General features: G+C 69.8%; 85 protein-coding genes and 2 pseudogenes (1 of these 87 cut by a window edge). 56 read left to right on the forward strand and 31 right to left on the reverse strand.

Annotation, left to right across the window (positions count from 1 at the left end):
• From AB0H54_RS26905 to AB0H54_RS26960, 12 genes are all read left to right on the forward strand, one after another.
• Positions 1–1,394 carry the 3' portion of an aldehyde dehydrogenase family protein gene (locus tag AB0H54_RS26905; protein WP_357348926.1) on the forward strand. Its footprint begins 64 nt before the window's first position, so only the last 1,394 of its 1,458 coding nucleotides appear in the window; its start codon lies beyond the left edge, outside the window; the stop codon is at positions 1,392–1,394.
• Between the two features lie 112 nt (positions 1,395–1,506).
• A complete protein-coding gene (locus tag AB0H54_RS26910; protein WP_357348928.1) occupies positions 1,507–3,165 on the forward strand; it encodes an NAD(P)/FAD-dependent oxidoreductase in 1,659 nt (552 codons plus the stop codon).
• Positions 3,162–3,536 (forward strand): hotdog domain-containing protein, encoded by a 375-nt coding sequence (locus AB0H54_RS26915; protein ID WP_357348930.1) that lies wholly within the window; start codon positions 3,162–3,164, stop codon positions 3,534–3,536. Before AB0H54_RS26910 ends, AB0H54_RS26915 begins: the two co-directional genes overlap by 4 nt.
• Before the next feature lie 4 nt (positions 3,537–3,540).
• On the forward strand, positions 3,541–4,839 hold the full coding sequence (locus tag AB0H54_RS26920) for an FAD-binding oxidoreductase (protein ID WP_357348932.1): 1,299 nt from the start codon (positions 3,541–3,543) through the stop codon (positions 4,837–4,839).
• A gap of 147 nt (positions 4,840–4,986) precedes the next feature.
• A complete protein-coding gene (locus tag AB0H54_RS26925; protein WP_357348934.1) occupies positions 4,987–5,967 on the forward strand; it encodes a nitronate monooxygenase in 981 nt (326 codons plus the stop codon).
• A 257-nt stretch (positions 5,968–6,224) separates the two neighbouring features.
• Positions 6,225–6,920 carry a transporter gene (locus AB0H54_RS26930; protein WP_357348936.1) on the forward strand — a complete coding sequence of 232 codons (696 nt, stop codon included), beginning with the start codon at positions 6,225–6,227 and terminating at the stop codon, positions 6,918–6,920.
• Between the two features lie 45 nt (positions 6,921–6,965).
• Positions 6,966–8,324 carry an NAD(P)/FAD-dependent oxidoreductase gene (locus AB0H54_RS26935; RefSeq protein WP_357348938.1) on the forward strand — a complete coding sequence of 453 codons (1,359 nt, stop codon included), beginning with the start codon at positions 6,966–6,968 and terminating at the stop codon, positions 8,322–8,324.
• 136 nt (positions 8,325–8,460) lie between these two features.
• Positions 8,461–9,279, forward strand: a complete 819-nt coding sequence (locus AB0H54_RS26940; protein WP_357348940.1) for an SDR family oxidoreductase — start codon at positions 8,461–8,463, stop codon at positions 9,277–9,279.
• Positions 9,280–9,484: 205 nt separating this feature from the next.
• Positions 9,485–10,240: a tyrosine-protein phosphatase gene (locus tag AB0H54_RS26945; protein ID WP_357348942.1), complete on the forward strand. Its 756-nt coding sequence runs from the start codon at positions 9,485–9,487 to the stop codon at positions 10,238–10,240.
• Positions 10,241–10,350: 110 nt separating this feature from the next.
• Complete coding sequence (locus AB0H54_RS26950; protein ID WP_357348944.1) at positions 10,351–11,217, forward strand: alpha/beta hydrolase; 867 nt, start codon at positions 10,351–10,353, stop codon at positions 11,215–11,217.
• 97 nt (positions 11,218–11,314) lie between these two features.
• On the forward strand, positions 11,315–12,685 hold the full coding sequence (locus AB0H54_RS26955; RefSeq protein ID WP_357348946.1) for a 2-polyprenyl-6-methoxyphenol hydroxylase-like oxidoreductase: 1,371 nt from the start codon (positions 11,315–11,317) through the stop codon (positions 12,683–12,685).
• 55 nt (positions 12,686–12,740) lie between these two features.
• On the forward strand, positions 12,741–14,849 hold the full coding sequence (locus AB0H54_RS26960) for an AAA family ATPase (protein WP_357348947.1): 2,109 nt from the start codon (positions 12,741–12,743) through the stop codon (positions 14,847–14,849).
• Positions 14,850–14,859: 10 nt separating this feature from the next.
• Here AB0H54_RS26960 and AB0H54_RS26965 read toward each other — a convergent pair.
• The 4 genes and pseudogenes from AB0H54_RS26965 to AB0H54_RS26980 form a co-directional block, all read right to left on the reverse strand.
• Positions 14,860–15,126 (reverse strand): annotated as a pseudogene (locus AB0H54_RS26965) (HNH endonuclease); the annotation flags it as partial.
• Positions 15,127–15,229: 103 nt separating this feature from the next.
• Positions 15,230–16,603 (reverse strand): cutinase family protein, encoded by a 1,374-nt coding sequence (locus AB0H54_RS26970; protein WP_357348949.1) that lies wholly within the window; start codon positions 16,601–16,603, stop codon positions 15,230–15,232.
• A 210-nt stretch (positions 16,604–16,813) separates the two neighbouring features.
• Positions 16,814–17,182, reverse strand: coding sequence for a VOC family protein (locus tag AB0H54_RS26975; protein ID WP_357348951.1), 369 nt, complete (start codon positions 17,180–17,182; stop codon positions 16,814–16,816).
• A 10-nt stretch (positions 17,183–17,192) separates the two neighbouring features.
• Positions 17,193–17,489, reverse strand: a complete 297-nt coding sequence (locus AB0H54_RS26980) for a hypothetical protein (RefSeq protein WP_357348953.1) — start codon at positions 17,487–17,489, stop codon at positions 17,193–17,195.
• A 242-nt stretch (positions 17,490–17,731) separates the two neighbouring features.
• Here AB0H54_RS26980 and AB0H54_RS26985 point away from each other — a divergent pair, with 242 nt between their 5' ends.
• Positions 17,732–18,679 carry an ABC transporter substrate-binding protein gene (locus AB0H54_RS26985; RefSeq protein ID WP_357348955.1) on the forward strand — a complete coding sequence of 316 codons (948 nt, stop codon included), beginning with the start codon at positions 17,732–17,734 and terminating at the stop codon, positions 18,677–18,679.
• Between the two features lie 11 nt (positions 18,680–18,690).
• Here the strand turns inward: AB0H54_RS26985 and AB0H54_RS26990 are convergent, their stop codons facing one another.
• A complete protein-coding gene (locus AB0H54_RS26990; protein ID WP_357348957.1) occupies positions 18,691–19,368 on the reverse strand; it encodes a TetR/AcrR family transcriptional regulator in 678 nt (225 codons plus the stop codon).
• Between the two features lie 81 nt (positions 19,369–19,449).
• On the opposite strand from AB0H54_RS26990, the gene AB0H54_RS26995 reads away from it, so the two are divergent.
• Both AB0H54_RS26995 and AB0H54_RS27000 read left to right on the forward strand, forming a co-directional pair.
• Positions 19,450–19,989, forward strand: a complete 540-nt coding sequence (locus AB0H54_RS26995) for an ester cyclase (RefSeq protein ID WP_357348959.1) — start codon at positions 19,450–19,452, stop codon at positions 19,987–19,989.
• Between the two features lie 257 nt (positions 19,990–20,246).
• Positions 20,247–20,561, forward strand: a complete 315-nt coding sequence (locus AB0H54_RS27000; protein ID WP_357348961.1) for a hypothetical protein — start codon at positions 20,247–20,249, stop codon at positions 20,559–20,561.
• A 126-nt stretch (positions 20,562–20,687) separates the two neighbouring features.
• Here the strand turns inward: AB0H54_RS27000 and ilvD are convergent, their stop codons facing one another.
• The gene (gene ilvD / locus AB0H54_RS27005; protein WP_355279649.1) at positions 20,688–22,370 is read right to left on the reverse strand and encodes a dihydroxy-acid dehydratase; all 1,683 of its coding nucleotides are present in this window, start codon (positions 22,368–22,370) and stop codon (positions 20,688–20,690) included.
• A gap of 216 nt (positions 22,371–22,586) precedes the next feature.
• On the opposite strand from ilvD, the gene AB0H54_RS27010 reads away from it, so the two are divergent.
• The 3 genes from AB0H54_RS27010 to AB0H54_RS27020 all read left to right on the forward strand — a co-directional run bounded on the left by AB0H54_RS27010 (position 22,587) and on the right by AB0H54_RS27020 (position 30,074).
• Positions 22,587–23,528 carry a methionyl-tRNA formyltransferase gene (locus AB0H54_RS27010; RefSeq protein WP_357348963.1) on the forward strand — a complete coding sequence of 314 codons (942 nt, stop codon included), beginning with the start codon at positions 22,587–22,589 and terminating at the stop codon, positions 23,526–23,528.
• A gap of 76 nt (positions 23,529–23,604) precedes the next feature.
• The gene (locus tag AB0H54_RS27015; RefSeq protein ID WP_357348965.1) at positions 23,605–29,532 is read left to right on the forward strand and encodes an amino acid adenylation domain-containing protein; all 5,928 of its coding nucleotides are present in this window, start codon (positions 23,605–23,607) and stop codon (positions 29,530–29,532) included.
• Between the two features lie 140 nt (positions 29,533–29,672).
• Positions 29,673–30,074: a hypothetical protein gene (locus AB0H54_RS27020; protein WP_355279641.1), complete on the forward strand. Its 402-nt coding sequence runs from the start codon at positions 29,673–29,675 to the stop codon at positions 30,072–30,074.
• A 47-nt stretch (positions 30,075–30,121) separates the two neighbouring features.
• Here AB0H54_RS27020 and AB0H54_RS27025 read toward each other — a convergent pair whose 3' ends face one another.
• Together AB0H54_RS27025 and AB0H54_RS27030 are read right to left on the reverse strand one after the other, a co-directional pair.
• Positions 30,122–30,745 (reverse strand): hypothetical protein, encoded by a 624-nt coding sequence (locus tag AB0H54_RS27025; RefSeq protein WP_357348967.1) that lies wholly within the window; start codon positions 30,743–30,745, stop codon positions 30,122–30,124.
• The gene (locus tag AB0H54_RS27030; protein WP_357348969.1) at positions 30,735–31,304 is read right to left on the reverse strand and encodes a TetR/AcrR family transcriptional regulator; all 570 of its coding nucleotides are present in this window, start codon (positions 31,302–31,304) and stop codon (positions 30,735–30,737) included. Before AB0H54_RS27030 ends, AB0H54_RS27025 begins: the two co-directional genes overlap by 11 nt.
• 116 nt (positions 31,305–31,420) lie before the next feature.
• On the opposite strand from AB0H54_RS27030, the gene AB0H54_RS27035 reads away from it, so the two are divergent.
• Positions 31,421–32,821 carry an MFS transporter gene (locus tag AB0H54_RS27035; RefSeq protein ID WP_357348971.1) on the forward strand — a complete coding sequence of 467 codons (1,401 nt, stop codon included), beginning with the start codon at positions 31,421–31,423 and terminating at the stop codon, positions 32,819–32,821.
• Positions 32,822–32,870: 49 nt separating this feature from the next.
• On the opposite strand, the pseudogene AB0H54_RS27040 reads toward AB0H54_RS27035, so the two are convergent.
• A pseudogene (locus AB0H54_RS27040) lies at positions 32,871–34,676 on the reverse strand (ABC transporter ATP-binding protein).
• 95 nt (positions 34,677–34,771) lie between these two features.
• Here AB0H54_RS27040 and AB0H54_RS27045 point away from each other — a divergent pair.
• A complete protein-coding gene (locus AB0H54_RS27045) occupies positions 34,772–35,221 on the forward strand; it encodes a MarR family transcriptional regulator (protein WP_357348973.1) in 450 nt (149 codons plus the stop codon).
• On the opposite strand, the gene AB0H54_RS27050 is transcribed toward AB0H54_RS27045, so the two are convergent.
• Complete coding sequence (locus tag AB0H54_RS27050; RefSeq protein WP_357348975.1) at positions 35,215–35,988, reverse strand: hypothetical protein; 774 nt, start codon at positions 35,986–35,988, stop codon at positions 35,215–35,217. The two genes, AB0H54_RS27045 and AB0H54_RS27050, sit on opposite strands and share 7 nt — an antisense overlap.
• A gap of 102 nt (positions 35,989–36,090) precedes the next feature.
• Between AB0H54_RS27050 and AB0H54_RS27055 the strand changes: the two genes are divergently transcribed.
• Both AB0H54_RS27055 and AB0H54_RS27060 read left to right on the forward strand, forming a co-directional pair.
• Positions 36,091–36,546 (forward strand): OB-fold domain-containing protein, encoded by a 456-nt coding sequence (locus AB0H54_RS27055; RefSeq protein ID WP_355279626.1) that lies wholly within the window; start codon positions 36,091–36,093, stop codon positions 36,544–36,546.
• Entirely contained in the window at positions 36,530–37,732 is a 1,203-nt protein-coding gene (locus AB0H54_RS27060) for a lipid-transfer protein (protein WP_357348977.1), read from the forward strand. Before AB0H54_RS27055 ends, AB0H54_RS27060 begins: the two co-directional genes overlap by 17 nt.
• 64 nt (positions 37,733–37,796) lie before the next feature.
• Here AB0H54_RS27060 and AB0H54_RS27065 read toward each other — a convergent pair whose 3' ends face one another.
• A complete protein-coding gene (locus AB0H54_RS27065) occupies positions 37,797–39,308 on the reverse strand; it encodes an aldehyde dehydrogenase family protein (protein ID WP_357348979.1) in 1,512 nt (503 codons plus the stop codon).
• Positions 39,309–39,322: 14 nt separating this feature from the next.
• Entirely contained in the window at positions 39,323–40,438 is a 1,116-nt protein-coding gene (locus tag AB0H54_RS27070; RefSeq protein ID WP_355279619.1) for an NDMA-dependent alcohol dehydrogenase, read from the reverse strand.
• Positions 40,439–40,569: 131 nt separating this feature from the next.
• Between AB0H54_RS27070 and AB0H54_RS27075 the strand changes: the two genes are divergently transcribed.
• Positions 40,570–42,171, forward strand: a complete 1,602-nt coding sequence (locus AB0H54_RS27075; protein WP_357348981.1) for a helix-turn-helix domain-containing protein — start codon at positions 40,570–40,572, stop codon at positions 42,169–42,171.
• A gap of 3 nt (positions 42,172–42,174) precedes the next feature.
• Here the strand turns inward: AB0H54_RS27075 and AB0H54_RS27080 are convergent, their stop codons facing one another.
• The 3 genes from AB0H54_RS27080 to AB0H54_RS27090 are packed head-to-tail and all read right to left on the reverse strand — an operon-like array spanning position 42,175 to position 45,232.
• Positions 42,175–43,737 (reverse strand): multicopper oxidase domain-containing protein, encoded by a 1,563-nt coding sequence (locus AB0H54_RS27080; RefSeq protein WP_357348983.1) that lies wholly within the window; start codon positions 43,735–43,737, stop codon positions 42,175–42,177.
• Entirely contained in the window at positions 43,734–44,114 is a 381-nt protein-coding gene (locus AB0H54_RS27085; protein ID WP_357348985.1) for a hypothetical protein, read from the reverse strand. Before AB0H54_RS27085 ends, AB0H54_RS27080 begins: the two co-directional genes overlap by 4 nt.
• Positions 44,111–45,232, reverse strand: coding sequence for an amidohydrolase family protein (locus AB0H54_RS27090; RefSeq protein WP_357348987.1), 1,122 nt, complete (start codon positions 45,230–45,232; stop codon positions 44,111–44,113). Before AB0H54_RS27090 ends, AB0H54_RS27085 begins: the two co-directional genes overlap by 4 nt.
• A 183-nt stretch (positions 45,233–45,415) precedes the next feature.
• Here AB0H54_RS27090 and AB0H54_RS27095 point away from each other — a divergent pair, with 183 nt between their 5' ends.
• Both AB0H54_RS27095 and AB0H54_RS27100 read left to right on the forward strand, forming a co-directional pair.
• Positions 45,416–46,327, forward strand: a complete 912-nt coding sequence (locus AB0H54_RS27095) for a sigma-70 family RNA polymerase sigma factor (RefSeq protein WP_357348989.1) — start codon at positions 45,416–45,418, stop codon at positions 46,325–46,327.
• 104 nt (positions 46,328–46,431) lie between these two features.
• Positions 46,432–46,968, forward strand: a complete 537-nt coding sequence (locus tag AB0H54_RS27100) for a DUF732 domain-containing protein (RefSeq protein WP_355279585.1) — start codon at positions 46,432–46,434, stop codon at positions 46,966–46,968.
• A 43-nt stretch (positions 46,969–47,011) separates the two neighbouring features.
• Here AB0H54_RS27100 and AB0H54_RS27105 read toward each other — a convergent pair whose 3' ends face one another.
• Positions 47,012–47,635, reverse strand: coding sequence for a carbonic anhydrase (locus AB0H54_RS27105; protein WP_357348991.1), 624 nt, complete (start codon positions 47,633–47,635; stop codon positions 47,012–47,014).
• A 181-nt stretch (positions 47,636–47,816) separates the two neighbouring features.
• On the opposite strand from AB0H54_RS27105, the gene AB0H54_RS27110 reads away from it, so the two are divergent.
• From AB0H54_RS27110 to AB0H54_RS27130, 5 genes are all read left to right on the forward strand, one after another.
• Positions 47,817–48,461 (forward strand): fasciclin domain-containing protein, encoded by a 645-nt coding sequence (locus AB0H54_RS27110; protein WP_357348993.1) that lies wholly within the window; start codon positions 47,817–47,819, stop codon positions 48,459–48,461.
• Positions 48,462–48,583: 122 nt separating this feature from the next.
• On the forward strand, positions 48,584–49,231 hold the full coding sequence (gene sigK, locus AB0H54_RS27115; RefSeq protein ID WP_355279578.1) for an ECF RNA polymerase sigma factor SigK: 648 nt from the start codon (positions 48,584–48,586) through the stop codon (positions 49,229–49,231).
• Positions 49,228–49,962, forward strand: coding sequence for an anti-sigma factor (locus tag AB0H54_RS27120; RefSeq protein WP_357348995.1), 735 nt, complete (start codon positions 49,228–49,230; stop codon positions 49,960–49,962). Before sigK ends, AB0H54_RS27120 begins: the two co-directional genes overlap by 4 nt.
• 49 nt (positions 49,963–50,011) lie before the next feature.
• Complete coding sequence (locus tag AB0H54_RS27125) at positions 50,012–51,553, forward strand: molybdopterin-dependent oxidoreductase (protein WP_357348997.1); 1,542 nt, start codon at positions 50,012–50,014, stop codon at positions 51,551–51,553.
• Positions 51,554–51,671: 118 nt separating this feature from the next.
• The gene (locus tag AB0H54_RS27130) at positions 51,672–52,244 is read left to right on the forward strand and encodes a hypothetical protein (RefSeq protein WP_357348999.1); all 573 of its coding nucleotides are present in this window, start codon (positions 51,672–51,674) and stop codon (positions 52,242–52,244) included.
• A 22-nt stretch (positions 52,245–52,266) separates the two neighbouring features.
• Here AB0H54_RS27130 and AB0H54_RS27135 read toward each other — a convergent pair whose 3' ends face one another.
• From AB0H54_RS27135 to AB0H54_RS27155, 5 genes are all read right to left on the reverse strand, one after another.
• Positions 52,267–53,562: a cyclopropane-fatty-acyl-phospholipid synthase family protein gene (locus AB0H54_RS27135; protein ID WP_357349001.1), complete on the reverse strand. Its 1,296-nt coding sequence runs from the start codon at positions 53,560–53,562 to the stop codon at positions 52,267–52,269.
• 54 nt (positions 53,563–53,616) lie between these two features.
• Positions 53,617–54,930: a DUF1254 domain-containing protein gene (locus tag AB0H54_RS27140; protein WP_357349003.1), complete on the reverse strand. Its 1,314-nt coding sequence runs from the start codon at positions 54,928–54,930 to the stop codon at positions 53,617–53,619.
• A 104-nt stretch (positions 54,931–55,034) separates the two neighbouring features.
• The gene (locus AB0H54_RS27145) at positions 55,035–55,772 is read right to left on the reverse strand and encodes a VOC family protein (protein WP_357349005.1); all 738 of its coding nucleotides are present in this window, start codon (positions 55,770–55,772) and stop codon (positions 55,035–55,037) included.
• Positions 55,773–55,806: 34 nt separating this feature from the next.
• Complete coding sequence (locus AB0H54_RS27150) at positions 55,807–58,854, reverse strand: protein kinase (protein ID WP_357349007.1); 3,048 nt, start codon at positions 58,852–58,854, stop codon at positions 55,807–55,809.
• Positions 58,855–59,006: 152 nt separating this feature from the next.
• Entirely contained in the window at positions 59,007–59,615 is a 609-nt protein-coding gene (locus AB0H54_RS27155) for a hypothetical protein (RefSeq protein ID WP_357349009.1), read from the reverse strand.
• Between the two features lie 293 nt (positions 59,616–59,908).
• Here AB0H54_RS27155 and AB0H54_RS27160 point away from each other — a divergent pair, with 293 nt between their 5' ends.
• From AB0H54_RS27160 to AB0H54_RS27170, 3 genes are all read left to right on the forward strand, one after another.
• Complete coding sequence (locus AB0H54_RS27160) at positions 59,909–60,523, forward strand: hypothetical protein (protein WP_357349011.1); 615 nt, start codon at positions 59,909–59,911, stop codon at positions 60,521–60,523.
• 144 nt (positions 60,524–60,667) lie between these two features.
• A complete protein-coding gene (locus AB0H54_RS27165) occupies positions 60,668–61,279 on the forward strand; it encodes a hypothetical protein (RefSeq protein WP_357349013.1) in 612 nt (203 codons plus the stop codon).
• 110 nt (positions 61,280–61,389) lie between these two features.
• The gene (locus AB0H54_RS27170; protein ID WP_357349015.1) at positions 61,390–61,902 is read left to right on the forward strand and encodes a hypothetical protein; all 513 of its coding nucleotides are present in this window, start codon (positions 61,390–61,392) and stop codon (positions 61,900–61,902) included.
• Positions 61,903–61,921: 19 nt separating this feature from the next.
• Here the strand turns inward: AB0H54_RS27170 and AB0H54_RS27175 are convergent, their stop codons facing one another.
• Positions 61,922–62,575, reverse strand: a complete 654-nt coding sequence (locus tag AB0H54_RS27175) for a TetR/AcrR family transcriptional regulator (protein ID WP_357349017.1) — start codon at positions 62,573–62,575, stop codon at positions 61,922–61,924.
• 107 nt (positions 62,576–62,682) lie between these two features.
• Between AB0H54_RS27175 and AB0H54_RS27180 the strand changes: the two genes are divergently transcribed.
• On the forward strand, positions 62,683–64,131 hold the full coding sequence (locus tag AB0H54_RS27180; RefSeq protein WP_357349019.1) for a carboxylesterase family protein: 1,449 nt from the start codon (positions 62,683–62,685) through the stop codon (positions 64,129–64,131).
• Between the two features lie 232 nt (positions 64,132–64,363).
• On the opposite strand, the gene AB0H54_RS27185 is transcribed toward AB0H54_RS27180, so the two are convergent.
• Positions 64,364–65,695 (reverse strand): MFS transporter, encoded by a 1,332-nt coding sequence (locus tag AB0H54_RS27185; RefSeq protein WP_357349023.1) that lies wholly within the window; start codon positions 65,693–65,695, stop codon positions 64,364–64,366.
• A gap of 158 nt (positions 65,696–65,853) precedes the next feature.
• Here AB0H54_RS27185 and AB0H54_RS27190 point away from each other — a divergent pair, with 158 nt between their 5' ends.
• Complete coding sequence (locus AB0H54_RS27190) at positions 65,854–67,041, forward strand: helix-turn-helix domain-containing protein (protein ID WP_357349024.1); 1,188 nt, start codon at positions 65,854–65,856, stop codon at positions 67,039–67,041.
• A gap of 35 nt (positions 67,042–67,076) precedes the next feature.
• Here AB0H54_RS27190 and AB0H54_RS27195 read toward each other — a convergent pair whose 3' ends face one another.
• Positions 67,077–68,237: a zinc-binding dehydrogenase gene (locus AB0H54_RS27195; protein WP_357349026.1), complete on the reverse strand. Its 1,161-nt coding sequence runs from the start codon at positions 68,235–68,237 to the stop codon at positions 67,077–67,079.
• A gap of 138 nt (positions 68,238–68,375) precedes the next feature.
• Positions 68,376–69,923 carry a long-chain-fatty-acid--CoA ligase gene (locus tag AB0H54_RS27200; protein ID WP_357349028.1) on the reverse strand — a complete coding sequence of 516 codons (1,548 nt, stop codon included), beginning with the start codon at positions 69,921–69,923 and terminating at the stop codon, positions 68,376–68,378.
• A 124-nt stretch (positions 69,924–70,047) separates the two neighbouring features.
• On the opposite strand from AB0H54_RS27200, the gene AB0H54_RS27205 reads away from it, so the two are divergent.
• The 7 genes from AB0H54_RS27205 to AB0H54_RS27235 all read left to right on the forward strand — a co-directional run bounded on the left by AB0H54_RS27205 (position 70,048) and on the right by AB0H54_RS27235 (position 75,810).
• Positions 70,048–71,226, forward strand: coding sequence for a lipid-transfer protein (locus AB0H54_RS27205; protein ID WP_357349030.1), 1,179 nt, complete (start codon positions 70,048–70,050; stop codon positions 71,224–71,226).
• Entirely contained in the window at positions 71,226–71,684 is a 459-nt protein-coding gene (locus tag AB0H54_RS27210) for a MaoC family dehydratase N-terminal domain-containing protein (protein ID WP_357349032.1), read from the forward strand. The genes AB0H54_RS27205 and AB0H54_RS27210 overlap by 1 nt, the downstream gene beginning before the upstream one ends.
• Positions 71,681–72,088: a MaoC/PaaZ C-terminal domain-containing protein gene (locus AB0H54_RS27215; RefSeq protein ID WP_357349034.1), complete on the forward strand. Its 408-nt coding sequence runs from the start codon at positions 71,681–71,683 to the stop codon at positions 72,086–72,088. The genes AB0H54_RS27210 and AB0H54_RS27215 overlap by 4 nt, the downstream gene beginning before the upstream one ends.
• Before the next feature lie 17 nt (positions 72,089–72,105).
• Positions 72,106–72,936: an SDR family oxidoreductase gene (locus AB0H54_RS27220; protein WP_357349035.1), complete on the forward strand. Its 831-nt coding sequence runs from the start codon at positions 72,106–72,108 to the stop codon at positions 72,934–72,936.
• A gap of 14 nt (positions 72,937–72,950) precedes the next feature.
• On the forward strand, positions 72,951–74,096 hold the full coding sequence (locus AB0H54_RS27225) for an acyl-CoA dehydrogenase family protein (protein ID WP_357349037.1): 1,146 nt from the start codon (positions 72,951–72,953) through the stop codon (positions 74,094–74,096).
• 17 nt (positions 74,097–74,113) lie between these two features.
• Positions 74,114–75,274: a TetR/AcrR family transcriptional regulator gene (locus AB0H54_RS27230; protein WP_357349039.1), complete on the forward strand. Its 1,161-nt coding sequence runs from the start codon at positions 74,114–74,116 to the stop codon at positions 75,272–75,274.
• A 149-nt stretch (positions 75,275–75,423) separates the two neighbouring features.
• Entirely contained in the window at positions 75,424–75,810 is a 387-nt protein-coding gene (locus AB0H54_RS27235; protein ID WP_357349041.1) for a hypothetical protein, read from the forward strand.
• Between the two features lie 29 nt (positions 75,811–75,839).
• Here the strand turns inward: AB0H54_RS27235 and AB0H54_RS27240 are convergent, their stop codons facing one another.
• Entirely contained in the window at positions 75,840–76,553 is a 714-nt protein-coding gene (locus AB0H54_RS27240; RefSeq protein ID WP_357349042.1) for a cutinase family protein, read from the reverse strand.
• 210 nt (positions 76,554–76,763) lie between these two features.
• Between AB0H54_RS27240 and AB0H54_RS27245 the strand changes: the two genes are divergently transcribed.
• Positions 76,764–76,994, forward strand: a complete 231-nt coding sequence (locus AB0H54_RS27245) for a hypothetical protein (RefSeq protein WP_357349044.1) — start codon at positions 76,764–76,766, stop codon at positions 76,992–76,994.
• Between the two features lie 89 nt (positions 76,995–77,083).
• Positions 77,084–77,296: a hypothetical protein gene (locus AB0H54_RS27250; RefSeq protein ID WP_357349046.1), complete on the forward strand. Its 213-nt coding sequence runs from the start codon at positions 77,084–77,086 to the stop codon at positions 77,294–77,296.
• Positions 77,297–77,369: 73 nt separating this feature from the next.
• Here the strand turns inward: AB0H54_RS27250 and AB0H54_RS27255 are convergent, their stop codons facing one another.
• Positions 77,370–78,077, reverse strand: coding sequence for a TetR/AcrR family transcriptional regulator (locus AB0H54_RS27255; RefSeq protein ID WP_357349048.1), 708 nt, complete (start codon positions 78,075–78,077; stop codon positions 77,370–77,372).
• A 129-nt stretch (positions 78,078–78,206) separates the two neighbouring features.
• Between AB0H54_RS27255 and AB0H54_RS27260 the strand changes: the two genes are divergently transcribed.
• The 7 genes from AB0H54_RS27260 (at position 78,207) to AB0H54_RS27290 (ending at position 85,326) form a co-directional block, all read left to right on the forward strand.
• Positions 78,207–78,989 carry a crotonase/enoyl-CoA hydratase family protein gene (locus AB0H54_RS27260; RefSeq protein ID WP_357349050.1) on the forward strand — a complete coding sequence of 261 codons (783 nt, stop codon included), beginning with the start codon at positions 78,207–78,209 and terminating at the stop codon, positions 78,987–78,989.
• Between the two features lies 1 nt (position 78,990).
• On the forward strand, positions 78,991–79,884 hold the full coding sequence (locus tag AB0H54_RS27265) for an SDR family oxidoreductase (RefSeq protein ID WP_357349052.1): 894 nt from the start codon (positions 78,991–78,993) through the stop codon (positions 79,882–79,884).
• A 39-nt stretch (positions 79,885–79,923) separates the two neighbouring features.
• A complete protein-coding gene (locus AB0H54_RS27270) occupies positions 79,924–81,477 on the forward strand; it encodes an AMP-binding protein (RefSeq protein WP_357349054.1) in 1,554 nt (517 codons plus the stop codon).
• Positions 81,474–81,881: an OB-fold domain-containing protein gene (locus AB0H54_RS27275; RefSeq protein WP_357349056.1), complete on the forward strand. Its 408-nt coding sequence runs from the start codon at positions 81,474–81,476 to the stop codon at positions 81,879–81,881. The genes AB0H54_RS27270 and AB0H54_RS27275 overlap by 4 nt, the downstream gene beginning before the upstream one ends.
• Complete coding sequence (locus tag AB0H54_RS27280; protein WP_357349058.1) at positions 81,878–83,026, forward strand: thiolase family protein; 1,149 nt, start codon at positions 81,878–81,880, stop codon at positions 83,024–83,026. Before AB0H54_RS27275 ends, AB0H54_RS27280 begins: the two co-directional genes overlap by 4 nt.
• Before the next feature lie 68 nt (positions 83,027–83,094).
• Entirely contained in the window at positions 83,095–83,964 is an 870-nt protein-coding gene (locus tag AB0H54_RS27285) for an alpha/beta hydrolase (protein WP_357349060.1), read from the forward strand.
• A 48-nt stretch (positions 83,965–84,012) separates the two neighbouring features.
• The gene (locus AB0H54_RS27290; protein WP_357349062.1) at positions 84,013–85,326 is read left to right on the forward strand and encodes an oxygenase MpaB family protein; all 1,314 of its coding nucleotides are present in this window, start codon (positions 84,013–84,015) and stop codon (positions 85,324–85,326) included.
• 100 nt (positions 85,327–85,426) lie between these two features.
• Here AB0H54_RS27290 and AB0H54_RS27295 read toward each other — a convergent pair whose 3' ends face one another.
• Positions 85,427–86,935 (reverse strand): FAD-dependent oxidoreductase, encoded by a 1,509-nt coding sequence (locus AB0H54_RS27295; protein ID WP_357349064.1) that lies wholly within the window; start codon positions 86,933–86,935, stop codon positions 85,427–85,429.
• 225 nt (positions 86,936–87,160) lie between these two features.
• On the opposite strand from AB0H54_RS27295, the gene AB0H54_RS27300 reads away from it, so the two are divergent.
• The 3 genes from AB0H54_RS27300 to AB0H54_RS27310 all read left to right on the forward strand — a co-directional run bounded on the left by AB0H54_RS27300 (position 87,161) and on the right by AB0H54_RS27310 (position 91,501).
• The gene (locus tag AB0H54_RS27300; protein ID WP_357349066.1) at positions 87,161–89,398 is read left to right on the forward strand and encodes an MMPL family transporter; all 2,238 of its coding nucleotides are present in this window, start codon (positions 87,161–87,163) and stop codon (positions 89,396–89,398) included.
• Positions 89,399–89,426: 28 nt separating this feature from the next.
• Entirely contained in the window at positions 89,427–90,041 is a 615-nt protein-coding gene (locus tag AB0H54_RS27305; RefSeq protein ID WP_357349068.1) for a TetR family transcriptional regulator, read from the forward strand.
• A 71-nt stretch (positions 90,042–90,112) separates the two neighbouring features.
• Entirely contained in the window at positions 90,113–91,501 is a 1,389-nt protein-coding gene (locus tag AB0H54_RS27310) for a wax ester/triacylglycerol synthase family O-acyltransferase (RefSeq protein WP_357349070.1), read from the forward strand.
• Positions 91,502–91,556: 55 nt separating this feature from the next.
• On the opposite strand, the gene AB0H54_RS27315 is transcribed toward AB0H54_RS27310, so the two are convergent.
• The gene (locus tag AB0H54_RS27315) at positions 91,557–92,441 is read right to left on the reverse strand and encodes an alpha/beta hydrolase (RefSeq protein WP_357349072.1); all 885 of its coding nucleotides are present in this window, start codon (positions 92,439–92,441) and stop codon (positions 91,557–91,559) included.
• A 71-nt stretch (positions 92,442–92,512) separates the two neighbouring features.
• Positions 92,513–92,956: a hypothetical protein gene (locus tag AB0H54_RS27320; RefSeq protein WP_357349074.1), complete on the reverse strand. Its 444-nt coding sequence runs from the start codon at positions 92,954–92,956 to the stop codon at positions 92,513–92,515.
• 137 nt (positions 92,957–93,093) lie between these two features.
• Between AB0H54_RS27320 and AB0H54_RS27325 the strand changes: the two genes are divergently transcribed.
• Positions 93,094–94,491: a sensor domain-containing protein gene (locus AB0H54_RS27325; protein WP_357349076.1), complete on the forward strand. Its 1,398-nt coding sequence runs from the start codon at positions 93,094–93,096 to the stop codon at positions 94,489–94,491.
• Positions 94,492–94,505: 14 nt separating this feature from the next.
• Positions 94,506–95,147 (forward strand): response regulator transcription factor, encoded by a 642-nt coding sequence (locus AB0H54_RS27330; protein ID WP_357349100.1) that lies wholly within the window; start codon positions 94,506–94,508, stop codon positions 95,145–95,147.
• Positions 95,148–95,156: 9 nt separating this feature from the next.
• Here AB0H54_RS27330 and AB0H54_RS27335 read toward each other — a convergent pair whose 3' ends face one another.
• On the reverse strand, positions 95,157–96,953 hold the full coding sequence (locus AB0H54_RS27335; protein ID WP_357349078.1) for an acyl-CoA dehydrogenase: 1,797 nt from the start codon (positions 96,951–96,953) through the stop codon (positions 95,157–95,159).
• Positions 96,954–97,136 lie beyond the last annotated feature (183 nt).

Below are 97,136 nucleotides of genomic sequence, written 5' to 3' on the forward strand. Positions count from 1 at the left end.
CGATCCCGGACGCCTGGAATCTCGACCCCAACACCGGCCTGCCCGTGCACCGCGCCGTCACCACCACCCCCGCCGACGTGGAGCGCGCCCTGCGCCACGCGGAGCGGTCCTACGGTTTCGAGCGCTGGGACGACGCGGCGAGCGAGGAACGCGCCGCCGTCATCGAGCGCGCGGCCGACATCGTCGAGTCACGGATCGAGGACATCGCCCGCACCGATGCCCTCACCAGCGGTGTCCCGATCGCCAAGGCCCGGATGGTCGCGCAGTTCCTGCCGCACCGGATCCGGGCTTCGGCCGCGGATCTGCGCACCACCCCCCGTCGCACCGCGCTGGCGGCCGGTGGGCGCGACGTGCGGCTCTACAAGGTCCCGTGGGGCCCGGCCGCCATCCTCACCCCGTGGAACGGCCCGAGTTTCATTCCGGCCGCGAAGATGGTGAGCGCGCTGGCCGCCGGTTGCCCGGTCATCCTCAAGCCGTCGGAGCACGCGCCGAGCAGCGCGCAGATCATCGTCGAGAGCTTCGTGAAGGCCGGTCTGCCCGCCGGTGCGCTGCAGCTGCTCCACGGTGCGGGCGACGTGGGCGCGGCCGTCACCGGCGACCCGCGCGTGAAGATCGTCTCCTTCACCGGCGGCCCGAACGCGGGCCGGGCGATCGCCCGCGCGGCGGCCGAGGACTTCAAGGTGCTCCAGCTCGAGCTCGGGGGCAACAACCCGGCCCTGGTGCTGGACGACACCGACATCGACGTGGCGGCCGACGGCATCCTCGACGGAATGACCAAACTCAACGGTCAGTGGTGCGAAGGGCCCGGCAAGGTGCTGGCGCACCGGAGCCTGGTCGAACCGCTGCTCGAGGCGCTGCTCGATCGCATCGCCCGCATCGAGATCGGGAACTCGCTCGACGAGCGCACCGAACTCGGCCCCATCTCGAACGCGCCGCACTTCGCGACGCTGCGGAGCCGCATCGACGGGCTGCGGGCCGACGGCGCGACCATCCATCAGCCCGCGAAGCTCCCCGGTCCGGACGGCTTCTTCCTGTCGCCCACGATCGCTACGGATGTCGACGCGTCGCTGGCGACCGCCGAACTGTTCGGTCCGCTCATCAGTCTGCACGCCGTGGAGTCCGACGAGGACGCCCTGCGCGTGGCCAACGCCAACCCCTCTGGTCTGGACGCCTACGTGTTCGGCGGGGACCTGGACCGCGCCATCGAGGTCGGCTCGCGGGTGCTGTCGGGCGAGGTGCGGGTGAACGGCGCCAAGGTCGCCGACCTGGCCGACGGTTCGGCCCAAAGCTTCTGGGGCGCTTCGGGAATCGGCGGTCACGCCCCCGGTGAGTCCGTTCGGGTGTTCTGCGGCGACCGGGTGGTCGGCGTCGATTCTCCCGACCTGCCGATGTAGCGATCGCGGGACTACTTCCGCCCCACCCCTCGACTGACCGGGACCACTGGCGTCTTTCGAACTGGCCAATTGATCCAGTCGTTCGACCATACTAAGGAAAGCGGCTTCTGCCATGAACTCCACTCCCCACTCAGAGATCGTCGACGTCATTGGTGTCGGCGCCGGCTTCACCGGCATCTACCTCGCGCACCGGCTGACGACAGCAGGCTGGACCTTCGCGGGTTTCGAGGCCGGGCCCAGCGTCGGCGGTACCTGGTTCTGGAACACCTATCCCGGCGCGCGCTGCGACGTCGAGAGCATCTACTACTCGTACTCCTTCGACGAGGCACTCCAGCAGGAGTGGACGTGGAGCCAGCGGTTCGCCCCGCAGGCCGAGATCCTCGGCTACATCGAGCATGTCGCCGATCGTTTCGACCTGCGCAAGCACTTCACCTTCAACACCCGCGTGGTCGGTTCGACTTGGAACGCGGACGACAACCTGTGGGAGGTGCGGCTCGACAACGGGGAGATCCGGCGCGGTCGCTACCTGATCTCGGGCGCGGGTGGCCTGTCCACCCCGAAGGACTTCGACGTGCCGGGGCTGTCGAACTTCACCGGTCTGCAGGTGTCGACCAGCCGGTGGAACATCTCGCTCGACGACCTCGCGGGCAAGCGCGTCGCGGTGATCGGCACCGGATCCTCGGGCGTGCAGGCCATTCCGCTGATCGCGGAGGTCGCCGAGCACCTGACGGTGTTCCAGCGCACCCCGAACTATGTGATGCCCGCGCGCAACGCCGAACTCTCCCCGGAGCAGGTCGCCGCCGTGAAGGACGACTACGTGGCCATCCGCGAGGAGTGCAGGCACTCGCCCGGCGGCATCCCCGATCGCCCCGTCACCGACCGGGCCTTCGACGTCTCGGACGAGGAACGCAAGCGGCGCTACGAGGAGGCCTACGAGCGCAGCGGATTCCAGGGTGTCGGCGGCGAGTTCGTCGACCTGCTCTTCGATGTGGAGGCGAACCGGACCGCGTCGGAGTTCATCCACGACAAGATCCGCGAGATCGTCGAGGATCCGGCTACGGCGGAGCTGCTGGTGCCCAAGTACCACCCGCTGGGTGCCAAGCGCAGCGTGTTCGGCACCGACTACTACGAGACCTACAACCGGCCGAACGTGTCGTTGGTATCGCTGCGTGACGAGCCGATCGAGACCATGACCGAGAACGCGATCGTCACTCCGAACGGCACCTACGAGGTGGACGCGATCGTGCTCGCGATCGGTTTCGACGCCTTCACCGGGCCGCTGTACGGCCTGAATCTCACCGGGGCTTCCGGTGCGAAGCTGCAGGAGGCCTGGAGTGACGGCATCCGCTCCTACCTCGGGTTCATGGCCTCGGACTTCCCCAACTTCTTCATGGTCGGTGGACCGCTGAGCCCCGCGCTGGCCAGCAATGTGGTGGTGACGATCGAGCAGGCCGTCGACTGGATCGCCGACCTCATCGAACACGCCCGCGACACCGGTGCCGCGGTGATCGAGGCCACCCCCGAAGCGCAGCGGGAGTGGGTCGACGTCACCGAGTGGACTGTCGCCCAGACGCTGTACGCCACAACGGACTCCTGGTACCGGGGCTCCAACATCGCAGGAAAGCCCAACACTTTCATGGGTTACCTCGGTGGTGTCGGCAAGTACCGCCGCATGTGCACCGAGATCGCCAAGCGGGGCTACCCCGGCGTCGCACTCGACGGCGAAGCGCGGTCGCGCACACTCGGCCCGATTCACGAGGAGATCGCATGAGCACGGCAGTCCACCGGCGCTATGTCGCCTTCTCCGACGCCCACTACGCCGGGAACCTCGTCGACGGTGCCTACGCCTTGAAGCTCTTCGGCGACGTCGGCACCCATCTGGCGATCGAGATGGACGGCCACGAAAGCCTGTTCGCCGGCTACTCGTCGGTGGAGTTCCTCGCCCCGGTCCGGGGCGGCGATGTCGTCGAGGCCGAGGCCACCCTGGTGAAGAAGGGAAACCGCAGCCGCACAGTCGCTTTCGAGCTGCGGGTGATCTGTCGCGGCGCCGATGACACCGGTCGCGCGGAAGTGCTGGAGCCGCCCCTGATCGCGGTGCGCGCGGTCGGCACCGCGGTCATCCCCGCCGACGGAACGGTGTAGGACCGTGGAACTGATCCAGGACACCGGTTGGTCCGGACAGCCCACGACGGTCGAAGCGTCCCTGACCGGCGATATCGACTGCGATGTCGTGGTGATCGGCGGCGGTGGCGGCGGCATGTCGGCTGCCGTGCGTCTCGCCGAGAAGGGCGTCGACGTGGTGCTGCTCGAGGCGCGCACGCTGGGCTGGGGCGCCACCTCGCGCAATGCCGGATACATCACGAACTCGGTGGCCGCCGATCCGGAGATGCTGGGATTTCTGCTGAAGCGCGAGCGGTTGCGCGAGCTGTACCGCTACGCGGAGAACGCGGTGCACTTCGCCGAGGACGCGATCGAGCGGCACGCGATCGACTGCGATTACCGGCAGGAGGGCATCGTGATGGCCGCGGTGTCGAAAGGGCAGTTGCGGCACGTGCGCCGCAACGCGAAGGTGCTGGCCGAGGCCGGGTCGTCGGGTGAGTTCGTGGAGGGCCCCGAGGCGGGTCTGCCGGAGGGTTTCCTCGGTGGTGTCCGTGAGGGTGTCGGCGGCACCGTCAACCCGGGCAAGTTCGCGCTCGGCCTGCGCGCGGCGACGATCGCCGCGGGCGTGCGCGTCTACGAGCACACTCCCGCGCGCGATCTCGCCGACGTCGGTGACGGGGTCGTCGTCGACACTCCGCACGGCAAGGTCAGGGCCCGCAAGGCGCTACTGACCACGAATGCCGCGAGCAACAGCCTGTCCATCGCACCCAGGCACCTCGCCACCCCGGTGTGGACCTCGCTGATCGAAACCGAACCCGTCGCGCCCGAGCGGCTCGACGAGATCGGCTGGACCAGCCGGGCTCCCATGGTCACGCTGCACATGATCCTGGAGAGTTACCGCGTCACCCCGCGCGGAACCATCGTGTTCGGCACACGCCGGGTCCAGGCGGGCCGCAACCCGCTGCCGGATCGCACCCCCGCGCCGACCGTCGCCGACGACCTTGTCCGCGGATTCCGCGACCGCTTTCCCGGACTGCGTGACATCAAGCCGGTGAAGGCCTGGGGCGGCTGGATCGGCATGAGCTCCACCTGGCTGCCCGTCGCGGGCGCGGCCTCCGACAACGTGCTCTACTCGGCGGCCTGCAACGGTCACGGCTTCGCCCAGGCGCAGTACGTGGGCCACCTGCTGGCCGACCACGTCACCGGCGCGCCGCGCCACGCGGACCTGGAGGCGATCTGGCACGGCAGCAAGCGGTTCTGGCCCAGCTTCGTCAGCAACCCCGCGCTGTATCTGGGCTGGCTCGCCGACCGTGCGACCGATCGGATGGCCGCGCTCGGGAGGTAAGCGCCGCCTGGTTCGCGCCGGTCGTCGGCGGATGGGCGTCCGCCCTCGACGGCAGGCGCTGCCGAACGCCTATCCCAGCAGGTCTGTGGCCGATCCAATCGACTTGGTCGCATGACTTGGACGTAACGACATCTACTCAGGACTCACATGTTCACCAACACCTTCACCAAGACTTTCGGCATCGAGCACCCCATCGTCTGCGGTGGGATGACCGCTGTCGGCACGGCGGATCTGATCGGGGCCGTGGCAAATGCCGGAGCCCTCGGGTTCCTCACCGCCCTCACCCAGCCCACTCCCGAGGCGCTGGTCAAGGAGATCGGCCGGTGCCGTGATCGCACCGACAAGCCGTTCGGGGTGAACCTCACGATCCTGCCGACGATCAAGCCGGTGCCCTACGACGAATATCGCGACGCGATCGTCGAGAGCGGCATCACGATCGTCGAAACCGCGGGCGGCAACCCACAACCGCATCTGCCCACCTTCAAGGCCGCCGGCGTGAAGGTCATCCACAAGGCGGTCACGGTCCGGCACGCGCTCAAGGCCGAACAGCTCGGTGTCGACGCGGTCAGCATCGACGGATTCGAATGCGCGGGGCACCCCGGTGAGGACGATGTTCCCGGGCTCGTGCTGATCCCCGCCGCCGCCAGGGCGCTATCGATTCCGATCATCGCCAGCGGCGGAATCGCCACCGGCGCAGGACTTGTCGCCGCTCTCGCGCTCGGCGCGTCCGCAGTCAATATGGGCACCCGGTTCATGGCGACCACCGAGGCGCCCATCCATCACAACGTCAAGCAGCAGATCGTGGACAACTCCGAACGCGACACCGTCATCGTGTTCCGCGAGTTCCACAACTCCGCCCGGGTCGCCCGCAACACGGTCTCGGAGGAGATCGCCGCGGTGTCCCGCGAACCCGGCGCGACCTTCGACGACATCGCGCATCTGGCCAGCGGCGCCCGCGCCCGTGAACAGGTCTACGGCAACGGCGATGTCGAAGGCGGCATGTGGTGGGCCAGTCAGGCCCAGGGGTTGATCCACGATATCGGCAGCTGCGCCGACGTGGTCGACGCGATCCTCGCCGACGCGCGGAAGATCATCACCCGGACTCTGCCGGGACAGCTCGGGGGCTGATCTGCCCCTGGCCGCCGAACCCATGCATGATCGGCCGATCCGAATAAGTGGGTCAAATGGCTTGATCATATGACCCACTATCGGTAGGGTTATGACTGGCATCACATTCGGATCCGCGCCGGGGTAATGGCCCGCTCGGCGGCCGGATGCCTCGGATTGCCGAAACAAGATGGCTCCCATTCGCCATCGCTCGGCAGCACTGACAAACGACCCGATTTGCCGCTGGTCGGCGGGCGTCACCATCAAGGAGAAAGATCATGTCCATCAAGGAACTGCTTTTCGCGGTCGCGGACATCTGGATGATCGCCGTCGGTTTCACCTACGGCATCAAGTTCATCCGGAATTACCGGAACTATCTGCTCGGCATCGAGTGGATCATCGTCGCGACGTCGGGCACGAATTTCCTGCTGTACGGTCTGCTGAAAGCCGGCCACGACAGCCCGATGTATACCGCTGCGGCCTTTTTGGACGCCTTCTCTCGTTCGGTCGGCATCACGCTGATTCTGGTTCTGGGCCTGATGCAGGTCACCCACCGGTACAAGCCGTCGGTGGCGGTGGATATCGGGGCGTTCGCGCTGGCGGGCGTGGCCGGTCTGCTGCTGGTCGCCTTCCATGACGAGATCGGCCTGCCGGGCAAGCTCTACCTGGTCGCGGCCAACGTCGTGACGACGGTCTTCCTGGTCTATTTCAGCAAGCGCCTGTGGGACATCGGCGAACGCGGGCACGCTGTCTCGGCGGCCGTCGCCACTGCGTGCGGTTTCGTCATTGCGGCGACCTACGACTTCGTGCGAATTCCGGGCGACGATGCCGAGCACACGATCTTCTATATTTTCGCGCTGTCCACCTGGGGCCTGCAGATGTTCGCGTATTACCGCGCGTACCGGGCATTCGACGCCCACAACAAGCGCGTCGACGCTCCCGTGATGACCGGCGGCGCCCCGGTCGTCGCGTAAGCCACCGGACCTCTTTTCGAACGATCGACACAGTCAGGAGCCGAGATGGCAACGCACGATGTGCAGGAAGAAACCACCGAGGTCGTCGTCATCGGCGCCGGAATGGCGGGGTTGACCGCGGCGACCACCCTGGCGTCGCAGGCCGAGGTGGTGGTGCTCGAGTCCACCGATCGCACGGGTGGTCGCGTCGAAACCGTTCGGCAGGGCGACTACTGGATCAATGTCGGTACCCAGTTCACCGAGGGCACCGGCACGCTGATCGAGGCGCTCGACCGGCACGGCATCGAGATGGGGTCGCTCGCGGGCAAGAGTGTCGCGCTGCACCTGAACGGCTCGACGGTCGACACCTCGAATCCCTTTGCCCTGATGTTCCGCACGCGCATGTCCATGATGGACCGGATCGGCCTGGCCGTGGTCGGGACGCGCATCCTCGCGGCCGCGCCCTTCCTCGGCTCGGAGGGTCGTTTCGGTCAGCGGGTGTGCGCCCGGTTGGAGACCAAGCTCGCGTCCTACCTGCTGAACGGCGTCCGCTCGGAACTGGCCGCCACCATCGTCCGCTCGTGGTCGGCGCAGTGGATGGGCTGCGACCTCGACGAGACGGCCGCCGCGCAGTTCGTCTACTCGGTCGGCATCGCGCTGACCGACCCGGAGAAGGTGCCGAACTTCTCGCTGCCCGCCGGCGGTAACCAGACGCTGACCGACGTGCTGACCGAGGATCTCGGCGACCGCATCCGCCTGAACTCGGTGGTGCGATCGGTGCGCCGCGACGGTGACGGCGTGGTGGTCGACTACCTCGACGGCGACCGCCCCCGGCGATTGCGCGCCGCGCGGGCCATCGTCACCGCGCCCGCCGATATCACCGAGCGGATCATTCCCGACCTCCCGCAGCAGTATCGGAACGCGTTCAACGACATCACCTACGGTCGTTATGTGGTGGTCGGCTTCTTCACCGACGAGGTCGGGCCGCAGTCGTGGGACAAGTACTTCGGCATCTCCTCGCCGCAGCTGTCGTTCCAGGCGATGTTCAATCACGCCGCGGCGCTGCGCAACGGCAGTGATCGTAAGCCGGGCGGCGCCCTGGCCTGTTTCGCGGGCGGTGGCAAGGCCGACGCGTTGCTCGATCTGCCCGATGAGGAGATCGTGTCGCGCTTCCGGAACGACCTGCTCACCCTGCTGCCCGAGCTGGACGGGAAACTGGGGGAGGGCATTCTGCGGCGGCACCGCCGGGTCGTCCCCTTCTGGGCACCCGGTCGGCGCAAGACGCTCCCGACCTTGCGTGACCCGCTCGGCCACATCTATCTCGCCGGCGACTATCAGCTCGACGTGCCGTCGCTCGCCGACGCGGCCGCCTCCGGTGAGCGTTCGGCGCAGGCGGTGCTGGCCAGTCTGGGCCACTCGCGATAGGCGGGCGAGCGGCGCTTGCCGCGGTGGTCGGTGATTGACAGGGCGACCTCGTTGACGCAAGCTAAGCAAGCGCTCACTTATTCGGGTGGCGCTGGCTCCGGTGTCGACCGGGCGGATCCGCGGAGGAGTAGCGCCGATGAACATTGCTGGGAAGGTGGCCGTCGTCACCGGTGGTGGGGCGGGCATCGGGGCCGCGACGGCGGCGGCGCTGGCTGCTGCCGGTGCGCGGGTCGTGGTGTCGGATCTGCACGAGGCGACGGCGCTGGCGACCTCGGAACGGATCAATCTCGAGCACCCGGGCGCGACCGTGGGTGCCGGCGCCGACGCGACCGATCGTGCCGCGATCGAGGGCCTGGTCGCGCTGGCGGAGAGCCGCTTCGGGCCGGTGGATCTGTATTTCGCGAACGCGGGGATTCTCGAAGCGTCCGGTCTCGGCGACGACGCCGAGTGGGACAGGGCGCTGGAGGTCAATCTGCGCGCGCACGTCCGGGCCGCGCAGGTGCTGGTGCCGGGGTGGCTCGAGCGCGGTGCGGGCTATTTCGTCAGCACCGCGTCGGCCGCCGGCCTGCTCACCCAGATCGGCTCGGCGACCTACTCGGTGAGCAAGCACGCCGCGGTCGGATTCGCCGAATGGCTCAGTGTGACATACGGCGACAGGGGAATTCGCGTGAGCTGCGTGTGCCCGATGGGCGTCAACACCACGCTCCTGCACGGCCGGGAAGCGGAGCCGCAGGTCGCCACCGCGACCCGGGCGGTGACCACGGCGGGGGCGGTGCTCGAACCCGAGCAGGTGGCCACCGCGGTCCTGGCGGCGATCGCCGCCGAACAGTTCCTCGTCCTGCCCCATCCGGACGTGCTGGAGATGTACCGCCGCAAGGGTTCCGACTACGACCGCTGGCTGCGCGGAATGCGCCGCTTCCAGTCCTCGCTGCTCGCCACCGAGGGACAGCGATGAAGCGTGACACGGAATCTCGATTCGGGAGCCGGGATCATCGGCGGGCCGATTCGCATTCGAAATCGCGATGAGTTCATTGCTTTTCGCCATCGAAAGTCCGTAGAAGCCGTTCTACCTGCGGAAACAGTGCGGTGCGTGGTCTAGCGGCGCAGTCGCGATCGAGTAGCTTTCGATCGCGAGTGTGCCGGCGGTGATGGGAATTGCGATGAGAATTGGTGAGAACACGGTGTTCGAGCGGGAATTGCCGCTGCGGTGCGCGGTCAACGCCCGCGATCTGGGTGGATTGCGGACCGAGGACGGCCGCCGGGTGCGGCCCCGCCTGGTACTGCGCTCGGATCTGGTGACCGAGCTGGCGCCCGACGACCGGGCGTTCCTGGTCGACGACTGCGCCCTGCGCACCGTGATCGATCTGCGCGGCGCCGACGAGATCGGGACGGATGGGCGCGGCGCGCTGGCCGACGTGGTCGCGCGGTACCACAACGCCCACGTCTACGGCGCGAGCCGCACTCGCCTCGACCTCACCGAGGTCGCCCCCGGGGACACCATGTTCGGCCGGTACCGCGAATACCTCGAGCACAGTGCGCACAACATCGTCGCCGCGCTCGACCTGCTGACGACGCCCGCCCACCTGCCCGCACTGATCCATTGCGCCGCGGGCAAAGACCGGACCGGTGTCGTGGTGGCCGTCCTGCTGGCCCTGCTCGACGTCCGCGCCGACGACATCGTCGCCGACTACGCCGCCACGGCACCGAATGTCCCCGCCCTGCGTGCCCGCCGCGACTCCACCGCGCCGCTGCCCGACTGGATCTTCGCCGCCGAGGCCGACACCATGCGCCGATTCCTGTCCCACCTCACCACCGAACACGGCGGCGCCCACGCCTGGGCCACCCGCGCCGGTCTCGACGAATCGGCCCAGCGTCAGCTCGCGACGATCCTCCTCGAGGACGCGCAAAGCCACTGACCCGGAAATATCTGTGGCTGGGCGGCCGGTGTTGCTGCGGGCGCTGGGGTAGGTTTCGGGCCGGAGATGGGTCGGGTACTCCCGATCCGTTGAGTGGAAGGACTGGTGCGATGGCGCGGGCGCTGGACGAGTGGCTGGCAGGCGGAACGAGGTCGACGGTGCTGGGCCACACCATCTTCCACCGCCAGGACGGTCCCGCGGACGGGCCGCCGGTGACCCTGCTGCACGGCTTTCCGACCTCGTCCTACGACTGGGCGGGGATCGTGCCGCGTCTGGTCGAGGCGGGGTATCGCGTGACGACCTTCGACTTCCTCGGTCTGGGCGCCAGTGCCAAACCCCGCGGATACGACTATCGCCTCACCGAACAGGCCGATATCACCGAGGAGCTGTGGCGTCGGCTCGGGATCGACCGGACCGCACTGGTCGCCCACGACTACGGGGTGAGCGTCGCCCAGGAACTGCTGGCCCGAGACGCCGACCGGATCGTGGCCATGACCTGGCTCAACGGCGGTCTCTACCCCGACCTGCACCGTCCCGTGCTGATGCAGCGACTGCTGCACGGCCGCCTGGGCCCACTACTGGGCAGACTCGGCAGCGAACGCAGCTTCCGCGCGGTCATGGGCCAGATCATGGGCCGTGCGGTCGGTGACGAGGAATTGTCGGCGATGTGGGCCACGATCACCCTCGACGACGGCAAGCTGGTTCAGCATCGGCTGCTGAGCTACATCGACGAACGCCGGATCCACGCGCGGCGCTGGCAGGACGCCCTCGAAACCTATCCCGGCCCCAGCCAGTTCATCTGGGGCCCCGCCGACCCGATCAGCGGCGCCCACGTCCTGGTTCGTCTGCGCGACCGCCTGCCGGGCGCGGCATTCACCGTCCTCGACACGCCACCGGCCGTGGGGCACTACCCGCAGGTGGAAGCCCCCGACGAGGTCGGTGCGGCACTGGTCACCTTCCTGACGGGCGCACAGTAGAACCGTCAGGGCGGGCACATGAGCAGTGAAGTGGACTGGTAACCGAGCAATCGTGTGCCGCAGGCTCGCGCCATCGCCGAAACTCAGGAGGTGCGCGATGGTTCGCAGAGGTGAACATGCGGTGGTGCTCGGTGCGAGCATGGCGGGGTTGCTCGCGGCACGAGTGCTGACCGATTCCTACGACCGCGTGACGGTGGTGGAACGGGATCGGCTCGGCACGGGAGCCGAGCCACGTCGGGGAGTACCGCAGGGCAAGCATGTGCACGCGTTGCTGCCGAGTGGATCCGCGGCGCTGGAGGTGTTGTTTCCCGGTGTGCTCGCCGAGCTGGTCTCGGGTGGCACCAAGGTGGTCGAGGACTATACGGAGTTCTACTTCTCGGTCGGGGGCAACCGGCTCTCGTCCGAGGTACAGCCGCGCGTGCTGACCTACCTGCCGACCAGGCCGCGCCTGGAAGGGGCTGTGCGGGAACGTGTTCGGGCGCTGCCGAGCGTGAAGTTCGCCGACGGCAACGACGTGGTCGGTCTGGTCTCGGACGAAACCCGCGGGCGGGTGCTCGGTGTCCGGATCATGGCTCGGGCGGCGGGGAGCGCGGAGGAGGTCCTGGCCGCCGATCTCGTCGTGGACGCGATGGGCCGTGGGACGCGGACCCCGACGTGGCTGCGCGGACTCGGCTACGAGATGCCTACCGAGGAATCGGTGTCGGTCCACATGGGCTACTCCAGCGTGTCCGTGCGATTGCGGCCCGGCACCGAGCCGGAGAAGCTGGTCCTGATCGGTCCGGCGCCGGATCGGCCGAGAGGGATGGCGTTGTTCGCGACCGAGGACGACACCTGGCTGTTCACCGCGACGGGCTACCGGGGCCACCACCCGAGCACGAGTTTCGCGGAAATGGTCGACGGCGTCGCGGGATTCGCCCCGCCGCGGGTGGTCGACGCGCTGCGGCACGCGGAGCCCCTGTCGGAGGTGGTGACCTACCGCTACGACGCCAACCGTCGGCGCCGCTACGACCGGGTGCGTCGATTTCCGCGGGGCCTGATCGTGCTCGGGGACGCGCTGTGCGGCTTCAATCCCATCTACGCCCAGGGGATGTCGGTCGCCGCGCTGCAGGCCGTCGCGCTGCGCGATTGTCTGCGTGACAGCGGCGACGATCTGGAACGACGCTTCTTCCGCGCCGCCGCCGGGCCGGTGGGTGTCGCGTGGCGGTTGGCCATCGGCGCGGATCTGACGCAGCCGCTCGTCGAAGGTCCACGGCCACTTTCGATCCGGCTGGTCAACCGCTACGTCCGCCACCTGCTCGACGTGGGTCGACACGATCCGGCGGTGGCCACGCAGTTCCTGCTGGTCTCGGCATTGATCGACCATCCGGCGCGACTGCTGCGACCCGGGATCATCGCGCGGGTACTGCGCGGGACGGCTCGACCGGAGCGGGTCGAGGGCGTGTCGGCACAGCGAGTTCCGGTCCGCTGAGCACCGGTGTCGGCAAAGACGAACAGAGCGGATACGGAGCTGATACACATGGCCGGTGAGTAGCGCCTCAGCACAGCCGAGAACCGTCGCCGACCGGCTCCGGCTGGCCCGCCGGCGCCGGTTCGTCGGCCGCGTCGGCGAAATCGAACTGTTCCTGGCGGCGCTCGACGCGGACGAGCCGCCCTTCTCTGTGCTGTTCGTCCACGGGCCGGGCGGTGTCGGCAAGACGACCCTGCTCGCCGAACTGCTGGAGGCGGCCGCGCACGCCGGACGCGGCACGGTGCGGGTCGACGGACGCACCATCGAGCCGTCGCCCGCGGCGTTCGAGGCGGCCGTGTCCGAGCTCGCGGAGCGCGGGGACCAGCCGATGTCGGTGTTGGTCATCGACGGCTTCGAACGCCTTGCGCCGTTGGAGGATTGGCTCCGTGAGACCTTCCTGCCCGGCTTGGCGACCGATGTCCTGGTCGTGATCGCCGGTCGGCATCCACCCGCCCGGGAATGGTCGAACGACCCCGGCTGGCGGGAACTGCTGCGCGTGGTCTCGCTGCGTAACCTGGCACCCGATGACGCCCGTACCTACCTTCGCGTCGCGCAGGTCCCCGAGGACAAGCACGACCGGATGCTGGCGCTGACCCACGGCCATCCGCTGGCCCTGTCGCTCCTCGTCGATCTGCTGGCCCAGACCGCGGGCGAGCTGCCCGCCACGCTGGTCGACGCGCCGGACGCGGTGCGCGCTCTGCTCGCGCGGTTCGTCGAATCCGTGCCGAGCAGACGTCATCGGGCGGCGCTCGAGGTGTGCGCCCACGTCCGGTTCACCACCGAGGCGCTGCTGCGGGCCGCGCTCGACGAACCCGACTGCGCGGAGGAATTCGGATGGTTGTGCGAGCTCGCGATCATCGAACGTGGACCGCTCGGGCTCGCTCCGCACGACATCGCTCGCGACGTCCTCGACGCGGATCTGCGCTGGCGCGATCCGGAGTCCTATCTCGAGGTGCATCGCCGGGTGCGCGGGCACCTCCTCGAGGTGCTCGACACCACCGCCGAACACGGTCGATGGCCCGTCGCGGACCTGGTTTTCCTGCATCGGCACAACCCGACGATCTCCGGGTACTGGGATTGGTCGAGCTTCGGCCGGGCCTTCCCCGACCGATATCGCCCGGCGCATCGAGAATCGATCCTGGCGATGACGAAACGACACCAGGGGCCCGAACAGGCCGAGCTGGTCGACTTCTGGCTCGTCCGCCAGCCCGAGCACTTCGTCGTTGTCCAGGGCTCGGGCACCGAGCCGATCGGCTTCTTCTGCCGGCTTGCCCTGCACGAGGCGACCGAGGCAGACCTGGCCGCCGACCCGGGCACCCGCGCGATGTGGGACTACGCGACCCGCTACGGCCGACCCCGACCGGGGGAGCCGGTGTTCGCGGGCCGGTTCCTCGTCGACGGGGAAATGAACCAGCTCCCGTCACCGACGATCAATGTGGTCACCGCTCGATCGACCAAGAACTGGCTGTCGCAACACGATCTGACCTGGGAATTCATCGGCGCCTTCGCGGATTCCGACGCATGGGAGCCGTTCATGCGCCACATCGATTTCCATCGTGCGAGCGAGGCCGGCTACGAGATCGGTGGACAGCGCTACGCGGTCTACGCCCACGACTGGCGGCGTGGGGGCATCGCCGAATGGCTCGACTCGACCAATGACCGGGTCGTCGGCACGGATCTCGCGCGACCCGCGCCACCGGTACCCGAACTCGTGCTGTCCCAGCCCGAGTTCGCCGACGCGGTCCGGTCGGCGTTGCGTGAGCTCGGTCGCGGCGGGCGACTCGAGCGAAACCCGTTGCTGCGCTCCAAGGTCGTGCGGGAACGGCCGGGTTCGGCCACGGGCGGCACGCTCCGGGAACTGCTCACGACGATCGTCGAATCGCTGCGCGAGGAGACCCGTGGCGAGAAGCTCTACCGGGCACTCGACCGCACCTATCTGCGACCGGCACCCACGCAGGAACGCGCCGCCGAGGTGCTCGGGTTGCCGTTCTCCACCTACCGCCGTCACCTCACCCGGGCGGTGCAGCGGGTGATCGAGAAGATGTGGGAGATCGAGCTCTACGGGCCGAGTCACCCGAGCGCTGATCGATGTCCTCCGGCGGATTCTCCGCGAACCGGGTGGTGAGGTCCGCCGCGATCTCGTAGTGGCGCAGGAGGAACGAGCGTTCGTCGAGCTTCTTGCGCCGTAGCCAGCCGGTCACCTCGGCATTGCATTTGCTGGAATTGCACGACCCGCAGGCGGGGACGACATTGCCGAGGGTGTAGCGGCCGCCGCGCGAGATGGCCTGCACGCAGTCCTTCTGCAGCGCGGTGGCGGGGGAGCCGCAGTACGCGCAGCCGCCCCACGACGTCTGGAGCGCGTCCCACTGCGCGTCGGTGAGGTCGTGGGTGACGCGCGCCATCCGCTTCTTGCGCTTGCGCGCGGCACGAACCTGTCTGCTACCGCCAGTGGGCACGAGGGTGAGCGTACGCGGCGCGAGAGCCGACCGGTCGGAGGCCGCGCGGCTAGGAACCGACCTGGGAGCTCAGGTAGCTCAGGAGGATCTGGGCGTCGTCGCCGTAGTCGACGTGGGCTTCGGAGGCGTAGAAGTTGGCCATGTCCACGCCTTGGCGGCCCAGCTGGACGAGCTCGTCGACGGTGGCGGGGTCGGTGATGCTGAACAGGGTGCGGGTGGTCGAGCGGAGGTCGGCGCGGATGCCCGCGGCGACGGGGCCGAGCACGGCGCCGGTGAGATCGGCGCCGGTGGCGGCCACCGTCGCCAGGTCGACGGCGGCCGCGATGGGGTCGTTGCGGTCGAGGGATTCGACCGCACGCCACAGGATTTCCTGGATCTGACCGACGCTGTCGGCGATGCTCAGGAAATCGATGTGCAGGAGGGCGTCGGCGATGACGCTGACCCCCGCGGTCCGACCGGACGGGTCGACGGCGGCGGCCGCGCGGATGACCTGGGCGACCAATGTTCGGTCCACCCCCGCGGCGGCCTGGACCAGCGGGGCCAGGGCGACATTCAGGGCCTGCGCGGTGTCGTGCGCGCCGCGGATGTCACCGGCCGCGAGCAGTTCCGGCAGGCGGGTGAGGTCGTCGAGAATGGTCGGCAGGTTCGCCGCGGTGGCGGTCCAGCCCGCGCCCATGGTGACGGCCTGAGCGATCAGGCTGCGGGGATCCGCCGTGGCGGGCAGGTAATTCGCGATGGGCGTGGGATCACCGCTGAGGACCCGGCCGACGACAGCGAGGAACGGGGAGGTGGCGACATCGAGGGAGCAGTACAGGTCGCCGTCGGCGCACAGGGTGCGGACCCGATCGGTCAGCGCACCGAAATCCCGGTCCCGGCTTCCGGCGATGCCGTAGCCGGGCTGCGGATCACCCAGGGAGAGCGTGGTATCCGGATCGCGATGCGGATCGGCCAGGAGCCCGACACCGACGACGCGATCGGCCTCGATCGGGCCGTCGCCGTTGCCGATCTCGGTCGCGAGATCGCCGATGCCGTCCGCACCCTGGCTGTAGCCGGCCAGGACGACCCGCGTCGACCCGCACAGGCCACGCAGCATCTGGCGCAAGCGGGATTCCAGGGTGCCCAGGGACTCCGCGTAGGTCAGGCCCTGGTCGAAAGCGCTTGCCGCGTACGGGGCGTAGAGCACGGTGATGTCGTCGCCGAACTGCCGCCGCAGGCCGTCGCCGACGGGCCGGAGCATGCCGACGGGCACGTCGGGATCGGCGCCCGGGGTGGTCTCCCAGGTCCCCGGCCCGAAGATCGCGGTGTACGGGGTGCAGGTCTGCGCGCCGGGCGCTTCCGCCCGTGCCACGCCGACCGACGCGGTCCCGGCGGCGACGACGGCGGCAACCAACGTCGTCGCGGCGGATCTCGACAGCCTGTTCATCGTCCAATTCCTCTGTTGCCGAAGGGGAGTCGCGACAGCGCGGCTATGCTGAATCCCACCGAACCGTCGTGACCAATTCTCGCCACTCGACGCCGGTTCCATCGGCACTTTCAGACACATTTTCATTTCAGATTCGGCGCCAAGAGGGTGTGCCTCGTCGGCTGCGTGCGGCGGACGCCGCCTTCTGATCGGCGGGTTCTGGTCGAACGGTCAGGTGGTCGGTGACACGACGCAGAACTCGTTGCCCTGTGGGTCGTGCAAGACGGTCCAGCCGAAGCCGGGGAGTGCGTGTTCGCCGAGGACGGTGGCGCCGAGCGCCGTCAACCGGTCGACTTCGCTCTGCCGGGTGGTCGTCTGGAAGTCGATGTGCATCCGGTTCTTGGTGGATTTCGGTTCCGGGACCAGTTGGAACGCGAGGTAGCGGCCCTCCCCGAAACCGACTCCCGGCGGGGCGATCATGATGAAGTCCCCGGCGTCCGCCAGGACCGTGTAGCCGAGGGCTGCGGTCCAGAACTCGGCGAGCTCGGCGGGGTTGTTGCTGTCGATGGTTACGCCACCGAAGGCGATGGTGTCGGACACGGTGCAGACCCTAGACCAGGGTGCCGACACCTTCGGCCGGGGCGCCGGGACCGCCATGGGGAGACGGATCCGGTGAGGCCGACGATGCCCATCGGCGTGCGAGCCGGTGGAACGTGTGGACGAGCTCCGGCGGGCGTAGCTCGGTGAGTTCGGTGTCGAAGGTGGCGAGGATGCCCGCGACGCCGGCCCAGGACCAGGCGCCGAGGGTGAGCCGGCAGTGCTCGGCATCGAGGATCCTCACCGACGTCGTGGCGCGTTTCGAGGTCGACATGCGTACGCGCGGCAGCGAGGTGCTGACTTCGGCCATGACGACCGTCCGGTGGATCCTGGCCACCGACACCCGACTTGGCGCCGCGGCCACCGCTGTGAGCACGCCGATTCTGGCCGCGGCTGCCCGCCTGCGGTCACGAGAGTGAGGTTTGCCTTGCCTTACTTCATGTGGTCTAGTGGCAGCGAACCAGTAGGCACGTGCGGAGGAGGATCGTCATCGCGAACGAGAAACGGCACGACCGTGCGCTCAGCCGTCGTCGATTGTTCGCGGTGGCGGGCATGGTCGGTGTGAGTGCGGGCCTGGCGGCATGTGGCAGTGCCGACGACGCGCAGGGCGGAGCGGGGAGCTGGGAGTTTCCGGATGGTCGCGGCGGCACTGTCCGAACCGGTGAGATGCCACGCCGGGTGGTCGCGTTCACCGGTTCGGCGGGCGCGCTGGCCGACTACGGGGTGCGCGAGCGCATCGTGGGGATCTTCGGTGAAGCGCACGCGCCGGATCTCCTCGGCGACCTCGATGCGGCCTCGGTGACCGTCGTCGGTGACGCGTGGGGTGAGTTCGACATCGAGAAGTACGCGACCCTGGAGCCGGACCTGCTCGTCACCGATTCCTATGTGCCGGGCCGTCTCTGGTACGTACCCGACGACAACCTGGGCAAGATCGAGTCCGCGAACCCGAATGTCGTCGCCATGGAGGTCTCCGGCCGGAGCCTGGCCGAGATCCTCGCGCGGTACCGCGCGTTGGCCGGTGCGCTCGGCGCCGATACCGCCGCCCCCGCGGTGGTCGCCGCGGAACAGCGCTTCGCGGCCGCGTCCCAGGCGGTGCGGGACGCGGTGGCGTCCCGTCCCGGGTTGCGGGTACTCGGCGCCTCGGCGTCGCCGGAGCTCTTCTATGTCTCCGATCCACGTTCCTCGGCCGACCTGCGATATTTCGCCGAACTCGGCGTCGACTTCGTCGTCCCCGACCGGGTGGACGCCGGCGGCTACTTCCAGTCGCTGAGCTGGGAGACGGCCGACCGCTATCCGGCGGACCTGGTCCTGCTCGACGACCGATCCACCGGACTACAGCCGAGCGCCCTGGCCGACCGGCCGGTGTGGCGGAGCCTGCCCGCGGTGACGGCCGGCCAGGTCGCGCCCTGGTCGCCGATCTTCCGGTTCTCCCACGCCGCGACCGCTCCACTGCTGGAACGGCTGGCGGCCACGATCCGTGACTCGCGAAAAGTGCTCTGAAAGCTCGATGCTCAGCCCGATTTGTCGGCGCGCGTCGACCCCGTCGGTGGCGAGGCGAGGAGGGATTCGGTGGTCGCGGTGTAGAGCCAGTTCTGATATTTGTCCCAGGTCCAGCCGCGGCGGTTGACCAGGCGGTCGGCGAGTTCGGGGGCGGTGAGGGCCCAGAGGGTGTCCGCGGCGTCGGTGGGGGAGAGGCCGGGGCGCAGGCCGAATCGGCGGTGCAGGTGGTTCGCTAGGTTGGTGGCGCCGAAATTGCGTTCGTTCTCTGTGGTGTCGGTGAAATCGCGGAGGTCGGGGTCGCCGGTCGCGGACTGGGCCAGGGCCATCGACACCAGGGGGAGTACGCGGTGGGCGATGGTGCGGGCGATGGCGGTGTAGTGCGCGAGGCATTCGGTGGCGGTCTCGGCCGCGAGCATCGCTTGGAACTGGGGTCGATCGATCATCGGAATCGGGTCGTCGTCACCGGCCAGCATCGTGTCGTACACGGCCTTGAACACCGCCGGCTTGGTGCCGACGGTGTTGTAGATCGTCTGCACGCTGACCTGCGCGGCCTGGGAGATCCCGGTGATGGTGGTGCCGAGGTAGCCGTGTTCGAGGAACAGCGTGCGGGCGGACTCCAGGACGCGGGCGCGGGTGAGCGCGGTCTGCTGGGTGCGCAGGGCCGTCGAGTATCGCCGCTTCCCTGTCACGGATCTCCTTGAACCATTTTTGATGGATGAACGTTCTAACCAATAGAGCTACGTTCATTCTAATCTCGGGAGGCCACGATCATGGCGAACGAACACAGCGCGATCGCAGACCTGGCAGTGCGGTCGATTCAGATCATGGGGGCGGGAGAGCTCGCCGACTTCGAGGAGGTGGTCCATCCGGAGGCGTACAACCGGGAAGGAGTGCAGGAACCGCCCGCCTGTCGCGGCAAAGGTCCCGCGGCCTTCTATGCCACCGCCCTGTGGCTGCGGCAGGCGTTCGCCGACCTGCGCTGGCAGGTGCACGCCGTGGTGACCGAGGGCGACGTGGTTGCGGTGCACGTGACGATGGCCGGACGGCAGATCGGCCCGTTCGTCGCCTACGACGTCAACGGTGATGTCGCGCAAGCCTTTCCCGCCACCGGCAAGTCGTTCGCGATCACGCAGACGCATTGGATCCGGGTCGTCGACGGCAAGGTCGTCGAGCACTGGGCCAACCGGGACGATCTCGGAATGTCCATGCAACTCGGCTGGAATCCGCCGACACCGCGATATCTGCTGCGAATGCGCCGCGCGACGAAGCGGGCCCGACGGGAACGGTCGGCCACGTCGGCTCGACAGTAGCTGACACGCCATGGTGACCGAATGGATTTCGGGGGTGGTATCCGGGGTGAGTCGAAACCGCGCGGAATATTCGCTCGGCAAAGCTTTTTCTCGCGACTATGTGCCCAGCTGGAAGGGACTTAATACCCTATTTGCTTGAAGTTTGCGGTGGTGGGATCGGTGCCCAGGAAATGCTTCGCAGACCACGATGGAGGGTGTTCTCGGGTGACCATTTCACACTATCCGGTTTGTTTCAATGGCGGTAGCCGAGGCGGGCGGTGACCGCGCGGATCGACCTGTATGTCATCGCCCGCCTCGATGACGGCGATGCCGCAGTCGATATCTATTGCAGCGAGGTCTCTTTCGGCCACGCGTCCGACGGCGCGGTGTGCGGTCACACCACCGCGAACTTGTCGAGGACACTGCTATTGGCACCGGACGCTTCACCGGATCTCGACGGACTCGACCGGACGATAGCCGCTGCCGGGTATTGCCGTATCGGCGATTGGCGTGAATGCGTCACGGCCGCAGGCGTCGTGCGTTATTTCGCCGACGCGACGACCGGTCTTCATGCGGTGATGGACGCCCCATAGTCTCGCTCTACGACTTGGGTCCGAGGTATTCCTCGGTGTCCTCGCCGCGCGCCTCGATCTCGACAATCAGGTTCGATACTTCGCGAGACCAATGGATGGCTGTGGTGTCAGGACGAGTTCCGAGGATTAGCCGGTGACGGCGCCGTGGGCGGCGGAGCTGACTAGTTTGCGGTATTTGGCCAGGACGCCGGAGGTGTATTTGGGCGGGAGTGGTTCCCAGCCGATCTTGCGGGCGGCGAGGTCGTCGGGGGCGATCTCGACGTCGAGGATGCGGTTGGCGACGTCGAGGGTGATCGGGTCGCCGTCGCGGACGAAGGCGATGGGGCCGCCGTCGACGGCTTCGGGGGCGACATGGCCTACGCAGAGGCCGGTGGTGCCGCCGGAGAAGCGGCCGTCGGTGAGGAGCAGGACATCCTTGCCGAGGCCGGCGCCCTTGATGGCGCCGGTGATGGCGAGCATCTCGCGCATGCCGGGGCCGCCCTTGGGGCCCTCGTAGCGGATGACGACGACGTCGCCCGCCACGATCGTGCCGTTCTCGAGCGCGTCCATCGCGGCGCGTTCCCCGTCGAAAACCCGTGCCGTGCCGCGGAAGACGTCGGAGTCGAAGCCGGCGCTCTTCACGACGGCGCCCTCGGGGGCGAGGGAGCCGTGCAGGATGGTGAGGCCGCCGGACCGGTGGATCGGCCGGTCGAGTGGGCGGATGACGTCACCGTCGAGGCCGAGCTCGATCGGGGCCAGGTTCTCGGCCATGGTCTTGCCGGTGACCGTCATGACGTCGCCGTGCAGCAGGCCCGCGTCCAGCAGTGCCTTCAGCACGACCGGGATGCCGCCGACCTTGTCGACATCGTTCATGACATAGCGGCCGAACGGCTTGAGATCGCCCAGGTGCGGCACCTTCTCGCCGACCCGGTTGAAGTCGGCGAGGGTGAGCCCGACGCCGGCTTCGCGGGCGATGGCCAGCAGGTGCAGCACGGCATTGGTCGACCCGCCGAGTGCCATGACGATGGTGATGGCGTTCTCGAACGCCTCCATCGTCATGATGTCGCGGGCGGTGATGCCCCGGCGCAGCAGCTCGACGACGGCCTCGCCGGACTTGCGGGCGTAGTCGTCGCGACGACGGTCGGGGGCGGGCGGGGCGGCCGAGCCGGGCAGGCTCATCCCCAGCGCCTCGGCGACCGAGGCCATGGTGTTGGCCGTGTACATGCCGCCGCACGCGCCTTCGCCCGGGCAGATCGCGCGCTCGATGCGATCGACCTCCTCGCGCGTGATCAGTCCCTTGATGCAGGCGCCGACGGCTTCGAACGCGTCGATGATGGTGACATCGCGGCCGTCGACATTGCCCGGCATGATCGACCCGGCATAGAGGAAGACGCTGGCCAGGTCCAGCCGCGCCGCCGCCATCAGCATGCCCGGCAGGCTCTTGTCGCACCCGGCGAGCAGGACCGAGCCGTCGAGGCGCTCGGCCATCATCACGGTCTCGACCGAGTCGGCGATGATCTCGCGGCTGACCAGGGAGAAATGCATGCCCTCGTGACCCATCGAGATGCCGTCGGACACCGAGATCGTCCCGAACTCGAGCGGGTAGCCGCCGCCGGCGTGCACGCCCTCCTTGACGGCCTTGGCCAGCCGGTCGAGGGAGAGGTTGCAGGGGGTGATCTCGTTCCAGCTGGAGGCGACGCCGATCTGCGGTTTGGCCCAGTCGTCGTCGCCCATCCCGACGGCGCGGAGCATGCCGCGGGCGGCGGTCTTCTCCAGTCCGTCGGTGACATCGCGGGAGCGGGGCTTGATGTCGATCGGCCGACTGGTCATGCGGATCGCCTTTCCTCGACGGTGCGGCTGCCGTCGATGGCGACGCGATGGTCGCACCGGGGCAGGTCGCCAGTGATCGGGCCACGCCTGGTAACGACAGTGTAGGGCGCGCGCGGCGCGCGGATGGTCAGCCGACGGTCGACACGGGTCCGGGCCACACGCAGAGGTCAACTATGTAAGGTAAGCCTACACATAGACGAAAGTAGGGGCAGATTTATGCGTATCGTGTCGTTCGGTTTCCAAACTTGGGGTCGTAAGACTCTGCAGGCTCTGATCGACTCGGAGCACGAGGTGGTCCTCGCGGTCACCCACCCCGCCGCGGAGTCGTCCTACAAGGCGATCTGGAACGATTCGGTCGAGGAACTGGCCAACGAGCACGGTATTCCGGTGCACCTCACCGAGCGCGCGGACGCCGAGACCATCGCGCTGGTCAAGAGCGTCGAACCCGATGTGATCGTGGTCAACAGCTGGTACACCTGGATGCCCGCCGAGCTCTACGACATGCCGCCGCACGGCACGCTGAACCTGCACGATTCGCTGCTGCCGAAGTTCACCGGATTCTCCCCGGTGCTGTGGGCGCTGATCAGCGGTGCCGAGGAGTTCGGCCTCACGGTGCACCGCATGGACGAGCAGCTCGACACCGGCGACATCCTGGTCCAGAAGCGCCTGCCGATCCCGGCCGGCGCCACCGGCACCGAGCTCGTCCTCGCCGGCATGGAACTGATCCCGGGCGCGGTGCACGAGGCGCTCGCGGCCCTCGGGAACGGCACCGCGGTGTGGACGCCGCAGAACAAGGCCGAGCGCACCTACTTCCACAAGCGGTCCGATCGGGACAGCCGGGTCGACTGGTCTCTGGACGCGGTCGAGCTGGAGCGTTTCGTGCGGGCGCTGTCCGCGCCGTATCCGCGCGCCTTCTCCTACTACCGCGGTGAGCGCATCGAGATCCTCGACGCGGTGATCTCCGAGGCCCGCTACGGCGGCACCGCGGGCCGGGTCATCGTGCAGGAAGGGGGCGGCGCCGTCGTGTGTGGCGCGCAGCCGCACCGGGGTGGCAACCAGGCGCTGGTGATCACCCGCGTCCGCACGGCGGCGGGCACCGAACACGACGGTGCCGAATTCTTTGCTCGCGGTGGCTATCTCACCGACGACCCGGCCTGAATTCCCGGTCCGGCAGCGCCCGGCCGACGGGTCGGGCGCTGCCGACCACCTTTTCTCTCCCAGCTTTCGAGGCACCATGATTCCCCACGGTTCGACCCCTGCTGTCCGCCCGCTCACCGCGGCACAACGCGAGGTGTGGTTCGCTCAGCAACTGCTCGGACCGGTGCCGCTCACCATCGCCCAGTACGTCGACCTGCGCGGACCGTTCGACCTCGCGATCTATCGCCGCGCGGCGCAGCTGGCCGCGCGTGAGCTGGGTGCCTACGTGCGCTTCACGGTCGTGGACGGGCAGCCTGGCCAGGTCCACGACGACGGCCTCGACGACCGGATCGCCGTCGTCGACCGGAGCGCGGAGCCCGACCCGGAGGCCGCCGCCCTGGCCTGGATGCGGGCCGACCAGCGCACGCCGTTCGACCTGGTCACCGATCCGCCCATCGTGACCACGGTGCTGCGGCTGAGCTCGGACCGTCACCTGCTCTACACCCGCGCCCATCACCTGGCGCTCGACGGCATGGGCGCCATCCGCCTGCAGCACCTGCTGAGCAAGCATTACACCGCGCTCCTCGACGGCGCCGAATTGCCCACGGCCGCAGTCGATTCGACGGCTGTGCTGACCGCGGCGGAGGAGAGCTACCTGAGCTCGCGGCGGTATGGGGCCGACCGTGACTACTGGCGCGAGCGGCTCGCCGGGCTGCCCGACCCGGTCACCCTCGCGACCCGGCCGGGTGCGCCCGATCCGCTCCCGATCCACGCGCGCGCCGAGCTGCCCGACGCGCTGGTCGAACAGCTGCGGACGCGAGCAGGCTTCCCCGGTCACGCGCCCGTGCTGGTGGCCGCGTTCGCCGCGTTCCTCGGCAGGCTGACCGACACCGAGTCGGTGTCACTGAGCTTGCCCGTCACCGCCCGCACCGTCGCCGCGCTGCGCGAATGCGGCGGCATGACCTCGAATATCGTGCCGCTGAGCTGCTCGGGCGATACCGTCGGCGCCGCCATCGCCACCGCGCGGGCCGAGCTGGGCGGGGCGCTGCGCCACCAGCGGTATCGCGGTGCCGAGATGGTCCGCGACAGCGGGCGTCGCGCCGAGTCGCTGGGGTTCGGGCCCGCGGTCAACATCATGAACTTCCACACCGAGGTGATGCTCGGCGCGGCGCGCGGCACTGTCGAACTGCTGTCCACCGGGCCGGTCGAGGATCTCGCCCTCAATGTGTATCCGGTGGGCGGTTCCGGGCTGCGGGTCGAATTCGAAGCCAACCGGAATCGCTACACCGAGGCCGAAGTCGCGGCACAGCTGGATCGGTTCGTCGGCCTGCTGACGGCGTTCGCCGCCGCGGCCGATGACATGCCGATTGCCGAGCTGCCGATCCTCACCCCTGCCGAGGCGGACCTGCTCGTCCCGTGGCGCGGCCCGGCGGCGGCGACACCGGCCACCCTGGGCGCGCTGATCGCCGCCGCCGTCGCGGCGAACCCGGACGGCATCGCCGTCGTCTACGGCGAGAAGCGCTGGACCTACCGCGAATTCGACACCTGGACCGACCGCCTCGCCGGTGCGCTGCAGGCCGCGGGCGCGGGGCCGGAGACCTTGGTCGCGATGGTCATGGAACGGTCCGCCGCCTCGGTCGGCGCGGTCTGGGCGATCGCCAAGACCGGGGCTGGTTTCGTGCCGATCGACGTGGGTTACCCGGCCGAACGCATCGCCCACATTCTCGGTGACTGCGGTGCCGTCCTCGGCGTCACCGGTGTGGACCACCCGGCGGATCTGCCCGGATCGGTCCGGTGGACGATCGTCGACCCCGACGCGATGCCCGCCGCGCAGCCGCGCCTGCCGGTCGTCGCGCGGCCTGAGCACCCCGCGTACCTCATCTACACCTCCGGCTCGACCGGTGTGCCCAAGGGCGTGCTGGTGACCCACGGTGGACTCGCGAATTTGGCGGCCGAGCGCCGTGACCGCTACGCGTTGCGCCCCGGCGCCCGCACCCTGCACCACGCCTCCCCAGGGTTCGACATGGCGGTCGGTGAGATCCTGTGTGGCCTGGCCGGTGCGGCGACGCTGGTGGTCGCGCCGCGCTACGTCATGGCCGGACCCGACCTGGCCGAACTCATGCGGCGCGAGCGCGTGACCAACGCGATCATCACCCCGGCGGTGCTGGCCACCCTCGACCCCGAGACCCTGCCCGATCTGCGGGTCCTCGGCGTCGGCGGGGAGGCGATCCGCGCCGATCTGGTGTCGGCCTGGTCGCGAACCCGGTTGATGCGCAACGGATACGGCCCCACCGAGGCCACCGACATCGCGACCATCGCGGAGCTGACGCCGGACCGGCCGGTGACCATCGGCGCGCCCCTGCGCGGATTCCACGCACTGGTGCTGGACGCCCGGTTGCGGCCGGTGCCGCCCGGCGTCATCGGCGAGCTGTACATCGGTGGCCCGGCCCTGGCCCGCGGCTACCACGGACGGCACGCGCTGACCGCGGCCAGATTCGTCGCCGATCCGTTCGGCCCGCCCGGCGGCCGGGTGTATCGCACGGGTGATCTGGTCACTCTCACCGCCGGTCCGGAGCCCGAGCTGATCTATCACGGTCGCAGCGACTTCCAGATCAAGGTGCGCGGTCATCGCATCGAGCCGGGCGAGATCGAGACCACGCTCACCGGTCTCGCCGGTGTCGGCCGGGCCGCCGTCACCGCGCATCAGGACGCCAGGGGCACCCATCTGGTGGCCTATCTGGTGCCGGACGGTCCCCTCGACGTGGAGCGGGTACGACTCCAGATCGCCGAGCAACTGCCCGCGTATCTGCGGCCGAGCGCCTACCTCGTCCTCGACACCCTGCCGCTGACTCCCAACGGCAAGCTCGACACCCGCAAGCTGCCCGCGCCGGTGTTCGGTCAGGCCGTGTCCCGGCCCATCTCGACGGATGCCGAGCGCGCGGTGGCGGCGGCCTTCGCCGAGGTCCTCGCGATCGAGGTGGACGGCGCCGAGAGCGACTTCTTCGACCTCGGCGGCACCTCGCTCACCGCGACCGCGCTCGCGGCGCGGCTCGGTATCGGGGTCCGCGCCGTCTTCGACGCGCCGACCGTCGCGGCGCTGGCGCTGCGGCTCGCCGATGCCGACGACCCGGTCGTGGACGCCCCGAGGGCGGAGACCCGGCCCGACCAGCTGGCGCCCGCCCCGGCCCAGCTGCGGATGTGGCTGCTCAACCAGCTCTACCGGGATTCGTCGGCGTATCACCTGCCGATCGCGTTGCGCCTCACGGGATCTCTCGATGTGGCCGCGCTCGATGCCGCGCTGCGGGATGTGGTGGACCGGCACGAGGTGCTGCGCACCGTGTATCCCGCCGGCGGCGCCGGGCCGCAGGTGCGCATCCTGACCGTCGACGCGGCGCTGGGTGACGCGCCGCTGACCGCGCGCGCCCTCGACCCGGCCGGGCTGGACGCCGAACTCGCGGTAGCGGTCGCCGCGCCGTTCGACGTCACCACCGACGCGCCGATCCGGCTGGCACTGTGGCACCTCGGCCCCGACGAGCACGTGCTCGCGCTCGTCGCCCATCACATCGCCGCCGACGGCTGGTCGCACGGTCCGCTCGTGGCCGACCTGTCCGCGGCGTACACCGCGCGGGCGGCGCGGCAGCAGCCGCAGTGGGAACCGCTGCCGCTGCAATACGCCGATTACACGCTGTGGCAGCACCGACGGCTCGGCGATCGCCACGATCCGCGTTCCACCGCCGCGCGGCAGCTCGCGCACTGGGTGGACGCTCTGGCCGGTGCCCCCGACCGGCTGCCGCTGCCCACCGATCGCGTCCGTACTCCCGGCTCCGGCAGGCCGGGCGGCACCGGCGCGGTGGTCGAGTTCGAGATCGGCGCCGACATCGGGACGGCGCTGACAGAGCTGGCTCGCCGGCACAACGCCACGCCCTTCATGGCCGGGTACGCGGCGTTCGCGGTGCTGCTCGGTGATCTGGCCGGGATCGCGGACGTGACGGTCGGGACCCCGGTCGCGGGCCGTGGCCACCCCGCCCTCGACCGCCTGGTCGGCATGTTCGTCAACACGCTGCCCCTGCGCCTGACCCTCGATCCGCAGGAACACTTCACCACGCTGCTGGCGCGGGCCAGGGAGGTCGCCCTCGCCGCGCTCGGCAATGCCGATGTCCCCTTCGACCACATCGTCGAAGCGGTGAACCCGGCCCGGGACACCACCAGGCACCCGCTGTTCGAGGCCGTGTTCTCCTACGAGAACCTGCCCGTGGCGCCCTCTCTCGACCTCGGCGGCCTCGCCGTCTCGACCCTGGATATCCCTTGGGAGACAACCCATTTCGATCTGAGCCTGACGCTGCGTGAGCAGCCGGGCGCCGGCGGGATGACGGGCAGCCTGCGCTACGCCACCGACCTCTTCGACGCGGCGACGGTCGCCGGGTTCGCGGCGCGGTTCCACGACCTGCTGACCGCAATCGCCACCCGTCCCGAGGCAACGGTCGGGCAGCTGTCCGGCACCGTCGCGGCCGCTCTGCCCGCACGCGTGGCACCGGACAGCACCGGCACCGTCGCCGCCGCGGCCGGTGACGGCGAGCCCGCGACCGTGCGCGAGCTCGCGGTCGCGCGGGTGTTCGCCGATGTGCTGGAACGGGATTCGGTCGGGATCGACGACAGCTTCTTCGATCTCGGCGGCACCTCGCTGCTGGTCTTCACGCTCCGCTCGGAGCTGCGGACCCGGCTGGGCATCGACGCCGACCCCCGCATGCTGTTCGAAGCGCCGACCCCGCGTGGCGTGACGGCGGCGGTGACGGCCGAGTCCGGTGCGTCGGCGGCCGAACACTGGACCGACATGCTGATCGCCGACGCGCGCCTGGACCCCGCGATCACGGTGCCGGAGTCCTTCCCGGTGCCGCCGCTCGCGGCCGAGGAGGTGCTGCTGACCGGTGCCACCGGCTTCGTCGGCATCCATCTGCTGCGCGAGCTGCTCGACCGCACCACCGCGCGCGTGTGGTGCCTGGTCCGCGCCGACGACGCCGACGGTGTGCGCCGCCGCCTCGAAACGACGCTCCAGCGCTACGGACTCGCGACCGAGGGACTCGCGGACCGGGTCGTGCCGGTGCCGGGCGACCTCGCCGCACCGCGCTTCGGGCTGACCGAGGACACCTGGGCCGAACTGGCCACGCGGATCGAGGTGATCTACCACAACGGCGCCCGCGTGAACCATCTGGAATCGTATGCCGCCCTGCGCCCGGCCAATATCGCCGGAACCGTCGAGATCCTGCGGCTGGCGGTCGAGACCAGGGTGAAGACCCTGCATTTCGTGTCCACCGTGTCGGCGGCGGTGGGCGCCGGGCACACCGGCGTCGTCACCGAGCGGACGGCGATCACCGCCGCCGAGGTGCCCCGCAACGGCTATCTGGCCACCAAGTGGGTGGCCGAGCAGCTGGTCCTCGCGGCCGCCGACCGCGGGCTGCCGGTCGCCGTGCACCGGCCCGGCTTGGTCGCCGGATCGATCAGCAGCGGCGCGAACAGCGCCGACGACGCGTTCTGGACGCTCATCCGGTCGGCCGCCCACCTCGGGGTCGCACCCGATATCGAATCCGCCGACGTCACCCTGGCGCCGGTGGACTACGTGGCCCGCGCGCTGGTCGCGCTCGCCACCGGGCGGCAGCCGAACACCGAGATCTACCACCTGGTCAACAGCGCGCCCACCAATGTCGGCGACATCCTGAACACCCTGCGCCGCAGCGGGTTCCCCGTCGAGACGGTGTCGGTGGCCGATGCCGCCGAGCGCCTGGCCGGGCAGATCGCCCAGCACGCCGACCTCATGCGCGCGGCCCTCGTCGCCGACAACTACCTCAACGGCGGTGGCGACGCCCTGATCGTCGACGACACCGGCACCCGCGCGGTCCTGGCCGACTACGGCGTGCGATGCCCGGCGATCGATGCCGCTGTCCTGCAACGCTATGTCGACGGCTTCATCACCGCGGGCCTGCTGCCGACCCCGCTCGAATCTCCGGAGGCCGTGACGGCACCGAGGTGAGGCGATGCGCGCTGACCGATGAACAGGCAAGCGCCGGAGTGTGATTCAATGTCCGGTTCGCTCGAGGCAGGACATCGTGCGGACTGTCGCCGGCGAGAGTGTTTCGCCGGCACATCGTTTCGCGAAAGGACAGCTTGAAAATGACACGGTCTGCCATCCGGCACATTGTCGCGATGATCGGAGCGGGCGGCGCCGTCGCCGGGGCCGCTGTGGTGGGGGCCGGTGTCGCCGCCGCCGCGGAAGTGCCTGCCTACGGCAACGTCCGCTACGTGTTCTGCTCCGACGTGCAGGCAGGCAACGAGATCACCTACTACGACTCGCTGGGTAAGCGCGACGAGGTGGTGACGCTGACCGAATCCATGGAGGGCGACCGGTGGTGCCGCACCGTCGACGTGCGGTTCCCCAAGGAAACCTACGTCTGGTCGGCGATCTCGCACCCCGAAGCCCACTACGCCTACGCCGCGGTCTACGTGAACGGCAAGCTGGTGGCCCGCGACGAGGACCGCTCGAGCTTCGGCTACGCGTCGGCGCAGGCCATGTGATCGGGAGTCCCTGAGTGCGTGCACCGGTTCCGCGCGGAGCCGGTGCACTACCCGGGTTCACCCTGCCGGGCGGGATGTGTCCCGGTGCCGACGGGGATCTCCGGGATCAGGTGGCAGATCAGGAGTTTGAGCGAGAACAGCGGGATGAACCACACCAGCGCCGCCGGGACCGGGAAGACGATCAGATTGATCGAGAACACGGCCATGAAGGCGGCCATGGCGACGGGTCGGCGCAGGTAGGCCGGGACGGATTCGATCAGCAGCGCGGACCCCATCAGCAGCACGGTATTGCCGAGGAACCACCTCGGATCGCCGAGCAGCCACAGGCCGACGACGGCGAGATGCAGGGTGTGGACCGCGACGAAGGTCAACCGGCCCCGCGACGACCGGCTGCGGTGGTACCAGCGTTTGGCGGAGTTGGTGGCATTGGTGAGCACGCCCCCGACGAGGTCGAGGACGATGACCACGAGCACCACGCGTTCGGCGAGGCTCCACCCGTCGAGCTCCGGCCAGCAGTAGACCAGGAGCAGCAGGACGCAGACGGCGCCGCCAAGGTATTCGACCGCCGACTCCGCCCGGGTCTTGCCGGGGCCCATGAACTGTTCGATGCGCCCGGCCCAGCCGGGGGACGTCGGGGGAATCGTCCAATCGGGGTGCAGATCAGTGCGCATGGCGGGGCTCCCACAAGCCGGCGAGCAGGTCGAAGATCTGGTCGGGATCGGCGCCGCCCGCCAGGGCCCAGTGGTCGCCGACGCGCAGCACCGCGGCCGTGGCCGCGGTGAGGAGGTCGCGGTCGATGTCGGTGCGGACGATGCCGAGGTCGATCCCATTGGCGAGCACCTCGGTCAGCCAGGTGTTGTCCTCGTCGGCCGGGACCCGGGCCAGCGCGGCGTCGGCGAGCGCGCGGTCGAGCGGATTGTCCTCGAGGAACTGCGTCAGTCCAGCCGAATCCCGGCGTAGACCGGTCCAGAACTCGGACGCGGTGGTGACCGGTTTCCATGTTCCCAGCTGGTGTCGCAGGCGGTCCACGACGTCGGACAGGACCAGTCCGAGCAGGTCGTCCTTGCCGTCGAAGTACTGGTAGGCAGAGGTTTTCGAGATGCCCGCCGTCGCGATGATCGCGTTGTACGACGCGGCGTCCGGGCCATGACCGGCGAACTCGGCCTTCGCGACCTCGATGATGGCGCGCTGCCGGTCGGGTGGGAGGCGATGAAAACGGGGGAGCGGCATGTACCAATGGTACGCACTACTGGTGTGTACCACTAGTGCATGTTTCGCATCGGGCTACCCGTTCGAGGTCGTGACCCCCTACCATGTCGACGACCTGGCGAAGCGGAGGACGGACAATGACGGCCACCGCGACGGTTGTCGGCGGCACGTGGCGAGAACTGCTCGGACCCCGCCACCTCGCGGTGGCCACGGTGCTGGCCGGGGGCGTGGGACTGTACGCCACCAACGAATTCCTGACGATCAGCCTGCTGCCGAGCGCGGTCGCCGAGATCGGCGGCCACCGGCTCTACGCCTGGGTGACCACCGTGTACCTGATCGCATCCGTCGCGGCCGCCACCACCGTGAGCGCGACGCTGGCCCGGCTCGGGGCGCGCCGGTCGTATCTGCTCGGGCTGACCGCCTTCGGTCTGGCCGGCGCGCTGTGCGCACTGGCGCCGACGATGGAGGTCCTGCTGGCGGGCCGGACGCTCCAGGGCGCGGCGGGCGGACTGCTCGCCGGTCTGGGCTACTCGGTGATCAATTCCGCTCTCCCGCAGCCACTGTGGACGAAAGCGTCGGCGCTCGTCTCGGCCATGTGGGGAACCGGCACGGTGCTGGGGCCCGCGGCGGGCGGCCTGTTCGCGCAATACGGTTCGTGGCGTTGGGCTTTCGGTGCCCTGTTGATCGCGACCGGAATCATCGCGGCGCTGGTCCCGCTCGCGCTGCCTGCCCGGCCGGGTGGGGTCCGGCGAAGCCGGGATCGGATTCCGGTCCGGTCGCTGCTCCTGCTCGCCGTGGCGGCATCGGCGGTCAGCGTCGCGGCGATCGCGGACCGGCCCGGCGCGACGACAGCACTGCTCGCCCTCGCCGCGGGCGCGGTCGGGGCATTCCTCGTCGTCGACCGCCGGGCGGCCTCGGCTGTCCTGCCGCCCAGTGCGTTTCGGCCCGGTCCACTGAAGTGGATCTACCTGACCCTCGGCATTCTCATGGCCACCACCATGGTCGACATGTACGTGCCCTACTTCGGGCAGCGGCTCGCGCACCTTCCGCCGGTGGCGGCGGGTTTCCTCGGTGTCGCCCTGGCCATCGGGTGGACGACGAGCGAGATCATCAGCGCCTCGGTGACGCGTCGACGGGTGATCGCGGGCGCGGTCAGGGCGGCACCACTGGTCATGGCGGTCGGCCTGCTGGCGGCGGCGTCGAGCCAGGTCGTCGACGCCGCGGCGGGAACCGTCGCCCTCTGGACCACCGCGCTGCTGCTCACCGGTGTCGGCATCGGCATGGCCTGGCCACACCTGACCGCATCGGCGATGGGCAGCGTCGCGGACCCCGCCGAAGGAGCCCGCGCCGCCGCGGCGATCAACACGGTTCAGCTGGTCTGCGGGGCCTTCGGCGCGGGCCTGGCGGGCATTGTCGTCAACGCGACCGACACGGGCGGCGCCGCACCCGCACGATGGCTGTTCGCGACGTTCGCTGTTGTCGCAGTCTTAGGACTCGGGGCGTCCGCGCGCAGCGTTCGCCCGGTCCCGTCGCGCTGATCGGTTGGGGGACAACGGTATTCGGCGATGGCCGGAAGGGTCTGGCCGATCAGGCCGCCGCGATCTCGGCGGTGCCGTTGAGCCGGGCATAGCGTCCCGCGTCGTCGAGCAGCGTCGTGTGGTCGCCGAGTTCGACGACGCGGCCGTGGTGCAGGACGGCGATCTGGTCGGCGTCGCGGATGGTGCTGAGCCGGTGCGCGATGGTGATGACCGTGCGGCCCCGGGCGACCACGTCGATGGCGGCCTGCACCGCTCGCTCGGTCTCGTTGTCGAGGGCGCTGGTTGCCTCGTCGAGTACCAGGATGCGCGGGTCGCGCAGGAGCGTGCGGGCCAGGGCGATGCGCTGTTTCTCGCCGCCGGAGAACCGGTGACCGCGCGACCCGACCACGGTGTCGTAGCCCTGGGGGAGCGAGACGATCAGGTCGTGGATCTGGGCGGCGCGGGCCGCGCGCTCGATCTCGGCGTCGGTGGCGGCGGGCTCGGCGTAGCGCAGGTTTTCGCGGACGGTGGTGTGCAGCAGGTAGGACTCCTGCGAGACGACACCGACGATGCGGGCGAGGGTGCCCAGTTCCAGGTCGCGGATGTCGATGCCGTCGATGGTCACCCGGCCGCCGGTGGCGTCGTGCAGGCGGGCGACGAGCGAGGCGAGGGTGGTCTTGCCGGAGCCGGTCTCGCCGACGAGGGCGAGCGTCGACCCGGGGGGAACGACGAGCGAGACGCCGTCGAGAACGTCGGGGCCCGCGGCGTCGTAGCGGAAGCTGACGTCGTCGAACCGGACCTCGCCCACGACATCGCGCGGGTCGATGTCGACCGGCCGGGTGGGCTCCTCGATCTCCACGGGGAGATCGAGGTAGCCGAAGATCCGGCTGAACAACGCCATCGAACTGGTGACCTCGACGCCCACATTGAGCAGGCTCATCAGCGGCCGGAAGAGCGCGGCCTGCAAGGTGGTGAAGGCGACCAGGGTGCCGATCGTCATGCCGCCACTGGTCGCGGGGAATCCGGCGGCGAGGTAGAGCACGGCGGGAATCGCAGCGAAGACGATGTTCATCGTGGCCATCCGCCACCGGCCTGCCAGCTGGGAGCGCACCTCGAGATCGACCAGGTCGTGCGAGGTCTGCTCGAAGTGCGCGGAGGCCACCGGACCGGTGCCGAGCGTCTTGCCCAGCAGCACACCGCTCACCGAGAGTCCCTCCTCGACCTGACCGTGCAGGTCGGCGAGGTGGCGTTGGCGCCGGGCGGTGATGTCGCGGCGGAGCAGGGCCACCCGCCGGGTCAGTCAGATCGCCGGTGGCAGCACCACCAGCGACAGCAGCGACAGCCGCCACGACAGCACCGCCATCGCGATCGACGTGCCGACCACGGTGGTGACATTGCTCGCGATAGCGGTCGCGGTGCTGGTGACCACGGACTGCATCCCGCCGACATCGTTGATCAGCCGGGACTGGACCTCGCCGCCGCGGGTGCGGGTGAAGAACGCCAGCGACTGCCGCTGCAGGTGGCGGAACACATCGGTGCGCAGGGCATGCATGACCTGCTGTCCGACGGTGGTGGAGATGAGCGTCTGGCCGACGCCGAGCACGGCGGTGAGCACGGTGACGGCGAGCATGCCGCCCACCGCCCAGAGCAGCAGCGCGATGTCCTGGTGCGGCAGCGCGTCGTCGATCACCGCGCGCAGCAGGAACGGCGAGGCGAGGCTGATCGTCGACGCCGCCACGATCAGGCCGGTCAGCAGGGTGAGCCGAAGCCGGTACGGCGCGAAGAGCGCGGCGATCCGGCGCGGCGAAACGGGGGATTCGCGCAGTTGGGCGCGGTCGGTGGGGTCGGGGCGACGGGTGCGGCCGCCGCGGGACATGTCTTGGTCTTGCACAGGCAACCCCCTCGGGTTGTGCGGTTATGCTGAGGTTCCCTCACTATCTGGCAGTGTAAACACTTCGAGAGGCCGGTTTTATGCCCGACAACGAGAGCGAGCTCCTGATGCAGGTGGCCAGGACGCTGCGCCGACGCTGGGCCGCGGCGTACGCGCCGATCGGGCTGACCCCGCATCAGGCCCGCGCGCTGCGCGTGGCGGGCGAGCACGACGGTCTCCGGTTGTCGGCCGTCGCCGAGGCGTTGCGGATCAGCCCGCGCTCGGCCACGGAGGTCGTCGACGTGCTCGAGCGGGCCGACTTGGTCACCCGCAGGCCGGACCCGACCGACCGCCGGGCGACGCTCGTGGCGGTGACCGCGCTGGGCGCCCGGACGCTCGACACCCTGTCCGATGCCCGGACGAAAGAGGCCGACGACTTCTTCGCCCGGCTCACCGAGGACGAGCGCACCGCGCTGCGGGGCATCCTGGGCAAGCTCGTCCAGGAGGACACGGCCCCGGCGTCACGATCGAACGCGGTCGGCCCTCAGTAGTCGAGGGCGTGTTCGGGCTGGCAGACGTGCAGGGGTGACGGCAAGTACCGGACGATGGCGTCCAGCAGCGGGCCGACATCACTCCACGGGGCCGCGTCGCACAGGACGGGCGCGGCGTCGCCGATATGGGTGAGATCGCGGACGCGGTCGTACAGCAGCCCGGGAGCGACCACCCCCGCGCCGAGTTCGCTGTCCTGCTCCCGCACCGCGCGGACGAGACGGCGATACCACTGTTCGGCGATGTGCCAATGGCCGCCGTAGAATTCGGCGGCCATCGGTTCGAGCGCCCACATCGGGACCAGATCGACGACGCCTTCGAACGCCGTGCCGATGCCGTGCGGGATCTGCACCGTCAACGGCACCGCCCCGTGTGTCCCGGCGATGGTGCGGACGCAGCGGTCGAAGTCCGCGGCCGGATGATCGAGTCCGGTCACCAGGCACAGCCGGGCGACCTGGTGGTCGTCGGCGACTCGCAGCAATGTCTCGAGCCGGGGCGCGCGCCGCGCCGCCGCGGTCATCACCGCGATCACCCCGTCGGCCATCCGGACGGCGCGCTCCAGTGTCGCGATGGGCGCGTGGCTCGACAGCGGGGTGAGGCGGATCGTGTGCTCGACGCGGTCGGTCGTCCACCGGACCGTGGCCACCGTGCCGGACCCGCATTCGGCGACGCGGCCGGTCAGCCGATGGACGACCCGTTTCGTCTCCTCGGGGTCCCCGATGATGGTGACGTTGCGGATCGTCTGCGGTTCAATGCCTTCGGTGCCCATCGCGTCGCGGTACTCCCATCCGGTCTCACCGTACCTCCGCGCGGACGCCGGTGAAGCGGATTTCCGCCCCAAAGTAGAACGTGTTCCTATACCGTCGGGCTCGTGCAGAAAGAACAACGCCCTGCCGTGGCCGACTGGTTCACCGCGGACGACGGCACCGTGCGTCTGCGGGGGAGTCGCTGTACCGCCTGCGGCACACCGTATTTCCCGCGCAACGCACTGGCCTGCCGGAACCCGCAGTGCACGGGTCCCCGCAACGGCTCCGAGCTGGAGGATTACCTGTTCTCCACCCGGGGCCGGATCTGGTCGTACGCGGACGCCCGCTACAAACCGCCACCGCCCTATGTCTCGCCCGATCCGTTCGAGCCGTATGTCGTCGCGGCCGTGGAGCTCGAGGTCGAGCAGATGGTGATTCTCGGGCAGGTGGTCCGTGGCCTGACGGTGGACGACCTGGCGGTCGGCATGCCGGTCGAGCTGACCCTCGGCGTGCTGTACGAGGACGAGGAAGCGGAGCACACGGTGTGGATGTGGAGGCCGGTCGATGACCGAGACCAGTGATCGCGATATCGCAGTCCTCGGTGCGGGCATGCACCAGTGGGGCAAGTGGGGCCGCAATTTCGTCGAATACGGGCTGGTGGCGGCCCGCGCCGCGCTGGCCGACGCCGGCGTGGACCACCGCGACGTCGGCTACATCGCCGGCGCCGACACGATCCGCAACGGCTACCCCGGCTTCGTCTCCGGCGCGACCTTCGCCCAGGCGCTCGGCTGGACCGGAGCCCGGATCTCGAGCAGCTACGCCGCCTGCGCCTCCGGTGCCCAGGCCATCGCCAACGCGCGGGCCCAGATCCTGGCCGGGCTGTGCGATGTCGCGCTGGTGGTCGGCGCCGACACCACGCCGAAGGGGTTCTTCCAGCCGGTCGGCGGCGAGCGCCGCGACGATCCGGACTGGTTGCGTTTCCACCTGCTCGGCGCGACGAACCCCATCTATTTCGCGCTCTACGCCCGGCGGCGGATGGCGTTGCACGGCGCCACGCTCGACGATTTCGCCGCGGTCAAGGTCAAGAACGCCCGGCACGGCTTGAACAACCCGTACGCCCGCTATCGCAAGGAGGTGTCGGCCGAGGAGGTCGCCGCCTCGGCGATCGTCTCGGACCCGTTGCGGCTGCTCGACATCTGCGCCACCAGTGACGGCGGTGCCGCGCTGGTGCTGACTTCGATGGACTACGCGCGCCGCCACGGCGTCACCGACCCGGTCCGGATCAGCGCGCTGTCGACGGTCACGCCGACGTTCCCGAAGACGGTGCTCGATCTGCCCGATTTCGCGACGGACTCCGCCGTGGCCGTCGAGGTCCCGCCGCGCGAGTTCCGTTCCGCTGTCGCGTACGCGGCCTACGAGGAGGCCGGGCTCGGCCCGGACGACCTGTCCCTCGCCGAGGTCTACGACCTGTCCACCGCGCTGGAGCTGGACTGGTACGAGGACATCGGGCTCTGCGAGAAGGGCGGCGCGGAGAACCTGTTGCGCAGTGGCGCGACGACGCTGGGTGGCCGGGTGCCGGTGAACCCCAGTGGTGGGCTGGCCTGCTTCGGTGAGGCGATTCCCGCGCAGGCGATCGCTCAGGTCTGCGAGCTGACCTGGCAGTTGCGCGGCCAGGCCGAGGGCCGCCAGGTCGAGGACGCGCGCGCGGGCATCGCGGTGAATCAGGGCCTGTTCGGCCACGGTTCGGCGATCATCGCCACGCGCTGACCGGTCTTCCGGTCGACGGCACGGCTCCGGCACCGATCGCGATGATCGGTGCCGGAGCGCGGGCTCAGCCGAGGAAGGTGTTGATCGTCTTCTGCTCGGTGTAGGCATCGATCGCCGCGGCGCCCAGCTCGCGGCCCCAGCCGGACTGCTTGTAGCCGCCGAAGGGCAGCGCGGCGTCGAAGGCGTTGTGCGCGTTGATCCAGACCGTGCCCGCCTTGATCTGGCGGGCGGTGCGATGCGCCTTGGACACATCGGTGGTCCACACCGAGGCGGCCAGTCCGTACGGGGTGTCGTTGGCCGCCGCGGCCACGCCCTCCTCGGCGTTGAACGGGGTCGCCACCACGACCGGGCCGAAGATCTCCTCGCGGTACACGCTGAACGAGGCGTCGACATCGACGAACACCGTCGGTTCGACGAAATAGCCGCTCTCGCCGTGGCGGCGCCCGCCGGTCAGCGCCCTGGCCCCGGCGCGTACTCCGGCGTCGAGATAGCCGAGGACCCGGTCGAGCTGGGTCTGTGAGACCAGCGGGCCGACGTCGGTGGCCGGGTCGAGGCCCGAGCCGATCCGGCTCGCCGCGGCGGCCTCGGCGACGCCCTGGGTGAATTCGTCGAAGATCTTGTCCTCCACCAGGAGCCGGGTGCCGCTGGTGCAGGTCTGGCCCTGGTTGAACAGGAACCCCGACGCGGTGCCCGGAATCGCCAGATCCAGATCGGCGTCGGCGAAGACGACCTGCGGGCTCTTGCCGCCGAGCTCGAGGCTGACCTTCTTCAGATTGCCCTTGGCGGCGTCGACGATGAGCTTGCCCACCTCCGTGGAACCGGTGAAGGCGATCTTGTCGACATCGTCGTGGGCGGCCAGCGCCGCACCGGCGTCGCCGTAGCCGGTGACGACATTGAGCACGCCGTCGGGCAGACCGACCTCGGCGAGGATCTCGGCCAGCCGCAGGGCGGTGAGCGGGGTGTCCTCGGCGGGCTTGAGGACGACGGTGTTGCCGGTCGCCAGGGCGACGGGAATCTTGAACGCGGCCATCAGCAGCGGGAAGTTCCACGGGACGATCGCCCCGCACACGCCGATCGGTTCGCGCAGGGTGTACGCGTGCCACTGGGTACCGGGCGCCCAGGGCACCGAGATCGGGATGGTGCGGCCTTCGATCTTGGTGGCCCAGCCCGCGTAGTACTCGAAGAGCTCGGCGACCCAGGTGATGTCGACCGCCTGGGCGACCCCGGCGGACTTGCCGTTGTCCAGCGATTCCAGCTGGGCCAGCTCCTCGGCATGGGCATAGATCGCCTCACCGGCGCGGAACAGCAGCCGCTGGCGCTGGGCCGGTGTCCACAGCGACCACTCGCCCTCGAACGCGGCCCGCGCCGCGCGCACGGCGCGGTCGACATCGACGGCCTCGGCATGGGCGACCTCGGTCAGCACCTGTCCGGTGGCCGGGTCCCTGGTCTGGAAGGTGCGGCCCGAGGCCGCGTCGACCCACTGGCCCCCGATGAACAACTGCTTCGGGCGCGACAGCCAGTCGCGGACCTGCGGCAGCACCGGGGTGAGGGTGGTGGGTTCGAGTACTTCGGTCATGTCTTGCCTCCCTGTCAGGAGTGGTCGTGCACGAGCACGCCACGGATGTTCTGGCCGTTGAGCAGGTCGTCGTAGCCCTGGTTGACCTGGTCGAGGGTGTAGGTGCGGGTGATGAGCTCGTCGAGTTTCAGGTCGCCGCTCTGGTAGAGACCGAGGATCTTGGGGATGTCGACGGTCGGGTTGCAGTCGCCGAAGAGGCTGCCGCGCAATTCCTTCCGGAACAGCGTCATGATCGATCCGGGGAGCTGGATGTTGATCTCGTCGAGCTTGTTGAGCCCGGTCAGCACGACCTTGCCGCCCTTGCCGACGGCGTCGAAGCCGGCCCGCACGATCTCGGCGGTCAGCAGGTCCGGGATCAGGATCGCGGCGTCTGCGCCTTGGCCGCGGGTCAGGTCGTTGATCGTGGCGAGGGCGTCACCGGCGTCGGCGAAGGCGTGTGTGGCGCCGAGTTCGAGGGCCCGTTCGCGCTTGTTGTGCAGCGGATCGACCGCCACGACGTAGCGCGCGCCGGCGAAGCGGGCGCCCTGCACCGCGTTGATCCCGAGCCCGCCGATGCCGAAGACGACCACCACATCACCGGGTTTCACCTCGGCCGTGTTGACCGCCGAGCCCCACCCGCTGGGCACGCCGCAGCCGACCAGCACCGCCTTGTCCAGCGGCAGGTTCTCGTCGACCGTGACGCAGGAGTTCTGGTGGATCACCCCGTACTGGCTGAACGTGCCGAGCATGCACATCGCACCGTACTCACCGGCCGGTCCCCTCAGCGGGAAGCGACCGCCGGGCAGATAGCCCTCCAGGATCGTGGCGCCCATGTCGCAGATTGACTGCTGACCGTTGGAGCAGTAGCGACAGGTGCCGCAGTTCGGAATGAACGAGCACACCACGTGATCGCCGGGCTTGACCCGGGTCACGCCCGGCCCGACCTCTTCGATGATGCCCGCGCCCTCGTGCCCGAGCACCATCGGCAGCCGCGCTTCGAGGTCACCGTGCGCGATATGGACATCGGAATGGCACAGCCCGCCATAGAGATACCGGATGAGTACCTCTCCCTCGCGTGGCTTGTCGAGTTCGAGCTCTTCGATCTCGATCGGCTTGCCGGGTTGGTAGACGACCGCGGCCTTGGTTTTCATGGCGGGTTCTCCTGATCCTCGTCGATGCGCCCCGTCCGGAGTGACGGGAACCACATTCGCAACGGGGGGATCCCGCGACTGTTCAGAAATTGGACAATCGTGACCCCGGTCACGATTGCTACGGTGGACGCATGCACCCCGAGGTGAAGCGGGAACCGATCGCGGCGTCCTGGCATCGAGCGACGATGGCGGGTCTGGAGCCGGGCTCGGTGCTGGACACGATCAGCTATGTCGACATCGACGACGCCAGTCCGCTGATGGCCGCGGCCGCGGTCGTGCTCGACGACCTCGAGCATCGGCTCGACGGCACCGACTTCACCACGATCGTCGTCGACCGGGAGGGCCGCATCGCGCACCAGTGGTGCGGTAGCCGCGGCGCCCGCCAGGTCTTCGACGATCTCGGTGTCGATGTCGGCGCGTCGCTGCTGGAAGAGGTGGTCGGCACCACCGCACCGGGCGTCGCCCTGGAAACCCGCACCAGCATCGCCGTCAACGGCGACGAGCATTTCGCCGTTCCGCTGCGCCACATGAGCTGCTACGGGCACCCCATCTTCCACCCCACCACGCGCCGGATCGAGGGCGTGCTCGACCTGTCCACGGTCGCCCCGGAAGCCAGCCCGCTGCTGCTGCCCCTGGTCGCCCGCGCGGTCGCCGACATCGAGCAGCGGCTGCTCGACGGTTCCCGCGTCTCGGACAAGGAACTGCTCGCCGCGTTCCAGGCCGCGGGCACGCGCCGCCGCGCGGTGCTGGCGATCGGGCGTGACCTGCTCATGTCCAACCAGGCCGCCGCCGATCTGCTCGGCGCCACCGACGTCGCGCTGCTGCGCATGATGGCCCCGGATGTGCGCCGCGGTTCCGTCTTCGATCTGACGCTGGAGTCCGGGCTGGCGGTGCGGGTCGAAGCGACCCGCGTCGGCGGACCGGCCGGGGGCACCCTGCTCAATGTCGAACCGCGGGAACGGGCGAGCGTCGCCTACTCTCGCCGAGCGCTCGACCCCGGCGATCCGCTGCTGGTCGCGGGCCCGCCGGGTTCCGGGCGCTCGCGCGCCGCGCGCGAACACGCCACCGAACAACCGGTCACCATCCTGACCGCCGCCAATGCCCTGCTCGACGGCAGCGACGTCTTCGCCCGCGACTTCGCCGCGCTGGTCCGCACCCGGCAGGGCACGGTCTGCATCGACGGCCTCGACCTGCTGCCCGACGATCTGATCGACCTCGTGGCCACCCATGTCGCCGACCGGCAGGTACCGCGCGTCGTGCTGGTAACCGGAGCGGTGGACACGCTCACCGGCCGCGCCGCCGCGCTGGCCGCGGAATGCACCGACCGCGTCGAACTCGGCCCGCTGCGCAACCGGCGCGGCGAGATCCCGGCGCTGGTCGCGGCGATGCTGCGCGAAGCGGGCGCGGACAGCTCGCTGTACTTCACGCCCGGCGCGCTCTCGGCGCTGTCGGCCCACCACTGGCCCGGCAATCTGCGCGAACTCCGCGCGGTCGTCACCGAGGTCGTCCGGCACCGGCGCACCGGCGCGGTCGTCCTCGCCGACCTCCCCGAGGCCTATCGCACCCAGCAGCCGCTGCGGCCGCTGATGCCGATCGACCGCGCCGAGCGCGACGTCATCGTCGAGGCGCTGCGCAAGTTCGACGGCAACAAGGTCAAAACGGCTCAGGCCCTGGGTATTTCCCGCACCACGCTCTATGCGAAGATGCGCGCCCTGCGGATCACCGTCTACTGACCACTACGTCACCACGAAGTCGGCCATCATCGCCATGTCCTCGTGTTCGAGGTTGTGGCAGTGCAGCATGAACGGGCCGGGGTAGTCGGTGAAACGGACCGCCACCTCGACGGCTTCGGCGGGGCGGACGTCGACGGTGTCCTTCCATCCCGCGTCGAAGGGCCCGGGCGGGCGATTGTTCCGGGAGACGACCTGGAACGGATCGAGGTGCACATGAACCGGGTGGTGGAAATCGGTGATGAAGCGCCAGATCTCGACGGTGCCCAGACGTGGGTTCGCCAGCGCACGACCGGGTTCGTAGGGCGCGCCGTTGATCGACCAGCCGCCCGGGCCCAGCTGGAACAGGAACGTGCGTTCGGCGACGGCGGTGGCGGGATCCAGGCGCTCCACGGGCGCGAGCCGATCGGGGACAGCGGTGTCGTCGCGTCGCGGCGGACCCGTGACGTCGAAACGCAGGACCTCGGCGGCCGGTCCGGCGCCGAGGGCGTTGCGTAGCCGGACCGAGGTGCCGGGCGGGTAGGCGGCGAAATCGATGATCACGTCGAATCGTTCGGCCGGGGAGATGTCGATGTGGTCGTGCCGGAGCGGCCGGTCCAGCAGGCCACCGTCGCTGCCGATCTGCACGAAACCACCTCCCGGACGGGAGGATTCGAGGGTCAGTCGGTAGCGGCGGGCGTTGGAGGCATTGAGCAACCGGAACCGGTAGCGCACCGGCGACACCTCGAGCCGGGGCCACGGCGCGCCGTTGACCAGCACCACGTCGCCGAGGACCCCGTTCATGTATCGATCGGTGACTCCGGGCGTGCGCAGCTCCGGATCGACCAGCGGATAGGAGAACGAGCCGTCGGCGGCGAAGGATCGGTCGCTGATGAGCAGGGGGATGTCCCGGTCGCCGCGGGGGAGCGGCAGCGCGTCCTCGACCTCGTCGCCGATCAGGTGGAACCCGGCCAGCCCGCGCCAGACCGCCGGGCCGGTGAAGCTGTGCCGGTGGTCGTGGTACCAGAGCGACGCGGCACGTTGACGATTCGGATACCGGTAGGTGCGTTCGCCGTGGACGAGCGCGCCGGTCGTCGTGGCGACACCGTGACCGTTGTTCGGCGGGGGCGCGGTGCTCGTGCCGACCGGCAGGACCAGATCCATCGGGTAGCCGTCGCTGTCGGCGGGGGTGTGCCCGCCGTGCAGGTGCACCACCGTCGGATGGGGAAGTTCGTTGCGATGGCGCACCGAGGTCGCCCGGCCGGACCTCGCCCGGATGGTCGGCCCGGGAAAGCTGCCGTGGTAGGTCCACGCCTCGGTGCGCAGCCCCGGCAGGATGTCGAGATGCGCTGTGCGCTGGGTGATCTCGTAGTAGTCGGTGGACAGATCGGACCGGACGGGCGTCAGCTCCGGTGGCATCGGCAGCCGCGCCTGGAACGGTCGCGGCAGCGGCGCGGCGCTGGGCAGCAGCCGACCCGGCTCACCGGGTCGCACGATGCTCGGTACCGCCGCCCAGCCCGCGCCGCCGAGCGCGACGGCCGCTCCCACACCGGCTCCGGCGCGCAGGAATCCGCGTCTGCCGATGCTCATCGCCGCCACCGCCACGCCCAGCTCACCAGCAGCGCCGTGCCGATGGCCAACCCGACCGCGAGCGGAATATGCACCGCCAGCACACGTTCCTCGCCGAGCGGGATCAGCGCCGCCGCGATGGACAACTGGAGCACCGCGGTCCGCGCGGGCCACGCGGGCCCGCCGCCCTTGCGCCACAGCAGAATCGCGCAGCCGAGCTGACCGAGAAACACCAGCGCCACGATGCCGCCGTTGCGGCTGTGCATCGCCAATGCCTCGAAGTGCCCAGCGAGGAAACCGCCCGCCAAGGCGGCCTGCGCGAACACCAGGACCGCCGCCGTCGTCACCGTCGCCCGGAACAGCGGCAGCGGCCACCGGGCGACGACCGCCGCGGTCATCGGCGGACCTGGCGCACGCCGCGTCGCCACACCTCGGCGATCGCGGATGTGGCGGTGATATCGGTGGTCCGATCGCCTTCCACGAGAACAAGATCCGCGCGCAGGCCCGATGCGACACGTCCTCGATCGGACAGCCCGAAGCGATCGGCGGTCCTGCTGGTCGCGGCCGTGAGCACGTCCAGCGGACTCAGCCCCGCTGCGGTCAGCAGCTCCAGCTCCCGATGCAGGCCACTGCCGTGGGCGGGCACGTACGGGGTCGCGTCGGTGCCCGCGAGCAGAGGCGCGCCGGCCCGATGCAGCGCCCGGGTCACCCGCATCGCGTCGTCGAACGAGCCGGGCACCGCGCAGTCGGCGGTGCGCTCGCGCTGCCCGGTGATGGCTTCGAAGTACACCAGGGTGCTCACCACGAACACGTCCTGCGCGGCGATCCGGTCGGCCAGGTCATCGGTGCCGCCGGTGACATCGGTCCACACGTGGGCGAGCCCGTCGACACCTGCCTCGAGCGCGATCAGCACTTCGGACTCGGTGATCGCGTGCGCGATGACCTGCAATCCGGCGTCATGGGCGTGGGCGGTCAGTGCTCGCGCGGTCTGCTCGGACAGCACCGGCAGGCTCGTGCTGTGCACGCTGCCGTCGTCGATGACGATCTTGAGGTAGTCGGCGCCCTCCGCCAGCCTGGCCCGCACGAAATCGGCCGCCTGCTCGGGGCCGGCGATGGTGTCGAACGGTGCGAGGCCGAGCGCGGCGATCTCCGGTGCGGCCAGCAGCTGACTCGGATGGCCGCCCGGCGCCGTGGCCAGGGTGCCCGCGCTGCGGAGATCGGCGACATCGTCACGTCGCCGTGCGGCCGCCCGCTGCGCGGTCAGCACGTCGGGGAGACAGAACATGTCGAGCTCGGTGGTGACACCGAACGCGAGCGCTCGGGCCAGGTCGCCGTCGAAGACGTGGGTGTGGGCATCGATGAGACCCGGCAACAGGGTGCGGCCGGACCCGTCGATCTCCACCTCGGCGGACGCGTCGTCGGTGGCGACGATCCGGTCGTCGTCGAGCAGCACCGTCGTTCGATCGATGCGCCGCTCGCCGTCGAAGACACGGACATTGCTGATGCGGGTTCGCATGGGAGCTCCTGGTCGGGGATGGTGGAAGAGATTTCGCCGACGAGGAGTGCGCGTTGCGGGCAGAACGTGACGCCGATGGGGTGATCCTGTGGGGTGGATCACAGATTCCGGCGCGCTTGTCACACTCGGCGGTGCCGCGCACCTCTTCGTAGAACGACCATCCCGCCGGACCGGAGGACCGCCATGACCGATGCCGTCGATACCGCCACCGAGACCTTCCTCGGCTACCGCGAACTGCTGTTCTCGGTGGTCTACAACATGCTCGGCAGCGTCGCCGACACCGAGGACGTCCTGCAGGAGGCGTGGCTGGCGTGGCAGGCCCGCGTTCGCGGTGGCGAGCCGATCGACAATGTCCGCGCCTATCTCACCCGGATCGCGGTGAACCAGGCGCTGGCCCGGCGGTCCGCGCTGGCCCGGCGCCGCGAAGACTATGTGGGGCAATGGCTTCCGGAGCCGCTGCTCGACGCCGACACCGCCGTGGGCGACGGCGCGGCGAGCGTGGTGCGCGCCGAATCGTCGTCGATGGCGATGCTGGTGGTCCTGGAGTCGCTGACGCCGCTCGAGCGGGCGGTGTTCGTGCTCAACGAGGTCTTCGCCTATCCGCACACCGAGATCGCCGACATGGTCGACCGCTCACCCGCCGCCGTCCGCCAGATCGCCCATCGCGCCCGGGTCCACGTCCAGGCGCGCAGGCCACGCACCCAGGTGGACCCGCGGATCCGCCGGGAGGTGACCGAGCGTTTCGTCGACGCCGCGATGGGCGGTGACCTCGAGAAACTCCTGGCGGTCCTGGCCCCGGAGGTCACCCTCTGGACCGACGGCGGCGGCAGCGGACCCGCCACCTCCTTGCAGCCGGTCCACGGGCGAACCGCCGTCGCCGAGGTGTTCCTCGCCGTCGCCGCCGGTGGCCTCGACGGCTACCGGGTGGGCTGGCGCACGGTCAGCGGTGATCCGTGCGCGGTGATCTTCGACGGTGCCGCGCCGCTCGCGGTCGTCGTCCTCGACGTCGCCCCCGACGACACCGTCCTCGGGATCTACTCGGTCACCAACCCCGCCAAGCTGACCCGGGTGCACGATCCGAATCCGGCGCACTGATCGCCGGGCCGAGCCCGCTCATCCCGTAGTCGGGAGTCGTCGATAACGCCGGTGTGCTGGATGGCGATCTTGAACCGCTGTTCGTCTCGCACCGAAGGAGATTCGTGACTCAGCCTCCGATACCACCGCAGTATCCGTCCGCGCCCTACCCGGCCTATCCACCGCAGCCGCCGCGCCGCACCAACACGACCCTGTGGGTGGTGCTCGCGGTGCTGGGGGTCCTGCTCCTGGTCTGTGGCGGGTGCGCCACCTCGGTGTTGCTCGCCGCGGGCGACGTCTCCGACGTCGGCCGGTCGACGGTGAGCACTCCGCCCGCAGGCGGACCCGCCGAGCCGCCACCGGCGTCGGGCGCACCCCGCTCCAGCGCGCCGCGCACGGCGCCCTCGACACCGAACGCGTTGAGCAACAGCAAGATCCCGGAGAAGCAGGACGAGTTCATCGCGACCCTGGATCGTGAAGGGATCTACTACTCGTCCCGCCAGGCCGCGCTCGACATGGGGGTGGCGATCTGCGAGGAACGGGCCGCGGGCGCGACCGATGTCGAGATGGCCACCGCGCTCACCGAGAAGGGGTATTCCAGCCGGGACGCCGCCTATCTCGTCGTCGCGGCGCAGATGCAGTTCTGTCCCGAATACGCCTGACGCGGCCGTGCCGGTCCCCGGGGGAGGTGACCGGCACGCGCCGTCAGGCGATCTCGCCGATATCGCCGATGACGCTGCGCAACTGGGCGCGCCCGTCGGTGAGGTTGTAGGTCACACAGGCGATGGCCAGCGCGCCGGCCTCGACGCGCTCGGAGATCGTCGACGACCGCTGCATGAGCAGGCGCGCGGTCTCCTCGACGTGGCGGGCTTCCAGCTCGTCGACGTTGGTCAGGCCCTCCCGGCGCCCGAGCAGGATCGACGGCGTGACACGCTCGACGACGCTGCGGATGAACCCACCGGGCACCGTCCCGTTGTCGAGGGCGTCGATGGTGGCGGCGACCGCGCCGCAGGAGTCGTGGCCGAGGACGACGATCAGCGGCACCTGCAGCACGCCGACGCCGTACTCGATCGAACCGAGCACCGAGCTGTCCACCACGTGACCGGCGGTGCGCACGACGAACATGTCCCCGAGCCCGCGGTCGAAGATGATCTCGGCGGCGACCCGGGAGTCACCACATCCGAACAGGATCGCCGAGGGCTGCTGGCCACCGGCCAGCTTGGCGCGATCGGCGGCACCCTGGCTGGGATGCTGCAGGGTATCGGTGACGAAACGGTCGTTTCCATCACGCAGGGACTTCCACGCGGCTACAGGATTCGAATGGGGCATAACACCCATACTGCACGAATCGCGGCCCGCGGGGGGATGAGCCCCCGCCCACCTCGGCGCCCGCCGCGAGTCCGGATCCGGATTCCGACCCGAGCCATCCGGCCGGGTGGGCTGGCCGAACTCCGTTGCATCCACTCCAGCGCGGCAGCTCGCCGCCCTCCCGGAAGCGACGGAAACCACCATGCGATCCCTGCGCAGCACACTCCTGGCGGCAGCACTCCTCGGCTCGGTGCTGGGCGCCGCCGCCTGTTCCGACGACGATTCGACCACCTCGTCGGCGACCTCGTCCGCACCGATGACCACCACCTCCGCCGCGACCGGCGCCGACGCGTCGGGCCTGGTCGGCCCCGGCTGCGCCGAGTACGCCGCCCAGGTCCCCACCGGCCCTGGCTCGGTGAGCGGCATGGCCCAGGACCCGGTGGCCGTCGCCGCGTCCAACAACCCGATGCTCACCACCCTCGTCGCGGCGGTGTCGGGGAAGCTCAACCCGCAGGTCAACCTGGTCGACACCCTCAACGGCGGCCAGTTCACCGTCTTCGCGCCCGTCGACTCCGCGTTCGCGAAGGTCGATCCGGCCACCGTCGAAGCGCTGAAGACCGATTCGGCCACGCTCACCCAGATCCTGACCTACCACGTGGTGCCGGGTCAGCTGTCGCCGTCGCAGGTCACGGGCACCCACAAGACCGTCGAGGGCGCCGACGTCACGGTGACCGGTTCCGGTGACAACCTGCAGGTCGACGGCGCGTCCGTGATCTGCGGCGGCGTGCGCACGGCGAACGCGACGGTCTACCTGATCGACAGCGTGCTCCTGCCACCCGCGGCGTGAGGTCGACGATGGTCACGCCGCCGAGGGCCGTAGAGTCACGAGAGAAAGTCTTCGGTGGCGCCCATCCGTACCGCGGGGCTGGCCGAAGTCCCTCTCATGCTGACGCACGCAGGGACCACACGATGACGAACCGTCCGGGCTCCTCGCCGATCCGGCTGCGCGTGGTCGCCGATCCGGCGCCCGCCTGCCCGGCGCCGACCCGGACCGACCACGCGGTGCAAGCGCGCCTGGTGACGCTGCTCGGCGAGATCGCGTCCGGGGACCGGACGGCCTTCGCCGAGTTCTATCGGGCCACCAGCCCGCGGGTGTTCGGGCTCGCGCTGCGGGTGGTGCGCAACCACGGCGCCGCCGAGGACATCGCGCAGGAGGTGTTCCTGCAGGCCTGGTCGCTGGCGGGCGAGTACGACGCGGGCAAGGCCAGCCCGATCGGCTGGTTGATGATGCTGACACACCGCCGCGCGGTCGACCGGGTCCGCGCCGAACAGTCCGCGACCAGCCGTGACCTGGTGTTCGGGCACACCCACCTCGGCCGTGACCACGACATCGTGGCCGAGGAGGTGACCCAGCGGCTCGACGAGCAGTCGGTCCAGGACTGTCTCGCGACGATGACCGACCTGCAGCGTGAGGCGGTGGCGCTGGCCTACTACAGCGGGCGCACCTACGCCGAGGTCTCCGAGACCCTGGACGTGCCGTTGCCGACGGTGAAGAGCCGGATCAGGGACGGCTTGAAACGACTCGAAAACTGTTTGACCGGAGGGAATTCCCGATGAGCGAGACAGATCGGCGGACCCCTCGGCCGTGGCTCGACGACCCCTATCCCTACGCCCTCGACGCGCTCGATCCCCGCCAGCGGCGCGCCGTCGACGACGAACTCGCCGCGGCGGATCCCGAGCGCGCGGCGGCGTTCCTCGACGCCGTGCACCGCATCCGGGAGACCATGGCCGCGTTGACCGTGTCCGACTCGGTGCCGCCGCCCGCCCGGCTGGAATCCGCGCTGCTGCGGGCACTGGACCAGCTCGATCCGCAGGTGCGTCCGCTCGCCCGGCGGGACCCGCTCGGCAATCGCCGGCGGTGGCGCCGGCTGGCCGTCGCCGCGGCCGCGGTCGTGGCGGTCGGTGTCGGCGCCGGGGTGGCGGTCGTGCTCGACCGCGCGAACGTCGGCACCGGCGCGATCACCGCGCAGCAGGTTCTCGACGAGCCCGACAGCCGGGAGTCGTCGGTCGCGATCACCGGCGGCGGCGAGATGACGGTGCATCAATCCACGGCACTGGGCGCCGCGGCGGTGTCGTTCCACGACATGCCCGCACTGCCCGCCGACCGCGCCTACCAGCTGTGGCGGGTGCCCGCGGGCGGCGCGCCCCGCTCGGTAGCGGTCATGGACGGGCCCGCCGCCGTGGTGACCGCCGTCGACACCGCCGACACCCTCGCGGTGACGGTCGAACCCGCCGGTGGATCGGCGGGTCCGACCACCCCGGCGATCGTCAGCATGACCGTCGGCTGACCCGCACACGGCGGGCCACGCCGGCACTCGACCCCTCAGGAGTGACAGCATGGTCCGCCGTTTCGCGCTCTCCCCACGGCCACCGGGGCGCATCGTCGCCGCGTCGGCGGCGACGGCCGCCGCCGCGATGGTGATCGGGGTCGGGCATCTCGTCGCGGTGTTCGTCGATCCGGCCGCCTCCCCGTTCTTCGTCCTCGGGGACACCGTCGTCGACCACACACCAAAGTGGTTGAAAGACAGCGCTATCCGCTGGTTCGGCACGAACGACAAACTGGCGCTGGCGATCACGATGGTCGTGGTGATGGCGGCCGCCGCCGCGCTGATCGGGCTGCTCGCCCGTCGCAGCCCGGTGGCCGGTGCCGCGGTCCTGGGGGCGCTGGGGGTGGCTGTCGCCGTGCTCGCGGTGCGCAGGCCGGGCGCGGGCCCGGACTTCGCGCTGCCCGCGCTGGCGGGAACCGGCGCGGGAATCGCCGCGCTCTGCGTGCTGTTCGTCGTTCCGGCCGCTCGGCGGCCCGGGGACGGGCTCACCCGGCGGGGCTTCCTGCTGGCCGTCGCCGGGGTGACCGCCGGGGCGATCGCGGCGGGTGCCGCCGGTCGGGTCGTCGGTGCCCGGCTGCGCGATATCGGTGCCGACCGCGCGGCTTTCGTGCCACCGCGCGTCGCCGATCCGGCACCGCCGGTCCTGCCCGAGATGGACCTTCCGGTGCCCGGTCTGACCCGGTTCGTCACGCCGACCGCGGAGTTCTATCGCATCGATACGGCGTTGCAGCTGCCGTCACTGACCCGCGCGCAGTGGCGGCTGCGCGTCCACGGGATGGTGGACCGGGAGATCGTGCTGGACTTCGACACCCTGAGCGCTCGCCGCGCCGTCGAGTCCCTGATCACGCTGACCTGTGTGTCGAACGAAGTCGGCGGCACGCTCGCCGGTACCGCCACCTGGACGGGCTATCGCCTCGCCGACCTCCTGGCGGAGGCGGGGCCCGCGCCCGGCGCCGACATGATCCTGTCGCGCAGCGTGGACGGTTTCACCGCCGGAACCCCGCTGGCCGCGGTCCTCGGCAACCCGGACGCCCTGCTGGCGGTGGCCATGAACGGCGCGGCGCTGCCCGTCGCGCACGGCTATCCGGTGCGGATGATCGTGCCCGGTCTCTACGGTTACGTCTCGGCCACCAAATGGGTCGTCGACCTGGAACTCACCCGGTTCGACCTGGCTCGCGCGTATTGGACCGAGCGCGGCTGGTCGGAACGCGCTCCCATCAAGACCGCGTCGCGGATCGATGTCCCCGCCGCGTTCGCGACTCTCGCCGCCGGGCCGGTGACGGTGGCCGGAGTCGCCTGGGCGCAGGGACGCGGGATCACCGCCGTCGACGTGCAGGTGGACGACGGGCCGTGGCAGCCCGCCACCCTCGCCACGGCCTACTCCCTCGACACCTGGCGCCAGTGGACCTGGACATGGGCGGCCACGCCGGGAACCCACACGCTGCGGGTCCGCGCCGTCGACGGCGCCGGCGTCGTCCAGACCGAGGCCCGCACCACCCCGTTCCCCGACGGCGCCACCGGCAGGCACACCCGGGTGGTGACCGTGCGCTGAGCACGCGAGTCCACGATCTCCACCCATCTCCCGACGGGCGCGGCGCGAACTCCCTCCGCACCGCGGGCACAAACGGTCCGAGGTACGTCGTCGGACCACGGACCCATCAGGAGGAACTGTGAACAGTGAGCTGGGCGAAGTAGTCGTAGCAAGCACCGTCCGCGACGGCGACAACGAGATCGGCGTGGAGATCGCCGATCCGCGGCAGGACACCATGACGCAGGACTGGCACTGCACCTATCGCGTCGCGGGCACGCGCACCCATCGCGTCCGGGGCCCGGACCGGTTGGCGGCCGTCTACGCGGCGCTGATCGATATCCCCGGTGCGACAGCCCGATTCGGCTCCACCGACCTCGTGGCCGACCCGCATCGGCGGCGTGACCCCGTGGCAGGCCGCCCGCGCGGCACCTCAGGGGCGACCGCCCGCGAGTTCGGTCCGCCGCTGGGGGCGCGTGCCGTCGACACCGCCACCGGACCGGTGGTGATCGTGCTCGGTCGCCCCCGCCGGGACCCGTCCAGCCCGCACACCTGCCTGTGCCCGTTCCGCATCGACGATCGCACCGAGGTCTTCGGACAGGGATTCGACGACCTGCACGCCGTGCTGGCGGCGATCCGTGGGGCGAGCGCCATCCTGGGCATTCCGCGTGACTGGCCCGCGGGCGCGCAGGCCCGGACGACCCGGAGCGGATGAAGCGCGGCAGCGGGCTGCGGGATCACCCCGTCTCCTGTTCCCAGAGCCGTCGGGTCGGGGGCATGGCGGCCTCGCCCCTCGCTTCCGGGACGACGCCGAGGACCTGGTGGATGCCGAGTCCGCCGTCCTCGAAGCCCAGCGCGGAGGCGGCCATATAGAGCCGCCAGACGCGTGCTCGTCCCTCGCCGACGAGGGAAACCGCCTGCTCCCAATCATTTTCGAGATTCGCGACCCACTGGCGCAGGGTGCGCGCGTAATGCTCGCGCAAGGACTCGACGTCGCGAACCTCGAATCCGGCGCGCTCCATGGCCAGGACGACCTCGCCCACGTCGAGGAGTTCGCCGTCCGGGAAGACATAGCGCCCGATGAAGGAGCGGTTCCGCATGGTGGAGCCGCCCGGCGAGGAGATGGCGTGGTTGAGCAGCCGCCCGCGCGGGTGCAGCAGGGCGCGCAGGGTGTCGAAATACTCGGCGGCGCGCCGGGAGCCGACGTGTTCGAACATGCCGATCGAGGAGATGGCATCGAATTCCTCGCCGCGCAGGTCCCGGTAGTCGGCGAGCCGGATCTCGACACTGCCGGACAGCCCCGCCTCGGCGACTCGGCTGCGAGCGAGGTCGACCTGAGCGCCGCTGATCGTGACGCCGACGACCCGCGCCCCGTAGGTGGCGGCCGCGTGCATCGCCATCGATCCCCACCCGCATCCCACGTCGAGCAGGCGCATCCCCGGCTGCTCGGCCAATCCCAGCTTCCGGCAGACCAGGTCGTGTTTGGCGCGCTGGGCCTGCGCCAGCGAGCCGTCCTCGCCCGGGACGAACCGCGCGCAGGAGTAGGTCATGCTCGGGCCGAGCACCAGCCGGTAGAAGTCGTTGCCGACGTCGTAGTGATGGCTGATCGCCGCCGCGTCGCGCCGTCTGGTGTGCAACGCGCCGCGCCGCGGCCGCGCTTCCTCCGGCGGCGGGGGCGGGCGGCGGCCGAGCGCGCCGAGCCGTCGCGTCGCGCCGATCGCCTGCCAGGCCGCGCCGACGCCGAGGCGGGCGTCGTTCGGTGCGGTGGACTGGAGGGCGCGCAACATCGTGAAGATGTCGCCGTCGAGATCCACTGTGCCGGAGACGAAAGCGCGCGCCAGGCCGAGTTCGCCGGGCGCCCAGATCAGGTGCCGCAGCGCCGCCGCGGAGCGCACGCGCAGGGTGCCGGGGCTCACGCCGTCGGGCTGGATCGTGCTGCCGTCCCAGAATGCGAGTCCCACCGCGGGGCGTGGCCCCAGGGTGGCGTGCAGCAGGGGTTCGAACGCGGCGGCGACCGTGGTCTGGTTACCCATGCGACCACTATGGCCCGCGCCGCGCCGCGGGGACGGCAGCGACGCGGGCGGCGGTCAGTCCCGGCGCCGCTGTACCGGTGGTGGGGCCCACGTCCCGTCGAGGGCTTCGGCGCGCGGTGCGTAGAGGCGCATGGTGATGCCCAGTGGCCCGCTCGGCGCGGGCAGCCAGTTCGCTTCCCGGTCGGGTCCCGGGTTCTTCCGGGAGACGTGGATGTCGAGTGAGCCATCCGGGTTGTACTGCAAGGGATCTCGGTCGCCGATGGCGAAGCGATCGAGTTCGTTGGGGATCTGGAACCCTTCGGCGTTGTACATGGTGATCGACCAGAACGCCGCCGCGGGCGGCAGTTTCCCCGCGTCGAAGTGGATCAGGTAGTCGTTGTCGCCGACGAGCGGATCGCCGTCGGCGTCGGCGGCCAGCAGTGGATAGATCGCGTCTTCGGGCGGGTTGGCGCCCAGGCCCGCCAGCGTGATGGCGGACCGGGTGAAGTAGTTGTTGCCGTAGACGCCGATCGTGCCCAGCACACTGACCCACCCGTTGACCGGCTGGGCGAGTTCCATCGGCGCCGCCAGCACCGCGGCGCGCGCCGCGGTGACGCCCGCATCGATCGCGGCGCGGTCCGCGGCGGAGAAACGGGACGCGTCGAAGTCCCGGCCGGGCACGATGCCCAGCAGCGCGATGCGCGCGAGCTGGGAGAAATCGGTGCTGTGCGGCGGGTCGACCCGCAATGCCGTGGCGGCCCGCTCGAAGAACTCCGTGGCCGACATCGCGTTGACCTGCCGCAGCGGCTCGATCTCGGTGACCAGGGCGGGGTCCGGCTGAAACGGTGCCGGGTCGCCCAGTTCGGTGATCCGCAGTCCGTCCTGGAACTCGTGCACCGCCGCGTAGTCGGCGGGCCCGTTGGTCTGGGTGCGACCGATCATCCAGGCGTGCGGGGTCGGGGAGTGGATCACCGGGACACCGGCGGGCAGTTCACCGCCGTACCCGGGCCCCACGACGACGAAGTCCTGTTCGGCGGTGCCGGTGGTCCGCTTGCCCGGGTTGGCGAAGACATCGGTCCAGGCGTCCAGGATCGGGAGCATGTAGAACCGGTCGCCGCTGTCGGGAACGTGGACGCGGACCGGGCCGCGGGTCAGATCCAGCCAGGCCGAGGAGTACAGCGTGTCGAAATTCGGCCGCACGACCGCGCGAAAATCGACATCCGGGAAGGAGCGCATGTGATGGAACCGGTTCGGCGGTCCGAAACCCGGGGTGGAGTCCGCCGGGGCGTTCGTCTGCTGCTGACGGGTGACATCCATCGTCACCAGCGAGTACAGGTAGACATACGCTTCGTAGCTCAGTGTTTGCAGATCACTGGACAACACGCTCATGACGCCTCCATCGTGGATTGCGATCCAGCCGGGACGAGCCTCTTTTCGAACGTAACAGGGGGAGTCACGACCCCATCACAGGGCGTTTGCCGGATCGCGGGACGTCACGCCGGGGTGAGCACGCAGAACTCGTTGCCCTCCGGATCGGCCAGGACCGTCCACGGCACGTCACCCTGGCCGATGTCGAGGTCGGTGGCGCCCAGCGTGCGCAGGCGGTCCACCTCCGCGGTGTGGTCGTCGCCGGGATAGGGCCGCAGGTCGAGGTGGAGCCGGTTGCGGACGGTCTTCGGCTCCGGCTTGCGGAGGAACTCCAGGTAGGGACCGATACCCGCGGCGGACCGCAGCGTCGCGAAGTCGTCGGACACCTCGTGCACAGTCCAGTCCATCGCCGCGCCCCAGAATCGGGCCATGGCCCGCGGATCGCCGCAGTCGACGACCACCGCGGCGATCGGCCCGGTGTCGCGGTACACCGGCCGAGGCTCGAGCACACAGAATTCGTTGCCCTCCGGGTCGGCGAGAACCGTCCAGGGCACGTCGCCCTGGCCCACGTCCGCGGGCGTCGCACCGAGCGCGCGCAGCCGCGCGACCAGCTCCGCCTGTTCGGTGCCGGAGCCGGTGGCGAGGTCGATGTGTACGCGGTTCTGCGTCGTCTTGGGTGCCGGATCGATCACGATGTCGAGACAGACCGCGGCGGGATCGGGATAGACGAAGCCGACGGGCTCGAGATTGGCCACCCCGGGCGCCTCGCTGTCCATCCGCCAGCAGAGCGCCGCCGCCCAGAATCCGCCGAGCGCGACGTCATCGCGAGCCTTCAGATGGATCTGGACCAGCCGCGTCGCCATGGGACCCGAGTCTAGGGTCGGCGCCACGCCGCGGCTATTCGTGTCGCCGCGATGCCGGAGCGGTGGCGCGCTCGCCGAGCGCGTACTCGACCGCGGCGTCGAAGGTCATCGCCGCGCCCCGGCGCAGGCTCGTCTCGAATACCCGCGAGCTCAGCGCGTCCCGGCAGGCGAGCTCGCATTCCGTGCGGTGGCGCAGGAGCGCGGGGAAGACGAACGGGGAGCTGCCGGTGACACCGGCCAGCGAGTCCGCCGCTCCCATCAGCACTGTCGCGCGCCGGTGCCGGTCGCGCTCGGCGGTGATCCACGCCAGCTCTTCCACGCAGGCGGCGGCGACCAAGGGGTCCGGCACCTGCCGGGCCGCTCGAATCCCCTTCTCCAACAGGTCAACCGCGCGGTAGGTCGCCGCTGCGCGCCAGGCGACATACCCCGCTGCCGCCAATGCCCACGAGCGGAGCATCGTTTCGCCCGCGGCCTCGGTGGTGGTGAGCACCTGGTCGAAGCAGTCGGTCGCCCTGGCCGCGTCACCGAGCAGGACACACGACCATCCCAGCGAGATCAGCACGTCCAATCGCATGCTGAGTTCGCCCAGTGCGGTGTAGATCTCGAGGGCGTCGGTCAGGAGTCCGGCGGCGCGCGCCGGATCGGCGTCGGCGGTCATGAGCACGGCGGTGCCCTCGGCCTGCGCGTGCAAGGCGCCGACCAGCGGGTCGGTGGACTGCTCGGCCAGCTGCCGGAGCTGGGCGAGTCTGTGGGTGGCTTCGGTGAAGTCGCGCTGCAACACCGCCATCGCCACGGCGGCGTGCAGCGCCTTGGCCTGTTCGATGAGCGGCGCACCGGTCGACGGGGTGGTCAGCGCCCGGGCATACCAGCGGCGGCCTTCGCTGAGGCGTCCCCGCATCATCCAGAAGGGATACAGGGCGTTGGACATCCGCACCGCGGTCTCGTCCGCCTCGGCGACGGCGGATTCCAGCGCGGTGCGCACATTGGGCAGTTCGCGCTCGAGCCGGGCGACCCACGTGAGCTGGTGCGGGCCGATCCACTCCGTCTCCGCGCGCAGCACCAGGTCGAGAGCCCACTCACGGTGTCGCCGTGACCATTCCACGTATTCACCGTCGTCCTGGGCCCGCTGCCTGCCGTACTCCCCGACGGTCTCCAGCATCCGGAACCGAACCGTGTCACCGAGGTCTTCGCGGATCACGATCGACTTGTCGACCAACCCGGAAACCGCGTCGAGCATGTCCGCGGCGGCCGGATCGTCGCCACAGAGCCGGGCCGCGGCGTCGAGCTCGAAGCCACCGGCGAACACCGACAACCGGCGCCACCAGCGCTGCTCGTCCGGCGTACACAGGTCGTAGCTCCAGCCGATGCACCAGCGCAGGGTCTGCTGCCGCAGCGGGGCACCACGGCGGCCGCGCGTCAACAGGCCGTAGCGATCGTCGAGCCGGGACAGGATCTGCTCCGGCGACAGTGTCCGGAGCCGGGCCGCGGCGAGTTCGATCGCCAGCGGGAGCCCGTCGAGGCGGGCGCAGATCCGGGTCACGCAGGCCCGGTTGCCCTCGGCGATGCCGAATCCGGGCACCGCCGCGGCGGCTCGTTCGGCGAACAACGCCAGGGCGCTGTCCCCGGCGGTGCTCGGCGTCGGCGCGAGTGCCGGGTCGGGAATCGTGAGTGGTGGCACCGCGAGCACCGCTTCGCCGCCGATGTCGAGCGCTTCGCGGCTGGTCGCCAGGATCCGCAGGTGCGGGCAGGCGCCGAGCAGGGTTTCGGTCAGCGACGTGACGGCGTCGATCACCTGCTCGCAGTTGTCCAGCACCAGCAGCAGACGACGGGCGGACAGATAGCCCGCCAGCACGTCGACGGTCGGTCCGGCCCCTCGGCCCCGCAGTCCGAGGGCGCCGGCGACCACGTCGACCAGCAGGGCCGGATCGCGCACCTCACCCAGCTCCACCAGCCACACGCCGTCGGCGAAATCTCCCATCACCTCATGCGCGACATGGAGGGCGAGCCGTGACTTCCCGACTCCGCCGATCCCGGTGAGCGTCACCAGCGACGACCGCGCCAGCAACTGCGTGACCTCGGCCAGCTCGGTCCGGCGACCGACGAAACTGGTCAGCTCGATCGGCAGGTTCCCGCCGTCACGAGCCGCCGCGGGCTCGGGTGGCCCGGTCGGCGCGGATCCGGGTGCGGACCGCACGGGCATCCGGTCGACCGGGAAACCGTGGCCGCGCTGCGCCTCGCGGAGCCGATCGCCCACCGTCGCGGCGTCGGGTCGATCGGCGGGATCTCGCGCCATCGCGTCCTCGATGACGGCGCACACGTCGTCGGGAAAACCGCTGTCGCGCAGTGGGGGAGCGGGTTGCTCGGTGATCCGCAGGAATTGCGCGACCAGCTGTTCCCCGCTGCGCCGCTCGAAGGCCGCGTGCCCGGTCAGCACGCAGAACAGGGTGGCCCCCAGGCTGTAGACATCGGCGGCCCGGCTGGGCGCGTCCCCGGTGAGGACCTCGGGAGCGGTGAAGGCCGGGGAACCGGTGATGACCCCGGTCGTTGTCTCGAATCCGCCGGTCATGTGGGCGATGCCGAAATCGGTCAGTGCCGGCTCGTCGTAGTCGGTCAGCAGGATGTTCGCCGGTTTGATGTCGCGGTGCAGAATGCCGGTGCGATGGGCCGTCTCGAGCGCGCCCGCGAGTTTCACGCCGAGGTGGAGCACGTCCTGGAGCGGGAGCGGGCCGTCGCGGTGCAGGCACTGCTGGATCGAGCCGCGCTCGTAGTACGGCATGACCAGATACGGGTGACCGTGCTCGGTGGTGCCGACCACCAGCAGGGACACGATGTTCGGATGTCCGGTCAGCTGTCCCATCGCCTGCTGTTCGCGCAGGAACCGGTCATGGTTGTCGTCGAGCTCCTCGGTGATCACCTTCACCGCCACCGTGCGCTCGACGCCGACCTGCCTGCACCGGTAGACCGCGCCGAACCCGCCCCGCCCGATCTCCTCGGCGTCCTCGAAACCGGCAGTGCTCAGCTCCGTGATGACATCGAACCCGGCATCACGCTGTGTTCGGGACGGATCATCGCTGTCGGCCATCGGCTACTCGGATCTACCAGGGACAGAGTCAGGATATCCCGCCGACGGGTGCCTTCGTGGCTGGTGCTCGACCCAGGGAGGAGCGGCCGTCTACCGTGCGATTCGCGCCGCTCGGGAGGGTCGATCCGCGAGCGGCGCGGCATCGGCGTCGGTCAGGGCTGACCGCTGACGACGGCGGTGACGGCGTCGAGGAAGGGCTGGCCGCCCATCGCGTAGCCGCCGGCGATCGCGCCGAGGACCAGGCCGACCGGGCCGGTGATGATGCTCAGGAAGCCGAAGCCGAGGACCGTGCCGATGAGGCCGCCGAGCAGGCCGCCGACGACCACGCCGACCACATTGCGGTTGATCTCGTTCGTCAGCTGGGACATGGGGCTGATGGTCTGCATCTCGCCGATCTCGGTGGCGTTCGCCTGCGGGGTGAGCACGAGGTGGCGCCCGTTGTCGGAGATCGTCTGCGCGACCCGCATCTTCGCGCCGGAGATCTCGTAGGTGAGCGGGATGTGGGTGACGACCTCGCCCGCGTCGGAGGTGAGGGTGACCGCCGTGTTGCCCGCGGTGGTGGTGAAGGTGCCGCCGGTGACGGTGGTGGTCAGCACGCGGGAGAACTCGGTGAGGGTGGCCTCGTAGCGCACGGACCGGTCGACCCCGGACGTGGTGGCCTGGGGCGTCGGCGCGGCCGGCTCCGCGGCGGCGGCACCGGAGGTGATCCAGACGGCGGTGCCGACCAGGAGCGCGGTAGCAGGGAAAAGACCGAGTTTCATCAGGGATTTCCTTTACGCATGACGAAGACAGCCCGGCCGACCGGCGTGCCGCGGGGCACGAACCGTGGTGTCCGCCAGTGAGATCGGGCAGACCCTAGCACCCTTTTTCGCCGGATAGTTATCTGTCCCCAATTGGGCGGCGGACCAGCTTTCCGCTGTAAAACTGCGCAGATTCACAATTCGACACGTTCGTGCGCGGCCGTGTATGAACTGTCAAGCAGTGGGGCGTCGGTCGGGAGGCGTCCAGCGGACGAGTAGGAACAACACAGATGGCGCGTCGAAAGAACTTGGCCATGGCTGGCGTGTCGGTGGTGGCGGTGTTTGCCCTGGCAGGGACGTTCTACGGGGCGCTATCGGTGATCGCGGGGCTGGGCGCGCGGATGTCCGGACCGGCGGAGGACGATTCTGCCGCAACAACTTCCTTTACCGAGGTTTCGGGAACTCAGCCGCTGGGTACTATTCTCGAGCTGTCCGGTGGAGTCGCGTCCACACTGAGTAAATCCGCGTCCCGGATTCCCCGCGTGGATCTGAGCGTCGGCGATTGTGTGGATTTGGGCGCGGCCGATATTCAGCAAGCCGCGTGCGGCAGCGCGAATTCTCACTACAAGGTCACGGAATTGGCGGCGGCGGGTGCCCACTGCCCCGGCGACGTCGACCGTTCCCAACCCCGCACCCTCCCCGGCGGCCTCCAGGAGACCCTCTGCCTGGACATCGACTGGACGGTCGGCGGCTGCGTCGACCTGTCCGGCGGCGCGGTCCGGCACGTGGAATGCACTGCCGCCGTACCTGGCCGGGTCCGCGTCCTCGAAATCCGTCACGACACCACCGACGTGAACATCTGCACGGCGGGCGACCGCGGCGTCGTCTACGGCCAGCGCCGCTACGTCGTCTGCGTCAGCTCCCGCTGAGCGATACCGAGCGGAGCAGGTCCTGATCCGTCTGATCGAACACCTCATGGCGGGGTGATCGTTGGACGGTGTCTACCGCGCGCGTGGCCGTACCCTGTTGAGGGCCTGCATGTTTGGTGGCCGTAGCCCGTAGGATGGAGCCTGATGGACCACACGGACCCTTTCCCTCGACCTGTTCCGTTCACCGTGCCGAAGCTGCTTGTGGGCCTAGGGCTGTTACTTGTCGTCGCCGCGGCGATCGCCTCCTTCACTTTCACCTCCACCCTCGCGCGGATCGCGGGCGTCCCCGAGGACCTGACCTGGCTGTGGCCGGTCGTCGCCGGGCTCACCGTCGCGCTGGTGGCCTGTACCTTCATCACCCTCGTGGGTATCCGTGACGAGAAGGCCACCTCGCTGGTGCGGGTCTACGAGCTGCTGCTCGTCGCCGCCGTGCTGGCGAGCGTCTTCGGGAACGTGATCGCCATCGCCAGGGAGCCGATCGAGCTGGGCACCCTGGGGATCGCGACCGTCGTCGCCATCCCGCCGGTCTGCCTGATGATCTGCGTGGGCAACTACCTGCTGCTCACGGCCGTCGTCCCCGTCCGCATCGTCGCCGCGATCCCCGAGGACGACTGGCGGCTGCGGGCCCTCGGCATCCCCAGCCCGTCGGCCCCTCCGAAGGAGCCGAGCGCCGCGCCGAACGAGAGCGCCTCCTGGTGGGACCAGTACCGCAGCGAGGCCAGGACCCCACCGACGACCCCGAAGACCCGGACCTAGGCGGCCCGAGCCGGGTCGAAGACGAGTCATGGGTGTCTTGATGCAGAATGTGAAGGTGAAGGAAAGACCTGAGAGGGAGTTCGGAGTGTCCGCCGCTGTGGGATCGATGGGTGTCGCGACGCCTGTTCGCGGTTAGTTCGATGTCGGACCAGGAAGCCGGGTCGGGGCCTGGTGGAAATCGATTCGACGCGGTGGAGCAGCTGCGTCGGAAGTGGGAAGAGTCGAAGGCCGCCGACGGTGGATCCGGTGCGGCCGAGGCCGGAGCGTCGAATGTCGTCCGGCTGCCGCGGCGGCCGCGGCGAGGCCGTGAGGACGCCGGCGAGGCCCGGCACCTGCCCTGGTATCCGGAGGCCGTGTACGACCCGGCGCCGACCCGCCCGGTGACCCGTGCGGAGTTGCAGGGGGAGACCGGCTCGTGGTCGGCCGACGCGCAGGGGCGGCCGGTGCCGCCGGGCGGCGGGAGCGTCGAGCACGAACGCAATGTCATCGACTTCGGCGCGTCGCGCCGGAAACGCGCCGGGACGGAGTCGTCGCCCGCGGGGCAACGGCCGACCATGAAGCCACGCAGGGTCGGGCCGGTCGAGCGGAAAACGGGCGGCGAACCGGGCTCCTCGGAGCACTGAATCGCGATTCCCGGCCGGGTCACCCGGCGCGGACGATGTCGCGCGCGAACCCGGCGTAGCGGGCGGTGACCTGCTCGGGGCGGTAGTTCAGGTTCGGGTCGTACCAGTTGGCTACCCGCATGTTCATGCTGGCGATCGCGATGGCCGCCAGGTACGGATCGTCGACCGTGAACTCGCCGGCGTCCGCGCCGTCCCGGATCGTGTCGACGAGTAGCTGAAAGCACTTGTCGCGCATCGTGAGCGCCGGTTCCGCACGCTCGGGGGCCAGGGCGTGGAGTTCGTTGTTGACGACGACCGCCAGCGGTGCGTAGTCGATGTGCAGCCGGACGTGGGCTTCGACCAGGGCCGTCAGCCGCGCGGTCGGTGCGGCGACGTCGGCCGCCGCCGCGCTGAGCCGGTGCCACATCTCCTCGTGCCCGATCCGGACCAGTTCGACGAGCACGTCGTCCTTGGACGGGTAGTGCGCGTACAGGGTGGCGGTGGTGATGCCGACGGCCGCGGCGAGTTGCCGGATGGAACTGCCGTGGAAGCCGTGCTCGGCGAACAGGGCCAGCCCGGCTCGCAGGATCGCGCCCCGGGTCCCGGGCGGGGTCGCTGCCTCGGGCAGCGTCGGCGCCTCGGCGGCCAGCCTGCGCTGCCGCAAGGCGATCTCCCGCACGTCGGGTCCTGGCATGCCCACTCCTTGTCTCCCTGACGATCGATCGGTTGACAGTGTACCGGCCCGTCTGTGACCCTGATCACGAAGCCGATCGATCGATCGGTAGGGAGAGGTGGGTCAGGATGACGAAGACCGTGGCGGAACCGATCGTGTCCACCAGTGGCGGACGGATACGGGGCCGCACCAGCGCCGACGGTGTGACGAGCTTTCTCGGCATTCCGTACGCCGCCCCGCCGGTGGGTCCGGCGCGATTCCGGCTGCCCGAACCCGCGACGCCCTGGGACGGCGTGCGGGACGCGCACGAGTTCGGGCCGACCTGCCCCCAGTTGCCCTATCCGGGACCGATGCAGGCCCTCATCGGCGGCCCGGCGATCGCGGGCGAGGAGTGCCTGAACCTCAATGTCTGGACGCCGGACCCGGCGGGCGCCGGCCTGCCGGTGCTGGTCTGGATCCATGGGGGCGCGTTCACTCGCGGCGGGAACTCGCATCCGCTCTACGACGGTGCCGCGTTCGCCCGCGACGGTGTGGTGCTGGTGTCGATCAACTACCGGCTCGGCATTCCTGGCTTCGCCGTGCTTTCCGGCGCCCCGCTCAATCGCGGTCTCCACGACCAGGTGCTGGCACTGCGCTGGGTGTCGGAGAACATCGCCGCGTTCGGCGGCGATCCCGGCAATGTCACCGTGTTCGGCGAGTCCGCGGGCGCGATCAGCGTGGCGTGTCTGCTGACCGCCGCGCCCGCCGCCGGCCTGTTCCACCGCGCCATCCTGCAGAGCGGCAACGCCTCGGCGGTGGCCACCGCGACGGATGCCGCCCGAGCGACCGCCGAAGCAGCGCAGCTGCTGGCCACCTCCGCGACCGCGGCGGACTTCGGCGAGCTGTCGCCGGAGCGCCTGCTGCAAGCTCAGACCGACGTGGGAACGGCACTGGCGCTCGACCCCGATCCGGCGCGCTGGGGTGCCTCGGTGATCGCGGGCGGAGCCGGTCTGATGAGCATGTTCCCGGTCATCGACGGCGAGCTCGTGACCGGGGCGCCGCTGGACCTGGTGCGTGCGGGCGCGCGGCGCGGCGTTCCGCTCCTCGTCGGCACCAATGCCGAGGAGTTCCGTTTCTTCGCGGTGCCACTGGGGCTCGTGGCCGGGATCGACGAGCAGACGCTGCCCATGATGCTGGCCCGCGCGGGCATCGGCCCGGCGGCCGTCGCCGCGTGGACGCCGCGGCGAGCGAACTCCGTGCCCGGCGATGTCTTCTGCGAGATCGTCACCGACCGGATCTTCGGTGAACCTGCCCGTGAGCTGGCCGAGGCCGCCGGGGGTTCCGCGTATCTCTACGAATTCGGCTGGTCCACCGAGGTGCTGGGACTCGGCGCGTGCCACGCGCTGGAACTGCCGTTCGTCTTCGACACCCTCGACCGCGCGCACGCCCTGACCGGCGAGCACCCGCCGCAGCGGCTGGCCGACGAGATGCATCGCGCGTGGGTCGATTTCGCCACCGACGGCGATCCGGGATGGCCTGCCTACCGCGCCGATGCGCCCGTCACGCATACCTTCGATGCGCCGGAGGGGCACCGATGACATCCGCGCCGCCGGTATCCACCCGGTGCTGGCGACCCAGCGCCCCTCCGTGGCGATGGCGTCGTCTCACCACCCGATTCGCCCACGGGTCAGCGGCGGTGCCGGTGGCCGCCCTCGGCATGGTCCGGGCGATCACCGGCCGATGAGCATGGGGCGCAACGGATTCGCCCGGGGCACCGCGTCACAGGCGCGGCGGTCCCGGGCGAAGCGGCGGCTCAGCCGGTCGATCGGGTCAGCGCTCGTGGCCGTCCTGTGTGTGCATTCCGGCGAGCAGCCGGATGCACACCACCGCCAGCAGCGACAGCCCGATCAGCATGAGCGACAGCGCGGTCGTCGAGCCGGTGCGGTCGAGCAGCTCGACCGCGATCAGTGGCGTCGCGGCGCCGCCGATCACCGACCCCAGCTGGTAGCCCAGCGATGCTCCGCTGTAGCGCACCTCGGGCGGGAACAGCTCGCCGAAGAACGCGGCCAGCGGGCCGTACATCATCGTCAGGAACGTCATGCCGACGGCGAGCCCGGCCGTCAGCCCGAGGAAGGTCTTCGTGTCCACCAGGGTGAAGAAGGGGAAGGCCCACAGCGCGGTGAGCAGCGCGCCCGCGGTGTACAGCGGCCTGCGGCCGACACGGTCGGACAGCGCCGCGAACAGCGGCATGCAGACGAGCAGCAGGGTGGTCGCCAGGCTGAGCGGCAGCAGGACATCGGCCATCGTCAGTTTCAGGGTGCGGGTCCCGTAGTCGAGCATGAACGTGATGTAGAGGTAGAACGTCGCGTTCACGACGATGAAGGCGCCGCCCGCCAGCGCCACCCGTCCCCAGTGCTCGCGCAGTACGTCGAGCACCGGCGACTTGCTGATCGACTGCGCCGACGCCGCCTGCTCCGCCGATGCCCGCTGCAGGTTCTGGAAGGCGGGGGTTTCCTCGAGCCGGTGGTGCACGTAGAGGACGACACCGACGAACAGAATGCTGATCAGGAACGGGATGCGCCAGCCGTAGCTGCGAAAAGCCTCGGCGCCCAAGGATACCGAGAGCAGGAAGTAGGCCGACACTCCGAGCAGCACGCCGATGGGCACACCGAGCTGGGCGAAGCTGCCGTAGAACCCGCGCTTGTGCGCCGGTGCGGATTCGGTCGCCATCAGGGCGGCGCCGCCCCACTGGCCGCCGACCGCGAGACCCTGGGCGAAGCGCAGCAGGGTCAGTGCGACCGGGGCCGCGATGCCGATGGTGGCGTAGGTGGGCAGCAGTCCGATGAGCGCGCTCGCCACCGCCATCAGGGTCAGGGCGGCGATGAAGGCCTTCTTGCGGCCCACCCGGTCGCCGAAGTGGCCCCACACGACGCCGCCGACCGGTCGCGCGATGAAGCCGATGCCGAAGACGCCGAAGGAGGCCAGCACGCCGGTGACCGGGTCGGTGCTGGGGAAGAACAGCTTGGGGAACACCAGCGCCGCCGCGGTGCCGAAGAGGAAGAAGTCGAACCACTCGACACTGGCGCCGACGAGGCTGACCAAGGCCACTTTGCGGACATCGGCCTCGTTGACTGTGGGCGGGCGCCCTGAGCTCGTCGTCATCGCCGGTCTCCTTCGATTGTGCGCATCCACCAGGGCGGATGCCGTTCCACTGGTACCGCTCGAACGCTAGGTTCCCGGCCCGCGCAGGTCAGTGGTCGTGCGAACACCGAACGGCGGCACACAGTGTCGGCCGTCACACTCGACAAAGGGATTCAGCAATGCTCGATTCGGTCGGTTCCGCGGATACCGCGCTGGTGCACGAAGTGGTCGGCCGGGTCCGGCGGGAGTTGCCGGCGATGGTCGACCACATCACCGGCCGGATGTTCACCGAGATCCCGTTCTATCGCGGCGGCGGGGCGGGCACCGTGGCGGAGGTGCGGGCCCGATTGCGGGTGAATCTCGAGGCCGGACTGTCCAGTCTGCTCGGCGTCGGGCACGCGCCGGGGCCACCCGCCGAGACCGGCAGGCTCCGGGCCGGACAGGACGCGCCGCTGGCCGACGTGCTGTGCGCCTATCGCCTCGGCTATCTGGTGCTGTCGAACGCCGTCGTCCGTGCCGGTGCGCAGGCGCCGGCGGTCCCCGCGGAGATCGTCATCGAGCTGCTGCAGGCGCTGTTCCGCAACCACGGCCTCGACGCCGACGCGATGGTCGACGCCTACCGCGAGGAGGCGCACTACCTGATGTCGCAGCGCGAGCGAGAACGCGCGGCCTACATCGACGTCCTGGTCTCCGAGGATCCCGGGCTGGCCACCCTGCTCGAAGTCGCTCGCGCGCTACGCCTTCCCGTCGACGGGTCGTTTCTGGCGATCGCCACGGTGAGTGATCGCGGCCAGGACCCGATGCCGCGGGTCGTGTCGGCATTGGCGGCGATCGACGTGACGATGGTGTGGCGGATCCGCTACGACACCGCGGTCGGGGTGCTGTCGGTGCGCAAGCCGGCCCGTGCCGACCAGGCGATGGCGGTGCTGCGGAGACACACGACCGGTCCGGTGGGCGTAAGCCCGGTCTTCGGGTCACTGCGGCAGACCGCCTGGGCGCTGGGCCTCGCCGAACTGGTGCGCGACGGCATGCCGGGCGCGCCGACGGTCGAACAATTCGAGAACACCCCGCTGAACGTGCTCGTGGCCGGCGGCCGCGACGCCGCCCGCACCACCGCGCGGACGGTGCTCGGCGGCCTGCTGGACGCGCCCGGCGAGACCCAGCAGACCCTGCTCGCCACGCTGCGGGAGTGGGTGTCGGCCGCGGGCTCGGCGGACCGCACCGCGCAGCGGCTGCACTGCCATCCGAACACCGTGCGCAAGCGGCTGCGCCGGCTCGAGGAACTCACCGGGCGCAGCCTGGCCGAACCCGGCGGCATCGCGGAGCTGGTCACCGCCTGCCACGCCTGGACCCAACTCCGTCGCTGACCTCGGCCCGCTGTGCGGTCGATTCCTCGCCGGGCTCAGAGCGTGACGTTGTCGCTGCGCGGATCGATGAGGATCTTGGCGTGGTGGTCCGGGGAGCCCAGGGCGGTGAAGGCCGCGTCGACGCCGTCGAGGCCGACGGTGCCGGTGATCAGCGGGCTGGGGTCGACGGTCCCGTCGGCGATCATGTGCAGGGTGTCGCGGAATTCGCCGGGGTCGTAGCCGAGGACGAACCGCAGTTCGATCTCCTTGTTGATGGCGTTGGCGGGATGGAACGTGTCCTGCTGCATGCACACACCCACGACCACGACGCGGGTCGACGGCGGTGCGTCGGTGAGGATCTGGTCGATGATGCCGGGCACGCCGACGCATTCGAAGACGACCGGGCCCGCCGGGCCGCGATCGAGGGTGTGTGCCGCGCGGAACAGGTACCACCACGGCACCTTCGGTATCCGGCGCACCCGTTCCATGACATCGAAGGCCAGGTTCAGCAGATCCGGGGCGCCGGCGATGCGCGGCGGCTTCGGCGCCGCCGCCCAGGCGGATTCGGTGGTCGGATCGACCACCACATCGGCGCCGCAGGCGCGGGCCAGTTCCCGGCGGCGCGCCGAGAAGTCGCCGGCGACCACGGTGCGCACGCCCGCCGCCTTGAGCATGGTGACGACGGCCAGTCCGATCGGTCCGCAGCCGATGACGAACGCGGTCTGGCCCTTGGTGATCCGGCTCTTGCGCACGGCGTGCCAACCCACCGCCATCGGCTCGGTGAGCGCGGCGAGGTCGGGGGAGAGCCCGTTGGGCACCGCGAAGGTCACCGACTCCTGCGTCAGCACCTGTTCGGCGTACCCGCCGGGCGCGTTCACGGACAACCCGGTGAGCTGCGGTTCGCGCTCGTTGCGCAGGATGGGCATCGCGACCACCGGCGTGCCCGGCTTCCAGCGCCGGTGGGTGCGCGGGCCGTATTCGGCGATCTCGCCGGTGAACTCGTGTCCGAGGACGATCCGCTGGTCCGATCGCATGAAGCCGCTGTAGCCGGTGGCGACGGCCAGGTCGGCGAGCTCGTCGCAGTGTGTCCGGGCGTGCAGGTCCGAGCCGCAGATACCGCAGCGGGTCACGGTGACGAGGATCTGGCCCGGCCCTGGTCGCGGAGTCGGCAGGTCCTCGACGCTGAATTCGCCTTTGCTGACCACCGTCGCACGCATGAGTTCCTCCTAGGCGAGTGCCGGGGCGTCCCCGGGCCCGGGTGGCTCGCGGCAATACCGAGCCGTCTCGGTCGCCATCGTAGCGCCGGCGGTCGGCCGGGGCGGATGATCGCCCCGGCCGATTCCGGGCGCCGGTCCCTAGTGGACCGCGCGGTCGGTGTCCTGCCAGTGCAGCTTGCGCAGATCGCGCTTGAGCACTTTGCCCGCCCCGGAAACCGGTAGCGCGTCAAGGAATTCCACGCTGCGCGGCAGCTTGTAGTTGGCGATGTGCTCGCGACAGAACTCCCGGATGTCGGCCTCGGCCGCGGTCTGTCCCGGCGCCAGGACGATCACCGCGTGCACGCGCTCACCCCAGTCCTGATCGGGCACGCCGATGACCGCGACCTGGGCGACGGCCGGGTGCTTGGCCACCGCGTTCTCGACCTCGACCGAATAGACGTTCTCGCCGCCGGTGACGATCATGTCCTTGAGCCGGTCGACGACGAAGACATAGCCGCGCTCGTCCATGTACCCGGCGTCGCCGGTGTGCATCCAGCCCCCGCGTAGCGCCGCCGCGGTCTCCTCGGGCCGGTTCCAGTAACCGGACATCACGTGATCGCCCCGGACGACGATCTCGCCGATCTCACCCCGTGCCAGTTCGGTGTCGTCCTCGCCGACGACGCGGACCTCGGCGTGAACCGCCGCGCGCCCGCACGACCTGGTCAGCGCGGGATCGTCGTGGTCCTGCGCGGTGAGCAGGGTGGCGACCGGCGCGAGTTCGGTCATCCCGTAGGCCTGGGTGAATCGCGCGTTCGCGAGCACGGCCCGCGCCTTGGCCATCACCGTCTCGGAGATCGGTGAGGCGCCGTAGAGCACGCGGGTGAGGCTGGACAGATCCGCGTCGGCCGCGGCGGGGGAGTCGACGAGCAGCTGGATCATCGTCGGTACCAGCAGCGCGTCGGTCACCCGGTGGGTGACGATGGCGTCGACGGTGGCCGCCGGGGTGAACGACGGCACGATCACGTGGGTGGCGCCGGTCAGATTGCCGACGTTCCACGCCGCGATGTCGGCCAGGTGGAACATCGGCGCGACGTGCAGCAACATGCCGCCGCGGGTGAGCATGTCGGTGGTGACCAGACTGCCCATCGCCGAGGTGAGGCAGGCCCGATGCGACAGCATCACGCCCTTGGGGAAACCCGTTGTCCCGCCGGTGTAGAAGACGCCGTAGAGCGCGTCGCCGCCGCGCCGGGCGTCGGGGATCGGCGCCGTGGCGGCGATGAGGTCTTCGTAGGCGAGCATGCCCTCGGGTGTCGGACCGTCGCCGGCGAAGACGACCGTGCGCAGGTTCGGCGCCGCGGCGCGCAGCGCGTCGACGGCGCCGGCGAAGGCGTCGTCGACCACGAGGACATCGGTGCCGCAATCGACGAGCGAGTAGGCGACCTCGGCCGCGCTCCAGCGGATGTTGACCGGGTTGACCACTGCGTCCGCCCACGGCACCGCCAGCAGCAGTTCGTGGTAGCGGTCGCTGTTGAGGGCGTAGATCCCGACGCGATCACCGGACCCGACCCCGAGCGCGCGCAGTGCCCCCGCCAGCCGTGCGATGCGATCGACCGATTCGGCGACCGTGCGGCGGCGGGTGCCGAAGATGGTCACGATCCGGTCGGGATCGCGTTGCAGCGCCGCGTGCAGTGATTGCGTGATGTGCACGGCCAACTCCTCTGTTGTGAATACCGATCTGTGTGATCTACGTGACATTGTTGCCGCTCTTGAGGGAATGTCAAGGGTCGTGTAACCATGAAGTGAATATTGATTCGCCAAGTTAGGTGGTGGTGTGATGCAACGGGTGCAGGTCGCCGGAGTCGGGATGGTGCCGTTCTCGACGCCGAGCAGGAGTGAGCCCTACGACGTCCTGGCCGCGGACGCGGTCCGCAACGCACTGCGCGACGCCGGAATCGGTATCGACCAGGTGCAGCAGGCCTACGCGGGCTACGTCTACGGTGACTCGACGAGTGGTCAGCGCGCGCTCTACAGCGTGGGCATGACCGGTATCCCCGTGGTCAATGTCAACAACAACTGTTCGACCGGGTCGTCGGCGTTGTGGCTGGCGCGCCAGGCCGTCGCCAGCGGCGCCGCCGATTGCGTGCTCGCCTTCGGCTTCGAGCAGATGGAACGCGGCGCGCTCGCCATGAAGTGGCCCGACCGGCCGAGCCCGTTCGTCGACTTCATGGCGGTGGCGCATCAGCACAACGGACCGAGTGAAGCCCCGTTCGCCGCACAGCTTTTCGGCGGCGCTGGCGCCGCGTACGCCGAGCGGTACGGCACCGATCCCGCGACCTTCGCGATGATCTCGGTCAAGGCGCGCGCTCACGCGAAGAACAATCCGTTCGCCGTGTTCCGCGACGCGGTGACCGTCGAGCGGGTGCTCGAATCGCCGCAGATCTTCGGTCCGCTGACCCGGTTGCAGTGCTGCCCGCCCACCTGTGGCGCGGCCGCCGCGATCATCACCAGCGAGGACTTCGCCCGGCGCCACGGCCTGCGCACCGACGTCGCCATCACCGCGCAGGCGATGACGACCGATACCCCCGACACCTTCGACGACCTGCCCAAGCTGGTCGGCTACGACATGGCCCGGCGCGCGGCCGACCAGGTCTACGAGGCCGCCGGCGTCGATCCCGCCGACATCCGGGTGGTCGAACTGCACGACTGCTTCACCGCGAACGAACTGCTCAGCTACGAAGCGCTCCGGTTGACCCCCGAGGGCACCGCGGAGAAGTTCATCCGCGACGGCGACAACACCTACGGCGGCCGCGTGGTCACCAACCCCTCGGGCGGACTGCTGTCGAAGGGGCATCCGCTCGGCGCGACCGGTCTGGCCCAATGTGCCGAGCTCACCTGGCAATTGCGCGGTCAGGCCGACGCGCGGCAGGTCGACGGTGTGACCGTGGCGCTACAGCACAACATCGGTCTCGGCGGCGCCGCCGTGGTCACGCTGTACGAGAAGGTCGGCTGATGGCCGTCGATATCGAACGCGCGCTGGCGCTCACCCTGCCCACCTTCACCGTCGACGTCGAGCGCGGCCGGTTGCGGCTGTTCGCGCGGGTCATCGGCGAGACCGACCCGATCTACACCGATGTCGAGGCCGCGCGGGCGGCGGGCCACCCGGACCTGCCCGTCCCGCCGACCTTCTTCTTCAGCCTCATCCTCGAAGCGCCGTCGCCCTTCGGTTATTTCGACGAGCTCGACATCGACCTGCGCCGGGTCCTGCACGGCGAGCAGGCCTTCGAGTACGTCGCCATGGCCTACGCCGGGGACACCGTCGAGATCAGCGAGCGCGTCGTGGACGTGACCGTCAAACGCGGTGGCGCCCTCGAGTTCGTCACCAAGGAGACCGAATTCCGCCGTGGCACCGAACTTCTCGCCAAGGCCACCAATGTGGCCGTCGTCCGCAACCCGGAGGTGACCGCGTGAGCACCGCGCCGCCGACCGTCGGCACCGAGCTGCCGCCCCTGGCCCTGCCGCCCATCTCCCGCACCACGCTCGCGTTGTTCGCCGGTGCCAGTGGTGACCACAATCCGATCCACATCGACCTCGACAACGCGCGCTCCGCGGGCTTCGACGACGTCTTCGCCCACGGCATGCTCTCCATGGCCTACCTCGGCCGCCTGCTGACCGGCTGGGTGCCCCAGCGCGACATCCGGTCCTTCGCGGTGCGCTTCACCGCGATCACCCCGATCCACGCGGAGCCGACCTGCACCGCGACGGTCACCGCCGTCGCGGACGGACTCGCCACCCTCAGCCTTGCCGTCACCCTCGCCGACGGCACCTCCACCCTGCTCGGCACCGCGGTCGTCGCGGTGCCGGGAACCTACTGATCAGGAGTCACACCAGCATGGGAACACTCGACGGCAAGGTTGCCATCATCACCGGATCCGGTCGCGGCATCGGGCGCGAGATCGCGCTGAAGTTCGCCGCCGACGGCGCGTCCGTGGTCGTCAACGACCTCGACAAGGACCCGGCCGAGCAGACCGTCGCCGATATCCGCGCCGCGGGCGGCTCGGCGGTCGCGTGCGCGGGCAGCGTCACCGACGACGACTTCGCGGACCGATTCGTGCAGACCGCGGTCGACGAGTTCGGCGGCATCGACATCATCGTCAACAACGCGGGCTACACCTGGGACACCGTCATCCAGAAGATGACCGACGAGCAGTGGGACGCCATCCTCGACGTCCACCTCAAGGCACCGTTCCGGATCCTGCGCGCGGCCCAGCCGATCATCTCCACCGAGGTCAAGCGGGCCAGGGCCGCCGGGGAGACCGTGCCGTGCCGCAAGGTCGTCAACATCTCCTCGATCGCCGGGCTCGGTGGCAACGCCGGTCAGGCCAACTACGCCGCGGCCAAGGCGGGCATCACGGGGCTGACCAAGACCCTGGCCAAGGAATGGGGCAGGCTCAACGTCACCGTCAACACGGTCGCCTTCGGCCTGATCACCACGCGCCTCACCGAGGCGCCCGCCGACGGCAGCGCCACCATCGACGTGGGCGGCCGGGAACTCGCCGTCGGCGTGAACCCGGCACTGCTCGACGCGATGTCGCAGCAGATCCCGCTCGGCCGCGCGGGCACCCCGGCCGAGGCGGCGGGGGCCGTCTATCTGCTGTGCCGCCCCGAATCCGATTACATCAGCGCCCAGACCCTGGTCTGCGGCGGCGGATACACCATCTGAGAGGGGACGCCACGATGGACCGGGAGATCTTCGAACCCGAGCACGACGCCTACCGCGACAGCGTGCGGCAATTCCTGGCCAAGCACGTCGTGCCGGGCTATCCGGAATGGGAGCGGGCGGGCATCGTCCCACGCTCGCTGTTCACCGACATCGCCGAGCTCGGCGCGTTCATGGCGGTGCCCGAGCGGTTCGGCGGCGCGGGGGTGCGGGACTTCCGGTTCAACGCGATCCTGATCGAGGAGGCCGCGGCGGTCGATGTCGCCCCCGCGGTCCTCGGTCCGACACTGCAGGCCGACGTGTGCATGCCGTATCTGCTCGAGCTGACCGACGACGAGCAGAAGGCGCGCTGGCTGCCCGGCGTCGCCACCGGCGAGACGATCGTCGCGATCGCCATGACCGAGCCGGGGACCGGGTCCGACCTGTCCGGTATCCGCACCAAGGCCGTCCGCGAGGGCGAGCACTATGTGCTCGACGGCGCGAAGACCTTCATCACCAACGGCATCAACGCCGATCTGGTGATCACCGCGGTGCGCACCGGCGAGCACCCGCACCGCGGTATCAGCCTGATCGTGGTCGAGCGCGGCACCGAGGGATTCACCCGTGGGCGCAACCTGGAGAAGGTCGGCATGCACGCCCAGGACACCGCGGAGCTGTCTTTCGCCGGCGCGCGGGTTCCGGTGGCCAACCTGCTCGGCGAGGAGGGCACGGGGTTCTTCGGGCTCAGCAACAACCTGCCCCAGGAGCGGTTGTCGATCGCGGTCGCGGCCATGGCCGGTGCGACCACCGCGCTGCGCGAGACGATCGACTACGTGCGCGAGCGCCGGGCGTTCGGGCGCGCGATCGGCGATTTCCAGGCGACCCGGTTCCGGCTCGCGGACCTGGTCACCGAGGTCGAGATCACCCAGACCTACGTCGACCGCGGCATCACCGCATTGAACGCGGGCCGGTTGAGCGCGGTCGACGCGGCCAAGGCCAAGCTCTGGGCGACCGAACTCCAGAGCCGGGTGATCGACGCCTGCGTGCAATTGCACGGCGGCTACGGGTACATGCTCGAATACCCGATCGCCCGGGCCTATCTCGATTCGCGGATCGCCCGCATCTACGGCGGCACGAGCGAGATCATGCAGGAGATCATCGGCCGATCACTGCGGTTGGGCTGAGCGGTAGCATCCCCGTGGTGTCCCCACCGTCCGCCGCCGTGCGCCGCAAACGTCCGGCCAACCGTCGCGAACTGATCGTCGACGCGGCCGCGTCGCTGTTCGCCGACAGCGGTTTCGAGAACGTCGCGATGAGTGATGTCGCGGCCGCGGTCGGTGTCGGCCCCTCGGCGCTCTACCGGCACTTCACCGGCAAGGACGACCTGCTGCGCGCCGCCATCGAGCAGACGCTCGACCGGTTCGCGAGCACGCTCGACGGCCCCGACGTCCTGGACGCGGTCGCCGATTTCGCGGTCGGCCGGCGCACCGCGCCACTGCTGTGGGTGCGCGAGGCACGCCACCTCCCGCGCCCACAGCGCCTGGATGTGGTCGCCCGGCTCGACCGGTTGTGCGAGGCGTTCGCGGTGGCGACGACCGGCGACGCCGTCGGCCCCGATGCGCGGTTGCGCGCGCGCATGGCGCTGGCCGCGCTGCTCAGCCCGGCCTTCCACGGCACCACGCTGCCCGTCGAGGAATTCCGGTCGACCCTGGTCGGCATCGCCGCCGCGGTGCTGGATACCGAGGTGGACGTGCCCGCGCCACCACTGGTGCCACCACCGGCGGGGTTGGCCCGCGGCAGCAAGCGCGAACAGATTCTGCACGCGGCCCTGCGGATCTTCGCCGATCAGACCTACGCGAGCACCGGGATGGAGGAGATCGGCGAGGCCGTCGGCCTGTCCACCTCGAGTGTCTACAACCACTTCACCAGCAAGCTGGAGATCCTCGACGTCGCCCTGCACCGGGCCAACGGCTATCTCCAGGTGACCCTGGACGACACGCTGCTGGCCGCGCCCGACGAGGGCGCCGCGCTGCGCGCGCTGGCCGGGGTCTACGCCGACTTCACCCTGCGGCACCCGGCCCTGGTCGACATCCTGGTCACCGAGGTCCGCAGCCTCGGCGCCCAGGCGGAACCGCTGTTACAGGCCCAGCGTGACTACGTCAGCGAATGGGTCAGGCTCTGCCGCGCGGCGCGCCCCGCCCTGACCCGTGAGCAAGCCCTGGTCACCGTGCAGGCCACGCTCATGGCGATGAACGACATCGCCAGGGACAGCACGTTTTCCGATGTCCGACTGCTGAGCGGTCCCTTGGCCGCGATCGCCGTCACCGCCCTCGGCCTTCCGGAGCAGACGTCCGGGCGATGACCGCGGCGCGCTCGGCCCGCGCGGTGGGCGTCCGCGATGAGCTGAATCGATCGACCGTCGGAGCACGGTCGAAAGGTGTTGCGGTCGGCTATCTTCGAGGGGGAGGAGTCCGGGACCGTCGTCCGGGCTCGGACAACAGGGGGTAGGACATGAATCCGAGAATCGCCGTCGCCGCGGTGGCCTTGGCCGCGGGCGCCGTCGTCGCGACCGGGTGTTCGAGCGACGCCGATGTGGTGTCGAAGAATCTGTCCAAGGACTCGGACCAGTTCAAGATCGACCGCCGGGTGGTGTTCTTCAACGGGATCACCGACAAGTACCTGCTGTCCATCGAGGGCAAGTGCTCGATCAAGGACGAGAACAACCAGCTCGAGGTCACCTGTAAGACCGGTGACGACGAGTACAAGAAGCACTTCCTCGGGCTCTCCGACAACGTGAGCTACTTCGTGGAACAGCTCGAATCCGCCGAGGTGAGCCGCTATCACTACAAGGTGATCTTCAAGCCCGAGACCATTCTCGCCGACATCGACCGGCCCTGAGCCGAGCGGCCCGGCGCTCGACCGACAGGTCAGGCGCCGAGCCGCTCGTGCACGAAGGCCGCGGCCTGGTCGCGGTTGTCGTTGACGAAGTACGCGAAATGGCCGTAGCTCAGCGCGTTTCCGAAGCCGGCGGCCGGGTTGCCGCCCTGGCAGACCCGGTCGCCCGCGTTGCAGTAGTCGCGCAGGCGGTCGGCGAATTCGGCGAGGGCGCCCACGGGGAGCGCACCGGTGCCGGACAGGGCGGGATCGTAGCTGCCGCGATCGTAGGGTTCGGCGCCGTTGAACAGCGGGCTGCCGAACAGGGCGATGGCGTCGATCCGCGCTGCGGCCTGGTCGGTCACCGCGGCGCGGGCGGCGAGGGTGTTGCCGATGACGCGGGCGCCCTGCGAGTAGCCGAGCAGGACGAGCTGCTGGTCCGGGCAGGCCGCGGCGGTCGTGTTCAGCAGCGCGGTCAGGTTCTCGACTCCGCGCACGGAGCTGTCCGGCGCCATCGAGGCCGGGTACTCCAGCTCGGTCACGGTGGTCGTGCGCCCGGATTCCTGGGCGATCCGCTTGCCCAGCGGGGTCAGGAGCAAGCTGCCGATCTGCGGTTCGAGGGTGCCCCGGACCGTGACGACGCGCACCTCCGCGCAGCCGGTCGGGCCCGTGGACGGCTCGGCCGCCGCGGTCGGGAGGGCCGTGAGCGCCAGTGTCGCCGTGACTGTCGCCGCCGAACGCAGCAGGATTCGGGATCGTCCACGCATGCCGCCCACTGTATTGCGCCGAGGGGCGATGTGGGGCCGGACAGACCGGGTTCGCGCACGTTCTCACGGCGCCGCCCGCGGTGACAGACAGTAAAATTGGGGTATTTCACAATACCGGGACTCGACTAGTGTCGGCGAGCACATTCATAGGAGGTAGCCATGACTCATCTACTCGCCAAAACTCTTGCCGTCACTGCTCTTTCGGGCGTCATGCTAGGCGCATCCCTGGGTCCGGCGCACGCGGCCCCAGCCCCCGTCGCTCCGATCGCGGAATCCGGATCCGCGTCGGGTTCCGGCGATTCCGGCTCCTCGCTGGCGCCACTGATCACCATTCCGCTCGGCGCGCTCTACATCCTGCTCTGCGACGCCGAACCGAACGGCCCGGTCTGCGCCCTGATCTACGAGATCGGCCACGGCAGTTCCGAATCCGACCCGGCCTGATCCCGGAACATCCCCTACCTGATCCGAGGTACTCCTTCATGGGCCGAATACTCACCACATCCCTTGTCGCGGTGGCACTCTCCGCCGGAGTGACGCTGGCACCGGCGCAGGCCGCGCCGGCGGTGATCGCGCCGGTCGCCGACTCGCCGACCGGATCGGCATCGGGATCCGCGCGCATCCTGCTGGCCTGGCCGCTGGGCTTCGTACTGTTCGGCGCCTGCTTCGCCGACGGCGACAGCCCGACGCACAACCCCCTGTGTCAGGCGCTGCTCGACCTCACCGCGGGCAGCACCGACTTCTGACCCGACCGATATCCGACGCCGTCGTCCCCGCCCTGCGGGGCGGCGGCGTCGTTCTGTTGCGGCGAGGGTGAATTCACTTCGCGCGGGACGGTTTTCGCTGCGTCGTGGGGGACAGGCTCTGCCGGACGAAGCGCTGACCGGCCTCGATCGCGGCCGTCAGCGCGACGGCGTCCGGCGCGATGAGGTACTGCGCGCCGACGCCGCGCAGCATGCCGACGAGGGTCACCGCGGTCGCGGCCGGGTCGAGCGCGCTGTCCACGGTCGCTTCGGCCTGTCCCGCGCGCACCACGGTCTCCACGCCAAGCCGGAACAGCGCGTCGTCGGCGGCGAAGATCGACCGCAGGGTCGCCTCGTCCGGGATCGCGGAGGACCACATGACGAAGAAGGCTCGACCCGCGTCGGGTTCGGAGACCAGCGCCGACAGGTAGTCCTGGACCAGGCCGACCAGGGTCTGGACGGCGTCGTCGCCTGATTCGGTCATCTTGGTGACGATCCCGGCGACGAACCGCGCCTGGATGTCGTGGGCCAGCCGATCGATGAGCGCGGCCTTGCTGCCGAAGTGGTGGTTGACCAGACCGCGGCTGTAGCCCGCCTCCAGTCCCACATCGGCGAGCGAAGTCCGGTCGACACCGCGCCGCGCGAACAGTGCCGCCGCGGCGTCGAGCAGTGCCTGTTCGGCTTGCGCGGTCCGTTCCTGCTGGGTGCGGCGGGGTGCGGCGGTCGTCGTCGTTCCGGAGCTCGCGGGTGGCTTCTTGCTGGTCTTCCCCTGATTTCCGGTCATGTGGAGAACGGTAGCAGGCAACTTGCTGACCGTTCGACACGGAAGAAACTTGCTTGACGGTCAGTAAGTATCTATGGTTGGCTCGACTGTGACGCCGACCACGGCGCCCGACCACCGAAGGAACGACACATGACCGATGGCTCCGACAGCGTCATCCGCACCGAGCGACGATCCGACGATCAGGTGCTGCTGATCACGATCGACCGGGTACAGCGCCGCAATGCTTTCGACGGCGCGACCGCGCGAGCCATGGAAGCCGTCATCGACGACTACGAGGCCGACGACACACTCCGGGTCGCGGTCGTCACCGGCGCGGGACCGACGTTCTCGGCCGGACAGGACCTCGTGGCCGCCGCGGTCGGCGACATGGGAGTGTCCGCGCGCCGCGGCGGGTTCGGTGTGCTGGCGAAGCCGCCGGCCAAACCGCTCATCGCCGCGGTGGAGGGCGACGCGCTCGCCGGTGGCTTCGAGCTGTGCCTGGCGTGCGACCTGATCGTCGCCACCGAGGCGACCCGGATGGGCCTGCCCGAGGCGGCCAGGGCGCTGGTCGCGGTCGGCGGCGGGCTGTTCCGGCTGCCGCGCAAGATCCCGTTCAACGTCGCCATGGAACTGGCCCTGACCGGAAAGCCGTTGCCCGCCGCGGAATTCCACCGGATGGGGCTGGTCAATCGGCTGGTGCCGGTGGGCCAGGCCGTGGCGACCGCGCTGGAGCTGGCCGAGCAGATCGTGGCGGCGGGACCGCTGGCCGTCGTGGCGAGCAAGGCGATCGTCGAGCACAGCTACGAGTGGTCCGACGACGAGGCCTGGCAGCGGCAGTGGGAGTTCGCCGGCCCCGCGATTCAGTCGGAAGACACCCGAGAAGGAATTCGCGCGTTCATCGACAAGCGCGCGCCGCAATGGAAAGGCCGCTGACATGCTGACCACCCCGACTCTCACCAGCACGTTGCTCGCGGGCAGAACCGCGATCGTCACCGGCGCGGGCAACGGCATCGGCCGCGCGACCGCCGAGGCGCTGGCCGCCAGCGGCGCCCGCGTCGTCGTCGCCGACCTCGACGCCGATCTCGCGAGCGAGGTCGCCGGCGAACTCGGCAACGACGCGGTGCCGTTCGCCGGTGACCTCACCGACCCGTCGGTCCCGGACAAGCTCGTCGCCGCCGCGGCCGCCCTCGGCCAGGGCATCGACATCATCGTCAACAGCGCGGGCTACTTCTGGGACGCCCCCGTGCACCGGATGACCGACGAGCAGTTCCAGGCGATGCTCGACATCCACCTGCTGGCACCGTTCCGGATCTGCCGGGCCGCCGCGCCCTACTTCCGCGACGCCGGTCGCGCGGAGGCGAGCGGCGGCGCCGTCCGGCACCGCAAGATCGTCAATGTCACCTCCCTGGCCGCCAGTTTCGGCACGGCCGGAGCCGCCAACTACGCGGCGGCGAAAGCGGGCCTGATCGGCCTGACCAAGACGCTCGCCACCGAATGGGGCTCGGCCAACGTCAATGTCAACGCCGTCGCGTTCGGCGTGATCCAGACCCGGTTCGGCGCACCGCGATCCGCCGGACAGACCATCACCGTGGACGGGCGCGAGGTGGCACTCGGGGTGCCCGACAAGACGCTCGCGGCCATGGGTTTCGACCCCACCGAGGAGCGTGACCTGTTCGCGCCACGCCCGATGTTCGGCGCCGCGCTGGGCCGCACCGGAACCATCCGGGAGGCCGCCGACGCCATCTTCTGGCTCGCCTCGCCACTGTCCGATTTCGTGACCGGTCAGGTCATCCCCGTCAGCGGCGGCGCCCGCGGCGGACTGTCCTGACCTCGCTCGACCGCTCGCATCGCTCGAAGAGGAGCCATCATGTCCACATACTCGCCGACCCCGTCACCCGCGTACGCGCCCGCTGATCTCGATGCCGTCTGCGCCACCGAGGGCGACCGCACACTCACCTGGCGCGACTGGAATTCGCGCGCCGACCGGCTCGCCGACTCGCTGGCCCGGCGCGGCGTGTCCGAGGGCGACCGCGTCGCGGTGCGGATGCACACCCGCCTGGAATGGCTGGTCGTCTCGCTGGCGCTGGCCAAGTTGAAAGCGGTCATCGTCGCGGTGAACTACCGGCTCTCGCCACCGGAAACGCTGTACATCGCCACCGACTGCGCGGTGACGGCCGCCGTCGTCGACGACGCGGATCCCACCACCGTCGTCGAGGCGTGGGCACCGCTGGAGCTGAAGGTCATCGTGTCGATCGACGTCGCGGCCGACGGCACCGAACTGCTGGCCGAGCTGATCGCCGAGGGCGCGGAGCGCGACCGGGCGGCGGCGTCGCTGGCGCCGCTGATCATCTATTCCTCCGGCACCACCGGCGCGCCCAAAGGCGCACCGCTGGCCGGCTTTCAGACCGATGTCGACGAGGCCGTTCTCCGGGACTACCGGACCTCGGTGCAATTCGACTTCGCCGCGGGCGGTCCGGGCAACCGGACCCTGATCAACCTGCCGATGCATCACGGCGCCGGTCCGTCCTACACCGAGTTCGCCCTCGCGACCGGCGGCACCGTGGTCTTCCAGCGGCGCTTCGACGCCGAAGAGGTACTGGCGTTGATCGCCGGACACGGGGTGACCCATTGGATCTCGGTCCCGACCATGCTGCACCGCGTCCTCAAACTGCCCGCCGAGGTCCGCGCCCGCTACGAGACCTCGACGCTGCGATTCCTCGGCGGCGGCGCTGCGCCGTTCAGCGCCCAGCTCAAGCGGCAGGCCATCGAGGCCTTCGGCGATGTCGTCTACGAGGTCTACGGTGCGACCGAGGCGGGCATGATCGCGGGCGCGACCCCGGAACTGTTGCGGCGCAAGCCCGCCGCGACCGGCTTCCCGTTCCGGCAGGTCGAGGTGCGCATCGTCGACGACTCGCGGCGTCCCGTCCCCGCGGGCACCGCCGGGGAGATCATCGCGAAGACTCCCGCCGTCATCAGCGGCTACCTCGGCCGCGGACCACTGACCGAGGACGAGATCGACGCGGACGGCTTCTACTACACCGGCGACGTCGGCTATCTCGACGACGAGGGTGTGCTCTTCCTGTCCGACCGGATCACCGACATGATCATCGCCGGCGGGGTGAACATCTATCCCGCCGAGAGCGAAGCCGTGATCGTGACACACCCGCAGGTGGTCGATGTCGCGGTCATCGGGGCGCCCGATGACGACCACGGCGAACAACCGATCGCCTTCGTCCAGACCGTTCCCGGCGCGAGCCTGACCGCCGCTGAGGTCCTGGCCTACTGCGACGGCAAGCTCGCCAAATACAAGTGGCCCAGGGAGATCGAGTTCATCGACGAGATTCCGACCAACTCTATGGGCAAGAAACTCAAACGGGTCCTGCGCGCCCACTACGCGGCGAACAAGGGAGCGACGGCATGACCACCGTGTCGGCGGAGCCCGCCCTCTACGACGTCGACGACGACGGAGTGCCCCGATTGTTCGGCCTGCGGGACTCCAGTGGATTCGTGTCCTATCCCTTCCAGCCATACGGCTCCGAGAACAACGGCGACCACGGCGAACTCGTCCGGCGAGTGGCCCTGGCGGGCACCGGCACGATCACGGCCGTCACCACGGTCCAGCTCGCGCCGCATCCTTCCGTCGACGCTCCCTACACGCTGGCCTCGATCGTGCTCGACGAGGGACCGATGGTGCGCGCGGTGCTGATCGATGCCGACGACGCCGGAATCGGCACGCGCGTGCGGGCGGTCACCGTGCCGATCGAACGCGGGGGCGAGCAGGTCGCCGAGGTGCGGTTCCTGCCGATCATCCAGGGGGACAGGTGAAGATCACGCTCGCCCAGCAGCGACCGGTCTACGTCGCCGGTGTCGGCAGGCATCGCTACCAGAAGCCCGGCGACACACCCTATGTCCGGCTGGGGCTGACCGCGGTCCGGGCGGCGCTCGGTGACGCGGGCGTCGCGTGGCCCGCCGTCGACAGCGTGTACACCGCGACCGCGATGCTCGGGATGGCGGTGTCGCGGCCCTTGTTCAAACACCTCGGCGTGACCGGGGTACCGATGACGCAGGTGGAGAACGCGTCGGCGTCCGGGTCCACCGCCTTCCGGCTCGCCTGCCACGACGTGGCCGCGGGGACGAGCGACATCTCGCTGGTCCTCGGGGTCGACAAGCTCCCGGCCGCCGGTGTGGTACCCGCCCCGACCGGTGTTCCGACTCCGGCGGCCGCCTATGTACCGCCGATGGCGCACTTCGCGCTGCTGGCCTCGGAGTACCTCGACCGCTACGGCGCGACGCCCGATCAGCTGGCCGCGGTCGCGGTGAAGAACTACGCCAACGCGGCGCTGAACCCGGACGCGCAGCGGCCGAAGGCGCGCACCATCGAGGAGGTGCTGGCCGGTCCGTTGCTGGCCGGTCCGCTGACCCGTCTGCAATGCTGTCCGCTCGGCGAAGGCGCGGCGGCGGCGATCGTCGTCTCCGACGACGCCATCGATGCGCTCGGTCTGGACCGCTCGCGCTGTGTGCGGGTGCTGGCCTCGGTCCTGCGCAGCGAAGAACTTTACGGCGCACGGAGTTTCGATGCCGAACTCACCCGGGCGACGGTGTGCTCCGCCTACGACCAGGCGGGGATCGAGCCGGAGGATCTGGACGTGGTCGAACTCCACGACGCGTTCACGATCGAAGAACTGCAGTACGTCGAAGCGATGGGGCTGGTCGAGGAAGGCAAAGCCGCGGCTGCCCTGGCGCGGGGTGAGTTCGACCTCGGCGGCCGGGTGGCGGTCAGCCCGTCCGGCGGACTGCTGGGGGCGGGGCATCCGATCGGTCCCACCGGGGTCGGTCAGATCGGTGAGATCACCACCCAGCTCCGCGGCGAGGCCGGACCCCGCCAGCACCGTGGCGCGCGCACCGGGCTGGCGCACATGGTCGGCCTCGGCGCGGTCTGCGCCGTCCACATCCTGCGGGCGGGGGAGTAGCGGATGAACCGCGATTCGGCAGCTCACCGCGCACCGCGCGTCTCGACGCGAGTGATCGGAGCCGGGCGATGAGCGCGACGAGGGACGCCGACACCACCGGGGTCGCCTTCACCGGTGGCGCGGGCCGCCTCGCGGGCGACCTGTGGGGCGGGTCGGGCCGCGCGGCGGTCGTGCTGGCGCACGGCGGTGGCCAGACCCGGCACTCGTGGCGGCGCACGGCCGCCGACCTGCATCGCCACGGCCATACCGTCGCGACCTTCGACGCCAGGGGCCACGGCGACAGCGACTGGTCCACCGCAGCGGAGTACTCGTTCGACGATCTCACCGGCGACCTCGCCGACGTCGTCGCGCAGGTGCGGTGGCGCACCGGTGTGGGCCGACCGGTGCTGGTCGGTGCGTCGATGGGTGGGATCGCCGCCCTGCTGGCCCTGGCCGCCGATCCGGGACTGGCGGCGGCGCTGGTGCTGGTCGATGTCACACCGAAGGTCGAGCCGGACGGGGTCAGCCGGGTCCATCGCTTCGTGACCGGTGCGCCGAACGGATTCGGTGATCTCGACGAGGTGGCCCGTGCCGTCTCGGCCTACAACCCGCACCGTCGCACGCCCGCCACCCCGGACGGCCTGCGAAAGAACGTGCGCCGCGGCGCGGACGGCCGGTGGTACTGGCACTGGGATCCGGCGTTCTTCCAGGTCCGCCGCGAGGTGACGGCCCAGGGGCTGCAACGACGGCTGGAACGGGCGGCGCAGCGTATCGCAGTGCCCACCCTGCTGATTCGCGGCACGGCCTCCGATATCGCCACCGACAGTGGGGTCGCGCTGCTGCACCGGCTGATCCCGCACGCCGTGGTCGCCGATATCAGCGGCGCCGGGCACATGGTCGCCGGCGACGACAACGACGTCTTCGCGGTCGCGCTGCGGACATTCCTCGACGAGCTGTAGCGAGGAATGCCCGTGGCGTCCACCGCCCCTTCGAAAGGTTCACGCCCAATGACCACCGCTCCGGCCGAGATCCGTGCACGGATCGCCCAGCAGAAGTTCCTGCTGCCCGGCATGTACGGCGCCATCGACTTCACCCGGCGCCCGGAACGATTCACCGACGCGCCGGACGCCGAGACCGCGATCCGCGCCGAACTGGAGTCCCTGCGGCCACGACTGCTCGCCGACAGCGACCGTGTCGCCACCATCGAGGCGTACACGATGCTCGGCGATCTCGCCGCCGATGCCTACGCGGCGCTCATGCCCGAGTACGGCTTCCGGCGCCTGGTCGAGATGCTCGACCAGGCGTGCGCCGACGGGATCGGCAGCATCGAGCATCCGCCCGCCGAGCTGATCGCGCTCCTCGCGGAGATGGAGCGGATCCCCACCTGGCTCGACATGGCTCTGGTCGAGGAGGGCGCCCGGATCGAACGGAACATGACCGCGCACCTCATGCCGTTCCTGATCCGCGGGTCGTTCGTCGGCACCTTCATGAATTCCTATGCGGCGCTGCCGATGGCGATCACCGGGTCACTCGGCACCAGGACCGCCGGACGGCGGATGACGGAGACCGCGTCGTTCTTCGCCTGCACCACCCTGCCCGGCGCTTTGGCCCGGCACGGTGTCGGATTCCGGGCGGCGGCCAAGGTCCGGCTCATGCATTCGATGGTCCGGTTCAACATCCTGCGTCGCGACTGGGACGCCGCGGTGTACGGCATCCCGATCCCGCAATCGGATCAGATGCCCGCCGGACTCATTCCGACCATGCTGCTGGCCCTGCGGGTCCTCGACCGGGGCCGCGACCACTTCACCCCCGCCGAACGGGCCCAGGTCGAATTCGCCCGCTACCGTTGCTATCTGCTCGGCCTGCCCGAGGATCTGCTCCCGGCCACGCCTCGCGAGATCGTCGATGTTCTGGCCACCCGGCAGGCCACCCTGCGCCGGGCCTACGACGACACGACCTGCGGTGCGCTCGTCCGCGCGACCATGGCGGCCTACACCGAGCCTGATCGCGGTCTCGCCAGCCGGCTGCACGACCGCGTGGAACGCAGCGCCGCCAAGGTCTTCTTCGTGCAGGCGGTGCTGTCCGGCAGCACCGAACGAGCCGCTGCCATGGGGATCGAGGTGACGGCCGCCGACAAACTCCGCGCGGCGGTCGCCTTCGGCTACGCGGGCTGCCGCCTGGTCATCTATCGCCTGCTGCTGCGCATCCCCGCGACGAGGTCGATCGCCGACGCTCGCCTTGTGCGCAAGATCGATCGGTACCTGGCACGGCTCGGCCACGCCGAATTCACCACCGACGCTTCGACCTACCGGGCACCCTAGGGCTTGCGGCGGTCCGGGTGGTGACCCGGACTTCTCCGCCGACCACACGCGGGTCCAGCCGCTTCGGTCCGCACCGGCGACTGCACGAATGGCCGTCGCCTCAGGCCACGCCGGTGTGCTCGCGCATGTGATCCAGTGGCCCGCACCGGACGTCGAATCGGGTGCGGATGGTGTCCAGGGACCGGCGCAAGTGCTCGCGTTCGCGGTGGTGGGTGAGGGCGAACCGGGCCATGGCCGCCATGCGGCGGGGGAGGGGATACCAGCGATCGAGGTCGAGGCCGCAGTCGCGGAAGATCGCGGTCGGGACGCTGTCGTAGATGCGGCTCATGTTGTACTGGGTGAGGGTGAACAGCGCGTACGGGACAACTGTTTTCGACTTGCCGAGGAGGTCCTGGACGTCGAGTTCGTAGAGCGGGGTGTCGGTGATGCGGTCCAGGAACATCAGATGGGTCAGGAAATACGCGATCATCGTCGTCAGGTAGAGCGTGGCCGAGCGCGGCTGGATGGACAGGACGGTGCCGTCGCTCGACAGGTAGGGCTCGTAGGGATGCTCGTGGCGCATGACGTAGCCGGTGCAGTTCACCACCCAGCTGCCGGGCCGGAGGGGCGCGGACGTGCCGCCGCGGAAGACGAGGCGGGTGTCGTCGCCGTCGTCGACGGCGTCCACGAGATAGTCCATGACCACCGTGCGCAATCCCGCGGCGATCGTCGCCGCTTCGGCTTCCGACAGGATGCCCAGCAGGAAGTTTCCGGCCTCGGGTGTCACCGCGGTGCCGAACGTCGTGCGATGCCAGTCCCAGACGGCGGCCTCGTTGCTGCCGTCGAATCGCCGGTTGACCTCGCGGAGCAGACCGCTGGGCAGCGCACCGCCCCACCATCGCCGGGTGCCTGAGGGGAAGAACTTCTCGCGGCTGTGGAAGAAGGTGCCCCGACCGGCGACCAGATTCACCTCGCGACCGGGCTGTGCGGTGACGAGTTCGTAGGCGGTGTCCATGGCGGTCTTGCCGCCGCCGATGATCCAGACGGGATCGGTACTGGCGCGCAGGCCGTCGCCGCGCAGGTCGCAGTCATCGGGTGACACCGACCTGACCCGGGTGCTGGACAGGGTGAGCGGTGTGTTCGGGGCGATGCGGAAGCCGTAGGCCTTGATCAGCCGCCGCGTGTCGATCACGACCGAGCGGCCGTCCGCGGACTCGCAGGTGATCCGGACGGTGCCCGCCGACTCGTCCTGCGCGGTCATCGTCCAGCCGAAGAGCTCGTCGACATGCACGCGCTGCTCGATCTCGGCCAGGCAGTGTTCGAGATGGTCGAGCACCTCGTCCTTGGACGCCAGATAGGAACGGTCCTGACCGAGGGTCCACGGGATATCGCCCGCGGTGAACATGCCGTGCGGCTGATGCAAGCGCACGTACGGATAGGTGTCGGTCCACATGCCGCCCACCCGTTTCCGGCTGTCGACCAGCACGACACGGTGGTCGCGGCTCAGATAGCGACTCGCGACATACAGCGCGTTGAGCCCGGCGGCGCCCGCACCGACGACGCACACATCGCACGTCATCGTCGCGGCGTCCGCCGTCGGTTCGCCGGAGTGTTCGCTGCGGGGAGACATGCGCTGCTCCCTCCTTCGAGGTGGACGCGATTTCGTCCGATGGGGCAATTGTCCGGCAAACCGGCGCGGCCGAACAGAGTAGTGCGTTACCCGGTCGCGGGTGACAGCCGTCATAGCCGCCCCCTACCGCGGAAGCGCTATCGTGTTAGTGACTAACAAGTGGTAGTCACTAACAGATTTGTGCACGCGGTGGTCGGCGGACGGCCCGGGAGTGGAGGAAGTGCGATGGCGTCATGGTTGTACCGGCTCGGCCGGTACTCGTTCCGGCACAAATGGCAGGTGATCGCCGCCTGGCTGATCGCCGCGACGGCGGTGGCCGGGCTGGTCGGTGCGCTGAACCCGAAGTTCGCCAAGGACTTCGACCTGCCCGGAACGGACTCCGGCACGGCGACGAGCCAGGTGGAGAAGTACTTCCCCGAGGTCATGCAGCAGCAGATGAAGGCCTCGACGAGCGTCCTCGTCGCGGCCGAGGACGGGATCGCGAACCACACGGCGCAGATCGACGCGCTGGTGACGGACCTGCGGACCCTGCCCGAGCTGACCGATCCGGCCACCGTCGTCGACCCGGTCCTGGTCGCCCAGGTCGAGCCCGCGCTGGCGGCGTCGGTGGTGGGCGACAACGGCAAGGTCGGCCTCATCCAGGTCCGCCAGAACATCGACGTGATGGACCTGAAGTCGGACCAGAAACACGAACTCCAGGACATCCTCGACCGGCACAACGGTGACGGCCTGCAGGTGGAGGCCACCGGCTCGCTGATGCAGATCATGGAGGAGCCGGGCAAGGCCGAGCTGATCGGTTTCGCGCTCGCCTTCGTGGTGATGATCGTGGCCTTCGGCGCGCTGGTCGCCGCGTTCATCCCGCTGGTCACCGGCGTGGTCGGGGTGCTGATCACGATCCTGCTGGTGACCCTGAGCTCGGAGTTCATCAGCGTCAATCAGAGCGCGACCGGCATCGTCACGATGCTGGGCATCGCGGTGTCGATCGACTACGCCCTGTTCATCGTGTCGCGGTATCGCAGTGAGGTGGCGCGGGGCGGCGAACGCGCCGAGGCCGCGGGTCGCGCGGTCGGCACCGCAGGCTCGGCGGTGGTGTTCGCCGGGCTGACCGTGATCATCGCCGTCGTCGCGCTGACGGTGATCGGTATCCCGCTGATCACCCAGATGGGGATCGGCGCCGCGGTCGCGGTAGCCATCGCGGTCCTGGCCGCGCTGACGCTGATCCCGGCGATCCTCGGTGCGGTGGGCCGTTTCGCGTTCACGCCGCGGATCCCGTGGATCAAGCACGCCGAGCAGTCGGAGACCGCGGAGACCGCCGGGGTGAAGTTCGGGCGCATGGTGGTGCGCAAGCCGCTGCCGTTCATCTTCGCCGGCCTGGCCGTCCTGGTGCTGGCGGCGCTGCCGATGAGCAAGCTCGAACTGGCCATGACGATGAACACCCCCGACGAAGCGCGCGCGATGACATTGCTGCAGCGCGGTTTCGGCCAGGGCATCAACGGCCCGCTGCTCGTCGTGGTGCACCACGACGACGGCGACGTGAGCGCGGCGGCCGACGCGAGCGTGGCCTACATCAAGACATTGCCCGACGTCGCCAACGTGGACACCCTGGTATGGACCGGCAACGGCGCCGCCCAGCCGAACCTCGACGCGGACACCGCGCTGATCATGGTCACACCGACCAGCGCACCCTCGGACGAGGCCACCCACGCGCTGATGGAACGCATCCGCGACTACGCCCCCGCCGCCGAGCGGGTGGGCGCGGAACTGCACGTCGGCGGACAGACCGCGATCATGTCGGATCTGTCGGCCAAGCTGGACCGTGCGCTGCTGCCGTATCTGGTGGTCGTCGTCGGGCTGGCGTTCCTGATCATGATCGGGGTGTTCCGGTCGATCTGGGTGCCGCTGATCGGCACGCTCGGCTTCGTCTTCTCGGTCCTGGCGACCTTCGGCGCGACGGTGGCCATCTTCCAGGAGGGCGCCCTCGGTCTGATCGACAACACCCAGCCGATCGTGTCGTTCCTGCCGATCTTCCTCATCGGTGTCGTCTTCGGCCTGGCCATGGACTATCAGGTGTTCCTGATGACCCGCATGCGCGAGGAATACATCCACGGGATGACCGCGAAGGACGCCATCATCGCCGGGTATCGGCACGGGGCGCGGGTGGTGACCTCCGCGGCGATCATCATGGTCAGCGTCTTCGCGGCGTTCATGCTCGCCCCCGACACCACGATGAAGATGCTGGGCTTCGCCCTCGGTATCGCGGTGTTCTTCGACGCCTTCATCATTCGCATGATGGTGGTGCCCGCCGTCATCGCGATGCTCGGTGACCGGGCCTGGGGCCTGCCGACGTGGCTCGATAGGCTCGTGCCGAACTTCGACATCGAAGGCGGCGCCGTCCGCAACCGCGGCATTCCCGCGGACGCGGACAGCCCGGCCCCGGCCGAGCTGGTCGAAGTGAGGAGCTGACCCGGGCACCGCCGATGAAGGAGCCGAGATGACGAACACGACGACCCCGGGCGTGAGCCCGGGGCGTCGGGTCGGGCTGCGTGAGAAGCACAAGATGCGCACGCGAACCGCGATCCGCGAGGCCGCGATGCGCCTGTTCGAGCAGCAGGGGTACGCGAACACGACGGTCGAGCAGATCGCCAAGGCGGCCGACGTCTCCCACACCACCTTCTTCCGCTACTTCGCGTCCAAGGAGCAGGTGGTCATCAACGACGACCTCGCCGACCAACGGGAAGCCGCGATCGCCGCGCTGCCCCGCGGGCTGGGTCACTTCGATCTGCTCCGCGCGATCCTGCACGAGCTCAATCGGCTCGCTCTCGAGAATCCGTGGACGGCCAATCCCGAGCGGATGAAGCTGATCCACGCCGAACCGGCCTTGCGCACGGCGTATCAGATCGAATCCGACCGGGCCATTTCCGAGGCACTCGAGTTCTTCGCCGACTACCTCGGCGTCGAACCGGACAATCAGCGGCTGCGCGTGTTCATCGCCGCCGCGGGCGGGGTGATGTTCCACATCGCCAACAGCACCTACGAACCCGGCGACGATGTCTACCGGCTGGTACTGGAGGCGGTCGATCTGCTCGAGCAGGGGCTGCCGCTGTAATCGGTGTGAGAGTCGTCTATTTCGGCCGCGCGAGCCAGCAAAAATAGAACGTGTTCTAGTAGGGTTCGGCTATGGAACGACTTACTGGATTGGATGCCAGTTTCCTCTATCTGGAGACCGATACCCAGCATCTACACGTGTGTGCCCTGTTGATTCTCGATCCGGCCGACGGGCCGTACTCGTTCGACCACCTGCGCGACGAGCTGCGCAGGCGCCTGCCCCTCATCCCGCATATGCGCCGCCGGGTCCATCCGGTGCCGTTCAACCTCGACCATCCGCTCTGGGTCGACGACCCCGACTTCGACATCGACAACCACATCCGGCGCGTCGAGCTGCCGGAGCCGGGCGGGCAGGCCGGGCTGGCCGCGCTCATCGGCGAGGTCGCGAGTACGCCGATGGACCAGAACCGGCCGCTGTGGGAGATGTCGGTGGTGGAGGGGCTCGACGACGGCAAGGTCGCGGTGGTCTGCAAGTACCACCATTCGGCGGTCGACGGCATCACCGGCACCAACATGATGATGCACCTGTGTGATCTGGAGCCGGGGCTCAGCAGGCCGGAACCCGAACCGTGGCACCCGGAACCGGTGCCCGGCGATCTCGAGCTCATCGCGCGCGCCGCGGTCCGCTTTCCCGCCAGGGCCGGGATGCTCGGCATGGTGCCCAAGACGCTCGGCATGGTCGCGGGTTTCGCGCAACGGCGGCGGAACAACGAGGCGGGGATGGCGCTGCCGTTCTCCGCGCCGCGCACGCCGTTCAACCAGGCCGTGACCGCGACCAGGGCGGTCTCGTTCACCAAGACCGATCTCGGCGTGATCAAGGAGATCAAGGCCGCGTTCGGGGTGAAGGTGAACGATGTCGTGCTGACCGTGGTCGGTGGCGTGCTGCGCCGCTACCTGGCCGATCACGACGAGCTGCCCGATCGCTCGCTGGTCGCCTCGGTGCCGGTGTCGGTGCACGAATCCACCCGGCACACCGAGGGAATCAACAAGGTCTCGACCCTGTTCTGCCGGCTCGGCACCGATATCGCCGATCCGGTCGAGCGGCTGGAGCAACTGGCCGTCGCCAACCGGGACGCCAAGGCCGAGCACGATCTGATCGGTGCCGACTTCCTCCAGGACTGGTCGAAGTACGCCCCGCCCAACACCTTCCGCCTCGCCTCGCGCGTCTACTCGTCGCTGAAGCTGGCCGAACGGCATCCGGTGGTGCACAACCTGGTGGTCTCGAACGTGCCCGGTCCGCCGATGCCGCTGTACTTCCTCGGTGTCCGGGTGGACGGCATGTATCCGTTCGGGCCGGTCTTCCACGGCGCCGGGCTCACCGTCACCGTGCTGTCGAACTGCGGCGACCTCGATTTCGGCTTCATCGCCTGTCGTGACCTGGTGCCCGATGTCGACGCGCTGGCCGACGCGGTGCCCGCCGTGATCGACGAACTGCTGGCCGCGGCCCGCGCCAGGGGCTGATCGCCCACTCCGCATGTCCGCCCTGTTCGCCACCGGCGTCGAACAGGGTCGTCGACTACCGCCGCGCGGTCACCGCCCGGCACGCGTCGGCCAGTACCGGCACGAACCGGTCCGGCGCGACAGCGCACGCCGCATGACCCGCCGCGACCGGATGCACACTCGACCCGGGAATCGCGGCGGCGAGCTCGATCTGCCGATACACCGGGATCGCCCGGTCCTTGGTCGTAATGACCACCGCGGTCGGCACCCGCAATTCCGGCAGCCACGTGGTGGCGTCGAAGGTTCCGATCTCGGCCAGCACCGGCGCCAGCGCCCATCCGCTCGTACTGCGGAATTCGCCCACCGCCCACTGTCGTAGGTGCCCCGGCACCAGCGCGTCCGGCAGTTCCGGCAGCGCGCGCAGGAGCCGCCGGGCCCGGCGATACGGATAGTCGCCCAGCGCCTCGGCGACGCCGGCGAAGCCGCGATGGAACGCCCGCTCACGCCACTTCTCCTGGAAGCGATACGGCGTCGCGCAGAGCACCAGCCCGGCCACCCGGTCCGGATGCCGGTGGGCGGTGAGCAGGGAGACGATGCCGCCCAGGGAATAGCCGACACAGACGAAGCGGTCCAGCCCGAGCGCGTCGGCGACCGCGACCACGTCGTCGGCGCAGTCGTCGAGCCGGAATCGGGCCGACTGGATTCCGCGCCCATGCCAGCGCTGATCGAACAGCACCACGCGATACCGCGCGCTCAAGGTCTCCAGTGCCGGAAACCAATTCAGGGCCGCTGTGCAGGCGGTGCCGTGCAGCAGGATCAGGACGGGCGCACCGGCCGGTCCCGGGATGTCCACCACGTAGGTCCGGCCGCGCCCCGGCAGGTCGAGCATCCGTCCGCCGGGGATCTCGTCGACGGCGGGGACGACGAACGGCCCCGTCCGCACTGATCGCGCAGTTCCCACGTCGACCTCCTCGGCATTTCTAGAACTCGTTCTAGTTCATGATGCCACAGCGGCGCGCGGGTGCCGGCGTCTCACCCGGCCGCCCGCTCGATCGCTCGCAGCCACGCCGCGGTGTCCTCGACGAAGAAGCCGATCTCGCCCGCTCGGGTGTCGACGACCAGGTGGGTGCGGCCGCCGGTCACCGCGCCCTGGAAGACCTTCGCCTCGTGCGCGGACACGATCTCGGCCACCGGCACGACGAAAGCCGTTCCGACGTAAGGCCGGAACCGCAGCGAGGTGGCGGTGAGCGCGACGACGCCGTTGCCCTTCACGGCCGGGAATCCCGGCGCGGTCGCGCCTCGGTAGAGGGCCTTCTCCGGTCCGCGCACGACGGTGTCGTGGCGCAGCTCGCGGGTCAGCTCCTCGGTGACGCGCGCGCCGCGTCGCCGCAGCCACACGATGACCGGGATCGAGACGATCGCGAGGAGGGCGAGAATCCCGGCGACCAGGACGACGACGAACCACAGGGTGCTCATGCGGTGATCATCGTTCGCGTCGGCCGCAGCGTGAACAGACGCGCCGCCGGGCGGGTGGAAAGGTGGTGCCAGCTACACCACCGACCCGGTGGGCAGCTCCATCGAGATCGAGGCCCGCCACGACGACCATGGGAGTCATGACCCACACGCCAACCGAGCCGACCCTGGTCATCAAGGATTCCGGCGAGCAGATCGCCGTCCTCGACGGCCGCCACGAGCCCGCGCGTCCCCGTGGCGGGGTGCCCGCCGCCATCGCCCGGGCGCCCTTCCAGCTCCGGACCTGGAAGGAACTCGGCTATCTGATCCTGTCGTTCGTGCTCGGCTGTGTGGCCGTGTGCTACCTGTTCTTCGGTTTCGGCGGCGGGCTGTACGCGTCGATCTTCCTCGTCGGTATCCCGCTGCTGGCGCTGATCCTGCTCGGCGGCCGGGTGTGGGGACGGATCTACCGTTGGCTCGGCAGGGAACTGCTCGGTGTCCGGGTCGAGGCGCCACCGGCGTTCGTCCGCGCGCCGGGCCTGATCGGTTTCCTGAAGAGCGCGTTCACCGACCGGGTGAGCTGGCGGGCCACGCTGTTCCTGCTCGCGCAGTCCGTGCTGGGTGTGGTGGTCGGCTACGTGGTGCTCGTGGTGACCGCGATGGTCGCCTTCACCGCGATCTCGCCGATCCCGTGGCTGCTGGTCGACCCGGTCCAGGTGGACGAGAGCGGCATCGAGCGGCACAGCCTGGTGCAGTTCGGTTCCTTCTATGTCGACACCTGGCCCCGGGTGCTGGCCATGTCCGGCCTCGGCATCGCCCTGTGTTTCGCGCTGCCGTGGCTGATCCGTGGTGTCTGCTGGGTGCACGGGATGCTGATCACGCACCTGCTGGCGGCGACATCGCGAGACCGGCAGCTGGCCGAGCTGCGCGCGAGCAGGCGGGCCGCGGTCGACGACGCCGCCGCGACACTGCGCCGGGTCGAGCGCGACCTGCACGACGGCACCCAGGCGCGGCTGGTCACCATCGCGATGGCCCTGGGCCGGGCCGAGGAACGCCTGGCCGCAGGCGGGGACCCCGGCGATCTCATCGCCGAGGCTCGCGCCGGCGCGAAGGAGGCGCTGATCGAGCTGCGCGAACTGGTCCGTGGCATCCACCCGCCCGCACTCGAACTCGGCCTCGGGCCCGCCCTGGAGACGCTCACCGCCCGCTGCGCCGTGCCGGTCGAGTTGCGCGTCCACCTGCCGCGACGGCCGAGCCCCGCCATCGAGGCCATCGCCTATTTCTCGGTCGCCGAACTGCTCACCAATGTGGTCAAACACGCGCGGGCGACGGAGGTCACCGTCACGGTGCTCCCCGACAGCCTGCGTTCGGTCGCGATCACCGTGCGCGACAACGGGATCGGTGGCGCGCGCCCGGCCGGGGCCGACGCGGCGGCCGGCAGCGGGCTGGCCGGTCTCGCCGCCCGTGCCCACGCCGTCGACGGCACACTCACCGTCGACAGTCCCGCCGGTGGGCCTACCGTGGTGACCATGGTGTTGCCGACGACGGGTCCGCGGTGAGCGCGCCGCGACCGCTGCGGGTGGTGATCGCCGAGGACAGTGCGATCCTGCGCGACGGCCTGGCCGGCCTGCTCACCGAACGCGGCCACGAGGTGGTGGCGATGGTCGGCGACGCCACGTCCCTGTCCGAGGTGGTCGGCGCGCACCGGCCCGACGTCACGGTGGTGGACGTGCGGATGCCGCCCACCTTCACCGACGAGGGACTGCTGGCCGCGATCGAACTGCGCCGGACCCACCCGGACAGCGGTGTGCTCGTCTTCTCCCAGTGGATCGAAACCCGGTACGCGACAGAACTTCTCGCCGCGGGCGCGGGCGGTGTCGGCTACCTGCTCAAGGACCGGGTCGCCGACGTCGCCGATTTCGTCGACGCTCTGCACCGGGTCGCGACCGGCGGCACCGCGCTCGACCCGGAGGTGGTGAAACAGCTGATGGGCGCCTCCCGGCAGCAGGACAGCCTGACCCGGCTCACGCCCCGCGAGCGCGAGGTACTCGAACTGATGGCCCAGGGCCTGACCAACAACGCGATCGCCGCCGCCCTCACCGTCACCGAACGCGCGGTCGAGAAGCACATCGGCAACATCTTCACCAAACTCGACCTGCCACCCTCGGACACCCACCACCGCCGGGTCCTCGCGGTCCTGCGCCTGCGCGGGTGACCTGCCGGGTCAGAACCAGTTCTCGTCGGTGTCGAGGGTGGTGCGGTCCAACGCGGCGAGTAGATCCAATTGCGGTGCGGTCTTCGGCAGCTCGTAGCGGAAGTAGTAGCGGGCGGCCGCGCGCTTGCCGTCGTAGAAATCGCCGTCCTTGCCGACGGTCGCCAGTTCCTGTTCGAGCCAGATCCAGGCGAGGACGAGGTGCCCGAACGCCTCGAGGTAGACCGCGGCGTTGGCCATGGCCGCGGCCGGGTCGCCTGCGGCGAACATGGCGGCGGTGACGGTGAGCAGGCGTTGCCAGGCGGTGTCGAGGAGTTCGGCGTGCGCGGCGGGTTGTCCGCCTGCCGCGCGGGCGGCGGACACGGTGGCCGCGATGTGCTCGGTCAGCAGGAGCAGTGACGCGCCGTCGTGCTGGATCACCTTGCGGCCCAGCAGATCCAGGCCCTGGATGCCGTGCGTGCCCTCGTGGATGGGGTTGAGGCGGTTGTCGCGGTAGTACTGCTCGACGTCATATTCGCGGGTGTAGCCGTAGCCGCCGTGGACCTGGATGGCCAGGTTGTTGGCTTCCAGACACCACTGCGACGGCCAGCTCTTGGCCACGCCGGTGAGGATCTCCAGCAGCCGGGTGTGCGCGCGGGCGGACTCGGGATCGGTGTCGGTGCGCTCGAGATCGATGAGCCGGTTGCAGTACAGCAGCAGTGCCAGCGCGCCCTCGCTGTAGGCCTTCTGCGCCAGCAGCATGCGCTTCACGTCGGGGTGCGCGATGATCGGGATCTGCGCGGTGGCCGGGTCCCTGGTGGTGAGGGCACGGCCCTGGTGGCGGGTGCGCGCGTACTCGACGGATTTCAGATAGCCGGTGTAGCCGAGCGCGGTCGCGCCCAGGCCGACGCCGAGGCGGGCCTCGTTCATCATCGTGAACATGTAGGACAGGCCGCGGTGCGGCTCGCCGACGAGATAGCCGACCGCGCCGGGCGCGCCGTCCGGAGTGTGGCGGCCCTCGCCGAAATTGAGGACGGTGTTGGTGGTGCCCCGATAGCCCATCTTGTGGTTGAGCCCGGCCAGGACGACGTCGTTGCGTTCGCCGCGCGACCCGTCCTCGGCGACGAGGAACTTCGGCACGATGAACAGCGAGATGCCCTTGGTGCCCGCGGGCCCGCCCGGGATCTTCGCCAGCACCAGATGCACGATGTTCTCGGTCAGTTCGTGGTCACCGCCGGAGATCCACATCTTGGACCCGAACAGCCGGTAGGTGCCGTCGTCCTGCGGCTCGGCGCGGGTGACGATATCGGCCAGCGAGCTCCCGGCCTGGGGCTCGGACAGGCACATGGTGCCGGTGGCGGTGCCCTCGATCATCGGGCGGACGAACCGCGTGATCTGGTCGGCGCTGCCGTGGGCCGCGATCAGATTCGCGTTGCCGATGGTCAGGAACACGTAGGCGGTGGTGCCGACATTGGCGGCCTGGAACCAGCTCATGCCCGCGGCCTGCACGGTCGCGGGCAGTTGCAGCCCGCCGAGCTCCTCGTCCATGCTCGCGCCGACGAGGTTGGCTTTGGTGAACGCCTCGACCGCGGCGCCCACCTCGGGGATCATGGTGACCGTCGTGCCGTCGAAGGTGGGCTCGTTGCTGTCGTTGCGCTTGTTGTGCGGGGCGAAGTAGCGCGTCGCGATGTCCTCGCACAGCTCCAGGAAACCGTCGAAGGTCTGCTTGGAGTGTTCGGCGAACCGCGGGGCCGTGGTCAACTCCGCCACGCGCAGCCACTCGTAGAGCAGGAAGTCCAGGTCCCGGCGGGAGATCAGGGTCGAGCGCACGGTCGTCCTCTCCGGGGCGGCCGTCCCGGACGGGAGCCCCTGTGCTGTCGGCACCAAGCTACCGACGATCGGTCAGTGGATCGGGGGAAACTCGCCGCGAGGAGCGGCGGGGGGCGGGCGGGCGCCGGTGTGGGGCCGCGGCCCCGCGGGGACGGTGCAAGGGGGGGGGCGGTGGGTCAATGA

Origin of the sequence: Nocardia sp. NPDC050718 (genome assembly GCF_040654235.1) — a bacterium.
In the GTDB taxonomy this organism is placed as follows: Bacteria; Actinomycetota; Actinomycetes; order Mycobacteriales; family Mycobacteriaceae; genus Nocardia.

What these genes read in the sequence shown, in the direction of transcription:
- AB0H54_RS27235 (WP_357349041.1), top strand. Translation starts at nt 75,424, where the DNA reads ATGAATCCGAGAATCGCCGTCGCCGCGGTGGCCTTGGCCGCGGGCGCC.
- AB0H54_RS27185 (WP_357349023.1), bottom strand. Translation starts at nt 65,695, where the DNA reads ATGACGACGAGCTCAGGGCGCCCGCCCACAGTCAACGAGGCCGATGTC.
- AB0H54_RS27070 (WP_355279619.1), bottom strand. Translation starts at nt 40,438, where the DNA reads ATGAAAACCAAGGCCGCGGTCGTCTACCAACCCGGCAAGCCGATCGAG.
- AB0H54_RS27125 (WP_357348997.1), top strand. Translation starts at nt 50,012, where the DNA reads ATGGTCCGCCGTTTCGCGCTCTCCCCACGGCCACCGGGGCGCATCGTC.
- AB0H54_RS26935 (WP_357348938.1), top strand. Translation starts at nt 6,966, where the DNA reads ATGGCAACGCACGATGTGCAGGAAGAAACCACCGAGGTCGTCGTCATC.
- AB0H54_RS27020 (WP_355279641.1), top strand. Translation starts at nt 29,673, where the DNA reads ATGACACGGTCTGCCATCCGGCACATTGTCGCGATGATCGGAGCGGGC.
- AB0H54_RS26930 (WP_357348936.1), top strand. Translation starts at nt 6,225, where the DNA reads ATGTCCATCAAGGAACTGCTTTTCGCGGTCGCGGACATCTGGATGATC.
- AB0H54_RS27260 (WP_357349050.1), top strand. Translation starts at nt 78,207, where the DNA reads ATGACCGATGGCTCCGACAGCGTCATCCGCACCGAGCGACGATCCGAC.
- AB0H54_RS27270 (WP_357349054.1), top strand. Translation starts at nt 79,924, where the DNA reads ATGTCCACATACTCGCCGACCCCGTCACCCGCGTACGCGCCCGCTGAT.
- AB0H54_RS26985 (WP_357348955.1), top strand. Translation starts at nt 17,732, where the DNA reads ATGGTCGGTGTGAGTGCGGGCCTGGCGGCATGTGGCAGTGCCGACGAC.
- AB0H54_RS27285 (WP_357349060.1), top strand. Translation starts at nt 83,095, where the DNA reads ATGAGCGCGACGAGGGACGCCGACACCACCGGGGTCGCCTTCACCGGT.
- AB0H54_RS26925 (WP_357348934.1), top strand. Translation starts at nt 4,987, where the DNA reads ATGTTCACCAACACCTTCACCAAGACTTTCGGCATCGAGCACCCCATC.
- AB0H54_RS26955 (WP_357348946.1), top strand. Translation starts at nt 11,315, where the DNA reads ATGGTTCGCAGAGGTGAACATGCGGTGGTGCTCGGTGCGAGCATGGCG.
- AB0H54_RS26980 (WP_357348953.1), bottom strand. Translation starts at nt 17,489, where the DNA reads ATGGCCGAAGTCAGCACCTCGCTGCCGCGCGTACGCATGTCGACCTCG.
- AB0H54_RS27165 (WP_357349013.1), top strand. Translation starts at nt 60,668, where the DNA reads ATGGACCACACGGACCCTTTCCCTCGACCTGTTCCGTTCACCGTGCCG.
- AB0H54_RS27025 (WP_357348967.1), bottom strand. Translation starts at nt 30,745, where the DNA reads ATGCGCACTGATCTGCACCCCGATTGGACGATTCCCCCGACGTCCCCC.
- AB0H54_RS27095 (WP_357348989.1), top strand. Translation starts at nt 45,416, where the DNA reads ATGACCGATGCCGTCGATACCGCCACCGAGACCTTCCTCGGCTACCGC.
- AB0H54_RS26910 (WP_357348928.1), top strand. Translation starts at nt 1,507, where the DNA reads ATGAACTCCACTCCCCACTCAGAGATCGTCGACGTCATTGGTGTCGGC.
- AB0H54_RS27190 (WP_357349024.1), top strand. Translation starts at nt 65,854, where the DNA reads ATGCTCGATTCGGTCGGTTCCGCGGATACCGCGCTGGTGCACGAAGTG.
- AB0H54_RS27175 (WP_357349017.1), bottom strand. Translation starts at nt 62,575, where the DNA reads ATGCCAGGACCCGACGTGCGGGAGATCGCCTTGCGGCAGCGCAGGCTG.
- AB0H54_RS27045 (WP_357348973.1), top strand. Translation starts at nt 34,772, where the DNA reads ATGCCCGACAACGAGAGCGAGCTCCTGATGCAGGTGGCCAGGACGCTG.
- AB0H54_RS27210 (WP_357349032.1), top strand. Translation starts at nt 71,226, where the DNA reads ATGGCCGTCGATATCGAACGCGCGCTGGCGCTCACCCTGCCCACCTTC.
- AB0H54_RS27065 (WP_357348979.1), bottom strand. Translation starts at nt 39,308, where the DNA reads ATGACCGAAGTACTCGAACCCACCACCCTCACCCCGGTGCTGCCGCAG.
- AB0H54_RS27155 (WP_357349009.1), bottom strand. Translation starts at nt 59,615, where the DNA reads ATGAAACTCGGTCTTTTCCCTGCTACCGCGCTCCTGGTCGGCACCGCC.
- AB0H54_RS27135 (WP_357349001.1), bottom strand. Translation starts at nt 53,562, where the DNA reads ATGGGTAACCAGACCACGGTCGCCGCCGCGTTCGAACCCCTGCTGCAC.
- AB0H54_RS27255 (WP_357349048.1), bottom strand. Translation starts at nt 78,077, where the DNA reads ATGACCGGAAATCAGGGGAAGACCAGCAAGAAGCCACCCGCGAGCTCC.
- AB0H54_RS27180 (WP_357349019.1), top strand. Translation starts at nt 62,683, where the DNA reads ATGACGAAGACCGTGGCGGAACCGATCGTGTCCACCAGTGGCGGACGG.
- AB0H54_RS27265 (WP_357349052.1), top strand. Translation starts at nt 78,991, where the DNA reads ATGCTGACCACCCCGACTCTCACCAGCACGTTGCTCGCGGGCAGAACC.
- AB0H54_RS27145 (WP_357349005.1), bottom strand. Translation starts at nt 55,772, where the DNA reads ATGGCGACGCGGCTGGTCCAGATCCATCTGAAGGCTCGCGATGACGTC.
- AB0H54_RS27220 (WP_357349035.1), top strand. Translation starts at nt 72,106, where the DNA reads ATGGGAACACTCGACGGCAAGGTTGCCATCATCACCGGATCCGGTCGC.
- AB0H54_RS27015 (WP_357348965.1), top strand. Translation starts at nt 23,605, where the DNA reads ATGATTCCCCACGGTTCGACCCCTGCTGTCCGCCCGCTCACCGCGGCA.
- AB0H54_RS27195 (WP_357349026.1), bottom strand. Translation starts at nt 68,237, where the DNA reads ATGCGTGCGACGGTGGTCAGCAAAGGCGAATTCAGCGTCGAGGACCTG.
- AB0H54_RS27245 (WP_357349044.1), top strand. Translation starts at nt 76,764, where the DNA reads ATGCTAGGCGCATCCCTGGGTCCGGCGCACGCGGCCCCAGCCCCCGTC.
- AB0H54_RS26940 (WP_357348940.1), top strand. Translation starts at nt 8,461, where the DNA reads ATGAACATTGCTGGGAAGGTGGCCGTCGTCACCGGTGGTGGGGCGGGC.
- AB0H54_RS26995 (WP_357348959.1), top strand. Translation starts at nt 19,450, where the DNA reads ATGGCGAACGAACACAGCGCGATCGCAGACCTGGCAGTGCGGTCGATT.
- AB0H54_RS27075 (WP_357348981.1), top strand. Translation starts at nt 40,570, where the DNA reads ATGCACCCCGAGGTGAAGCGGGAACCGATCGCGGCGTCCTGGCATCGA.
- AB0H54_RS27325 (WP_357349076.1), top strand. Translation starts at nt 93,094, where the DNA reads ATGACCCACACGCCAACCGAGCCGACCCTGGTCATCAAGGATTCCGGC.
- AB0H54_RS27010 (WP_357348963.1), top strand. Translation starts at nt 22,587, where the DNA reads ATGCGTATCGTGTCGTTCGGTTTCCAAACTTGGGGTCGTAAGACTCTG.
- AB0H54_RS27080 (WP_357348983.1), bottom strand. Translation starts at nt 43,737, where the DNA reads ATGAGCATCGGCAGACGCGGATTCCTGCGCGCCGGAGCCGGTGTGGGA.
- AB0H54_RS27035 (WP_357348971.1), top strand. Translation starts at nt 31,421, where the DNA reads ATGACGGCCACCGCGACGGTTGTCGGCGGCACGTGGCGAGAACTGCTC.
- AB0H54_RS27090 (WP_357348987.1), bottom strand. Translation starts at nt 45,232, where the DNA reads ATGCGAACCCGCATCAGCAATGTCCGTGTCTTCGACGGCGAGCGGCGC.
- AB0H54_RS27310 (WP_357349070.1), top strand. Translation starts at nt 90,113, where the DNA reads ATGGAACGACTTACTGGATTGGATGCCAGTTTCCTCTATCTGGAGACC.
- AB0H54_RS27150 (WP_357349007.1), bottom strand. Translation starts at nt 58,854, where the DNA reads ATGGCCGACAGCGATGATCCGTCCCGAACACAGCGTGATGCCGGGTTC.
- AB0H54_RS27030 (WP_357348969.1), bottom strand. Translation starts at nt 31,304, where the DNA reads ATGCCGCTCCCCCGTTTTCATCGCCTCCCACCCGACCGGCAGCGCGCC.
- AB0H54_RS26950 (WP_357348944.1), top strand. Translation starts at nt 10,351, where the DNA reads ATGGCGCGGGCGCTGGACGAGTGGCTGGCAGGCGGAACGAGGTCGACG.
- AB0H54_RS27295 (WP_357349064.1), bottom strand. Translation starts at nt 86,935, where the DNA reads ATGTCTCCCCGCAGCGAACACTCCGGCGAACCGACGGCGGACGCCGCG.
- AB0H54_RS27320 (WP_357349074.1), bottom strand. Translation starts at nt 92,956, where the DNA reads ATGAGCACCCTGTGGTTCGTCGTCGTCCTGGTCGCCGGGATTCTCGCC.
- AB0H54_RS27120 (WP_357348995.1), top strand. Translation starts at nt 49,228, where the DNA reads ATGAGCGAGACAGATCGGCGGACCCCTCGGCCGTGGCTCGACGACCCC.
- sigK (WP_355279578.1), top strand. Translation starts at nt 48,584, where the DNA reads ATGACGAACCGTCCGGGCTCCTCGCCGATCCGGCTGCGCGTGGTCGCC.
- AB0H54_RS26970 (WP_357348949.1), bottom strand. Translation starts at nt 16,603, where the DNA reads ATGAACAGGCTGTCGAGATCCGCCGCGACGACGTTGGTTGCCGCCGTC.
- AB0H54_RS27110 (WP_357348993.1), top strand. Translation starts at nt 47,817, where the DNA reads ATGCGATCCCTGCGCAGCACACTCCTGGCGGCAGCACTCCTCGGCTCG.
- AB0H54_RS27300 (WP_357349066.1), top strand. Translation starts at nt 87,161, where the DNA reads ATGGCGTCATGGTTGTACCGGCTCGGCCGGTACTCGTTCCGGCACAAA.
- AB0H54_RS27290 (WP_357349062.1), top strand. Translation starts at nt 84,013, where the DNA reads ATGACCACCGCTCCGGCCGAGATCCGTGCACGGATCGCCCAGCAGAAG.
- AB0H54_RS27050 (WP_357348975.1), bottom strand. Translation starts at nt 35,988, where the DNA reads ATGGGCACCGAAGGCATTGAACCGCAGACGATCCGCAACGTCACCATC.
- AB0H54_RS27140 (WP_357349003.1), bottom strand. Translation starts at nt 54,930, where the DNA reads ATGAGCGTGTTGTCCAGTGATCTGCAAACACTGAGCTACGAAGCGTAT.
- AB0H54_RS27275 (WP_357349056.1), top strand. Translation starts at nt 81,474, where the DNA reads ATGACCACCGTGTCGGCGGAGCCCGCCCTCTACGACGTCGACGACGAC.
- ilvD (WP_355279649.1), bottom strand. Translation starts at nt 22,370, where the DNA reads ATGACCAGTCGGCCGATCGACATCAAGCCCCGCTCCCGCGATGTCACC.
- AB0H54_RS27085 (WP_357348985.1), bottom strand. Translation starts at nt 44,114, where the DNA reads ATGACCGCGGCGGTCGTCGCCCGGTGGCCGCTGCCGCTGTTCCGGGCG.
- AB0H54_RS27225 (WP_357349037.1), top strand. Translation starts at nt 72,951, where the DNA reads ATGGACCGGGAGATCTTCGAACCCGAGCACGACGCCTACCGCGACAGC.
- AB0H54_RS27105 (WP_357348991.1), bottom strand. Translation starts at nt 47,635, where the DNA reads ATGCCCCATTCGAATCCTGTAGCCGCGTGGAAGTCCCTGCGTGATGGA.
- AB0H54_RS26945 (WP_357348942.1), top strand. Translation starts at nt 9,485, where the DNA reads ATGAGAATTGGTGAGAACACGGTGTTCGAGCGGGAATTGCCGCTGCGG.
- AB0H54_RS27305 (WP_357349068.1), top strand. Translation starts at nt 89,427, where the DNA reads ATGACGAACACGACGACCCCGGGCGTGAGCCCGGGGCGTCGGGTCGGG.
- AB0H54_RS27160 (WP_357349011.1), top strand. Translation starts at nt 59,909, where the DNA reads ATGGCTGGCGTGTCGGTGGTGGCGGTGTTTGCCCTGGCAGGGACGTTC.
- AB0H54_RS26915 (WP_357348930.1), top strand. Translation starts at nt 3,162, where the DNA reads ATGAGCACGGCAGTCCACCGGCGCTATGTCGCCTTCTCCGACGCCCAC.
- AB0H54_RS27060 (WP_357348977.1), top strand. Translation starts at nt 36,530, where the DNA reads ATGACCGAGACCAGTGATCGCGATATCGCAGTCCTCGGTGCGGGCATG.
- AB0H54_RS27240 (WP_357349042.1), bottom strand. Translation starts at nt 76,553, where the DNA reads ATGCGTGGACGATCCCGAATCCTGCTGCGTTCGGCGGCGACAGTCACG.